At 65.8% G+C, this 111,249-nt stretch carries 109 protein-coding genes (2 of these 109 running past the window's edge); 53 read left to right on the top strand and 56 right to left on the bottom strand.

Annotated features, from left to right (window positions below; translation table 11 throughout):
• Both fliM and fliL read right to left on the bottom strand, forming a co-directional pair.
• On the bottom strand, nt 1-123 hold the 5' end (the start) of the coding sequence (gene fliM, locus J2Y55_RS19090) for a flagellar motor switch protein FliM (protein WP_310156774.1). Its footprint begins 1,011 nt before the window's first position; the window shows 123 of its 1,134 coding nt (coding positions 1-123); the start codon lies at nt 121-123; its stop codon lies off the left edge, out of view.
• Nucleotides 124-166: 43 nt separating this feature from the next.
• Entirely contained in the window at nt 167-676 is a 510-nt protein-coding gene (fliL, locus tag J2Y55_RS19085) for a flagellar basal body-associated protein FliL (protein WP_310156772.1), read from the bottom strand.
• 292 nt (nt 677-968) lie between these two features.
• Between fliL and flgF the strand changes: the two genes are divergently transcribed.
• From flgF to flgH, 4 genes are read left to right on the top strand one after another with little or no spacing between them, the layout of a single operon-like run.
• Complete coding sequence (gene flgF / locus J2Y55_RS19080; protein WP_310156771.1) at nt 969-1,712, top strand: flagellar basal-body rod protein FlgF; 744 nt, start codon at nt 969-971, stop codon at nt 1,710-1,712.
• Nucleotides 1,713-1,732: 20 nt separating this feature from the next.
• Nucleotides 1,733-2,524: a flagellar basal-body rod protein FlgG gene (gene flgG, locus J2Y55_RS19075; RefSeq protein WP_310156768.1), complete on the top strand. Its 792-nt coding sequence runs from the start codon at nt 1,733-1,735 to the stop codon at nt 2,522-2,524.
• Between the two features lie 17 nt (nt 2,525-2,541).
• Nucleotides 2,542-3,603 carry a flagellar basal body P-ring formation chaperone FlgA gene (gene flgA / locus J2Y55_RS19070; protein ID WP_310156767.1) on the top strand — a complete coding sequence of 354 codons (1,062 nt, stop codon included), beginning with the start codon at nt 2,542-2,544 and terminating at the stop codon, nt 3,601-3,603.
• A gap of 24 nt (nt 3,604-3,627) precedes the next feature.
• Entirely contained in the window at nt 3,628-4,368 is a 741-nt protein-coding gene (gene flgH / locus J2Y55_RS19065) for a flagellar basal body L-ring protein FlgH (protein WP_103717199.1), read from the top strand.
• 310 nt (nt 4,369-4,678) lie between these two features.
• Here the strand turns inward: flgH and dksA are convergent, their stop codons facing one another.
• From dksA to J2Y55_RS19050, 3 genes are all read right to left on the bottom strand, one after another.
• A complete protein-coding gene (gene dksA, locus J2Y55_RS19060; protein WP_069692337.1) occupies nt 4,679-5,101 on the bottom strand; it encodes an RNA polymerase-binding protein DksA in 423 nt (140 codons plus the stop codon).
• Between the two features lie 202 nt (nt 5,102-5,303).
• Nucleotides 5,304-6,290, bottom strand: coding sequence for a hypothetical protein (locus J2Y55_RS19055; protein ID WP_310156762.1), 987 nt, complete (start codon nt 6,288-6,290; stop codon nt 5,304-5,306).
• Between the two features lie 13 nt (nt 6,291-6,303).
• The gene (locus tag J2Y55_RS19050) at nt 6,304-7,677 is read right to left on the bottom strand and encodes an MBOAT family O-acyltransferase (protein WP_310156760.1); all 1,374 of its coding nucleotides are present in this window, start codon (nt 7,675-7,677) and stop codon (nt 6,304-6,306) included.
• A 153-nt stretch (nt 7,678-7,830) separates the two neighbouring features.
• On the opposite strand from J2Y55_RS19050, the gene J2Y55_RS19045 reads away from it, so the two are divergent.
• The 11 genes from J2Y55_RS19045 (at nt 7,831) to J2Y55_RS18995 (ending at nt 17,496) form a co-directional block, all read left to right on the top strand.
• Nucleotides 7,831-8,493 carry a CerR family C-terminal domain-containing protein gene (locus tag J2Y55_RS19045; RefSeq protein ID WP_310156758.1) on the top strand — a complete coding sequence of 221 codons (663 nt, stop codon included), beginning with the start codon at nt 7,831-7,833 and terminating at the stop codon, nt 8,491-8,493.
• The gene (locus J2Y55_RS19040; protein ID WP_310156755.1) at nt 8,490-9,446 is read left to right on the top strand and encodes an HlyD family secretion protein; all 957 of its coding nucleotides are present in this window, start codon (nt 8,490-8,492) and stop codon (nt 9,444-9,446) included. Before J2Y55_RS19045 ends, J2Y55_RS19040 begins: the two co-directional genes overlap by 4 nt.
• Nucleotides 9,443-10,360 carry an ABC transporter ATP-binding protein gene (locus J2Y55_RS19035; RefSeq protein WP_310156752.1) on the top strand — a complete coding sequence of 306 codons (918 nt, stop codon included), beginning with the start codon at nt 9,443-9,445 and terminating at the stop codon, nt 10,358-10,360. Before J2Y55_RS19040 ends, J2Y55_RS19035 begins: the two co-directional genes overlap by 4 nt.
• A gap of 5 nt (nt 10,361-10,365) precedes the next feature.
• Nucleotides 10,366-11,508 carry an ABC transporter permease gene (locus J2Y55_RS19030; RefSeq protein ID WP_310156926.1) on the top strand — a complete coding sequence of 381 codons (1,143 nt, stop codon included), beginning with the start codon at nt 10,366-10,368 and terminating at the stop codon, nt 11,506-11,508.
• 201 nt (nt 11,509-11,709) lie between these two features.
• A complete protein-coding gene (locus tag J2Y55_RS19025; RefSeq protein ID WP_310156751.1) occupies nt 11,710-12,225 on the top strand; it encodes a winged helix-turn-helix transcriptional regulator in 516 nt (171 codons plus the stop codon).
• Between the two features lie 24 nt (nt 12,226-12,249).
• Nucleotides 12,250-13,515 (top strand): beta-ketoacyl-ACP synthase II, encoded by a 1,266-nt coding sequence (gene fabF / locus J2Y55_RS19020; RefSeq protein WP_310156924.1) that lies wholly within the window; start codon nt 12,250-12,252, stop codon nt 13,513-13,515.
• Between the two features lie 320 nt (nt 13,516-13,835).
• Complete coding sequence (locus tag J2Y55_RS19015; RefSeq protein WP_310156749.1) at nt 13,836-14,546, top strand: ABC transporter permease; 711 nt, start codon at nt 13,836-13,838, stop codon at nt 14,544-14,546.
• Nucleotides 14,539-15,291, top strand: coding sequence for an ABC transporter ATP-binding protein (locus J2Y55_RS19010; RefSeq protein WP_310156747.1), 753 nt, complete (start codon nt 14,539-14,541; stop codon nt 15,289-15,291). The genes J2Y55_RS19015 and J2Y55_RS19010 overlap by 8 nt, the downstream gene beginning before the upstream one ends.
• Nucleotides 15,288-16,244 (top strand): ABC transporter substrate-binding protein, encoded by a 957-nt coding sequence (locus tag J2Y55_RS19005; protein ID WP_310156744.1) that lies wholly within the window; start codon nt 15,288-15,290, stop codon nt 16,242-16,244. The genes J2Y55_RS19010 and J2Y55_RS19005 overlap by 4 nt, the downstream gene beginning before the upstream one ends.
• Nucleotides 16,241-16,858 carry a hypothetical protein gene (locus tag J2Y55_RS19000; RefSeq protein WP_310156742.1) on the top strand — a complete coding sequence of 206 codons (618 nt, stop codon included), beginning with the start codon at nt 16,241-16,243 and terminating at the stop codon, nt 16,856-16,858. The genes J2Y55_RS19005 and J2Y55_RS19000 overlap by 4 nt, the downstream gene beginning before the upstream one ends.
• Entirely contained in the window at nt 16,858-17,496 is a 639-nt protein-coding gene (locus J2Y55_RS18995; RefSeq protein WP_310156740.1) for a hypothetical protein, read from the top strand. The genes J2Y55_RS19000 and J2Y55_RS18995 overlap by 1 nt, the downstream gene beginning before the upstream one ends.
• 14 nt (nt 17,497-17,510) lie before the next feature.
• Here J2Y55_RS18995 and J2Y55_RS18990 read toward each other — a convergent pair whose 3' ends face one another.
• From J2Y55_RS18990 to J2Y55_RS18965, 6 genes are all read right to left on the bottom strand, one after another.
• Nucleotides 17,511-19,040: an acyl-CoA carboxylase subunit beta gene (locus tag J2Y55_RS18990; protein WP_310156738.1), complete on the bottom strand. Its 1,530-nt coding sequence runs from the start codon at nt 19,038-19,040 to the stop codon at nt 17,511-17,513.
• A gap of 108 nt (nt 19,041-19,148) precedes the next feature.
• Nucleotides 19,149-19,937, bottom strand: a complete 789-nt coding sequence (locus tag J2Y55_RS18985) for an ATP12 family chaperone protein (protein ID WP_310156736.1) — start codon at nt 19,935-19,937, stop codon at nt 19,149-19,151.
• Between the two features lie 396 nt (nt 19,938-20,333).
• Nucleotides 20,334-21,794 (bottom strand): methyl-accepting chemotaxis protein, encoded by a 1,461-nt coding sequence (locus tag J2Y55_RS18980; protein ID WP_310156734.1) that lies wholly within the window; start codon nt 21,792-21,794, stop codon nt 20,334-20,336.
• Nucleotides 21,791-22,105, bottom strand: coding sequence for a hypothetical protein (locus tag J2Y55_RS18975; RefSeq protein ID WP_310156732.1), 315 nt, complete (start codon nt 22,103-22,105; stop codon nt 21,791-21,793). Before J2Y55_RS18975 ends, J2Y55_RS18980 begins: the two co-directional genes overlap by 4 nt.
• A 183-nt stretch (nt 22,106-22,288) precedes the next feature.
• The gene (locus J2Y55_RS18970; RefSeq protein ID WP_310156730.1) at nt 22,289-22,654 is read right to left on the bottom strand and encodes a VOC family protein; all 366 of its coding nucleotides are present in this window, start codon (nt 22,652-22,654) and stop codon (nt 22,289-22,291) included.
• A 36-nt stretch (nt 22,655-22,690) separates the two neighbouring features.
• Entirely contained in the window at nt 22,691-23,695 is a 1,005-nt protein-coding gene (locus J2Y55_RS18965; RefSeq protein ID WP_310156728.1) for a P1 family peptidase, read from the bottom strand.
• Between the two features lie 262 nt (nt 23,696-23,957).
• Between J2Y55_RS18965 and J2Y55_RS18960 the strand changes: the two genes are divergently transcribed.
• Complete coding sequence (locus J2Y55_RS18960; RefSeq protein WP_310156726.1) at nt 23,958-24,584, top strand: Spy/CpxP family protein refolding chaperone; 627 nt, start codon at nt 23,958-23,960, stop codon at nt 24,582-24,584.
• Between the two features lie 68 nt (nt 24,585-24,652).
• On the opposite strand, the gene J2Y55_RS18955 is transcribed toward J2Y55_RS18960, so the two are convergent.
• On the bottom strand, nt 24,653-24,805 hold the full coding sequence (locus J2Y55_RS18955) for a hypothetical protein (protein WP_310156723.1): 153 nt from the start codon (nt 24,803-24,805) through the stop codon (nt 24,653-24,655).
• 191 nt (nt 24,806-24,996) lie between these two features.
• Here J2Y55_RS18955 and J2Y55_RS18950 point away from each other — a divergent pair, with 191 nt between their 5' ends.
• Both J2Y55_RS18950 and J2Y55_RS18945 read left to right on the top strand, forming a co-directional pair.
• Nucleotides 24,997-25,149, top strand: coding sequence for a hypothetical protein (locus J2Y55_RS18950; protein ID WP_310156721.1), 153 nt, complete (start codon nt 24,997-24,999; stop codon nt 25,147-25,149).
• A 99-nt stretch (nt 25,150-25,248) separates the two neighbouring features.
• Complete coding sequence (locus J2Y55_RS18945; protein ID WP_310156718.1) at nt 25,249-26,139, top strand: heparin lyase I family protein; 891 nt, start codon at nt 25,249-25,251, stop codon at nt 26,137-26,139.
• Between the two features lie 120 nt (nt 26,140-26,259).
• Here J2Y55_RS18945 and rpsD read toward each other — a convergent pair whose 3' ends face one another.
• Both rpsD and murI read right to left on the bottom strand, forming a co-directional pair.
• Nucleotides 26,260-26,877: a 30S ribosomal protein S4 gene (gene rpsD / locus J2Y55_RS18940; protein WP_310156716.1), complete on the bottom strand. Its 618-nt coding sequence runs from the start codon at nt 26,875-26,877 to the stop codon at nt 26,260-26,262.
• Nucleotides 26,878-27,093: 216 nt separating this feature from the next.
• Nucleotides 27,094-27,963 carry a glutamate racemase gene (gene murI / locus J2Y55_RS18935; protein WP_310156714.1) on the bottom strand — a complete coding sequence of 290 codons (870 nt, stop codon included), beginning with the start codon at nt 27,961-27,963 and terminating at the stop codon, nt 27,094-27,096.
• Nucleotides 27,964-28,230: 267 nt separating this feature from the next.
• Here murI and J2Y55_RS18930 point away from each other — a divergent pair, with 267 nt between their 5' ends.
• Nucleotides 28,231-28,545: a hypothetical protein gene (locus J2Y55_RS18930; RefSeq protein WP_310156712.1), complete on the top strand. Its 315-nt coding sequence runs from the start codon at nt 28,231-28,233 to the stop codon at nt 28,543-28,545.
• A 66-nt stretch (nt 28,546-28,611) separates the two neighbouring features.
• Nucleotides 28,612-29,538, top strand: coding sequence for a bifunctional helix-turn-helix transcriptional regulator/GNAT family N-acetyltransferase (locus J2Y55_RS18925; protein ID WP_310156710.1), 927 nt, complete (start codon nt 28,612-28,614; stop codon nt 29,536-29,538).
• A gap of 28 nt (nt 29,539-29,566) precedes the next feature.
• Here the strand turns inward: J2Y55_RS18925 and J2Y55_RS18920 are convergent, their stop codons facing one another.
• Nucleotides 29,567-30,883, bottom strand: coding sequence for a flavin monoamine oxidase family protein (locus J2Y55_RS18920; protein WP_310156709.1), 1,317 nt, complete (start codon nt 30,881-30,883; stop codon nt 29,567-29,569).
• Nucleotides 30,884-31,303: 420 nt separating this feature from the next.
• On the opposite strand from J2Y55_RS18920, the gene J2Y55_RS18915 reads away from it, so the two are divergent.
• The gene (locus J2Y55_RS18915) at nt 31,304-33,535 is read left to right on the top strand and encodes a TonB-dependent hemoglobin/transferrin/lactoferrin family receptor (RefSeq protein WP_310156707.1); all 2,232 of its coding nucleotides are present in this window, start codon (nt 31,304-31,306) and stop codon (nt 33,533-33,535) included.
• A 72-nt stretch (nt 33,536-33,607) separates the two neighbouring features.
• Here J2Y55_RS18915 and J2Y55_RS18910 read toward each other — a convergent pair whose 3' ends face one another.
• The 4 genes from J2Y55_RS18910 to J2Y55_RS18895 all read right to left on the bottom strand — a co-directional run bounded on the left by J2Y55_RS18910 (nt 33,608) and on the right by J2Y55_RS18895 (nt 39,119).
• The gene (locus tag J2Y55_RS18910; protein WP_310156705.1) at nt 33,608-34,417 is read right to left on the bottom strand and encodes an RNA methyltransferase; all 810 of its coding nucleotides are present in this window, start codon (nt 34,415-34,417) and stop codon (nt 33,608-33,610) included.
• 128 nt (nt 34,418-34,545) lie between these two features.
• Nucleotides 34,546-36,417 carry a methyl-accepting chemotaxis protein gene (locus J2Y55_RS18905; protein ID WP_310156703.1) on the bottom strand — a complete coding sequence of 624 codons (1,872 nt, stop codon included), beginning with the start codon at nt 36,415-36,417 and terminating at the stop codon, nt 34,546-34,548.
• A gap of 175 nt (nt 36,418-36,592) precedes the next feature.
• Nucleotides 36,593-37,732, bottom strand: a complete 1,140-nt coding sequence (locus J2Y55_RS18900; RefSeq protein WP_310156700.1) for a dipeptidase — start codon at nt 37,730-37,732, stop codon at nt 36,593-36,595.
• A 139-nt stretch (nt 37,733-37,871) separates the two neighbouring features.
• Complete coding sequence (locus J2Y55_RS18895) at nt 37,872-39,119, bottom strand: NAD(P)/FAD-dependent oxidoreductase (RefSeq protein WP_310156698.1); 1,248 nt, start codon at nt 39,117-39,119, stop codon at nt 37,872-37,874.
• Between the two features lie 259 nt (nt 39,120-39,378).
• On the opposite strand from J2Y55_RS18895, the gene J2Y55_RS18890 reads away from it, so the two are divergent.
• The 5 genes from J2Y55_RS18890 to J2Y55_RS18870 all read left to right on the top strand — a co-directional run bounded on the left by J2Y55_RS18890 (nt 39,379) and on the right by J2Y55_RS18870 (nt 43,939).
• Entirely contained in the window at nt 39,379-40,344 is a 966-nt protein-coding gene (locus J2Y55_RS18890; protein WP_310156696.1) for a hypothetical protein, read from the top strand.
• A 124-nt stretch (nt 40,345-40,468) separates the two neighbouring features.
• Nucleotides 40,469-41,146, top strand: coding sequence for a glutathione S-transferase family protein (locus J2Y55_RS18885; RefSeq protein ID WP_310156694.1), 678 nt, complete (start codon nt 40,469-40,471; stop codon nt 41,144-41,146).
• Nucleotides 41,147-41,200: 54 nt separating this feature from the next.
• Entirely contained in the window at nt 41,201-41,884 is a 684-nt protein-coding gene (gene rpe, locus J2Y55_RS18880) for a ribulose-phosphate 3-epimerase (RefSeq protein ID WP_310156692.1), read from the top strand.
• 145 nt (nt 41,885-42,029) lie between these two features.
• Nucleotides 42,030-43,337 (top strand): adenylosuccinate lyase, encoded by a 1,308-nt coding sequence (gene purB, locus J2Y55_RS18875; RefSeq protein ID WP_310156690.1) that lies wholly within the window; start codon nt 42,030-42,032, stop codon nt 43,335-43,337.
• A 47-nt stretch (nt 43,338-43,384) separates the two neighbouring features.
• Nucleotides 43,385-43,939 carry an RBBP9/YdeN family alpha/beta hydrolase gene (locus tag J2Y55_RS18870; RefSeq protein WP_310156688.1) on the top strand — a complete coding sequence of 185 codons (555 nt, stop codon included), beginning with the start codon at nt 43,385-43,387 and terminating at the stop codon, nt 43,937-43,939.
• Between the two features lie 273 nt (nt 43,940-44,212).
• Here J2Y55_RS18870 and J2Y55_RS18865 read toward each other — a convergent pair whose 3' ends face one another.
• The 11 genes from J2Y55_RS18865 to J2Y55_RS18815 all read right to left on the bottom strand — a co-directional run bounded on the left by J2Y55_RS18865 (nt 44,213) and on the right by J2Y55_RS18815 (nt 54,124).
• Nucleotides 44,213-45,328, bottom strand: coding sequence for a branched-chain amino acid ABC transporter substrate-binding protein (locus tag J2Y55_RS18865; RefSeq protein WP_310156686.1), 1,116 nt, complete (start codon nt 45,326-45,328; stop codon nt 44,213-44,215).
• 129 nt (nt 45,329-45,457) lie between these two features.
• On the bottom strand, nt 45,458-45,832 hold the full coding sequence (locus J2Y55_RS18860) for a DUF6867 family protein (RefSeq protein ID WP_310156684.1): 375 nt from the start codon (nt 45,830-45,832) through the stop codon (nt 45,458-45,460).
• Nucleotide 45,833: 1 nt separating this feature from the next.
• Nucleotides 45,834-46,565 (bottom strand): ABC transporter ATP-binding protein, encoded by a 732-nt coding sequence (locus J2Y55_RS18855; protein ID WP_310156682.1) that lies wholly within the window; start codon nt 46,563-46,565, stop codon nt 45,834-45,836.
• Nucleotides 46,565-47,401 carry an ABC transporter ATP-binding protein gene (locus tag J2Y55_RS18850; RefSeq protein ID WP_310156680.1) on the bottom strand — a complete coding sequence of 279 codons (837 nt, stop codon included), beginning with the start codon at nt 47,399-47,401 and terminating at the stop codon, nt 46,565-46,567. Before J2Y55_RS18850 ends, J2Y55_RS18855 begins: the two co-directional genes overlap by 1 nt.
• Nucleotides 47,401-48,783: a high-affinity branched-chain amino acid ABC transporter permease LivM gene (gene livM, locus J2Y55_RS18845; RefSeq protein WP_310156678.1), complete on the bottom strand. Its 1,383-nt coding sequence runs from the start codon at nt 48,781-48,783 to the stop codon at nt 47,401-47,403. Before livM ends, J2Y55_RS18850 begins: the two co-directional genes overlap by 1 nt.
• A gap of 4 nt (nt 48,784-48,787) precedes the next feature.
• On the bottom strand, nt 48,788-49,705 hold the full coding sequence (locus tag J2Y55_RS18840) for a branched-chain amino acid ABC transporter permease (RefSeq protein WP_310156676.1): 918 nt from the start codon (nt 49,703-49,705) through the stop codon (nt 48,788-48,790).
• A gap of 359 nt (nt 49,706-50,064) precedes the next feature.
• On the bottom strand, nt 50,065-51,075 hold the full coding sequence (locus J2Y55_RS18835) for a 4-hydroxyproline epimerase (protein ID WP_310156674.1): 1,011 nt from the start codon (nt 51,073-51,075) through the stop codon (nt 50,065-50,067).
• A gap of 9 nt (nt 51,076-51,084) precedes the next feature.
• The gene (locus J2Y55_RS18830) at nt 51,085-51,492 is read right to left on the bottom strand and encodes a DUF3574 domain-containing protein (RefSeq protein ID WP_310156671.1); all 408 of its coding nucleotides are present in this window, start codon (nt 51,490-51,492) and stop codon (nt 51,085-51,087) included.
• A gap of 127 nt (nt 51,493-51,619) precedes the next feature.
• Nucleotides 51,620-52,852: an NAD(P)/FAD-dependent oxidoreductase gene (locus J2Y55_RS18825; protein WP_310156669.1), complete on the bottom strand. Its 1,233-nt coding sequence runs from the start codon at nt 52,850-52,852 to the stop codon at nt 51,620-51,622.
• Nucleotides 52,853-52,862: 10 nt separating this feature from the next.
• Nucleotides 52,863-53,189, bottom strand: coding sequence for a cupin domain-containing protein (locus J2Y55_RS18820; protein WP_310156667.1), 327 nt, complete (start codon nt 53,187-53,189; stop codon nt 52,863-52,865).
• 32 nt (nt 53,190-53,221) lie between these two features.
• The gene (locus tag J2Y55_RS18815) at nt 53,222-54,124 is read right to left on the bottom strand and encodes a dihydrodipicolinate synthase family protein (protein WP_310156665.1); all 903 of its coding nucleotides are present in this window, start codon (nt 54,122-54,124) and stop codon (nt 53,222-53,224) included.
• A 135-nt stretch (nt 54,125-54,259) separates the two neighbouring features.
• Here J2Y55_RS18815 and J2Y55_RS18810 point away from each other — a divergent pair, with 135 nt between their 5' ends.
• Together J2Y55_RS18810 and J2Y55_RS18805 are read left to right on the top strand one after the other, a co-directional pair.
• Nucleotides 54,260-54,964 carry a GntR family transcriptional regulator gene (locus J2Y55_RS18810; RefSeq protein ID WP_310156663.1) on the top strand — a complete coding sequence of 235 codons (705 nt, stop codon included), beginning with the start codon at nt 54,260-54,262 and terminating at the stop codon, nt 54,962-54,964.
• Nucleotides 54,965-55,276: 312 nt separating this feature from the next.
• The gene (locus J2Y55_RS18805; RefSeq protein WP_310156660.1) at nt 55,277-55,795 is read left to right on the top strand and encodes a flavin reductase family protein; all 519 of its coding nucleotides are present in this window, start codon (nt 55,277-55,279) and stop codon (nt 55,793-55,795) included.
• 109 nt (nt 55,796-55,904) lie between these two features.
• Here the strand turns inward: J2Y55_RS18805 and pcaC are convergent, their stop codons facing one another.
• From pcaC to pcaB, 5 genes are read right to left on the bottom strand one after another with little or no spacing between them, the layout of a single operon-like run.
• Nucleotides 55,905-56,300 (bottom strand): 4-carboxymuconolactone decarboxylase, encoded by a 396-nt coding sequence (gene pcaC, locus J2Y55_RS18800; RefSeq protein WP_310156658.1) that lies wholly within the window; start codon nt 56,298-56,300, stop codon nt 55,905-55,907.
• Between the two features lie 11 nt (nt 56,301-56,311).
• On the bottom strand, nt 56,312-57,091 hold the full coding sequence (gene pcaD, locus J2Y55_RS18795) for a 3-oxoadipate enol-lactonase (RefSeq protein WP_310156655.1): 780 nt from the start codon (nt 57,089-57,091) through the stop codon (nt 56,312-56,314).
• A gap of 32 nt (nt 57,092-57,123) precedes the next feature.
• A complete protein-coding gene (locus tag J2Y55_RS18790; RefSeq protein ID WP_310156653.1) occupies nt 57,124-57,534 on the bottom strand; it encodes an aconitase X swivel domain-containing protein in 411 nt (136 codons plus the stop codon).
• Nucleotides 57,525-58,784, bottom strand: coding sequence for an aconitase X (locus J2Y55_RS18785; RefSeq protein ID WP_310156650.1), 1,260 nt, complete (start codon nt 58,782-58,784; stop codon nt 57,525-57,527). Before J2Y55_RS18785 ends, J2Y55_RS18790 begins: the two co-directional genes overlap by 10 nt.
• Nucleotides 58,781-60,139, bottom strand: coding sequence for a 3-carboxy-cis,cis-muconate cycloisomerase (pcaB, locus tag J2Y55_RS18780; RefSeq protein ID WP_310156648.1), 1,359 nt, complete (start codon nt 60,137-60,139; stop codon nt 58,781-58,783). The genes J2Y55_RS18785 and pcaB overlap by 4 nt, the downstream gene beginning before the upstream one ends.
• A gap of 176 nt (nt 60,140-60,315) precedes the next feature.
• On the opposite strand from pcaB, the gene J2Y55_RS18775 reads away from it, so the two are divergent.
• Complete coding sequence (locus tag J2Y55_RS18775; protein ID WP_310156646.1) at nt 60,316-60,768, top strand: CoxG family protein; 453 nt, start codon at nt 60,316-60,318, stop codon at nt 60,766-60,768.
• An 80-nt stretch (nt 60,769-60,848) separates the two neighbouring features.
• Here J2Y55_RS18775 and J2Y55_RS18770 read toward each other — a convergent pair whose 3' ends face one another.
• Nucleotides 60,849-62,192 (bottom strand): methyl-accepting chemotaxis protein, encoded by a 1,344-nt coding sequence (locus tag J2Y55_RS18770; protein ID WP_310156644.1) that lies wholly within the window; start codon nt 62,190-62,192, stop codon nt 60,849-60,851.
• 352 nt (nt 62,193-62,544) lie between these two features.
• Between J2Y55_RS18770 and J2Y55_RS18765 the strand changes: the two genes are divergently transcribed.
• From J2Y55_RS18765 to J2Y55_RS18710, 12 genes are all read left to right on the top strand, one after another.
• Entirely contained in the window at nt 62,545-63,057 is a 513-nt protein-coding gene (locus J2Y55_RS18765) for a (2Fe-2S)-binding protein (RefSeq protein WP_069692280.1), read from the top strand.
• 85 nt (nt 63,058-63,142) lie between these two features.
• Complete coding sequence (locus J2Y55_RS18760) at nt 63,143-65,521, top strand: xanthine dehydrogenase family protein molybdopterin-binding subunit (protein WP_310156641.1); 2,379 nt, start codon at nt 63,143-63,145, stop codon at nt 65,519-65,521.
• A gap of 79 nt (nt 65,522-65,600) precedes the next feature.
• A complete protein-coding gene (locus tag J2Y55_RS18755) occupies nt 65,601-66,404 on the top strand; it encodes an FAD binding domain-containing protein (protein ID WP_310156639.1) in 804 nt (267 codons plus the stop codon).
• 121 nt (nt 66,405-66,525) lie between these two features.
• Nucleotides 66,526-67,440 (top strand): AAA family ATPase, encoded by a 915-nt coding sequence (locus J2Y55_RS18750; protein ID WP_310156637.1) that lies wholly within the window; start codon nt 66,526-66,528, stop codon nt 67,438-67,440.
• A gap of 124 nt (nt 67,441-67,564) precedes the next feature.
• Nucleotides 67,565-67,942 carry a nuclear transport factor 2 family protein gene (locus J2Y55_RS18745; RefSeq protein ID WP_310156636.1) on the top strand — a complete coding sequence of 126 codons (378 nt, stop codon included), beginning with the start codon at nt 67,565-67,567 and terminating at the stop codon, nt 67,940-67,942.
• Nucleotides 67,943-68,066: 124 nt separating this feature from the next.
• Nucleotides 68,067-69,269, top strand: coding sequence for a vWA domain-containing protein (locus tag J2Y55_RS18740; protein WP_310156634.1), 1,203 nt, complete (start codon nt 68,067-68,069; stop codon nt 69,267-69,269).
• Between the two features lie 83 nt (nt 69,270-69,352).
• Entirely contained in the window at nt 69,353-69,676 is a 324-nt protein-coding gene (locus J2Y55_RS18735) for an XdhC family protein (RefSeq protein ID WP_310156632.1), read from the top strand.
• Nucleotides 69,676-70,305 (top strand): LysE family translocator, encoded by a 630-nt coding sequence (locus J2Y55_RS18730; protein ID WP_310156630.1) that lies wholly within the window; start codon nt 69,676-69,678, stop codon nt 70,303-70,305. The genes J2Y55_RS18735 and J2Y55_RS18730 overlap by 1 nt, the downstream gene beginning before the upstream one ends.
• Nucleotides 70,306-70,309: 4 nt before the next feature.
• The gene (locus J2Y55_RS18725; protein WP_310156628.1) at nt 70,310-71,002 is read left to right on the top strand and encodes an XdhC family protein; all 693 of its coding nucleotides are present in this window, start codon (nt 70,310-70,312) and stop codon (nt 71,000-71,002) included.
• A gap of 12 nt (nt 71,003-71,014) precedes the next feature.
• On the top strand, nt 71,015-72,613 hold the full coding sequence (locus J2Y55_RS18720) for an NTP transferase domain-containing protein (RefSeq protein WP_310156627.1): 1,599 nt from the start codon (nt 71,015-71,017) through the stop codon (nt 72,611-72,613).
• 456 nt (nt 72,614-73,069) lie between these two features.
• Entirely contained in the window at nt 73,070-73,339 is a 270-nt protein-coding gene (locus J2Y55_RS18715) for an usg protein (RefSeq protein ID WP_310156625.1), read from the top strand.
• Between the two features lie 204 nt (nt 73,340-73,543).
• Nucleotides 73,544-74,140, top strand: a complete 597-nt coding sequence (locus J2Y55_RS18710) for an exopolysaccharide biosynthesis protein (RefSeq protein WP_310156623.1) — start codon at nt 73,544-73,546, stop codon at nt 74,138-74,140.
• Nucleotides 74,141-74,273: 133 nt separating this feature from the next.
• On the opposite strand, the gene J2Y55_RS18705 is transcribed toward J2Y55_RS18710, so the two are convergent.
• The 11 genes from J2Y55_RS18705 to J2Y55_RS18655 all read right to left on the bottom strand — a co-directional run bounded on the left by J2Y55_RS18705 (nt 74,274) and on the right by J2Y55_RS18655 (nt 87,246).
• Nucleotides 74,274-76,490 carry a putative bifunctional diguanylate cyclase/phosphodiesterase gene (locus J2Y55_RS18705; RefSeq protein ID WP_310156621.1) on the bottom strand — a complete coding sequence of 739 codons (2,217 nt, stop codon included), beginning with the start codon at nt 76,488-76,490 and terminating at the stop codon, nt 74,274-74,276.
• 87 nt (nt 76,491-76,577) lie between these two features.
• Nucleotides 76,578-77,327, bottom strand: coding sequence for a proteasome-type protease (locus tag J2Y55_RS18700; RefSeq protein ID WP_310156619.1), 750 nt, complete (start codon nt 77,325-77,327; stop codon nt 76,578-76,580).
• Between the two features lie 49 nt (nt 77,328-77,376).
• Nucleotides 77,377-78,204 (bottom strand): transglutaminase family protein, encoded by an 828-nt coding sequence (locus J2Y55_RS18695; RefSeq protein WP_310156616.1) that lies wholly within the window; start codon nt 78,202-78,204, stop codon nt 77,377-77,379.
• 83 nt (nt 78,205-78,287) lie between these two features.
• Nucleotides 78,288-79,229, bottom strand: a complete 942-nt coding sequence (locus J2Y55_RS18690; RefSeq protein WP_310156922.1) for an alpha-E domain-containing protein — start codon at nt 79,227-79,229, stop codon at nt 78,288-78,290.
• 73 nt (nt 79,230-79,302) lie between these two features.
• Entirely contained in the window at nt 79,303-80,718 is a 1,416-nt protein-coding gene (locus tag J2Y55_RS18685) for a circularly permuted type 2 ATP-grasp protein (protein ID WP_310156614.1), read from the bottom strand.
• Between the two features lie 350 nt (nt 80,719-81,068).
• Nucleotides 81,069-82,034 (bottom strand): IS481 family transposase, encoded by a 966-nt coding sequence (locus J2Y55_RS18680; RefSeq protein ID WP_310156612.1) that lies wholly within the window; start codon nt 82,032-82,034, stop codon nt 81,069-81,071.
• 85 nt (nt 82,035-82,119) lie between these two features.
• Complete coding sequence (locus J2Y55_RS18675) at nt 82,120-83,037, bottom strand: dihydrodipicolinate synthase family protein (protein WP_310156610.1); 918 nt, start codon at nt 83,035-83,037, stop codon at nt 82,120-82,122.
• A 24-nt stretch (nt 83,038-83,061) separates the two neighbouring features.
• Nucleotides 83,062-83,946, bottom strand: coding sequence for an ABC transporter permease (locus J2Y55_RS18670; protein ID WP_310156920.1), 885 nt, complete (start codon nt 83,944-83,946; stop codon nt 83,062-83,064).
• A gap of 17 nt (nt 83,947-83,963) precedes the next feature.
• The gene (locus tag J2Y55_RS18665) at nt 83,964-84,923 is read right to left on the bottom strand and encodes an ABC transporter permease (protein ID WP_310156607.1); all 960 of its coding nucleotides are present in this window, start codon (nt 84,921-84,923) and stop codon (nt 83,964-83,966) included.
• Between the two features lie 25 nt (nt 84,924-84,948).
• Nucleotides 84,949-86,526, bottom strand: coding sequence for an ABC transporter substrate-binding protein (locus J2Y55_RS18660; protein ID WP_404978968.1), 1,578 nt, complete (start codon nt 86,524-86,526; stop codon nt 84,949-84,951).
• 12 nt (nt 86,527-86,538) lie between these two features.
• Complete coding sequence (locus tag J2Y55_RS18655; protein WP_310156605.1) at nt 86,539-87,246, bottom strand: FadR/GntR family transcriptional regulator; 708 nt, start codon at nt 87,244-87,246, stop codon at nt 86,539-86,541.
• A 133-nt stretch (nt 87,247-87,379) separates the two neighbouring features.
• On the opposite strand from J2Y55_RS18655, the gene J2Y55_RS18650 reads away from it, so the two are divergent.
• Together J2Y55_RS18650 and J2Y55_RS18645 are read left to right on the top strand one after the other, a co-directional pair.
• Nucleotides 87,380-88,333: a dihydrodipicolinate synthase family protein gene (locus J2Y55_RS18650; protein ID WP_310156603.1), complete on the top strand. Its 954-nt coding sequence runs from the start codon at nt 87,380-87,382 to the stop codon at nt 88,331-88,333.
• Between the two features lie 57 nt (nt 88,334-88,390).
• Nucleotides 88,391-89,590: a mandelate racemase/muconate lactonizing enzyme family protein gene (locus tag J2Y55_RS18645; RefSeq protein WP_310156600.1), complete on the top strand. Its 1,200-nt coding sequence runs from the start codon at nt 88,391-88,393 to the stop codon at nt 89,588-89,590.
• 6 nt (nt 89,591-89,596) lie between these two features.
• Here the strand turns inward: J2Y55_RS18645 and J2Y55_RS18640 are convergent, their stop codons facing one another.
• From J2Y55_RS18640 to J2Y55_RS18600, 9 genes are all read right to left on the bottom strand, one after another.
• Nucleotides 89,597-90,304 (bottom strand): SDR family oxidoreductase, encoded by a 708-nt coding sequence (locus J2Y55_RS18640; RefSeq protein WP_310156599.1) that lies wholly within the window; start codon nt 90,302-90,304, stop codon nt 89,597-89,599.
• Nucleotides 90,301-91,155, bottom strand: a complete 855-nt coding sequence (locus J2Y55_RS18635; RefSeq protein WP_310156596.1) for a sugar phosphate isomerase/epimerase family protein — start codon at nt 91,153-91,155, stop codon at nt 90,301-90,303. The genes J2Y55_RS18640 and J2Y55_RS18635 overlap by 4 nt, the downstream gene beginning before the upstream one ends.
• A gap of 31 nt (nt 91,156-91,186) precedes the next feature.
• Nucleotides 91,187-91,801, bottom strand: a complete 615-nt coding sequence (locus tag J2Y55_RS18630) for an NIPSNAP family protein (RefSeq protein WP_310156594.1) — start codon at nt 91,799-91,801, stop codon at nt 91,187-91,189.
• 21 nt (nt 91,802-91,822) lie between these two features.
• The gene (locus tag J2Y55_RS18625) at nt 91,823-93,541 is read right to left on the bottom strand and encodes an FAD-dependent oxidoreductase (protein ID WP_310156592.1); all 1,719 of its coding nucleotides are present in this window, start codon (nt 93,539-93,541) and stop codon (nt 91,823-91,825) included.
• Nucleotides 93,538-95,292, bottom strand: a complete 1,755-nt coding sequence (locus J2Y55_RS18620) for an FAD-dependent oxidoreductase (protein WP_310156590.1) — start codon at nt 95,290-95,292, stop codon at nt 93,538-93,540. Before J2Y55_RS18620 ends, J2Y55_RS18625 begins: the two co-directional genes overlap by 4 nt.
• 11 nt (nt 95,293-95,303) lie before the next feature.
• Nucleotides 95,304-96,110, bottom strand: a complete 807-nt coding sequence (locus J2Y55_RS18615) for a shikimate dehydrogenase family protein (protein ID WP_310156916.1) — start codon at nt 96,108-96,110, stop codon at nt 95,304-95,306.
• A gap of 20 nt (nt 96,111-96,130) precedes the next feature.
• Nucleotides 96,131-98,668, bottom strand: a complete 2,538-nt coding sequence (locus J2Y55_RS18610) for a branched-chain amino acid ABC transporter ATP-binding protein/permease (protein WP_310156588.1) — start codon at nt 98,666-98,668, stop codon at nt 96,131-96,133.
• On the bottom strand, nt 98,665-99,534 hold the full coding sequence (locus tag J2Y55_RS18605) for a branched-chain amino acid ABC transporter permease (RefSeq protein WP_310156586.1): 870 nt from the start codon (nt 99,532-99,534) through the stop codon (nt 98,665-98,667). Before J2Y55_RS18605 ends, J2Y55_RS18610 begins: the two co-directional genes overlap by 4 nt.
• A gap of 149 nt (nt 99,535-99,683) precedes the next feature.
• Nucleotides 99,684-100,949 (bottom strand): ABC transporter substrate-binding protein, encoded by a 1,266-nt coding sequence (locus tag J2Y55_RS18600; RefSeq protein ID WP_310156584.1) that lies wholly within the window; start codon nt 100,947-100,949, stop codon nt 99,684-99,686.
• A 186-nt stretch (nt 100,950-101,135) separates the two neighbouring features.
• Here J2Y55_RS18600 and J2Y55_RS18595 point away from each other — a divergent pair, with 186 nt between their 5' ends.
• From J2Y55_RS18595 to J2Y55_RS18550, 10 genes are all read left to right on the top strand, one after another.
• Nucleotides 101,136-102,182, top strand: a complete 1,047-nt coding sequence (locus tag J2Y55_RS18595) for a Gfo/Idh/MocA family protein (protein WP_310156582.1) — start codon at nt 101,136-101,138, stop codon at nt 102,180-102,182.
• Nucleotides 102,183-102,186: 4 nt separating this feature from the next.
• Entirely contained in the window at nt 102,187-103,059 is an 873-nt protein-coding gene (locus J2Y55_RS18590) for an IclR family transcriptional regulator (protein ID WP_310156579.1), read from the top strand.
• Nucleotides 103,060-103,081: 22 nt separating this feature from the next.
• A complete protein-coding gene (locus J2Y55_RS18585) occupies nt 103,082-103,981 on the top strand; it encodes an NAD-dependent epimerase/dehydratase family protein (protein WP_310156577.1) in 900 nt (299 codons plus the stop codon).
• 1 nt (nt 103,982) lies between these two features.
• Nucleotides 103,983-104,828, top strand: coding sequence for a sugar phosphate isomerase/epimerase family protein (locus J2Y55_RS18580; protein ID WP_310156574.1), 846 nt, complete (start codon nt 103,983-103,985; stop codon nt 104,826-104,828).
• A 12-nt stretch (nt 104,829-104,840) separates the two neighbouring features.
• Nucleotides 104,841-106,559, top strand: a complete 1,719-nt coding sequence (locus tag J2Y55_RS18575; RefSeq protein ID WP_310156572.1) for an FAD-dependent oxidoreductase — start codon at nt 104,841-104,843, stop codon at nt 106,557-106,559.
• The gene (locus tag J2Y55_RS18570) at nt 106,556-107,365 is read left to right on the top strand and encodes an SDR family NAD(P)-dependent oxidoreductase (protein ID WP_310156570.1); all 810 of its coding nucleotides are present in this window, start codon (nt 106,556-106,558) and stop codon (nt 107,363-107,365) included. The genes J2Y55_RS18575 and J2Y55_RS18570 overlap by 4 nt, the downstream gene beginning before the upstream one ends.
• 14 nt (nt 107,366-107,379) lie before the next feature.
• Entirely contained in the window at nt 107,380-108,156 is a 777-nt protein-coding gene (locus J2Y55_RS18565) for an SDR family NAD(P)-dependent oxidoreductase (protein WP_310156568.1), read from the top strand.
• 362 nt (nt 108,157-108,518) lie between these two features.
• The gene (locus tag J2Y55_RS18560) at nt 108,519-109,823 is read left to right on the top strand and encodes a M20/M25/M40 family metallo-hydrolase (protein ID WP_310156566.1); all 1,305 of its coding nucleotides are present in this window, start codon (nt 108,519-108,521) and stop codon (nt 109,821-109,823) included.
• A gap of 151 nt (nt 109,824-109,974) precedes the next feature.
• Entirely contained in the window at nt 109,975-110,880 is a 906-nt protein-coding gene (locus J2Y55_RS18555) for an amino acid ABC transporter permease (RefSeq protein WP_310156564.1), read from the top strand.
• 13 nt (nt 110,881-110,893) lie between these two features.
• A protein-coding gene (locus J2Y55_RS18550) for an amino acid ABC transporter ATP-binding protein (RefSeq protein ID WP_310156562.1) crosses the window boundary here: on the top strand, nt 110,894-111,249 show its beginning. The gene runs 424 nt beyond the window's last position; only the first 356 of its 780 coding nucleotides appear in the window; the start codon lies at nt 110,894-110,896; its stop codon lies beyond the right edge, outside the window.

Genomic DNA, 111,249 nt, shown 5'->3' with positions numbered 1-111,249 from the left:
GCCATCCTGTTCGCCTTCCTCCACCAGCATGTCGGGCATGGTCGCCCATTCGGCCGCCATCCCTTCCGGGCTAAGGGGCTCGTTCTTGGGCTTGCCGGCCAGGTCGAGGTCGTCGTTGCTCATGTCTTCGTCGTCATCCCGGCTGGAGCGCGGAAGCCCGGAGGGCTCACTGCACCAGCAATTCCTTGAACAGCACCGCGTCGATCTTGGCCGGATAGACCGTGACGTTGACGCGGCGCAGCAATTCTTCCTTGAGGCGATACATGCCGGCCGAGCCTTCCAGATCGGCCGGGCGCAATTCGCGCATGAACACCTGGAAAGCGTCCTCGACACGCGGCAGCAGCGGCTTGATCTCCTCGGAGACCTTGGCGTCGGCGATCTCGAGCACGACCTTGACCTTGATGATCGGCTGGCGATCCTGCTGGCCGCCCGGCGAGATGCCGATCATCATGTCCCTCATCTCGACGAAGCTCGCCGGCTTCTTGGCGGCCTTCGCATGCTCGGCCGCTGCGATCTGCTCCGGGGAGGGCTGCTTCATGAAGAAGAACCAGCCGCCGCCGAGCCCGGCGAGCAGCAGCGCGCCGCCGAGGATCATGATCAGCTTCTTCTTGCCGGGCTTGGACGCCTCGCCGCCCTCGGCAGCCTCTTCGTCGGTCTTTCCGGACTTCTTCGACATCGCAGCACCGCCTCGGGCTGGGCGCGCGCGGCATCGATGCCCTGCTCCCTGTCATTACCCTGATCAATCACGGTTAACGCGTCGTTAAGGACGGCAAATCTTGCCGGGTCATTTCTGCCCGAAGCCTCGAATTTGCCGGGCCTTGCAAGGCCGGGAGAGACCATGATTTATTTTGTATATCAGTATGTTAGTTGATTTTAACCATGTTGGCACAGCGCTTGCGGATGTGGTGCTGCGATGGCTGCGCTGGGGAGCGTCGAAGCGATCGCGGGACAATTCGGGAGACCATGCCGTGGAGAACGCGCTTCTCGTCGGCCTATCGCGTCAAATGGCTTTGGCGCGCGAGCTGGATGTCATCGCCAACAACCTGGCGAATACCGGCACGAACGGCTTCAAGTCGCGCTCGGCGCGCTTCAATGAATTCATCATGCCTGTCGCCAGCGCGGAGACCTTTCCGAACGGCGACCGGCGGCTCTCCTATGTCATCGACAAGGGCACGCCGATCGACCTGTCGCAGGGAGCGCTGGAGCGCACCGGCAACCCGCTCGACGTCGCGCTGCGCGAGGACAACTACCTCGTGGTCCAGACGCCGAACGGCCAGCGCTACACCCGCGCGGGTTCGCTGAGCCTGAACCAGCAGGGCGAGCTCGTGACCCAAACCGGGCTGCCGGTGCTGGGCGAGGGCGGGCCAATCCGCTTCAGCAACACCGAGACCAATTTCAGCATCGCCGTCGACGGTACCGTCTCCAGCGATCAAGGCGTTCGCGGCAAGCTCAGGCAGGTCCGCTTCAACAATCCGCGGGCGCTGAGCAGCGACGGCAACAACCTGTTCGCCTCGGCGACGCCGCCGCTGCCGGCCGGGCCGCAGGCCAGGCTCGAGCCCGGTGCGATCGAGGGCTCGAATGTGAAGGCCATCATCGAGATGACCCGCCTGATGGAGGTCCAGCGCTCCTATCAGGGCATCGCCAACATGATGACCAAGACCGATGAGCTGCGCACCAAGGCGATTTCCCGCCTGGCCGATCAGCAAGCCTGAACCGGGGAAGGAGCAAGCCAATGCGCGCCCTGCAGACAGCCGCCACCGGCATGATGGCCCAGGAACTCAACGTCCAGGTCATCTCCAACAACATCGCCAACGTGCGCACCACTGGCTACAAGCGCCAGACGGTGCATTTCCAGGATCTTCTCTACGAGAATTTCCGGCGCGCCGGCTCGGCCACCTCCGACCAGAACACGATGGTCCCGGCCGGCACCTTCATCGGCTCCGGCGTCAAGACGACCTCGACCGGGCGCATCATGAGCCAGGGCAACCTGTCCTCGACCGAGAAGCAGTACGATGTCGCCATCAGGGGCGAGGGCCTCTTCAAGATCCGCATGCCTGATGGTCGCACGACCTATTCGCGTGACGGCTCCTTCGACCTCGACGCCCAGGGCCAGCTCGTGACCCGGGACGGCTATACGGTCGAGCCCGGCATCACGGTTCCAAACAACGCGACCAGCGTCAGCATCAATGCGCAGGGCACGGTCGAGGTCCAGCTTCCCGGACAGACCGCGCCGCAGACGCTGGGCCAGCTCCAGCTCACCCGCTTCGTCAACAAGGTCGGTCTCGAATCGATCGGCGACAACCTGTTCGTGGAGACGGCGGCCTCAGGGCCAGCGATCGACGGTGTCGGCGGCGGCGAGGGCTTCGGCACGCTGCAGCAGAACTATCTCGAAGAAGGCAACGTCCAGGCCGTGACCGAGCTCACCACGCTGATCGCAGCTCAACGCGCCTATGAGATGAACTCCAAGGTCATCACCGCCGCCGACCAGATGATGTCGGCGACGACGTCGATGTTCCGCGGTTAGGGCTGAGGGTGCGCGCCATGATCCGCTTGTCCATCCTCCTCGCTACCGTCGCGCTGGCTGGTACGGCGTTTGCCGCCCAGCCCCATCCAGTCGCTCGCGCCGGGGCCGTCGCGGCAATCGTCGCGCCGCCGCCGCAACAGCCGTCGGCTCCGACGCCGGTGCGCAAACCCTTCCTGCGTCCGGAGCTCACGCTCACGAGCGAGCTCGTCAGCTTCGGCGATCTGCTCTCGGGATTGCCGAGCGAGGCCGCTGCGACCCCGGGCTTCCGGGCGCCCGCACTCGGCGAGACCGGCACGATCCAGGTCAGCCGCATCATGGAGGCCGCGCGCGCCGCCGGCATCATTCGTGATGCGGGCGACATCGAGAGCCATGGCTTTGCGCAGGTGATCGTGACCCGCGCTGCGCGCCGCCTGATGGCGTCCGATCTCGAGGCGGCGGTAAAGATCGGCCTCCAGGAGCGTTTCGGAGTCGATGCCCGGGCGCTGGCGCTTGCGATCGACGGCGGCGCGCCGGCGATCGCGATCGAGCCCGAATTGACCGGCGACGTGACGGTGCTCGACCTCGGCTATGATGTCCGCTCGCGCCGGGTGCAGGCCAGGCTGATCGTGCCGGGCAGCGCAGCGATGCGGCTGAAGCCCATCCGCATCACCGGGCAGATGGTCGACACCATCGAGGTCGTAGTGCCTCGCCGCAGCATCGCCCGGGGAGAAACGCTGAGCGCGACCGACGTCGTGGTCGAGCGCCGTCCGCGCGACGGGCAGGTGAGCGAACTCATCGGCGACGCGAAGGCGGCCATCGACAAGGTGGCGCGGCGTGCGCTCAATGTCGGCATGCCGCTGCGCGTCGGCGACGTCCAGCGCGAGGAGATCGTCGGGAAGGGCGATCTCGTCACCATCGTCTATGCAGCGCCCGGCCTGCTCATCTCGATGCGCGGCAAGGCCGGCGAGGCCGGCGCGATGGGCGATGTCGTCACCGTCACCAATCCTCAATCCAAGCGCGTGCTGCAAGGCACGGTCAGCGGGCCCGGGCGGGTTTCCGTCCAGAGCTCCGCCGTCGGCCGTGTCGCCAGCGCCCCCTGATCCAGACAGTTGCGGACCCTGATCATGACCACACGCATTCTCGTCAGACTCTCCGGGCTCCTTGCCCTCAGTGTCGCTCTCAGCGCCTGTGGCGCGGCCGACCGGCTCGCCAATGTCGGCCAGGCCCCGGCCCTTTCCGCGATCGAGGATCCAACGGCGGTGAAGGGCTACAAGCCCGTGCAGATGCCGATGCCGGCGGTGGAGCACGCCTCCTTCGCGCCGAACTCGCTCTGGCGCACCGGCTCGCGCGCCTTCTTCAAGGATCAGCGTGCGCGGATGGTCGGCGATCTTGTAACGGTCAAGGTCAAGGTCACCGACAAGGCCCAGCTCGACAACACGACCAAGCGCAGCCGCAAGAACGGCGAGGACGCAGGCGCCGACAACATCCTCGGCTACGAGAACAAGCTGCCCAACGGCGCCACCGCCGGCTCGCTCCTGAAGCTCGATTCGACTGCTTCGAGCGAGGGCGTGGGCTCGGTGCGCCGCGCCGAGACCCTGGCGACAAATGTCGCCGCCGTGGTCACGCAGACCCTGCCCAACGGCAATCTGGTGATCGAGGGCAAGCAGGAGATCCGGGTCAATTTCGAGGTGCGCGAGCTGATCGTGGCCGGCGTGATTCGGCCCGAGGACATCGAATCGGACAACACCATCGATTCGACCAAGATCGCCCAGGCCCGGATCGCCTATGGCGGGCGCGGCCAGCTCACCGATGTCCAGCAGCCGCGCTATGGCCAGCAGGTCATGGATATCCTGCTGCCCTTCTAAAGGTATCGCGCAGATCTCACGAAGCTCCGGCCGGCGTGGAACGCTCCCCACTTATTCCCGCGCAGGCCGGCCGGCGGTCTCTCCCGAGCCGCCGGCTCTTATCGCCAAGTGAGAGTGGTAGACGAGAACCGGCTTGCCGCTTTTCGTCATCCCGCTCTCGTCCCGGCCGCCCGTCACGCTCCCCAAGCTCACAAGGCTGGCGGCCCAGAAGAAGCCCCGCGCCTCCCGCGCGGGGCTTTTGCCCCCGAAACAAAAAAGCCCTCCGCGGGTTGCGGAAGGCCTTCGGCATGGCGGCGAAGCAGAGCTTGGCTTAGTCGTCGCGGAACACGCGCTCATTGCGCTCGTGACGTTCCTGCGCTTCCAGCGAGAGCGTTGCGATCGGCCGGGCCTCGAGGCGCTTCAGGGAGATCGGCTCGCCGGTGTCCTCGCAATAGCCGTAGGAGCCCTCATCGATGCGCGCGATGGCGGATTCGATCTTGGCGATCAGCTTGCGCTGGCGATCACGCGCGCGCAACTCGATGGCGCGGTCGGTTTCGGAGGAGGCGCGGTCGGCAATGTCGGGGTGATTCTCGCTTTCGCTCTGCAGAGTGACGAGTGTTTCTTTCGCCTCCTTCAGAATCTCGTTCTTCCAGGACAGAAGCTTGCCGCGGAAATACTCGCGCTGCCGCTCGTTCATGAACGGCTCGCTGTCGGTGGGTTTGTAGTCCGCTTCGAGAATGATTTGCTTCGACATAGGCACACTCTCTGAGTTGGTCGTCTCGGCGCGCCCACCGACTCTGCCGTGGTAGGCCCGCCGATTTCGCGCCCTTATAGCGAGGGACATGGGCAGTAACAATCACCGCAGCGCGTCTTCAACCGCTTCCGTCAACACATTGCCTCGACTGAGCGATAGAGCGCCGAAACAGGCGTTTCTGCCCCTGATTCTTGCCCTTGCTTCAAGGTGGCGGTGCCAGGACGGCGGCGATGTCCGCCTCGACGAGCTCGGCGAGGCTACGGCGGTAGTGGGTATGGTCGAAGAATCGATCAGGGTCCCCGTTCTCCGGTCGGTCGATTCGCCAGTCGATCAGTACAGAGCGGGGGTGTCGCTGCGTGATCTCGGCAAAGGCGGCGCGGCAGGCGGAATCCGCCGCGGCATTCTGGCTGCCAGGCTCCGGGTGGCTCGTTACGTAGCTTGGCGGGCGCAGCAGGATCAGAGCCGCTTCCGGCGCAGCTGCCAGGACCAGCGCTTCGAGCGCCCGTGCAGCGGGAAACGGCCCGGTGCGATTGCTGCCGCCAATCTGCAAGGGGGTCTCCAGCGCAATGCGGCGATCGCGTTCCGCCTCGGGGCCCTGCGCATCGAAATTCGCTTCATAGTTCCAATAGCCGTCGGGGCGAGCGCGTGAGCCGTCGGGATTGCGTAGATAAGCGATTCGGAAGGGCAGCTCCTGGACGACGTCGTAGCGTACGAGGCCCAGGAGGTAGTCGCCAAGGTTGCGGCTGAGGAGCCAAAACGGGAAAGGTCGCTCGTTCGGCAGCGCCGGATCGGGCGTGCACCAGTGTTCGTCGATGCCCACGACGATCGCGCGCGCCGGTTCGAGCCGCTTGCGCAGGAACCAGTCGAGCAGGGCAAGAGCTTCCTTGGGACCGGTTCCCGGTGTCGCAAGGGAGAGGAAGGCGATGCCGGTCCTCGCCGTGAGTTCCTCGGGAGAGACGAGCTGGATGTGGGAGTTGCCGATGATCACCGCTTGAAAAGCGGGGTCGCGCCCGCGGCTTGCTGTGACCATGCGTGGCCCCTGCGGCCTGACTCCTGGCTTGAGCGCAAGCGGGGAATGGCCGGTGTCGTAGGGGTCGAGCAGAAAAGCGAGCCCCAGAAGGCTGGCCGCCAACAGCAGGGCCGTCGCCAGGAAGGCGCGTGTGAAGCCGACCCAGCGCAGTGCCGACATCGGCGCGATGGCTTCAGAACTGGAAGTAGATGAATTCATAATTGGCGTCGTCGCCGATCTTGAACAGGACGATGACGAAGAGGAGCGCGGCAATCGCCGCGATCCAGCGCATCGGGGGCAGCCGGTGCACGAGCGTCCAGGCCGTGGGACCGAGAATCGCAAAGGCAACTGCCGGCAGCAACGCGCGCCATTTGAAGCCCGTCCCCGTCGGAGCCAGGCCGAGCAGCCCCTTATAGATCGCCAATGCCGCCTCAAAACTCGTGGCGCGGAAGAGCACCCAGCACAGCATGACGAAGACGAAGGTCAGTAGCCAGCCGAGCGGCTTGGGCATCGGCAGCTCGGCGCGCCGCCAAAGCAGCGCTACGATCAGGGCGAGCCCATGCGCGACGCCCCAGGCGACATAGGTGAGCCCCGCGCCGTGCCAGAGCCCGCCCAGCGCCATGGTCGCAAACAGCGCCCAGATCTGGGTCGGCAGGCCATGCCGCGAGCCGCCAAGCCAGATATAGAGGTAGTCGCGCAGGAAGCGCGACAGCGTCATATGCCAGCGCCGCCAGAAATCCTGGATGCTCGTCGAACGATAGGGCGCCTCGAAATTCTGCGGCAGCACGATGCCGAAGAGCAGCGCCAGCCCGAGCGCCATGTCGGAGTAGCCGGAAAAATCGAAATAGATCTGGAAGGTGAAGGCGAGCATGCCTTGCCAGGCCTCCGCCATGCTGACGACCTTGCCGATGGCGGCGGCTGCGAAGACCGGGTTGGCGTATTCGGCCAGCGGGTCTCCGAGCAGCACCTTCTTGGCGAGGCCGGCGGTCAGCAGCAGCAGGCCGCGCGCGATCCGTTCGGCCGCATCCGGCCGCTGATAGGGCCGCTCCTCGAACTGGTGCATAATCTCGCGCCAGCGCACCAACGGCCCCGCCAGCACCTGCGGGAAGAAGGCGATGTAGAGCGCGTAACGCACCAGATCGTAGCGCGGCGCCTCGCCGCGCCTGAGATCGGTCAGGTACATGACGTGGTGGAAGGTGAAGAAGGAGATGCCGAGCGGCAGCGCGAGATCGAGCCGCGGCGTCGGTAACCCAGGGATCATCCCAGCGAGATCGGCGAAGAAGTTGACGTATTTGAACAGCGCAAGTGCGGCGAGGTTCAAGACGATCGCCAGCGTGATCAGCGCGCCCGCCTTGGTCTTCTGGAATGCTTCGGCGATGAGCCAGTTCAGCCCGATCGAGAGCGCCAGCAAGGGCACGAAGCGCCAGTCCCAATAGCCATAGAAGGCGAAGGACAGCGCCACCAGCACAGGCAGCCGCCACTGCGGCGCGAAGCGCTCGGCGAGCCAATGCAGGCCGAGGGCGAGCGGCAGGAAGCCGAGCAGGAAAGCGAAGGAGTTGAAGAGCATTGGGCCGATGGCGGTGCAGGAAGGGCCGCCTTAGCCCATTGTCCCGCGCAAGTCATGTCGAGCGTGCCCTTTGCCCCGGGCAATGCCTCGAGTGTCACATATGCGTTCAATCAATCGATTGATTAAATCGAGCTTCTGAGCTAGGTAAGACGGATGAAAGTAGCCTCCGGCAACGACCAAGGCGCCCGTGAAGCGCTGCTGCGCGCCGGGCTCGACCTATTTGGGCGGCACGGCTTTGATGCGAGTTCGATCCGCCAGATCGCGCAGGCGGCCGGAGTCAACAGCGCCGGCATCGCCTATCATTTCGGCGGCAAGGACGGGCTGCGCCAGGCCTGCGCCGCAGCCATCGTCGCCACGCTGAAGGAGCGGGTTTTCGGGGCCGCCGCGACGATGCCGCCGCTGGAAGGGCTCCAGCCGGAGGCGGCGGTGGAGCTTTTGGTTGCGGTCGTGAGCCGGGTTACGGCCTTCGCGGCACGCGCGCCGGAGAGCGAGACCATCGCCCGCTTCGTCGTGCGCGAGATGATGGAGCCGACCTCGGCGTTCGAGACGCTTTATGACGGGCTGGTCGGCCCGGTCCATGGCCGTCTTTGCATGCTCTGGGCTGTCGCGACCGGCCTCGATGCCGAGGCGCAGGCGACCAAGCTCGCCGTCTTCGCAATGGTCGGGCAGGTGCTCTATTTCCGGCTGGCCCGGCCGGCCGTGATGCGGCGCATGGGCTGGAGCGATATCGGCGAGGCCGAGAGCGAGGCGATCGCCACCGTCATCGGGACCAATGTCCGGGCCAGTGTCGCTGCCATGTCGGAGGGACAGCCATGATCGCTGAATTCATCTGTTCTTTTGGCATCGCTGCCTCATTTGCCTTCTGCGGACCATCGACGACGCGCATCGCCGGCTATGTCGAGGGCGAATATGTCCGCCTCGGTCCGATCGATACCGCCCGGATCGAGAGCGTCGCGGTCAGGCGCGGCGAGCGTGTCGCGCCCGGCGCCGTCGTCGCGGTGCTGCAGACCGATGATGCGCAAAATGCCGTCGCCGAGAGCGATGCCCGATCGGTGCAGGCCAAGGCCCAGCTTGCCAATCTGCTCAGCGGCCGGCGGCCGGAAGAGATCGCCGTGATCGAGGCGAGCGCGGCCTCCGCCAAGGCGCAGGAGCGCGAGGCCGACCGGGCGCTGGAGCGGCGGCAGGACCTTTTTCGCCGCGGCGTCTCGACCCAGGCCGATCTCGACCAGGCGCAGACGGCTCGCGACGTCGCGGCCGCAAATGTACGCCAGAGCGCGGCCAATCTCGCGGTTGCCCGGTTGCCGGCGCGCGAGGAGGAGATCAAGGCGGCGCAGAACCAGGTGATGCAGGCGCAGGCCGCTCTCGACCAGGCGAAATGGCGCCTGTTGCAGCGAAGGCTCGTTGCGCCGGCGGCCGGGATCGTCACCGATCTCGTGCGCTACCCCGGCGAGCTCGCGGGGCCGGCGGCGCCGGTGCTGACCTTCCTGCCGGACGGGGCGATCAAGCTGATGGTCTACGTGCCGGAGGCGCTGCTGGCGGGCACCCGTGTCGGGACGCAGCTCGATGTCCGTTGCAGCGGCTGTCCGTCCGGTCTGTCCGCCACCGTGTCCTATGTCGCGCAAGAGCCGGAATTCACGCCGCCGGTGATCTATTCGGCCGAGACCCGGCAGAAGCTGGTCTATCTGGTCGAGGCCCGGCCGGAAGGCGTGCAGGCGGCCAAGCTTCAGCCGGGGCAGATCATCGATGTCGTGCTGCGGGGCCGACGATGAACGCCATCGAGGTCAAGGGGCTGACCAAGCGCTTCGGTACCCGCACCGTCGTCGACAATGTCGATCTCACGGTCGCGACGGGCGAGATCGTCGGCTTCCTCGGCCCCAACGGCTCGGGCAAGACGACGACGATCCGGCTGATCTGCGGGCTGCTGACGCCCGATGCCGGCGAGGGCACGGTGCTCGGTCTCGATGTCAGGCGCGACAGCGCCGCGATCAAGCGCCAGGTCGGCTACATGACGCAGAAATTCTCCTTCTACGAGGATCTGACGATCGAGGAGAATCTGACCTTCGTCGCGCGGCTCTACGAGCTGAAGCCTTTGCACGACGCGGTGGCGCGGACGCTCGATGGCCTTGGCCTGACCTCGCGCAAGGACCAGCTCGCCGGCACGCTGTCTGGCGGCTGGAAGCAGCGACTGGCACTTGCCGCCTGCATCATGCACCAGCCGAAACTGCTCCTGCTCGACGAGCCGACGGCCGGCGTCGATCCTAAGGCGCGGCGCGAGTTCTGGGACGAGATCCACCGGCTCGCCGGCGACGGCCTGACGGTGCTCGTCTCGACGCATTACATGGACGAGGCCGAGCGCTGCCACCGCATCGGCTACATCGCCTATGGCAAGATGCTGGCCACCGGCACGGTCGAGGAGGTGGTGCAGGGCTCGGGCCTGGTCACCTTTGTCGTGCATGGCACATTGACTGCAGCCCAGATCCGCGAACTCTCCGCGGTCGATGGCGTCGAGCAGGTCGCGCCCTTCGGTACGACGCTGCATGTCGTCGGCAGCGACAGGGGCAAGCTCGAGGCGGCGCTGGCGCCGCTGAAGGCGCAGCAAGGGGTCAGGGTCGAGCCCGGCGAGACCAGCCTGGAGGACGTCTTCATCAAGTTCATGACCGGCGCCCAGGCGAGCGCGGCATGAGCGCGATGGTCATCAGCAACCTGCTGTCGCTGGGGCGGCTTGGCGCCGTGCTCGCCAAGGAGTTCGTACAGATGCGGCGCGACCGCATCACCTTCGCGATGATGCTCGCGGTGCCGATCGTGCAGCTGCTCCTGTTCGGCTACGCCATCAACAACGACCCCAAGGGCCTGCCTGCGGCGGTGCTGGCGCTCGGCCAGGACCGCTACACCCGCTCGGTCGTCGCCGCGCTGCAGGTCTCGGGCTATTACCGGTTTGGCCAGCAGCCGGAGAGCGCGGCCGAGGCCGAAAGCCTGATGGCGCGCGGCGCGATCTCCTTCCTCGTCACCATCCCCAGCGATTTCGGCGCCCGGGTCGAGCGTGGCGACGAGCCGCGCATCCTGGTCGAGGCCGACGCGACCGATCCAGCGGCGTCGAGCGGCGCAGTCTCAGCCCTGCAGACCATCGCCGGCCGGGCCCTGACCCGAGCCCTCGGCAATGAGGAGGCGGTGCGCGAGCAGAGCCAGAGCGCGCTCTCCTTCATCGTGCATCGGCGCTACAATCCCGAAGGCATCACCCAGTACAACATCGTCCCCGGCCTGCTCGGCGTCATCCTGCAGATGACGATGGTGATGATGACCTCGATGGCGCTTACCCGCGAGATCGAGCGCGGCACCATGGAGAACCTGCTGGCCATGCCGGCGACGCCGGCCGAGATCATGCTCGGCAAGGTTCTGCCTTATCTCGCCGTTGGCAGCGTCCAGGTGGTGGTCGTGCTCAGTGCCGCGAAACTGCTGTTCGGCGTGCCGTTTCTGGGGAGCCTGCTGCTGCTGCTCACCTGTGTGCTGATTTTCGTGCTGGCGCTCGTCCTGCTCGGCTACACGATCTCGACCATGGCGCGGACGCAGTTGCAGGCGATGCAGCTGACCTTCTTCTTCTTCCTGCCATCGCTGCTGCTCTCGGGCTTCATGTTCCCGTTCGCCGGCATGCCGGGCTGGGCTCAGGCGATCGGCGAGCTGTTCCCGCTGACGCATTTCCTGCGGGTCATCCGGGCGATCATGCTGAAGGGCGCAGGCCTCGACGATGTCGGCGTCGAGGTGTTCTGGCTCTCCGTCTTCGTGCCCGCCTATGCCGGACTCGCGCTGATGCGATTCAGGAGCACGCTGGATTAGCGAGCGCCGTAGGCCGGTGGAGCCCATCCGTCCTTGCGAGCAAAGCGAAGCAATCCAGGGGACGTAGAGCTCTGCTGTCCTGGATTGCTTCGCTCTCGCTCGCAAGGACGTCCAGTGCGTCGGCGGGCGATGCCGCTTCGATTCGATAGTGGCTGTCCATAGCTTGCAAAATGATAGTAACTGCTTTAGCTCGGGCGCACCATGCAACCGAAGCTCGTTCCGCTTGCCGAATGCCCCTGCGCCCGCACGGTCGAGACCGTCGGCGAATGGTGGAGCATCCTGATCCTGCGCGATGCCTTGCAGGGTTTCACGCGCTTCGATGAATTCCAGCGCAGCCTCGGCATCGCGCCGAACATGCTGGCGCGGCGGCTCAAGCATCTCACCGAGAGCGGGCTGTTCGAGCGGCGGCTCTACCAACCGCGACCGCAGCGCTACGAATATGTGCTGACCGAGAAGGGCAGGGATTTCTTCCCCGTGATCGCCGCGATGGTCGCTTTCGGCAATCGGCATCTGGCGCCCGAGGGCGCGGCGCTGGTGCTGGCCGAGCGCGAGACCGCGCGGCCGATCGAACCGGTCATGGTCGATGCCACGAGCTTGCGTCCGATCACGCCTGAGACTGTCACGGTGGTTGCCGGCCCGCGCGCGAGCCCCGGCATGCGCCAGCGCCTGGCCAGCATTGCGACGATGCGCTCTGCCGCGCCCTCCCGTAGCGAATAGGACATTCAAATGCTTGGTATGCAAATGCGTCGTGTGGTCGTAACCGGTATGGGCGTGGTCTCGCCCCTGGGCTGCGGAGCCGAACTGGCCTGGCAGCGCCTGCTTGCCGGCCGCTCCGGGCTGCGCCGCCTGCCGGATTCCGTCGTCGAGAGTTTGCCGGCCAAGGTCGCCGGTGCGGTGCCCTCTAAGGACGAGGATAGCCAGGGCGGTTTCGATCCCGACCGTGCGATCGCGCCAAAGGACCAGCGCAAGATGGACCGCTTCATTCAGTTCGCGCTGGTCGCGGCCAAGGAAGCGCTGATCCAGGCGAATTGGCACCCAGCGAGCGAAGCCGAGCAGGAGCGCACCGCGACGGTGATCGCGTCGGGCATAGGCGGCTTCCCGGCGATCGCCGAGGCCGTGCGCATCACAGATGCGCGCGGCGTGCGCCGGCTTTCGCCCTTCACGATTCCGTCCTTCCTGGTCAATCTCGCCGCCGGCCAAGTCTCGATCGACCATGGCTTCAAGGGGCCGATGGGCGCACCCGTAACCGCTTGCGCGGCGGGCGTTCAGGCCATCGGCGATGCGGCGCGGCTGATCCGCTCCGGCGAGGCCGATATCGCGCTCTGCGGCGGCAGCGAGGCCTGCATCGATCTCGTCGCGCTCGGCGGTTTTGCTGCGGCGCGCGCACTCTCGACCGGCTTCAACGAAGAGCCCGAAAAGGCCTCGCGCCCGTTCGACCGTGACCGCGACGGCTTCGTCATGGGCGAGGGCGCCGGCCTGCTGGTTATAGAGGCGCTGGAACATGCGCAGGCGCGCGGCGCCAAGATCCTGGCCGAGATCACTGGCTATGGCACCAGCGCCGACGCCTACCACATTACCTCCGGCCCCGAGGATGGCTCGGGTGCGCGCCGCGCCATGGAGATTGCACTGAAACAAGCCGGGCTTCAGCCCGGCGATGTCCAGCACCTCAATGCCCATTCGACCTCGACGCAGGTCGGCGACCGCGGCGAACTGGCGGCGATCAAGGCCGTGTTCGGCACCGAGAAGAGCATAGCGATCAGCGCCACGAAATCGGCGACGGGCCACCTGCTCGGCGCAGCCGGCGGGCTGGAAGCGATCTTCACGATCCTGGCTTTGCGCGACCAGATCGCGCCGCCGACGCTCAATCTCGAGCACCCGGACGAGGATGCGGCCGGGCTCGATCTCGTCGCCAGGGCAGCGCGGCCGCTCGCGATGGAGCATGCCATCTCGAACGGATTTGGGTTCGGCGGGGTGAACGCCAGCGTGGTCTTCCGGCGCTGGGAATAGGGCTGAGCATGCCTCGCGAACCCTGGGCTCAGCCGCAAAAATACGTCTGCCACGTCAAGATGGGCAAGTCAGGATAATGGGCCTATTCGATCGCTCAGGCCTTTCGTCAAAGTTTATAATTATTACAATTCCTAGCTTATATCTTGGTTATTCTAAGTAAATAATATTCGGAATTGAAGTTTATGTTGGATTTTTAGCCATATCGCCATTAGGGCTTCGCTCGCCGTCGCGGATGTCGCGCGCCAGGCAGGTCCTTTTGTTCAGCTATGCCGGCTTTCAGCGGATTCCTTGTCTTTGGGGTTTTGGGGCTTGCCTGGTTCGTGACCAGTGCAATCGGCTTCGTCTCGCCATTTCTGCTGCCGGGGCCCTTCACGGTGGCGCAGGCCGGCTGGCAGCTCATCCAGGATGGCTCGCTCGCCAAACACGCCGCGATCAGCCTCCAGCGCGTCGGCCTCGGCTACGGATTGTCGGTCATTCTCGCGCTGCCGCTGGCGCTGCTGTTTGGGCTGTTGCCGCGCCTGCGCTCCTTCTGCGAGCCCGCGCTCGAATTCCTGCGCCAGATTCCGCCGTTGGCGCTGCTGCCGCTGCTGATTCTCTGGCTCGGCATCGGCGAGGTGCAGAAGGTTGGCGTCATCGTGCTGTCCTGCTTCTTTCCGATCTTTCTCGGAGCGCTTGGCGGTATCGCCCAGGCCGATCCGAAGCTGATCGAGGTCGGGCGCATCTGCGGCCTGAGCCGGCGGGAGATCCTGACGCGCATCGTTCTGCCCGCTTCCCTGCCGGCGCTGGTGGTCGGGCTGCGGATCGCGCTCGGCTATAGTTGGCGGGCGCTGGTCGGGGCCGAATTGATCGCGTCGAGTGCGGGGCTCGGCTATTTGATCATCGACGCCCAGAACATGGCGCGGACCGATATCGTGCTCGTCGGCGTGCTGGTCATCGGCGTGCTCGGGCTTATCGCCGATGCGCTGGCGCGCGCCGCCTTGCGCAGATCGGCGCCGTGGCTGCGCTCGCAGCTGGAGCTCGGTCGTGTTTGAAGCGCGCAATCTCGGTCTGCGCTATACCGTCGGCGAGCGGGAATTCGCAGCGCTGGAGGGCGTTGACCTCAGCCTGCCTCGCGGCGGCTTCACCACCATCGTCGGGCGCAGCGGCTGCGGCAAGACCACGCTGCTGCGGCTGCTGGCCGGGCTGGCGGAACCGAGCGATGGCGATCTGCGCTTCGAGGGCGGTGGGCGCCCCCGCATCGGCTATGTCTTCCAGGAGCCGCGGCTGATGCCCTGGCTCAGCGTCGCCCGCAATGTCGGCCTGGGCCTCGTGGGCCGCCTCGACAAGGGGTTGCTGGTGCGGCGCGTCGCGGAGGCGCTGCAACTCGTCGGCCTGTCCGGCTTCGCCGAGGCGACGCCGGACCAGTTGTCCGGCGGCATGGCCCAGCGCGTCGCGCTTGCACGCGCCCTCGTGCTCGAACCCGACCTGTTGCTGCTCGACGAGCCTTTCGGCGCGCTCGACGCCTTCACCCGCCGCAGCTTGCAGATGGAGCTGGTCGAGATCTGGCGGGCGCGGGGCACGACGATCGTCTTCGTCACGCATGATGTCGAGGAAGCCGTGCTGCTGGGGCAGGCGGTCGCCGAACTCTCCGAAGGTCGGCTCGTCGGCCTGCATAGGGTCGATCTGCCCTATCCGCGTGACGCCACCGATCCCGCTCTGCTCGCCCATCGCCGCACCGTGCTGGAGCGGCTGCTCGAAACAGGGCCGAATTCTCCCCTCAAGGAAACAGTGCCATGAGACTTCTGAAGCTCTTCGTCGCCGTGGCAATGCTCGCGACGTCGCCGATGATCGCGGCGCGTGCCGCCGACAAACCGGCGAAGGTCAGCGTCACCTATGTCTCCTCGCCCTTCAACGTGCCCTCGATCATCATGCGCAAGAAGGGCTTCCTCGACGATGCCTTCGGCGCGCTCGGCGTCAAGACGGAGAATCCGGAGATCACCTCAGGCGGTGCGCAGATTCAGGCGCTTGCGGCCGGGGCCATCGATATTGCCAGCGTGCTCGGCGGCACCTCGGCGATCCTGGGTCGTGCCAACGGCATCGACCTCAAGGTCATCGCCGCCTATTCGCGCTCGCCCAAGGCCTTCTTCGTGATGACCGGTGCGAATGGCCCCGGCAGCATCGAGGCGCTCAAGGGCAAGAGTGTCGCCGGGCCGAAGGGCACGACGCTCAACCAGCTCCTCGCGGCGGCGCTCGCTTCCAAGGGCATGAAGCTGACCGATGTCGAGTATCTCAACATGGAGCTGCCGGCCGCGCGTGCCGCGCTGCTCGCCGGCAAGGTCGATGCTGCGACGCTGGCCGGCGCCAATGCGCTGCAGGTGGAGGCGGCCGGCGGGCGCATCCTCGCGAGCGGAGAGGGGCTGATCGCGCCGATCTCGGTGATTGCCGTCCGCGGTGCCTTCCTGCGCGAGCAGCCCGCTCTGGTTGCGGCCTATCTCGCCGCCCATCGCAAGGCGCTCGACTTCATGCGCGACAATCCCGAGGAGGCTTTGAAGATCGCGGCCGAGGACCAGAAAATCTCGATCGATGACGCGCGCAAGCAGCTGCCCTGGTACGATTTCACCCTGGCGATGACCGATCGCGACATCGAGAACCTCGCCGGCGACCAGCGCTTCATGGTCGAGGCCGGAATGCTGCAGAAGACGATCGACATCCGCGCCGATTTGATCGATCCGCTGGCGTTCAAGCCGTGAACGACGTCGCCCTGCTCGATTGCGAACAGGCCGAGGGCGGGGTCCAGGATCTCATCCGCGACCTCGTCCTGGGGCCACGCATTGCTTTGCTGCCGCTCTACGAGTTGGAGCGGACCGATCTCGCCGCCTTTCGCGGCCTGCTGATCGGCCTCCATGCCGACCAGCGCTATCTGTCCTCGCGCCGGACCCAGCTCGAAGGCTTCCTGGCGCAGGGTGGGACGATCGTGGTCTGCGGCCATGTCGGTCATCCCTTCCTGGCCGAACTCCATCCCTTCGCGCCGATCCCGAACTATCGCGTCGAGGATCTCGAAGTGAACCGCGAAGCGGTGCATCCGGTCTGGGAGGGTGTCGAGATGGAGCATCTGTCGCGTCGCCGGGGCGTGGCGGGCTTCTATGGCCGCGGCTCGAATCCGCCGCCGCCGGGCGCGCGTGTGCTCAACAGTCTCGGGCCTGGCCGCCACCCGGTCGATTTCGAGTGCCGGCCGGCGGCTGGCGGGCGGCTATTGGTCCATGCGGGGGCGGATCTCTGGGGCTATCATGGCTCCGGTTCGACAGCGGACCGGATCATGCCGCAACTGCTCGATTGGATCACAGCCCCGATGGAGGCCTGGTGATGCTGGCGCTGCTCGAAGGTGGAACCTATTTCCACAAAGAGGCGATCGAGGGCGAGCGCCTGACAGGACGCTTCGACCGCACGATATACGCACAGGAACTCGATGCCGCCGCCCTCGTGGGCTGCGACGCGCTGATTGTCGCTGATCGCATCCATCCGGCGGTGCTGCGGCGCAAGCGGCCGCTCCTGCTGAGCTATCTCGCGACCGGCGGCACGCTGATCGTGCTGGGCGAAAACCGGGCGCAGGACTGGGCGCCGGGCGTCGCCTGGGAGTTCAGGCCGACGAATTTCTGGTGGTGGCTGGAGAAAGGGACCGATCCGGGCCACCGCATTGTCGCGCCCGGCCACGAGATCTTCCGCCATGTCGGCATGGGCGAACTGGTCTGGCACTATCACGGCCTGCTGACACCGCCGCCGGGCGCGACCTCATTGGTCGAGATCACGCCGGAGGGCGATCCACACGGCAAGGGCGGCTCGATCCTCTACGACCACCGCAATGTCGGCGGTGGGCCGGGCCGGATGATCGTGACGACGCTCGACCCGTTCTACCACCATGGCAGCTTCTTCATGCCGGCGGCGTCGCGCTTCCTCGGCAAGCTGCTCGACTGGACGGACGAGGCGTTTCGGGCGTCGCGCTGAGCGCGCGACGCCTCTCACAGCGGAATATTGTCGTGCTTGCGCCAGGGCCGCTCGACGCTCTTGGTGCGCAGCATGGCGAGTGCGCGGGCGATGCGCCGGCGCGTTCCATGCGGCAGGATGACCTCGTCGATATAGCCGCGCTCGGCCGCCACGAAGGGCGACATGAAGCGGTCCTCGTATTCTTTGGTTTTGGCGGCGATGCCATCCGCGTCCATGCCGCGGAAGATGATCTCGACCGCGCCCTTGGCGCCCATCACCGCGATCTGCGCGGTCGGCCAGGCATAGTTCACATCGGCGCCGATATGCTTTGACGCCATCACGTCATAGGCGCCGCCAAAGGCCTTGCGGGTGATCACCGTGACCAGCGGCACGGTGCATTCGCTGTAGGCATAGAGCAGTTTTGCGCCGTGCTTGATCAGGCCGCCATATTCCTGCGCCGTGCCCGGCAGGAAGCCCGGCACGTCGACCAGCGTCACGATCGGGATCTCGAAGGCGTCGCAATAGCGCACGAAGCGCGCGGCCTTCCTTGAGGCGTCCGAATCGAGCACGCCTGCCAGCACCATGGGCTGGTTGGCGACGACGCCGACAGTGCGGCCTTCGATGCGGCCGAAGCCGGTGACGATATTGCCGGCATAAGCGGCCTGGATCTCGAAGAAATCGCCCTCGTCGAGCGTCTTCAGGATCAGCTCCTTGATGTCGTAGGGCTTGTTCGGGTTGTCCGGCACCAGCGTGTCCAAGCTCATATCGACACGGTCCGGCACGTCGAAGGAGGGCCATTCCGGCACGCCGACGGTGTTGTTGGCGGGCAGGAAGTCGATCAGCCGGCGCACCTGCAGCAGCGCTTCGACATCGTTCTCGAAGGAGCCGTCGGCGACAGAGGATTTCGTGGTGTGGACTTTCGCGCCGCCGAGCTCCTCGGAGGTCACCGTCTCGTTGGTGACGGTCTTCACCACCTCGGGGCCGGTGACGAACATGTAGCTGGTATCGCGGACCATGAAGATGAAATCGGTCATCGCCGGCGAATAGACGTCGCCGCCGGCGCATGGGCCCATGATCACCGAGATTTGCGGGATCACGCCCGAGGCCGCGACATTGCGCTTGAAGACCTCGCCATAGCCGCCGAGCGCCGCCACGCCCTCCTGGATGCGGGCGCCGCCCGCGTCGAACAGGCCGACGATGGGCGCGCGCATCTTCAGCGCCATGTCCTGGATCTTGGTGATCTTCTGGGCATGTGTCTCGGAGAGCGAGCCGCCGAAGACGGTGAAGTCCTTGGAGAAGACGAAGACGGTGCGGCCATTGACCGTGCCCCAGCCGGTGACGACGCCGTCGCCGGGGATCTTCTCGCCCTTCTCCATGCCGAAATCGACGCAGCGATGCTGCACGAACATGTCGAACTCCTCGAAGGAGTCGCGGTCGAGCAGGAGTTCGATACGCTCGCGGGCGGTCAGCTTGCCACGCTTGTGCTGCGCTTCGATCCGGCGCTCGCCGCCGCCCTTGCGCGCGCCGTCGCGACGGTCTTCAAGCTGTTCGAGAATATCTTTCATGGAGCCCCCGCGAGCCGAGCCAAGTTCCTACCCGGCTTAAGGGCGGAAGGCCGGGCTGTCCATCGGGGCGCCTACCGTTTTGGTGCAAGGCCGGGTGCGATCAGGCTCTCAGCCCTGCAGCAGCAAAAGCGCCGCCGCGTCGAATTCCTGGCGGCGGATGATGCGGCGTTCGGCGGCGTCCTCGTCCTGGCCCCAGATCGCGATCTGGTAGTCCTCGTCGAGATGGGCAGCGTTCCAGACCGCATCGGGATCGAGCTGTCCGTCGGCGAGCGCCAGCGTCAGGATGGTCGAGCCGGTCAGCGTCATGACGTTGTGCGCGCCCGCGAGCGCGAGCGGCGCAGGGATCGTGGTGACGCGCGCGGCAACGGCCTCCAGCGTGCCGGCGGGCTGGGCGGCAAACATGACGCCCTCGGCCAGCACGAAGCGGGCGCCGATCGCGGCCTCGACCCCGGCGATGATCGGATTCCAGATCGCATCCTGGCGCTCGACCAGCGTGTCGGGCTCGGCCGCGCGGTAGCAGAGCGCGTCGCTGCCGGCATAGCGCACGATCTCGGCGCGCACGGCCTCCTGCTGGTCGATGACCCCGTCGAGCGCCGAATTGACCAATCGCGTCAGCGGCATGCGAGCGGGGTCGATCTTCTCCTGCTGCGCCTGCCATTCGGCGGCCAGCGCGTCGGCGGCGGGGCGAGAGGTTACCGCCAGCGGGTTGCGCGCCGGGGTGCGTGCCGTCTTGCCGTCGAGAGCGACATGGAACAGCCCGTCACGCTCCAGCACGGCGGCCTTCCCGTAGAAGCGGCGGGGCAGGGCGTTGCGCATCGCGCTCTGCGCGGCGGCGACGGGGTCGGGTTGGCTTGCGCCGGGCGCGCCGAAACGCGCAAGGAAGGCATCTGTCGACATGACAGCCCCATAGAGCAGGATGCGAAAAAGTGGAAACCGGTTTTTCGCATTGATCCTGCTCTCACTCTTAGATGAGAGACGGATTCAGATGTCAGATGGGATCACTGTGTGATCCCATCTGACATCATCCGGCTCTCGAGCAGGATGCGAAAAAGTGGAAACCGGTTTTTCGCATTGATCCGGCTCTGGCGCATGCCCCGGGGCGCGAAAATCGTTCCTCGCGTCGTGTCTCAAGAGGCTGTTTGGAAACCTCCGAGCCCTCATCCTGAGGAGCCATTCCCTTGGGAATGGCGTCTCGAAGGATGCTCCAGGAGGCTCCAGGGATATCTGGGACATCCTTCGAGACGCCGCTTACGCGGCTCCTCAGAATGAGGGCTGGAGTTTCCAAGCGGTTTCTCAAGACTCGCGGATGCGATCCAGGAACTGCGCGACCTCGAGATCGAGATCGGCCGATTGCCGGTCCAGCCTGTCGGCCGATTTGGCGACGAAGGCGGCGGCGTCGCCGGTCTCGGTTGCAATGCGGCTGACGATCTCGATATTGCCGGACGCCGACACGGTTTCCTTGGCTGCGACCTGGATGTTGTTGGCGATCCCGGCGGTCGCGGCGCTCTGCTGTTCCACCACGGTCGCGACGGCAGCCGAAACCTCGTTCAGCGAGCCGATCGTCGCGTTCATGGCGTCGATGGCGCGGATGGCGTCCTCGCTCGAGCTGCGGATCGCCTCGATCTGGCCCTGGATCTCTTCTGTCGCCCGCGAGGTCTGGTTCGCGAGCGTCTTGATCTCCTGGGCGACGACGGTGAAGCCGCCGCCTGATCGACCGAAGCGCGCGGCTTCGATCGCGGCGTTGAGTGCGAGCAGATTGGTATGTTCCGCGATCGTCGAGATCATCCCGACGATGTCGCCGACATCCTCCGCCTTGGTCGAGAGATGGTTGACCGTGGCGAGCACAGTCTTGGCCGTGGAGGTCGTGGCACCGACGATCCGGGTGGTCTCGCCGACTTGCTTGTCGATTTCGCCGAAGGAGGTCGCGAGCTCGGCGGTAGCGTTGGTGATGGCGACGACATTGGACGAGGTGTGGTACGAGGACTGGAAGGCGGCTCCCGCCCGTTCCGCCACCTCGGAAGCTCCGGCCTGCATCTGCTGCGAAGCTGCGCGTAAGGTTCTGACTGAGGCGATCACGTCCTTGGCGATGCCGGCGATCTTGTGCTCGAAATCCTCGGCGACCGCATAGAGCATCGTCTTGCGCTCCTGGGCTGCCTTCTGGGTCGTCGCGGCGGCCTCGTGGCGGGCATCCTCGGCGGAGCGCCTGGCCGCGGTCGCCTCCTGCTTTTCCGTCTCCGAGGTCGCCAGGGCGACCCTGAGAGAGGATACCGTCCAGCTCAGCGCCAGCGCCTGCACGATGACGATGACTGCGTGCAGCAGGACGCGGTCGAGGCTGTTGCCGTTGGGAAAGACGCCGAGCGGATAGGCGATGCTGAGCACGGCATGATGCGCCGCGACTGCAAGGGAGGCGGGGACGAAAATCCGCCAGTCGAGCCAGCCGGCGAGCACCGCCAGCATGGCGAAGAAGTACATGTGCATGTCGGACTGATAGGGATGTCCCGAGAAGGTGTAGACCAGCAGCATGACCTGGCCGAGCGTCGCTATCGCGCTAACCTGCCGGGTGACCCAGTTGGTGCCGCAAGCCCACCAGATCATGGTCGTGAGGGCTGCGAGCGCGATGCCGGCTGTGATGATCTGATCGGGGTTGCCGGCTATCCCCAGCTTGCTCGAAAACGCCAGGAGCACCGCATTGCTCCAGAGCACAGCGATGATCACATAGGCGAAACGCCCCCTGAACCGCTCGACATCCGTCATGTCCGGGCCTGCCAGGATCCGCCGGCGCACAGGCGCGCCAGCGCGCCGTCGATCACCAGCCAGGCGCCGGATTGGTAGAGTTGGGCGGCGTAGTCGGGCCGTTCGCCGAGACTGATGACGAGGGAGGGCGAGGCGCCGAACTGCAATAGGTTGCCGCCGGCCTGGGCGACGGCGCCCGCGACCTGCGCGGCCGATGTGCCCGCTCGGAAATAGGCCGCGACCGGGCGGCCCGGCACGGGCCAGGCGGCGATGAGAAAGGCTCCGATCGCAATGAGGAGGCTGAAGACGGCGCCGAAGGCGATCTCACGCATACCACAGCCTTTCTCGACGGTTGCATGCCGCTGGCGTGAGGCGATCCCCCAAAACAGCGGCAATACAACCAATGATTGAACTGTGTGGTTCTCTGACTTTCCAAGACGTAAATCCGCCGCGCGTACATGAAAATAAATACAGTCTTTGGGGTACGCGCGAGGCTGATCGCGCCGCGCCACCGGTCAGGCGCGCTGGAAGAGCTCGATCATATTACCAGAGGGATCCTCGCACAGGATCTGGCGGCCGCCCGGACCTTCGACGATCGCGTTGCGGAATGGCACGCCCTGGGCGCGCAGCCCTTCGACCAGGGCTGGCAGATCGACAACTTCCAGGACAAAGCGATTCCAGCCGCCGGGCCCGGGCTTGCGGCCGTCCGGCATCGGTCTGGAGGCGGATGCGAGTGGACCGGCGAGCCACAAGGTCAAGCCCTCGTTCTCCAGGATTGCCATGGCCGGGCCGAACTGCTGCTTCAGTACGAAGGACAGCTTGTCCCTGTAGAACGCGACAGCTTCGTCGACGTCGTTCACAAGATATCTGACGCTGGCCATCTGCATCTCCTCGAGGTTGCAGTCGTACTGCCTGGGCTATCGGCTGCTGAACAGGTCGCGCCAGGCCGGTTTCGCGGCGGGAAAGGGCAGGGCGGTCGCGGCATGGACGCCGCGCGCGACGGCGCGCGCTAGTACGTCGGCGGCTGTGGCGCAAAGCTCGGTCAGCGCAAAGGCGTCGGACGGAGCACCGGCATGGCCGGTGGCCGCCGCGAAGACGATATCGCCGTCGAGCGCGCCATGGGCCGGCCTCAGGGCGCGGGCAAGGCCGTCATGGGCTGCGAGCGCCAGCCGCTTGGCCTGGGCCTTGGTCAAGGCGGCGTCGGTCGCGATCAGCGCGATCGTGGTGTTCTGGCCTGGGCCACCCTTGAACCGGATCGCGTTGTCGGCGGGCGTGATCGCGGCGGGCCAGCCGAGCCCGCCGAATTCACCGTCCTGCTCGTAGGGCGCGGCCCAGAAATGCGGACCCTTGCCGATCGTCGCCGTACCGACTGCATTGACGGCAACCAGCGCCCCGACGATCTGCCCCGTCGCCGCCCGTGCGCTGGCGGAGCCGAGCCCGCCCTTGAGATTGAGGGTGCTGGCGCCATAGCCCGCGCCGGCAGTGCCGAGCGCGAAATCGCCTGCCGCCGCATCGAGCGCGCTGCGTCCGAGCCCGCGGTAGGGCGGCTCGCTTGCGCCGTCCCTGGCCCAAGGCTTCTCGCCGCCATTGAGCAGATCGAACAGGATCGCTTGCGGCACGAGCGGCACGCGCAGGCTGCCGATTTGAAAGCCGCGCTGCCTTGCGGCCAGCCCCGCCATGACGCCATCTGCTGCCGCCAGCCCCCAGGCAGAGCCGCCCGAGAGCACGATCGCGTCGATATGCTCGACCGTCATCTCCGGCTCCAGCAACGCGGTGTCGCGCGTGCCGGGTGCGCCGCCGAGCACGGCGATGGAGGCTATGCTGGGGCGCTCGAACAGGGCGACCGTGACGCCGGTCGCCGCTTGAGGGTCCTGCGCATTGCCGACGAGGACGCCGCGAACATCGGTGATGAGATTGCGCATCAAGGTCAGGCTTCAGGCTATATCATTGTTCTAACGGGTTTCTTCGCCCGAACCGGTGCCCGTTTCTGTTGAAGGCGCTCTCGTCTGAGAACGGGACTTCCGTACCGAGCCTGCCCACATTACGATCTTTTCATGCTTGCGCCATCGCCGGGTCACGCCCGCGGCGTCACCTTGCGATTATCGTGAACCGGCTTCGAGACCCGCTCAGCGACCCGATATTCGTTTCCTGCCAGATATTCGTCTCGTGTCATGGGAGATCAAGATGAAACGCATTGCCCTGATCGCAGCGTCAGCCGCTGCCGCCATCACGGCCACGCTTGCGCTGGCCCAGCCGCTGCCGCCGGCCGGCGGTTCCGACCGCGATCGCCCCCAGCAGGAGCGCAGCGATTCGCGTGACGACCGGCGCGGCGAATTCCGCGAGCAGCGGGCCGAGCGCATGCAGGCCCGCCTGACCGAGCGCCTGACCAAGCTGCGCACCGACATGAAGCTCAAGCCCGAGCAGGTGCCGCTGTTCGATGCCGTCGAGAATGTCATCAAGAAGGGAGCCGAGAAGCGCCGCGAGGGCTGGGCGGCGATGCGCGAGCAGCGCGAGACCTTCCGTCATGCCGATATCATGGAGCGGCTCGACATGATGTCCGGCCGCCAGGCCGAGCGCGCCGCACGGACCAAGGAACTCGCCGACGTTGTCCGCCCGCTCTGGACGACGCTCAGCGATGAGCAGAAGACGGTCGCCCGCCGCGCCGTACGTGAAGCGATGGCCGAGGGGCGCGGCATGATGCAGCGCATGCGCGAGCGCTTCGAGGAGCGCCGCGGTGGTGGCCGTGACCGCGATGACGACGACCGTGGTCCGCGTCGCTGGCACGAGGACGGCCGCGACCGTCGCGGCTGATCAGGTTCCAGCCTGCACACAAGGGCGGCTCTCCGGAGCCGCCCTTTTCCATGTGTTCAGCGTGCCCGTCAGCCGCCAGCGGCATCCGAGACGCATTTCTTGGTGAAGCTGGTCTTGGCGGCGCCGTTGAGCTTCTTGTCGCTGGCCTGGACCGCGCAGCTTTGCGCCTGGGCAAGGCTGGAGAGGCAGGTCAAGGCGAGGGCGGCGAGCAGCGTCTTCATCATGGTCATCCTTTCCCGAATCAGGGCCGGCAAGGCCTGGTAAAATTATGCGGCCCTGTCAGCCGAGGGGAAGGCGAACATCGCTGACAACAGGTAAAATCTCTGGGCCTGCGATTCACCATACTTGTTTAAGTTGAATTCATCGCTTCGCATTTACGTTTCAGCAGTAAATCCACTGCGAGGAGGTGACCATGAGGGCGACATGGTTGACATGGGGGATGCGGAGCTTCATCGGCTCGGTCTTCGTTTTGTGCCTCTTGGGGCCTTATGCGATCTCGATCCTGATCGGCGGCCTCTGCGTCGGCTGCTATTGCTTTCGCGACGAGGCTGGCTCGCATCTGTGAGCCCGCCTGAGCGCTGCGCGCCCTTGGTTCCCAGGGTGTTGCGCGGCCAGGGCGATCCATCCAGTGTATCGTCGGGTCGGCTTTTGCGAAGGTGGTGCGGTGCGCGCTCTGCTTCGTTCGATGGTGTTGGTGCTTGCGATCCCGCTCTGGCCCATGGTCGCGCATGCGGACGGGGCACAGCCGGTCTTCGCTGCTGATTTCGAGACGTCTTGCATCTCCGCCCAGGATTGGCGGATCTCCTCGCAGCTCGACCGTGCCGCGCATTCCAGCCGAATCCGCTGTGTCGAAACGGCGGGCGGACAGCATGCACTGGGCGTCACGGTCAGGCCGGGAGACGGTTATGATCCCAATCCCGGTGCGATCCCGACCGAGCGGGCCGAGGTCCAGCTGCGCCATGAAGTTGTGCGTTTCGATGCTGCGACCTGGTACAGCTTCAGCTTCCGGATCGATGGCGACTGGCCGTCGCGCCGGAACCGGACGGTCATCCAGCAGATCAAGCAGAACATCGACCCGCGTTACGAGAAGGGCAGGGGCGGCGAGGAAATCTGCGACGCCGCCAATCCGCTCTTCAAGATCGAGGTCGATTCGGATGGAACGAAACCGGTCTTCCGGGCCAAGGTCGCCGGCACGCAAGGCTGCGGCGACAGCGTCGGCCAGCAACGCTTCTGTGGCGACTGGCCGGTCGAGCCGGGGCGATGGCATCGCGTCAATGTGCTGATCAGGCCGGGTCGAGCGACTGGCGACAGCCTGTTGCGACTCTGGTTCGACGGGCGCGCCTGCCCGGTCTATCGCGGCCTTCTCGGCTATCCGCGCTATGGCGCGACGCGGCAGGGCACGCCGGTGATCGATACGCAGCCGCGCTTCGGCCTCTATCGGGATGCGCTGCCCGAGACGGCCCAGACGATCCTGTTCGACGACATCCTGTTCTGGAACGAGAACCCTGCCGGGCATCCCGCCTGGGTCGGCATCGACCCGGCGCTTCAGCGATAGGCTGGATCGCCGGCGCCGCGACACGCTGGCTCGGGAACACAATACGGAAAGGGCGGCTCTCGCGAGCCGCCCTTTCGTGAATCCCGCCAGGCGCTTGCAGCCCGGCTCTTTGAGCCTGAATCAGCGCGAGTAGAACTCGATGACCAGGTTCGGTTCCATCTGCACCGCATAGGGCACGTCCGTCAGGGTCGGCGTGCGGGTGAAGGTGGCGGTCGACTTGTTGTGGTCGGCCTCGATGTAGTCGGGCACGTCGCGTTCGGCCAGGGCGGCGGCTTCGATCACGATGGCGAGCTGGCGCGAGCTCTCCTTGACCGCGATCACGTCGCCCGGCTTGACCTGGTAGGACGCGATGTTGACGCGCTTGCCGTTGACCGTGACATGGCCGTGATTGACGAACTGGCGGGCGGCGAAGACCGTCGCCACGAACTTGGCGCGGTAGATCACGGCGTCCAGGCGGCGCTCGAGCAGGCCGACCAGGTTCTCGCCCGAATCGCCCTTGAGGCGGATCGCCTCGGCGTAGTAGCGACGGAACTGCTTCTCGGAGATCGAGCCGTAATAGCCCTTGAGCTTCTGCTTGGCGCGCAGCTGCGTGCCGAAATCGGAAGGCTTGCCCTTGCGGCGCTGGCCATGCTGGCCGGGGCCGTATTCGCGGCGGTTGACCGGGGACTTCGGGCGGCCCCAGATGTTCTGACCGAGACGGCGGTCAATCTTGTACTTCGCCTCGTGGCGCTTGGTCATGTTTCGCGTGTCCTCTAGGTTCGCGAGTGAGGACCGCGCCCTCCTGCTCCCCATCTCCGGGGCGACAGATCCGGCTCCTGAGAGCGGATCACGGGTGCGGAAAAAGCCACGCGGGCCTTTTGGGCCCGCGCGACGCCGGCTTAGAACCATGCGGGAGCGGGTTTGTCAAACCGGGAGCGTCATTCTCGGCTCAAGCGATCCGACTATGAGGCTGCGTCAGTTCGTAAGCGGAATCGCTTCGATGGTGATCTGCGTCAGCCCGTAGCCGGCCAAGGCAATGCGCAGCGGGCCGCTGATGCCGGCGCCGCTGGTGAAGATCGCCGGCGCTTCACCGGCAGCCTCGGCGAGCCGGGGCATGGCCGGCCCGAGGAGCTGGGTGACGCGCCGGGCGACCGCCGGGGCCGGGTCGATCCAGTTCACCGGCCAGGGCGCGAGCCGCCGCATCCGCTCGATCAGCAGGGGGTAATGGGTGCAGGATAGCGTGACCACATCGGTGCGGGCGCCGTCGCAGGCGACGAAGCAGGGCGCGATCTTGGCCAGGACCGCTGCGTCGTCGATGGCCTCGCCCTTGAGCGCCGCTTCGGCGAGGCCGGCAAGCTGCGTCGAGCCGACCAGCGTGACGTGGCAGGCCCCGGCATAGGTTGCGATCAGGTCACGGGTGTAGTCGCGGGCGACAGTGCCGGGCGTCGCCAGCACCGAGATCAGGCCGCTCTGCGTCAGCTCGGCGGCCGGCTTGATCGCGGGAACCGTGCCGACGAAGGGAATGCTGAACCGCGCCCGCAGGGCCGGCAGCACCAAGGTCGAGGCGGTGTTGCAGGCGATGACGACAAGGTCGGGATGGCAGCGCTCGACCAGCCGCTCCATCACGCTCAGCACGCGCGCGACCAGCGTCGCCTCGTCGAGCCGGCCATAGGGAAAGCCGGCATCGTCGGCGGCATAGACGATGCGGGCATCGGGACGTGCGCGCGTCGTCTCGGCCAGGACGGTGAGCCCGCCCAGGCCGGAATCGAAAACCAGGATGGTGGGCTGGCGCAACGGCATCGCCGCCGTGCCATAGGCCGTTCCGGCCAAAAGATCGACCTGCATGACGCGACGCTTGTCGTTGAGAGAACTGGCTTGCCGAGAGAAAGCTGGGCCACGATTGCGCCAGAGGCAGGTTGCGAAAGGGTTAAGGGGTGCTTTCAGAACTGTCTCGGATTTGGTCGTTCGGGCTGTTGGCGTCGGAAACCCCCGCAGCCTTGCCGTCTCCCGGCTGGACTTTGCCTGGCTTGAGCGCCGACCCATCGACGTCATATTGAGGTGCCCTTATCCGCGGGTGATGAGGGCGCCGTCAGCTATTGGAGTGAGACGAGGATGCGTGGCTTTGGGTTTCTGATTGGCCTGGTACTGCTTTCATCGTCGGCGGTCGAAGCGGCCGAGCTGAAGGCCGGCCCGCTCTTCGTGATCTGTTCGGCGACCAATGCGCAGATCGTCTCGGGCTGCCATGCCTTTGTCGAGGGCTTCGTCCTCGGCATTGCGGGGGCTGGCGTGATCTGCCCGCCGCCGGATGCCTACAAAGACGTCATCAAGGACCTGCTCAGGCTGCCGCGTGCGGAAATCGGCGACAAGACCGTGGCCGAGCTGCTGGTGCCGCGATTGCGCGTCCGCTACCCCTGCTTCGGCGTCTGACGGTTTCGCTATTTAGTTGACTCAGTCCACTATTCTCGTTGATCCTCCCGCATGGAGGGATCGCTCATGCAATGCGCAAATTTGGCCGCGATCGCAGCGATCCGCCGTTTCAACCGCTTCCATACCCGCTGGGTCGGTGCACTCGGTGGCAGCTTGCACGGCTCGGGTTTCGCGCTGACCGAAGGGCGGGTGCTCTATGAACTGGCACAGCGTGATGATTGGCTCGCCAGCGAGTTGGCGCGTGAACTCGGGCTCGATCCTGCCTATCTCTCCCGCATCCTCAAGCGTTTCGCCGCCTCCGGCTGGCTGGCGCGCGAACGGTCGAGCCAGGACGGACGGGCATCGCATCTACGGCTGACGGAAAAGGGCCGTGATGCATTCCAGCCGCTCGATACGGCCTCGCGGGATCAGGCGGAGGGGATCGTGACCCGGCTCTCGCCGACCGAGCAGGCGAGGCTGATCGACGCGCTCGACCGGTCCGAGGCCCTGCTCGCCGGAAGCCGGCCTGCGCCGGGGGGCTCGCTCATCCGTCAGCACCGGCCGGGCGAGATTGGCTGGGTGATCTCGGCTCATGGCCGGCTCTATGCCGAGGAGTATGGCTGGGACGCCAGCTTCGAGGCGCTGGTGGCCGAGATCGCGGCGAAGTTCCTGCGCGAGTACAAGCCGAAGCGGGAGCGCTGCTTCATCGCGGAGTTGGATGGCGCGCCGGTGGGGTCGGCCTTCGTGGTGGAGGAAACGGTAGAGATCGCCAAGCTAAGGCTGGTGCTGGTCGAGAGGCACGCGCGGGGCCTCGGTCTTGGCAAGGGGCTGGTGCGGGAGGCGGTCGGCTTCGCCCGCGCCGCCGGCTATGGGCGAATGGTGCTGTGGACCAACGACATCCTGCACGCAGCTCGCGCGATCTATGCCGCGGAAGGTTTCAGGCTGGTGGCCGAAGAGCGGCACCGTTCCTTCGGGCAGGATCTGGTCGGGCAGAATTGGGAACTCGCGCTCTGAACGGTCGCGAGCATGGTCCTTAAAACCCCTAGGCCTTCAGCCGGGCGACCGCCGCGGCTGCCACTCGCCCGGCCAGCGTCGCGCCACCGACCGTCATCGCACCGCCGCCGGCCGTTGCCTCGCCTGCGATGAAGATGCGCCCGCCTATCGGCTGGGCCAGCGCGTCGCGCGCCGTCTCCTTGCCGGGTAGGCAGACCGAATAGGAGCCGAGCGAGAACGGGTCGGTCCACCAGGCCGGGAAGGAGCAGGCCTTGACCGCCTTGCGGACATCCCCGCCGAGCATCTGCGAGAGCAGATCGGTGACATGGGCCTGTGCCTCGGCCGTGCCGGCCTTCGCCAATTCTCGGGCATGGTCACCACCGAAATAGCCGATGATGATGTCCTGATCGTCGGGGAACAGGTCGAAATTCATCAGCGTCTTGGGCGAGCCGGCCTCGAGGAAGCTCATGCCCGCAGTCACGCCGAAGCGTTCGCCTTCGACCTTGAGCGCGATCTTGGTCAGTGCGCCCATCCCGATGCCGGAGAGCGCGTCGCGCGTCGTCGCCGGCAACTCGGGCGTGAAGCGGATCGCCCCCGCCTTGAGCACGCCGACCGGCACCGTGACGATGCAGGCATTGGCCCGCAAGCTGCCGGAGGGGCTGGTGACGACGACGCCCGGCCCATCCCAGGCGATCGTGCTGACCGGCTCGTTCAGGCGGATGTCGAGGCCCGCGCCATGGCGCGTGACGAGATTGCCATAGCCCGAGGGCACGACGAGGTCGTCGCCCGCCCAGAGCCGCTGGTAGTCGCGCGCCGAGATGCGCTCCGATTCCTCACCGATCGAGAGCAGCAGGCCCGAGGAGGCGACCGGGGCCATGTCGGGGCCGAGATCGCCGAGCAGTTCGGCGACCGAAAGGTCGCGCTTGGTCAGATCGACGGTTTCCAGCCTGCGGTCGATCTGCCCGAAGGCGCTGCGGCGCTTCAGTCGGTCGGTCTCCGGCATGGGCTTGCCGTCGGCGAAGACCCGAAAGCCGCCGCCCCAGGGTTCGTTCGGCGTCTCGACGCCGAGTTCGCGGGCGATCTGGACCCAGGGGTTGCGCTCGGCCCAATGGATGAACATCGCGCCGGCGTCATAAGCTGGGCCGAGCGAGCTGTCGGTGAAGGCGCGGCCGCCGATGCGGTTGCGGGCTTCGAGCAGGATCACCGTGCGGCCCGCCGCCTTCAGGCCATGGGCGGCGGCGATGCCGGCCGCGCCCGCGCCGATAATGACGACATCGACATCGGCGGCCGAGGCCTTGCGCCCGGTTCCGGCAAGCGTGGCCGCCATGGCGCTGGCTCCGGTCAAGAGGCTCCGGCGATCGAGCATGCGTGGGTTCCCTGATGGCGCCTGCCCATGATGCTCCGGCGCTTGTGCGTTGCAATAGGAAGCTGACTTGCGGCGGCGTTGTGACGATCACGAGATCGGGAGCGATGCGAGCGGGGGGCGGATGTTGCGAAGCATGTCCCGGTCGCGGAGCGAATTGCCACATTCGAGGCAGTCGAGTCGACGTTTCAGTTGTTCGTTAGAATAAATCTATAGTTTAGTTGCGATGCCGCAAAAGATTGACAGCTACAAATATGGCAAATATCTGATCTTCGTCTTGTACCGCTGTATAAGGCCTTGTTTATATTCATTTTAAGCTCCGATGGCGCGGCGATGTCGCTGGGCTGCGGTGACAAGGACTGGACTTGGGCGATGGGCGATTATTCCGGTAGATTGCGCGGGGGCGTGGCGCTTGGAAGCTTGATGTTGGCTTTGATGGCCGGACCGGCTTACGCGCAGCAACAAAGCCGCTCGCAACCGGCTGCCAGTGCGGCCAATCCGGACGCTCCGGTGGTTCTCGACCAGATCAACGTGCAGGGCGAAGCCGTGGCCGGTGGAGCGCTGCTCAACGGGCCGACCACGACGCGCACGACTCGCCAGGAGCTCGACCGTGAGCAGCTCCAGAACCTCTCCGATCTCGCCAACCGTGTCGAAGCCGGCATCAGCTTCAACCGCCAGAACAACTCGCTCAACATCCGTGGCCTCGACGGCGCCCGCGTGCTGACGACGATCGACGGCATCCGCCAACCCTTCCTGATCGACACGCGCATCTCTCGCGGCGCCCAGAACGCCTTCGATTTCGATTCGCTCTCGACGCTCGACCTGCTTCGCGGCGGCAGCGGCGCCAGCACGCTGGGCGGCGGTGCGCTTGGCGGCGCGCTCGCCGTGCGCACGCTCGACCCCGAGGATCTGCTGCGCAACGGCCGCTCCTATGGCGCGCTCGCCAAGACCGGTTATGACAGCACGGACCGGGCCTGGTTCGGCAGCGGTGCGGTCGCCGCCCGCATGGGCAACACCTCCGTCCTGCTGCAGGGCGGCTTCCGCGACGGCCACGAGATCGACAGCAAGGGCTCGAACAAGAGCGTTGGCGCAACGCGCACGGCGCCGAACCCGAGCGACTTCAGCCAGTATAATTTCCTCGGCAAGATCTATCAGGAGGTCGGCGACCATCGCTTCGGCCTCACCGCCGAGTTCTTCAAGCGCGCGGATCGCACCCAGGTCCGGAACAATACGGTCTCGTTGACCGGCAATTTCCGTCCGGGCGCCTATCAGAGCGGCGAGGACGTCGAGCGCAACCGGGTCTCGCTGACCTATGACTACAAGCGGCCCGGCGGCTTCATCGACGAGGCGCATGCGACGCTTTACTGGCAGCGGTTGAAGCGCGACGACCTCACCAACGCCTGGCGCTTCACGAGCATCGTCGGCCCCTATGCCCGCGACAATTCCAACGAAGAGAATGCTTATGGCTTCAACGGCTATCTGCTGAAGAACTTCCAGACCGGCGTGCTGTCGCACCGCGTCACGCTTGGCACCGAGCTGCGCACCACGTCGCTGGAGCAGTATTCTGCCGGCGTCGACAACTGCCCGGCGCGTCCGGCGTCGGGTGCGTTCACGGGGGCGCTCGCCACCTGCAACAACCTGTTCACCAACCAGGCCGACCAGCCGAAGATCGACGGAAAGCTCGTCGGCCTTTACGCACATGACGAGATCGGCCTGATCGACAACCGCTTGCGCATCACGCCTGGCGTGCGCTTCGACTGGTACGAGGAGAAGCCGCAGGATACGCCGGCCTACACGAATGGCGGCTCGCGCCCGGTCGGGTTGCCGCCGTCATCGAGCGACACGGGCTGGTCGCCACGCGTCCGGCTCGAATACGACATCCTGAAGAACGCGCCCCTGGTGAAGGACGTCACCGTCTTCGCGCAATGGGCCAAGACCTTCCGCGCGCCGACGGCGGACGAACTCTATGGCCGCTTTGGCGGAACCTCCACCTATCTGCGCACCGGCAATCCGAATCTGCGCCCTGAAGTCGGCAACGGCATCGATGTCGGCCTGCGCTTCGGCGACAAGCAACTCGGCGGCTCGATCACCTATTTCCACACCAATTACCGCAATTTCATCGAGGCCTATCAGGTTCAGGCCGCGGGCGTCGGTGGGCTGTATCCGCAAGGGGGCATCACCGGCTATCAGAATATCAACCGCGCGGAGATCCAGGGTTTCGAAGCGAGCGGCCAATATGCCTTCGCACCGAACTGGCTGGTGCGCGGCTCCTTCGCCTATACCCGCGGCAAGAACAAGGACAACGACACCTTCCTGAACTCGATCCCGCCGGTGCAGGGCATCGTCGCGATTGCTTACGGCACCGATGTCTGGGGGGCGGAGGTTTCGACCAAGCTGGCGGCTGCGCGCGACGACATCTCGACGGTCTCAGCGGGCACCGGCTTCAGCGCGCCGGGCTATGCGATCTTCAATGCTTCGGCGTGGTGGCGGCCGCTGCCGCAGGTCGCGGATCTCGAATTGCAGGTCGGGGTCTACAACATCTTCGACCGCAAATATTTCGATGCCGTCAATGTCCCGCTCGCGCGTCCCCAGGGCCGTGACTACTACAGCGAGCCGGGCCGCACCGTGAAGGCGACGATGAAGTACCAGTTCTGAGACCAAATCGCTCGGTCGACGCTACGGCGCCGGCTGACAACTTCGAAGGCCGGCCGCCTGCGGCCGGCTTTTTCATTCGCCATGCAGTGGTTTCGGCACACGCAGCCGCCGCGGCCCCTCGGCCAGCGACTTGAACACACCGCGCAAGGTGCGCGCCTCCTGCTCGGTCAGGCTCAGCCGGTGCAGGATGTCGCGCAGATTGGCGGTCATCACCGGCTTCTTGCCCGGTGGAAAGAAGCCGCAGATATCGAGCTCGCCCTCGACATAATCGAACATCGACAGGATCGTCTCGCGCGTCGCCGGCGGCGAGGTGTTGCTCTCGCGGAAGGGCGGTTCGCCGCCGGTCGCCTTGAACCATTCATAGCCGGCGAGCAGCACGGCCTGCGCCAGGTTGAGCGAGGCGAAGGCCGGGTTGACCGGGAAAGTCAGGATCGCGTCGGCGAAGCTGATCTCCTCATTGGTCAGGCCGATGCGCTCGCGCCCGAACAGGATGCCGACGCGTTCACCCGCACTGACACGCTCCGTGAGCGGCGGCATCGCCTCTGCCGGCGTGACCACGCGCTTCATCTGGCCGCGCTCGCGGGCGGTGGTGGCGAGCACATGGTTGAGATCGGCGATGGCCGAGGCGGTGTCTGGAAAGAGCCTGGCGTTCTCCAGGATATGGGTCGCGCCAGAGGCTGCGGAGGTTGCGCCCTTCTTCAGGCCGCCGCCGGTCGGCCACCCGTCGCGCGGCGCGACGAGGCGCATCTCCGACAGGCCGAAATTCGCCATGGCGCGGGCGCACATGCCGATGTTCTCGGCCATCTGCGGTTCGACCAGGATGATGACCGGGGCCGGCGCCGTGGTTGGCGGGCGTGTGCGGTCTGTGCCGGATCCAGTCATGAAATGGGCTCGCTCTCGGATAGAGAGCGAGCCCTTAACGGATGGAGCAGCTTCGGCAAGCAATCTCTGAGAAGCGGTCTCTGCCTTTTGAGCCAGCGATCCCTGCCCGGAGGCCCGCCGGCTTGAGATCAGGCGGCGTAGCGGCGCTGCGGCTGCACTGCGGGAGCTTGCTGGCCGGCTGAGCTGCTATGGGTCCGGAAGGTCGCAACCAGGCCGTTGAGGCGCTGGATCTGGCTCAGCAGCGAGGTGGCCGAGGCCGCGCTTTCCTCGGCGAGGGCCGCGTTCTGCTGCGTCATCTCGTCCATATGCGCCACGGTCTGGCTCATCTCGTCGATGCCGTTGGCCTGTTCGGCCGAAGCGGCCGAGATGTCGGTCACTGTCGCGGAGACCTTGCGCGAGGCTTCGACGATCTGGTTGAGCGCCTCGCCGGCGGAGCGCACCAGTGCCACGCCCTGCTCGACCTCGCGGCCGGACTCGCCGATCAACGCCGTGATGTCCTTGGCGGCGTCGCCGGAGCGCTGCGCCAGCGTGCGGACCTCGGAGGCGACGACGGCAAAGCCCTTGCCGGCATCGCCGGCGCGGGCGGCTTCCACCGCCGCGTTAAGCGCCAGCAGATTGGTCTGGAAGGCGATCTCGTCGATCACCGAGGTGATGTCCGAGATCTTCTTCGAGGCGAGTTCGATCCGGGCCATTGCCTCGACCGCGTCAGTGACGATGGCGCCGCCCTTCTCTGCGACCGTCATCGCCTGTTCGGCCAGTGCGACTGCCTGTTTCGAGGAATGGGCCGAGGCCTTCACCGAGGCTGCGAGTTCCTCCGTGGTGGCGGCCGTCTCCTCCAGCGAGCTCGCCTGCTCCTCGGTGCGCTTCGACAGGTCGTCTGCGCCCATATTGATCTCGCGGGCCGAGTTTCCGACATCGGTCGAGGTGGCCTGGATCGTCGAGACCGTCTCGCTGAGGCGGGCGACGGCGGTGTTGAAGTCGTCGCGCAGCTTCTCATAAGCGGCTGCGACATCGCTATCGATCCGGCAGGTCAGGTCGCCCTTGGACAGCATGTCGAGACCGCCGGCGAGCAGCTCCATGACCTCGCGCTGCTCCGCGGCGAGGCGTTCCTGCTCGCGGGCATTGGCGGCGCGGTCGCGCTCGATCTGTTGGCGCTGCGTCTCGGAGGCGGTGCGGGACTGCACGGTCTCCTCTTCCAGCCGCCGCATTTCGAGGCCGTTCTGCTTGAAGACGAGCACGGTCTTGGCCATGGCGCCGACTTCGTCCTTGCGGGCGTCGCCCTCGACGGCCGTGTCGAAATTGCCGGCGGCGAGTTCGCTCATCGCAAGCTTCAAGCGATCCAGCGGGCGGGTGATGGTACGCGACGACATCAGGATGGCGCCGACGAGCCCGAGCAGGAGCCCGGCGATGCTGGCGACGAGGGTGACGGTGGCGGTGTGCTCGGTCGTCGCGGTCAACGCATTGGACTTGGCGTCGAGATCCTTGATCAGCGCCCCGTTGAAGGCGACGATCTCGCTGACGAGCCCGCGAAGCTTGCCGTCCAGCGTGCTCATCACCGCCAGCGCGTCGGTGTTCTTATCCTGCTCTCCGAACTGGATGGCCTGGTCGACCGAGGCCTTCAAGCCGCGCACCTGGGTGGCGAAGCTCTCGAAACGCTCCTTCATATCCGGCAGGATCGTGGCCGCCTCGGTGAGATAGGCGAGGGTGTTCTTATAGGAGGTCTCGCCTTGCGCCTTGGCCTCGGCGATCCCCGGCGCTCCGGCAGGGTAGGCGATGACCTTGTAGGTTTGCGCGATCAGGTCGTTTGCCGTCCGCGAGGCGCGCGCGCTCGCCAGGATCGCCTTGGGGCGGGTGTCCAGCATGGTGGAGTAGTCGGTATCGACCTGCTTCATCTGCTGGCCGGCATAGAGGCAGGCGCTCAGTCCGATCAGGCCCATCAGGATGATGGCGCTGACGAATTTCGTACCGATCTTGATATTGTTCAGGTTGATCATGGCCATCTCGAGCTGCTGCTACCGGCCGGGATGGTTAGCGAAGGCGGTTAAGGATCAATGAAATCAACGGTTTCTGGCCGATAAATCACCCATCTCCGCACGTATAGGGCGCGCCTCTGCGGGCACGCAATCCAGGGGCGCTGAAATCCTGAGGCGTTGGCTTTCAGCGCCGCCTCGCGAATCAGGCGGCCGCCTTCTCTACCGCCCGCATGACCCGCAGCGTGTTGCCGCCGGCGAGCTTCTCGAGGTTGTCCTCCGACCAGCCGCGCCGGATCAATTCCGCGATCAGCGAGGGGAAGACCGTGGTGTCCTCGAGCCCATCGGGATTGACCCAGCCGAAGAAGTCCGAGCCGACGCCGATATGGTCGTGGCCGATGCGTTTGGCGAGGTAGTCGAGATGGTCGCAATATTGTGGCAGCGTCGCCTTGGGGCGCGGCCCGGCCTTGCGCTCGATCTCCTGTTCCGCCTTGGCGTAATCGAGCCCTTCGGGCGTCTTGCCGTACTGGTCCTTGACTGGGCGGTGCCAGTCGCGCGCGGCCTGGCTGATGAAATCGGGCACGAAGGTCGCCATCACCACGCCGCCATTACCGGCGACGCGGTCGAGCACGTCGTCGGGGACGTTGCGCGGGTGGTCGCAGAGCGAAAACGCGTTGGAATGCGACCAGACGACCGGCGCGCTTGTGACGTCGAGCGTGTCGTGCATCACCTTGGGCGAGACATGGGCGAGGTCGACGACCATGCCGAGCTTGTTCATGCGCGCGATGACCGCCTTGCCGAAGGTGCTGAGGCCGTTGTGCCTGGGGGCGTCAGTAGCGGAATCGCACCAATCATGCGTGCCGTTATGGCAAAGCGTCATCAGCCGGACGCCGAGATCGTAATAGGCGTCGAGCGCATCGAGCTCGTTGTCGAGCGCCGAGCCGTTCTCGATCGTCATGAACAGCGCGATCCTGCCCTCGGCTTTGGCTGCAGCGACGTCGGCGGCCGAGAGGCCGGGGCGGAAGGCGTCCGAATGACGCTTCAGGATATCGCGCATCAGCGCGATCTGGGCGAGCGCGAAGCCGGCGGGCTTGGGGTGGTTCGGCGGCACATAGGCCGCGAAGAACTGCCCGGCGAGCTTGCCGGCGCGCATGCGCGGAATGTCGGTGTCGACCTCGGGATGCAGCTTCGCCAGATCGTAAACGCCGACATCGCCCTTCGCAGCCCGATCCTGGCGGATGACATAGGGCAGGTCGTTATGGCCGTCGATCATCGGCGCGCGGTCGAGCAGTGCGAGCGCGGCGACGTAGGCATTGTCCTGAACGGGAGCTTCGGCGAGGGCCATGGCGCAACCTTGTGCTGGAATCGAGAGCGGCGGCGATGGTGGCAGGTCGCGGAGCGCGAGGCGAGGGCGCGCGGTGCAGGGCTGTCATCCCGCACGCGCTGCGGCACACAGTGCTGCAGCGCGCGCGGGATGACACCACCTAGCCGAACCGCGCGGCCGAGAACGGCGTCGGATCGACGAAGACCTTCTGGCCCGTCACCATCTCGGCGATCATCCGGCCCGTGACGGCCGCCAGCGTCAGCCCGTGATGGGCGTGGCCGATCGAGAACCACAGGTTCTTGTGCTTCGGCGCGGGGCCGATGATCGGCATCATGTCGGGTGTGCAGGGCCGGCGGCCGAGCCAGGGCTCGGCATCGACCCGCTCGCCAAGCGGGAACAGCGTCCTGGCGATCGGCTCGGCGCGGGCGAGCTGGACCGGCGTCTTGGGCGCATCGCGGTCGGCGAATTCGGCGCCCGTCGTCAGGCGGATGCCCTGCAGCATCGGCGCGAGGAAATAGCCGCGCTCGGTGTCGAGCACCGGGTGGTTGAGCACGGCGTTGCCTTGCGCCTTGTAATGCATGTGGTAGCCGCGCTTGACCGCGAGCGGCAGGTGGTAGCCGAGCTTGGTGGTCACAACATCGGCCCAGGGGCCGAGCGCGACGACGGCGTCCTTGGCCTGGGCCTTGGTGCCATCAGTGAGCGTCACGCTCCAGCCGGCGGCGTCCTGCACCAGCGTGCCGGCATCGCCGAGCGCGAGCTTGCCGCCGAGCTCTTCGAACCGCGCGACATAGGCTTTGGACAGGCCCAGCGGATCAACCACCGTCACCGGGTCGGTCCAGTGCAGGCCGCCGATCAGGCTCTGGTCGAGATGCGGTTCCTCGCTGCGCAGCGTCGCGACATCGAGCGCCTTGTAGTTCAGGCCAAAATCGCGGTTCCAGCGTGCGGCCTCGGCCAGGCGCGCGTCCTGCTGGGCTGCGGTGCGGAACACCTTCATCCAGCCCTTGCGGCGCAGCAGATTGGTCGCGCCGGCCTCCTGCGCGAGCGCGTCATGCTCGCTGACGCAATGCTCGATCAGCGTCGCATATTTATGGGCGATGGCCTCATGCTGCGAGGCGCGCGAATGCATCCAGTACGACCATAGGAAGGGCGCGAGCTTGGGGATCGCGCTCCAATGGTAATGCGCGTCGATGGTGTTGTTCATCGCGTAGCGGATGAGCGCGCCGAAATCATGCGGGAAGCCGTAGGGGTAGACGCCCTCGCGCTGGATCAGCCCGGCATTGCCGTAGCTCGTCTCCTGGCCGGGACCGCGCTTGTCGACGAGCAGCACGGAGCGGCCCGCCTTTTGCAGATGCAGCGCCACCGAAATGCCGACGATCCCTGCGCCGAGGACGATGGTATCCGTCTGCATCTTATGCTCCTGCCAACCTGCTACCGCAGCAAAATAGCCGTTTGCGGGGCGATGTCAGCGCCACGGCGTATTTTTGCGGCCTTGCAGCCAAAGTTTCGCAAGATTTGCGCCAATTGGCTGCAAGCTGTGGGTTTGCCTCGCTTTGCCGGCTTTTCCTTGCAATTTTCTGCGCACGCAGGGCGGGCCTGCGGCGATGGTGGGTGACGCAAGGCGCTGGATCGGCGAGTGTCGCGGCCCTTCCAGTCCAAGCCGGGCCTTCATGCTTTCGCGTTTCGCCGCTTCAATCGCCGCCGCTTTGGCCTGGCTCGGCCGCCATGGCACGCAAGGTTTCGCGCTCTCGATCTTCCTTGGACTGGCCTTGCCGCAGTTCTCGGCTGCGGCGCGCCCGGTGCTGCCGATCACGATTTTCTGCTTTACCACGATCGTGTTCATGCGGGCCGATCTCGGCATCATCGCCGGGCTCGTGCGGCGGCCGGGCAAGCTCATCCTCTCCTGTCTCTGGCTGATCGCAGCGCCGGTCCTGCTGATCGGCGGGGCCTTCCTCCTGCTTGGCCGGGAGGCGCTCGATCCAGGTCTTCTGCTCGGGCTCGCCATCATGGGGGCGGCGCCGCCGATCATGTCGTCGCCGGCGGTCGCGATCCTCTACGGCTTCGAGCCGTCGTTGATCATCGCCTGCGTCATCCTGACCACGATCATCAGCCCTGTCGTCGCGCCCTTCCTGGTCGAATTGCTGGCGGGCGCCGCGGTGCCGCTCGACAGCTGGGTGCTGGCGTTCAGGCTTCTGCTCTTCGTCGGCGGCGGCATGGCGGTCGCGGCGGCCTTGCGGAGCTGGCTCGGCGTCGAGCGGATCAAGGGGATGAAGGCCAATCTCGATGGCTTTGGCGTGCTGATGTATTTCATCTTCGCCATCGCTGCGATGGACGGCGTCACGCAAGCCGCGATCGACAATCCCAAGCGCGTGCTGCTCTTCCTGGCCTGCGTCTTCGCGGTCTCGGGTTTCGGGCTGCTGACCGCCTATCTCGCCCTGCGCCGCCTGCCGGCCTCGGAGCGCTTCATGATCGGCTACGGCTCGGGCCAGCGGAACATGGGCATGATCGTCGCGGCGCTGGGAGCAGGCGTGCCACCCTCGACCTTCCTGTTCTTTGCCCTGGCGCAGTTCCCGATCTATCTGCAACCCTGGCTGCTGCGCGGCCTCGCGGCGCGTATTCGCCACACGGAGGCCTGAAGTCGTGGGCCTGAAGTCTGGGGCCTGAAGTCTGGGGCCTGAAGTCTTGGGCCTGAAGTCTCCTGCCGTGAGCTGACGGCTCGCTTTGCGAGGGTCACCTCAACGTAACCGGGACCTCACCGTCATGATCACGCTCTATTCCGGGCCGCTCAGCCTGTTCTCCCGCAAGGTCGAGATCGCATTGCGGGAGAAAGCGCTGCGTTTTGAGCGCATCATGGTGCCCTTCAGCCAGACCGCAGGCTATGAGCCGAGGCATCCTGAAGTGCTGGCGCTGAACCCGAAAAGGCAGGTGCCGATCCTGAACGACGAAGGGCTGGTCGTCTACGATTCCACGATCATCCTCGAATATCTCGATGAAGCTTATCCGCAGCCGTCGCTCTATCCCAAGACCCCGGCGGAGCGTGCGCGCTGCCGGCTGGACGAGCTTTTCGCCGACGAAATCCTGTTCATGGCCGTGCGCCCGCTGATGCATCGTAGCGAGCCGCCGACGGCCGACCGCAACAAGCGGGTGGCGCAGGAGACCGATGCGCTGATCGCCGAGGCCGAGCTCGCGCGGCATTATTGCGGGCTCAATGAGCGATTGGCCGGTCGCGACTTCTTCGGCGAGGCGTTGTCCGCGGCCGATATCGCGCTGTTCATGACCTTGCTGTGGGGCTTGCGTCTCGGCGGCCCGTCCCTGGCGGATTATAGCGAGCTTGCCGGCTGGTTTGGCCGCTTGAGCGACCGGCCGGCCTTCGCGGTGGCGGTGGAGGAAGTGGCTGAGGCCGACAGGCGGCTGTCATACCCGGTGAAGCGGCGTTGAAAAGCATCTGGATTTGATTGCGGCGCCGGCTTGCGGGCGTTAAACGCTTGGCGCATGAGCGCTCCCATCCGCATCGCCCCCTCGATCCTCTCGGCCGATTTCTCGAAGCTGGGCGAGGAGGTGCGCGCGATCGACGAGGCAGGAGCCGACTGGATCCATTGCGATGTGATGGATGGGCATTTCGTGCCCAACATCACCTTCGGGCCGGATGTGCTGAAGGCGATCCGCCCCTGCACCAAGAAACTCTTCGACGTGCATCTGATGATCGCGCCGGTCGATCCTTATGTCGAAGCCTTCGCCAAGGCGGGCGCCGATCTCATTTCGTTCCATGTCGAGGCGGGGCCGCATCCCCACCGGACGCTGCAGACGATCCGGGGCCATGGCAAGCAGGCCGGCATCGTGCTCAATCCCGGCACGCATGAAAGCGCCATCGAGCCGCTGCTCGACGATCTCGACCTGATCTTGCTGATGACGGTCAATCCCGGCTTCGGTGGGCAGAGCTTCATCCGCTCCGTGCTCGAGAAGATCGCCCGGGTGCGCGCCATGATCGGCGAGCGGCCGATCGCGCTCGAGATCGACGGCGGGGCTAGCCCTGAGACCGCGCCGCTGGCGGCAAAGGCCGGAGCGAATGTCCTCGTCGCCGGCTCTGCCGTGTTCAAGGGCGGGCCTGCCGCCTATGCCGCCAATATCTCCGCGATCCGTAAGGCGGCCGAAGCCGCGCGCGGGCAGTGGGTTTGAGATTTTAGTACAGCCCTCATCCTGAGGAGCCGCGAAGCGGCGTCTCGAAGGATGATCCAGCGAGCGCCTTCTGGAGCATCCTTCGAGACGCGCTCCTGCAGAGCGCTCCTCAGGATGAGGGCTCGTTTGTCACAAGGACGAGACGATGATCCCGCGCTATTCCCGCCCCGAGATGGTCGCGATCTGGGAGCCGCAGACCCGCTTCCGGATCTGGTTCGAGATCGAAGCGCACGCCACCGACAAGCTCGCCGAACTCGGCGTGGTGCCGAAGGAGGCTGCGGCCACGATCTGGGCCAAGGCCAAGGACGCGACCTTCGATGTCGCGCGCATCGACGAGATCGAGCGCGTCACCAAGCATGACGTCATCGCCTTCCTGACGCATCTGGCCGAGATCGTCGGGCCGGAAGCCCGCTTCGTCCATCAGGGCATGACCTCCTCGGACATCTTGGACACGACGCTCTCGGTGCAGCTCGCGCGCGCCACCGACCTGCTGATCGCGGATGTCGATGCGCTGCTTGCGGCGATCAAGCGCCGGGCCTTCGAGCAAAAGCTGACGCCGACGATCGGTCGTTCGCACGGCATCCACGCCGAGCCGGTGACCTTCGGGCTGAAGCTGGCGCAGGCCTATGCCGAGTTCGACCGCTGCAGGGCTCGATTGGTCGCGGCCCGGGCCGAGATCGCGACCTGCGCGATTTCGGGCGCGGTCGGCACCTTCGCCAATATCGATCCGAGCGTGGAAGCCTATGTTGCGGAAAAGATGGGGCTGAGCGTCGAGCCGGTCTCGACCCAGGTCATCCCGCGCGACCGGCATGCGATGTATTTCGCCACGCTCGGCGTCGTCGCCTCCTCGGTCGAGCGGCTCGCGACCGAGATCCGGCATCTGCAGCGCACCGAGGTCTATGAGGCGGAGGAGTTCTTCTCGCCCGGCCAGAAGGGCTCCTCGGCGATGCCGCACAAGCGCAACCCGGTTCTCACCGAGAACCTGACCGGGCTTGCCCGCCTCGTGCGCGGCATGGTCGTGCCGGCGTTGGAGAATGTGGCGCTCTGGCATGAGCGCGACATCTCTCACTCCTCGGTCGAGCGCATGATCGGCCCCGACGCCACGGTGACGCTCGATTTCGCGCTCGCCCGCCTTACCGGCGTCGTCGACAAGCTGCTGATCTACCCGCAGAACATGCGCAAGAACCTGGATCGGCTCGGTGGTCTGCACAATTCGCAGCGCGTGCTGCTGGCCCTGACCCAGGCCGGCGCCAGCCGTGAGGAGAGCTACAGCCTCGTCCAGCGCAACGCGATGCGCACCTGGGAGCATGGCGAGGATTTCCTCACCAATCTCAAGAAGGACAAGGACGTCACGGCGAAGCTGTCAAACGCTGAGCTCGAGGCAATGTTCGACGAGGGCTACCATTTCAAGCATGTCGATACGATTTTTGCGCGGGTGTTCGGGGAGGGGTGAGCAATCCACGTCTGGACAAGCGCGCGAGCGTCGCTATCTGAGCTTTCATGAAATCCTCCGAAGCCGACATCCTCATCATCCCTGGCTGGTCCGGGTCCGGGCCTGATCATTGGCAGAGCCGCTGGGAGGCCAGGCTTCCAACGGCGCGTCGCGTCGAGCAGGCGGATTGGCTTAGGCCGCGGCGCGAGGAATGGGCCGCGCGCATCGTCGAGGCGGTGCGGGCCGCCACGCGGCCCGTGGTGCTGGTCGCGCATTCGGCTGGCGTCAGCGCGGTCGCGCATGCGGGCGAACATCTGAAGCCCGGCGAGGTCGCGGGGGCGTTCCTGGTCTCTCCGCCGTCGGAAGCCGCCAAGCGCGCCCTTCCGGATATGGAAGCCGAATTCGCCGTGCATCGGCGCGAGAAGCTGCCCTTTCCGGCCACTGTCATCGCCAGCGCGACCGATCCCTATTGTTCGCTGGACGAGGCGAAGGCGCTGGCGGAAGCCTGGGGCGCGACCTTCGTCGACGCCGGCGACAGCGGCCACCTCAACAGTGATTCCGGGCATGGCCCCTGGCCGGACGGGCTCTTGCAGTTCGCAAGCTTTCTCAGACGCTTGGGCTGAGCAGCTGCGGATCTGATTCGGTCGTCATTGCGGGCGCGCGCGAAGCGATCCGGGAGGCCTCGCACAGTCCTCCCTGGATTGCCTCGTCGCTTTCTCTTCTCGCAATGACGCGGATGCCCGGCTCGGGCACCTCCAAAACAAAACCGCCCCGGATTGCTCCGGGGCGGTCTCGTTTCACGCAAGAGCCTGATGATGTCAGATGGGTTCACAAAGTGATCCCATCTGACATCTGAATCCGTCTCTCACCAAAGAGTGGCGATCTGCTAGTCGAGATCAATTCTCGACATAGGTGATCTTGCCGTCGGCACCCTTCTTCCAGGTGTAGACGGTGTAGTCCGGGCGGGTGATGTCGCCCTTCTTGTCGTAGGTGATGTCGCCGATCACGGTCTTGAAGGTCTTGCCCGAGCGCATGTACTCGGAGACCTTCTTGGGATCGAGCGACTTGGCGCCTTCGGCAGCCTGCTTGAAGATCTCGACGGCGGCGTAGGAATAGAGCGTATACGCCTCCGGCTTGAACTTGCGGGCCTCGAACTTCTTGAGGATAGCCGCGGCTTCAGGACGCTTCTGCGGGTCCGGCGGGAAGGTCATCAGCGTGCCTTCGACGCCGGGGCCGCCGATCGTGGCGAACTCGTCGGTGGTGATGCCGTCGCCCGAGATCATCACGGTCTTCAGGCCCTGGTCGCGCATCTGGCGCACGATCAGGCCGCCTTCGGTGTGCAGGCCACCCCAGTAGAGGTAGTCGGCGCCGACGGACTTCAGCTTGGAGATCAGCGCCGAATAGTCCTTCTCACCAGCGTTGACGCCTTCATAGAGCACGTCCTTGACGCCCGCCTTGGTCAGGCCCTTGCGGGTCTCGTCAGCGAGGCCCTGGCCGTAGGTGGTCTTGTCGTGGACGATGGCGATCTTCTTGCCCTTGAGGTTCTTGGCGATATAGGCCGCCGCGACCTCACCCTGCTGGTCGTCGCGACCGCAGGTGCGGAACACGTTCCACAGGCCGCGCTCGGTGATCTTCGGGTTGGTGGCCGAAGGCGAGATCATCGCGATGCCGTTCTCGGCATAGACTTCCGAGGCCGGCATGGTGACGCCGGAGTTGAAGTGGCCGATTACGAACTTGACGCCGTCGCCGACGAACTTGTTGGCGACGGAGACACCTTGCTTGGGATCGGAGACGTCGTCGCCGACGGACAGCGCGATCTTCTGGCCCATGATGCCGCCAGCCGCGTTGATGTCATCGATCGCCTGCTCGGTACCGTTCTTCAGCTGGGCGCCGAAGGCAGCGTTGGGGCCTGTGATCGGTCCGGCGACGCCGAACTTGATTTGTGCATTCGCCACGCCGGAGAAGGCGAGGACGGCGCCGAGCGCGATACCGCTCAACAGCAGTTTCTTCATGAGATCAGACTCCCCTGTGATTACTATGAACGGGCTGGATGGTCCGCCCGTCTCGGCGCGCGCGGCTACCGTGAAACGCAGTCTTGCGCTTTTTCAACGGTCTGTCACGCGTCAAGCTCGTCGCTATTTTCAGGCTATTTCGGCCCTGATCTTTACGCCTTCGCGCGCTTTCCAGCTGAATGGGCCGGTGCGCTCGAAGAGCCAGCGATATTGGGTCGTCATCTGCCTGGCGCGGTTGTAGCGCCAGCCGGCGAAGCCGAAAGCCATCAGCACGATGGTATCGACGATGTAGTAGTGCAGCGTCAGCAGCGTCGCTTCGAACAGCGCGAAATGGATGAAGCGTACGGCGAGCCCGAGAACCAGAATGTAGAGCACGAGCTGGAATGTAGGCTTCCATGCCTTGGCCACGGCGCGGCCCGACATCCAGGCGAGCCAGCCGCCCATCACCACCGTGACCAGCAGGAACAGCCAGACCGTCGGTTCTTCGTAGAGGATACCTTGCATGTCAGTGCCTCCCGCCTTCGAGATAGGCGGCACGCACCTGCGGATTGGCAAGCAGCTCCTGGCCCGTGCCGCTCATGGTGATGACGCCGTTGACCATGACATAGCCGCGATGGGCGAGCTTGAGCGCATGGAAGGCGTTCTGCTCGACCAGGAAGACGGTCAACCCTTCCGTCTTGTTGAGCTCCCGGATCGCCTCGAAGATCTGCTTCACGATCAGCGGGGCAAGCCCCAGCGAGGGTTCGTCGAGCAGGAGGAGCTTGGGCCTGGCCATCAGGGCGCGCGCGATCGCCACCATCTGCTGCTCGCCGCCTGAGAGCGTGCCGCCGCGTTGCTGCAGCCGCTCCTTGATGCGCGGGAAGAGAACGCAGATCTTTTCGAGGTCCTCTTCGAAATGGGCGAGGTCGCGGACGGCCGCGCCCATCTGCAGATTCTCGTAGACGGTCATGCGCGGGAAGATGCGTCGTCCCTCTGGGGATTGAGCGATGCCCAGCCTCGCGATCAGGTGGCTCGGCATCTTGGTGATGTCGCGCCCCTCATAGGTGATGGTGCCTTCGCGCGCCTGCGGGTTGCCGAAGATCGTCATCATCAGGGTCGATTTGCCGGCGCCGTTGGCGCCGATCATGGTGACGATCTCGCCGGGGCGGACATCGATGTCGACGCCCTTGAGGGCGATGATCTTGCCGTAATAGGTCTTGACGCCGCGTACCGTGAGAAGAGGCTGAGCTTCGGTCATCACAGTCCGACCTCTGCTTCCACGGCCGCGACCTCGTCGTCGTCGACGCCTAGATAAGCTGCGATCACCTTGGGATCGGCCTGAACCTCGGCCGGTGTGCCGTCGGCGATCTTGGTGCCGTAGTCGAGCACCACGACATGGTCCGAAATCTCCATCACCACCGACATGTCGTGCTCGATCAGCAGAAGCGCCGTGCCGATATCCTTGCGGATCGAGAGCAGCAGCTCGTTGAGGTCATGGCTCTCGCGCGGGTTGAGGCCGGCGGCCGGTTCATCCAAGCAGAGCAGGACCGGCTCGGTGCACATGGCTCGTGCGATCTCGAGGCGGCGCTGGTCGCCATAGGGCAGGTCGGCGGCGGGATCGTCGGCGCGGTCGGTCAGCCTGATCTTGTCCAGCCAGAACTTGGCCTTCTCGATCGCCTCCTTCTCGCGTGCCTTGTAGCCGCCGACGCCAAGCACGCCGAGAAAGGTGAAGCCCGAGGCGATCATCAGCGGGTTGTGCTGGGCGACGAGCAGGTTCTCCAGCACGGTCATGCCGCCGAAGAGACGGATGTTCTGGAAGGTGCGCGCAACCCTCGCCTTCCAGGAGATCCGGAAGTCCGGCATCCGTTCGAGCAGATAGCTCGCGCCGCTGTCATGCGTCAGCGCCATCATGCCTTCGGTCGGCTTGTAGAAGCCGGTGATGCAGTTGAAGACCGTGGTCTTGCCGGCCCCGTTGGGGCCGATCAACGCGGTGATGTCGCCCTTGCGGGCTTCGAAGGAGAGGTCGTTGACGGCGGTGAGGCCGCCGAAGCGCATGGTGACATGCTCGACCTGGAGAAGCGGGGCGGTAGTCATCAGCCGTGGCCCTCCTGGACCATGTCGGACGAGATCGCCTTCTTTTCCTTGAGGAAGGCCGTCGGCTCGCGTGTCGAGATCAGTCCGCGCGGCTTCCAGATCATGATCACCACCATGGCCAGACCGAAGATCAGCATGCGGTATTTGGTCGGGTCGAAATCATTGCCGAAGAACGCCTTCAGCCAGTCGAGCTCGCGCAGCAGCTCGGTACCGCCGATCATGGCGATCGCCGCGATAGCGCAGCCCCAGAGCGAGCCCATGCCGCCGAGCACGACGATCGCCAGCACCATCGCCGATTCCATGAAGACGAAGGATTCCGGCGAGATGAAGCCCTGCCGCGCCGAGAAGAAGGCGCCGGCGAAGCCGCCGAACATGGCGCCGATCGAGAAGGCGGTGAGCTTGGTGTTGGTGGTGTTGATGCCAAGCGAGCGGCAGGCGATCTCGTCCTCGCGCAAGGCTTCCCAGGCGCGGCCCACCGGTAACCGTCTGAGTCGCAACGAGACGAAGGCGGTCAGCAGGGCAAGCGCCAGGATCAGGTAGTAGAGGAAGATCGTTCGGTAGAGCGGCGAGAATTCCAGCCCGAACACGGCTGCGAAGCCCTCATCGCTGGCATTGAAGGGGATGCCGAAGAAGCTTGGCCGCGGAATGCCGGAGATGCCGGCATAGCCGTTCGAGAAATCGACCCAGTTGATCAGGACGAGGCGGATGATCTCGCCGAAGGCGAGCGTGACGATGGCGAGATAGTCGCCGCGCAGCCGCAGCACGGGGAAGCCGAGCAGCATGCCCCAGAAGGCGGCGAGGATCCCGGAGAGCGGCAGCAGGAGCCAGAATGACAGGCCGAAATTCTTGGCCAGCAGCGCGTAGGAATAGGCGCCGACCGCATAGAAGGCGACATAGCCGAGGTCGAGCAGTCCGGCGAGGCCGACGACGATATTCAGCCCCCAGCCGAGCATGACGTAGATCAGGATCTGGACGCCGAAATTGTCGATCCATTTCAGCGCGCCGCCCCAGCCGGTCAGCATGACCGCGATAAGCGGAAAGGTGATCAGGAAGCCCAGCCCCAGCGCCGAGAAGATGCCGGAGTGGCGCTGGAAGAAGGCGAAGGTGCCGTGCGGCAGGAAGCGCACCAGCGATTTCCGGTCGGCCTTGCCCTGCTGGCGCAGCACGACCAGGAAGCGACCGATGAAGACGATGGCGACCGCCCAGGCAACGGCCTCCCAGCGCTGGTCGAGCACCAGCACGTTTTCCATGTTCTGGCGGGTGCCCCAGGCGATGATCGGGATGCACAGGCCGAAGGTGACGAGGGCGGCAAAGCCGGCCTCCTTGAGCGCTGCCTTGAAGTCGCGAGGAGGCGCCGCGGGCGTCGAAATGGTCGTCGCCATGGCTTCAGACTTTCTCGACTTCGGGGCGGCCAAGGATGCCCGAGGGCATGAAGACGAGCACGATCGCGAGGATGCAGAAGGCCGCGACGTCCTTGTAGTCGATGGTGAAATAGGCCGACCACATCACCTCGATCAGCCCGATCAGCAGGCCGCCGATGACGGCGCCGGGTAGCGAGCCGATGCCGCCGAGCACTGCGGCGGTGAAGGCCTTCACGCCGGGGATGAAGCCGTCATTGAATGAGACCACACCGTAGAGGACGAGGTACATCACGCCGGCGACCGCCGCGAGCGCCGCGCCCATCACGAAGGTGATCGAGATCGTGCGGTCGACGTCGATACCAAGGAGCGCGGCCATCTTGCGGTCCTGCTCGCAGGCGCGCTGGGCCCGTCCGAGCGGCGTCTTCTGGACGATGTACCAGAAGGCGGCCAGCAGCACGGCCGTCGTCACGATGATGACGATCTGCTTGTAGGAGATCTGGACCGAATAGGTGGCGCTTTCGATCAGCGTGATCGAGTCGTTCAGCATCGGCGCGGTCGATTTATTGCGCGGGCCCTGCACGACCTGGACGAAGTTCGACAGGAAGATCGACATGCCGATCGCCGAGATCAGCGGTGCGAGGCGGAAGGAGCCGCGCAGCGGCCGGTAGGCGACCCGTTCGATCGCCCAGTTCCACAGCGAGGTGAAGAACATCGCGAGAGCGAGCACGATGATGAGCGCCACCACGATCAGCCCGGCACCGAACCAGGAGGCGATCAGCATGAAGAAGATCAGCGCGATGAAGGCCGACAGCATGAAGATATCGCCATGGGCGAAGTTCACCATGCCGATGATGCCGAAGACCATCGTGTAGCCGATGGCGATGAGGCCGTAGATCGACCCCAGGGTCAGCCCATTGATGAGCTGCTGGAGAAATACTTCCATTGACGACGCCTAACCCCTCTCATCCGCTCCCGTTCTTTTCGGCGGCATGACGCCGGCGCATGCGGGATGCGATTGCTACGCAGAGCTACCAACGGCTTGCGGCTTCGACAATCGCGCCGGGCCACAATTCTGTCAAAAGCAATCTGGCACGTTTTGCCTGCTGTTTGTGCAGGCATCTCTGCGGTACGGCGGCGATTTCGCGCAAGATGATTGCGAGGTGGGCACCTTCGCAGCGGGTATTTGGGCCCGATGGGCTGTGGATATCGATGCGAAAAACCGTCTAGGATGATCTTTCTGCGCCCAATCGGCTTCCAACGGAGCGCGGCCGCATCGCTTGACGCAGCGGCAATTTCGCGGCGTCAGGCGCGATCGGCGAGCTGGAAGCCATGCGCCAGCGGGTCGCGGTCGTCGATGAAGATGGTGTTGTAGCCGGTCATCCGGGCCCAGCCCTCGATCGAAGGGATGATCGCGTCGTGGGGGCCGACCTTCGCTGCCGCCTCGACCCGGCCGCGGAAGAGCGTGCCGATGATGCTCTCATGGACGAAGTCGTCGCCGACCTTGAGCCTTCCCTGCGCGGCCCATTGCGCCATGCGCGAGGAGGTGCCGGTGCCGCAGGGCGAGCGGTCGAGCGCCTTGTCGCCGTAGAACACGGCGTTGCGGGCATGCGCCTCGGGCTTCGTCGGCGCGCCGGTCCAGAGGATGTGGGAGAGGCCGTTGATCGCCGGGTTCTCGGGATGGACGAACTGGTATTTCGCGTTGAGGGCCGCGCGCAGCTTCGGGCTCCAGCGCAGCAGATCGGAGGGGTTCACCTCGGCGATGTCGCGGATCGCGTCCTGCGGATCGACGATCGCGTAGAAATTGCCGCCATAGGCGACATCGACCTTGACCTCGCCCAGCCCCTCGATCTCGGCGGAGAGGCCGGTCGCGTGCAGATAGGAGGCGATGTTGGTGATGCGGACGCTGTCGACATAAGGCCCGTTGCGGACATAGGTCGCGGTGACGAGGCCGGCGGGTGTGTCGATCTTCAGCACGCCCTCCTGGCGCGGCGTCACCAGCCCGCGCTCCAGCGCCATGGTGACGGTGCCGATCGTGCCGTGGCCGCACATCGGCAGGCAGCCCGAAGTCTCGATGAAGAGGAAGGCGATGTCGGCGTCCTCGCGCGTCGGCGGGTAGAGGATTGCGCCCGACATCATGTCGTGGCCGCGCGGCTCGAACATCAGCCCGGTGCGGATCCAGTCGAACTCAGCCAGGAAATGGGCGCGCTTCTCGACCATGGTGTTGCCCTTCAGGGCAGGGCCGCCGCCGGCGACGAGGCGCACCGGGTTGCCGCAGGTATGGCCGTCGACGCAGAAGAAGGTGTGGGTCGTCATGGCATCCACTCAGAAGGATATGCAGGCCGGCTTCAGGATCGTGCCGACCGATTGCTGGTTGAAACGCTGTTTATAGGCTTCGGCAACGGCCGCCAGCTTGGCGCGCCCCTCGGGCTCGTCCTTCAGGGCGATGACGAGGAGTTTGGCCTGCTCGCGCACTAGGACACCACGCGTCGTATCGCGATACTGCCCTTGTCCTGCAAGGATCGTCAGCCCGTCGGGGAAGCGTGGCGTGACCTCCTCGTCGACGAAGCGCCCGAAGGCGGCCTCGCTGACGCCGGGCCTGTTGCCGATATTACGGCCGAACAGGAGTTCGGCAACGAGCATCGCTTGCTGGCCCGGCGAACACGAAAGCGGCGCGAGGCTGGCACAGCCGCCGAGGCAGGCGAGGCTGGCCAGAAACAGGATTCGAATCATTGTCTTGGCCTCGTCGGCTCAGAGCTTGATTCATGTGACGGGCGGCTGCGCTCGAGTGCGAAAGCGAAGGCGGCCTTCGCGTCCGCCATCATCGCGATGCTGAAGATCGGGCCCGCCGTCATCGCCTTCAGAACCGGTGCGGACTGAAGGGCGCGAGATCGATCGCTGGCTTACGACCGGAGATCAACGCGGCGATGAGGCCCGCCGTCGCGGTCGATTGCGTCATGCCGTAATGGCCGTGGCCGAAGGCGTAGACGACGTTACGATTGCGGCTCGCTTCGCCGATCACGGGCAATGAATCCGGCAGTGAAGGCCGGAAGCCCATCCAGAGCGTGCCGCTTTCGAAGGGCGGGAGGCCGTCGACGAGGCTCGCGGCCTTGTCGTAGAGGCTGCGTGTCCGGGCGTGATTGGGCGTTGCCTTCAGCCCGCCGAACTCGACTGCGCCGCCGATGCGCAGGCCGCTTTCCAATGGCGTCATGACGAAGCCATGGCCCTCGAAACCGACCGGGCGCGAGGTCAGGCCGGTGACGCCGGGAAAGCTGACATTGTAGCCGCGTTCGGTGTCGAGCGGGACCGCATCGCCAAGTGCCGCCGCCAATGGCTTCGACCATGCCCCGGCCGCGATCACGGCGCGATCGACGACGCGCTGCCAGCCATCGGGGCCGATCAGGGAGGGGCGCTCGCCCGTCGAGATATTGCTGACCTCGGCTTTCTCGAAGACCGCGCCGCGCGCCAGCGCCGCCTCGAACAGCGCCAGCGTCAATTGCAGGGGATCGCTGATATGGGCGGTGTCGGGATGGAAGGCCGCGCCGACGAAGCGCGGCTTCAGCGCCGGCTCGAACTGGCTGAGTTCCTCGGGGCCGATCATCTCGACCTTGATGCCGAACTCCGCCTGTCGCCTGGCGACATGGCCGGCTTCGTCGAAGGCCGCTTTGTCTGTGAAGACATAGAGCCCGCCCTGGCGATGGATGTGGCGGCTGAGGCCCAGGCTCTCGGCTCGCGCCAGCCAGGCCGGCAAGGCGAGCTGCTGCAGGGCGGCGAGCCCCTGGATCGAACGCTCATAGGCATCCGGCCGCGCCGCCAGTACGAAGCGGACGAGCCAGGGCAGGAGCTTGGGGAAATAGGCCGGGCGGATCGAGAGCGGCCCGAGCGGGTCGAGCAGGAACTTCGGCACCTGCCGCAGATTTTTGGGGCTGGCGATCGGCAGGATGTCGGTATGGGCCATCCAGCCGGCATTGCCGCGGGAGGGGCCGAAAGCGGGGCCTTCCTTGTCGAGGATCAGGACCTCGTGGCCCTCGTCGAGCAAGGCATGCGCGATGGCGCAGCCGACGATGCCGGCGCCGATAACGGCGATCTTCACGACAGGGCCTTCATGGCAGCGACAATTCCTTCAGCGCGCCGGGCTGCTTCACCTCGATCTCGACGAAGGCGATCGGGTGGGCGGAGCCGTTCATGACGTCGTGCTGGACACCGGCCGGGCGCATATAGGCCTGGCCCTGCGCCAGCGGCACATCGGTTTCCGTCTTGCCGTCGTGGATGCGCAATGTGCCCGCGACCAGCATCACCACGAAATAGGGCCAGCCATGGCTATGCCAGCCGGTCACGGCGCCGGGCTCGAAATCCCAGCGCGTGATCCGGATCGCCTCGTCGTCCTGCTGGAGCGTCGGGATGGCGGGGAGGGTGCAGGCGAAGGCCATGGCGTCTCCGGTCTTTTAGAAACTCGGGTCTTTTAGAAACTCGGCAGCGTCGGACGCGTGGCTTCAGCTGCCTTGACGATCGTCGTGAGGCGGGCGCGCTCGGAGCCCTGCAGCGCCTGACGCGGGGCGCGGCAGCGGTCATTGGAGCCAATCACCAGCGCCTCGACCAGCTTGATGTTCTGGACGAGTCTCGCCGAGACGTCGAGATCGAGCAGGGGGCGGAACCAGCGATAGATCGCGATCGCCTCGTTCATGCGGCCGGCCTTGGCGAGTTCGTAGATCGCCACCGTTTCGCGCGGATAGGCCACGACCAGCCCCGCGACCCAGCCATCAGCCCCCATCGCCAGGCTTTCCAAGGCGAGGTTGTCGACGCCGGTCAGCACCTTGAAGCGATCGCCGCAGAGCGACTTGATCTCGCTGATGCGGCGGATGTCGTCGGAGGATTCCTTGATGGCCGTGAAGAGCGGCTCGTCGGCCAGCTCCGCCAGCATGGCGGGCGGGATATCGACGCCATAGGCGGGCGGATTGTTGTAGATCATCACCGGCAGGCCGCCGGCCTTGGCAACGGTCCGGTAATGGGCGGCCGTCTCGTGCGGCTCGGATTTATAGGGGATGCCGGGCAGCACCATGAAACCCGCCGCTCCGGCTACGGCGCCGGCTTCCGCCAGCTTGCACGAAGCCCTGGTCGAGCCCTGCGAGACCGTCAGCAGCACCGGTACCTTGCCATCGGCGACGCGCAAAGCGGCCTTCAGGACCTCGATCTTCTCGTCAGGCTCCAGCGTCGAGGCCTCGCCGAGCGAGCCGCAGACGATCAGGCCATGCACGCCGGCCTCGATCTGGAGAGCGAAACAACGCTCCATTTCGGGGATGTCGAGACGATCGTCGCTCGTGAATTTCGTCGTAACCGCAGGCAGAACGCCGGTCCAATAGCTCATGGCACAAAGCTCCTTGCGTGCCGGCCCGTTTCGCTTGCAGATTGCAAACAGGCGAGCTTCGGCTCTCAGCGACATAGGTGATATATCAATGATCGGTCGCACGTCAATCCAGCCTTGCCGGCTGCCGGAGCACGCATGAATCTGCGCCCGCCTTCCGAAGCCCGAGAGGATGAGGAGGCGCACGCCTCGCTTCCGCCATCGGCGGCGCCCAGCCTGTCCGAGACAGCCTATCGCCGGCTCGAGGAAGCGATCGTGACCCTGTCGCTGCGTCCCGGCGCGGTGCTGACGGAGGCGCAGTTGATCGATCTCGTCGGCGTCGGGCGCACGCCGGTGCGCGAGGCGCTGATCCGGCTGGCGCAGCAGGGGCTGGTCGAGATTCTGCCGCGCAAGGGCGTCGCCGTAGCCGACATCAACGCCATCGACGTGATGGCAGCGCTCGATGCGCGCGAGGTGCTGGAGCGACTGATCGCGGGTGATGCAGCCAAACGGGCGAGCCCACGCGAACGTATTCTCATCATCGAGCAGGCCAAGGCGATGCGCGCGGCGGCCGAGACCGGCGACGTCAACGCCTTCATGCGCATCGATACGGAGCTCAACGGCATGGTGGCGGCTGCCGCGCGCAGCCCGTATGCCACGCGCGCCGTCGAGCCGCTGCAGGCGCTGATGCGGCGTGCCTGGTATCATTTCGAGCGGCAGGACGACCTCGTGCCCTCCGCGCATCTGCATGTCGCCTTCGCGCAAGCGATCGCGACGGCCGACCCCGCCGCGGCGATGATCGCGAGCGATGCGCTGATGCTGCATTTCCGCCGCGGCCTGCTTGGCGCGTTGGGGCGGGATTGAGGGCATGGGGCGGAGTGATACCGGCGCAGTTGAGCGCCTCTGATATATCTATTTCGATTGCCGAAGCCGCATCGAACTCGCCCACTCGCCATGGCGGATGCGGTCACCTATGCCACGGCGCTCGACAGGAGTGGCGGCTGCTTGATCCGTGATCGCCATTTCGAGGGTCTCGAACACGTTGTCTTCACCAAGACCGCTCATGATTGAACGGGCCGGTGTGTCGCTCCGCGAACTGGCTTTCGCGGGTGCGTGCGCCTACATCAACGGGCAAGAGTTCATGTGGGCAAGGGTTCATGCGAGCAGGCTGGGTGAATGACCAAGATCGCTGAGGCGGCGCCGCGCCTGACGCCGGCGGCCGATGGGCGGGCCTTCCGCGACGCCATGGCGCGGCTGGCCAGCCCGACCCATATCGTCACGACGGCAGGGCAGAACGGCCGCGCCGGCTTGACCGCGACCGCCGTCGCTTCGGTCTCGGATGCGCCGCCGACGGTGCTGGTCTGCATCGAGGGCAACAGCCGGACGCTGGCGGCGATCGCGGCCAACGGCGTCTTCTGCATCAACACATTGCCGGGCGGCGCCACCGACCTGGCCGAGACTTTCGCCGGGCGCCGCCGCATCGAGGGCGAGGCGCGTTTCGCCTCGGCGCGCTGGGGCCGGCTGGTGAGCGGCGCGCCGGTGCTGGAGGAGGCACTCGCCGCCTTCGATTGCCGGCTCGTCGCGATCCAGGAGGTCGCGACGCATCGCATCGTCATCGGCGAGGTCTTGGCGCTGGGCGGCGCGGGGCAAGGAGCCGGCCTGATCTATCGCGACCGGGGCTTCGAGACCGTCTAGGTCTTTGTTTTAACGCGTTTTCTCCCCGCGAACGCTTCGCGTTTGTCGCGAGGGAACTGGTTTCCGCTTCGCTCGAAAACGCTCTCGCGCTTCAAGGCTTGCTGAGGCTTCAGGGCTTGTCGGCTTCCGCCTCGATCTCGGCGAAGACGCTGGCGGCTTCCTTGAAGGCGTGGTTGGCGGCGGGCACGCCGGCATAGATCGCCGCTTGCATCAGCACCTCCTTGATCTCGTCCTTGGTCATGCCGTTGTTGAGCGCACCGCGGACATGGATGCGGAACTCGCCCCAGGCGCCCAGCGCACAAGCGATCGAGAGCACGATGATCGAGCGCTCCCGGCGCGGCAGGCCGGGCCGGTTCCAGATGTCGTTCCAGGCGGTGCGGGTGATGAACTCCTGCCACTCGCCGTTGAAGGCGGTGACGCCGGCGCTGGCCTTGTCGACATAGGTGTCGCTCAGCACGGCCCGGCGGGTCTTCATGCCGTTGTCGTAACGGGTTTTCTCGTCCATGGCGGTTGACCTCAAGCTTGCAGGAAGTCGAGCACGGCCTTGGTGAAGGCGGCGGGCTGCTCGAGATTGGAGAGATGGGCGGCGTCGAGCTCGACCGTCTGCGCGCCATGGATGGAATCGGCGATCAGGTGCCCGGCGGCAGGCGGCGTCGCGGGGTCGACCTTGCCGATGACGACCAGCACCGGATTGGTGATCGCGCGGATCGGCTCGCGCTGGTCCATGTCGCGGATCGCGGCGCAGCAATTGGCGTAGCCGAGCGGCGGGGTGGTGCTGAGCATGTCGCTGACCTTGGCCACGGTCGCGCTGTCGCGCTCGCGAAATTCCTGGCTGAACCAGCGCTCCAGTATCGGCTGGATCAGTCCTGCCATGCCGTTGGCGCGCACGGATTTGATGCGGGTGTTCCAGAGATCGGGCGGGCCCATGCGGGCGCCGGTATTGGCCAGCACCACCCGGTCGAGGCGCTTGCCGGCATGGGTCGCGAGCCATTGGCCGACCATTCCGCCCTTGGAGAGGCCGCACCAATGGGCCTTGGCGATGCCGAGATGATCGAGGATCGCCAGCGCGTCCTCGCCGAGCATGGCGATCGAATAGGGTTTGTCGGCTGCTGTCGACTGGCCGTGACCGCGTGAATCATAGCGCACGACACGGAAGGCCTTCGACCATTCCGGGATCTGCGGGTCCCACATCGCGAGATTGGTGCCGAGCGAGTTCGAGAGCAGCAGCACGGGCGCGTCGGCCGCGCCGTCGATCCGGATGTTGAAGGGCTCGCCCCTGATGATCTCGATCGGCATGGCGTTTCTCTTGTGTTGTCAGTTGCGTGTTGTCAGTTGATCGTGATCGCGCCACGAGCGGACAGCGTCAGCCGCCGGCCGGCCAAAGCCTGCTGCCGCTCGGCTGGAAGCCGGAACGCCGGCGGAGCTTGCCAGCCCATTTCGCGCGCAACGATGATGCCGAGCAGCAGGATGGCGTCGGGCGCGTCCATCAGGATTGCGGCCGGAGCCTTGCCGGCATGGACCAGCTCCAACAGCACGGCCGAAGCCGAGGAGGAGCCGATCGTGCCCGGCAACGCCAGCACCGTGCCGGCGATGCTCGCGCCGCGCTGCGGATGGCGCGCATCGATGATCAGGCCGGTTTTGGGATCGACGCCGCCCCAGAAGCTGATGGGGGCAGTGAGCGCCAGGCATGGCGCGGAGACCGCTTCGCCCGGGATCAGGATCTCAGCCATCAGCTCCATATCAGGGCCTCCCTGACGAGGTGGCCCGCGACGGCGCTCTCGACGCATTCCGACAGCGAGCCATAGGTCACGGCATAGCCGGTATTGCCTGGCGCATAATGTGCGAACTTGCCGGAATTGGTCATCAGCACCGCCCCCTCGATGTCGGGCAGGATCGGCGTGACCACGACGCAGGTATCGACCACGAAGACCACGCCGGCGGCTTCCAGCGCGGCACGGCGGCCATTGGTGGCGAGCGGACCCACCACATGGCGGCCGGTATTGGCATAGAGCGGCGTGGCGAGCCTGCGGCCGGCGAGCAGCCGCTCGACCTCCGCGATCTCGGCCAGGGAGAGATGTGGCGAGCCGATCGCGACGGCGTCGATGCGCTCAGTCGCGCCGGCGGTCGAGAGCCGCGCCAGCGTCGCCTGCAGCTCCTGTGGGGTCAGGATGAGGCGCTCGCGCGGTGGCATATGTCCGAGCGCGGTCGCAGCGTCGGGCGCTTCCGGCGTCACGCCCGCGACATGGAACAGCCCGACGCCACCGGCGGAGGCTGCGGCCGCGCCCAGCGCCTTCAGCCGGTCCTCATTGGTGCAGCCTTGCAAGCCTTCGATGACCGCGACCGCGCTGCCGGCGGCGCGGCCGAGATAGGTACCCAGCACCGGATAGAACACGTCCGAGCTGCGCAGGGCCCGCGACAGGCCGCTGACATCGATCAGCAGGGAGGCGATGCGGTTCTCCGGCCGATGCAGGCCATAATCGGGTGCGCAGCCGGCAATGGCGCAGGCAATGTCGAGGAAATCGCCATAGCGGTTGGTGCGCGCGCCGAGCACCGAATTGCAGAAGATGACGGCGTTGGACTCGCCCCAGGCGACATCCGTGCCCACAGCCGGGCGGTGCCCCGCCTGATAGGGCGCGCAGGTCCAGGAAGGCTCGCAGCCCATCGCCTCATAGGCGCGCATCATCCGCCCGGCCATGTCGCGCTCATGCGCGGGCAGCCGGATAGCGGCGCAGCCGGCGGGCGCGAGCGCGCCGACATTCAAGGTGGCGCGCACCGCGACCCTGGCGCCGCCCGCGACCAGGCTTTCGGCGAAGAGCGTGCCGGAATCGCCATGATAGAGCGCGCCGTCGATATGGGCCGAGGCGACCGGGATCAGCCTCGGAGCGCCCATCAAGCGGGCGGCCTCGGCGACGATGCGCAGCGCCATGGCGGCGCCTTCGCCTTGCGCGCCTGAGGCGATGCTGCGTTCCTCGGCAGTGAGAGCCGTCATGAGATAAATTGGCCCCGGTAGCGCGCCAGATGGGCGTCGATCATTGCCTCCGTGGCGCCGAGATAGCCGGCCGGGTCGAAGATGGCGTCGAGCGCCGCGGTATCGAGCTTTGCGGCGATCACGGTGTCCTGCGCCAGCACCTCGCGCAAATGCCGCCGATCGCGGATCGCGACCTTCGTCGCCGCCTCGACGCGGTGATGCGCCTCAGCCTTCCCAAGCGAGGCAGCAAGAGCGAAGGTCGCCCGTTCCGCCATGACGAGGCCATGAGTGAGGTCGAGATTGGCGCGCATCCGGGTTGCGTCGATCTCCAGCCCTTCGACCAGCATGATGGCGTGGTTCAGCGCCGCGCCGGTCAGCCGCAGCAGATCGAAGAGCGGCTCCCATTCGGCATGCCAATTGCCGACAGCGCGCTCATGCTCCTGGACGCCCGCCGCGATCAGTGTCGAGGCGAGGCCCGGCACGCGCGCCGCGCAAGCCAGGATCGCGGTGCAGAGCACGGGGTTGCGCTTGTGCGGCATGGTCGAGGAGCCGCCCTTGCCCGGCGCCGAGGGTTCGAAGGCTTCGGCCGTTTCGGTTTGCATCATCAGAGCGACGTCGCGGGCGATCTTGCCCAGCGTCGTCGTGGCGATCGCGAGTTCGCTGCCGAGCCGGCCGATGCGCCCGCGCGCCGTATGCGATGCAAGCCAGTCGCTTCCGGCGAATGGCGCAGTGGCGGCCAGCGCCAGCGCCAGTGCCGCGCCCTTGTCGCCGAGGCTTGCGAGGGTCCCGGCCGCTCCGCCGAACTGGAGCTGCGCCTGCCCGTATGGTGCGAGCGCGCGATCGCTGTCGCAGACCGCGCCAAGCCATTGCGCCGCCTTCAGGCCGAAGGAAACCGGTACTGCCTGCTGCAGGAAGGTGCGGCCCGGCATCACCGTCAAGCGATGGCGTTCCGCCTGACCGGCGAGCGCCGTCGCCAGGCGTGCCAGCCTGTCCCTCAGCAAACATGCTGCCGCCGCAACCTGGAGCGAGCGGCCTGAATCGATGACGTCCTGGCTCGTCGCGCCGAAATGCACCCATTTCGCGGCGTCGGCGTCGGAGGCGGCGACGAAGCCCGTCAGCGCCTTGACGAGCGGGATCGCCGGATTGCCGGCAAGGCTCGTCTGGCGGCCGATCTCGGCAATGTCGTAGAGTTCTGCCCGGCATGCCTCGGTGATTCCGGCAAGGGCACTGTCGGGAATCAGGCCGAGGCCGACCTGGGCGCGAGCCAGCGCAGCCTCCATGTCGAGCATGGCTTGTAAGCTCGCGCGGTCGTCGAGCAGCGCTGCCATTTGCGCATCGGCGAACAATTCGCCGTACAGACCGAGAGGGCCACTCATCTGTCGAAGGACCGGGGCGTGGTGTGCGGGCCTTGGGCGCTGTTCACTTTTGTCCCCTTGTGTAGCGAGGGGCTTTCCGCTCATGGATAGCCAACCCGAGCCTTGGATAGACCCGAGGCATGGCCGGCTGCAACAGCAGCGGGGTCGTCTTGATCTAGGAATGAGGGAGTAGCGGCATGGCGATGACGATGAATGGCGAGGTCACCTTGCCCGCAGCCAAGGACGTGGTCTGGGCCAAACTCAACGATGCCGAGGTGCTCAAGGCCTGCATTCCCGGCTGCGATCAGCTGACCAAGGACGACGACACCCATTTCTCGGCGATCGTGAAGGTCAAGCTCGGGCCGGTGAAGGCGACCTTCCGGGGCAAGGTCGAGCTCGTCGACCTAGACCCGCCCAATGGCTACCGTATCCAGGGCGAGGGCGAGGGCGGCATCGCCGGCTTCGCCAAGGGCGGCGCCAAGGTCGCGCTCAGCGAGGCCGAGGGCGGGCAGACGCTGCTGCGCTACGATGTCGAGGCGCAGGTCGGCGGCAAGCTGATGCAGCTCGGTGCAAGGTTGATCGATTCGGTTTCGAAGAAGCTCGCCGACGAGTTTTTCGCGAATTTCGCCAAAGCGGTCAGCGAAGGCTGACGCGTTCTTCCGTCTCGGAGCGGTCAGCGAGGGCTGATCGCGTTCTTCTGTCTCAGAATGGCCAGCAAAGGCCGAGCGCGTCAGGACACCTGTCTCAGCGCCGTCAACGCGTCGCTGACGGTCGCCTCCGCCGCGCCGACTTGAAGTGCGATCTGTGAAGCGACGAGGGTGGCACGTTCGATTGCCCTCGTCGTCGTCTCCAGGCTGTCGCCGACGGCTTGGGCGCTGGCGATCGTGTCATCCGAACACCCGGCCACGTCCGAGGCGTCGCGCGCTATGCCGGAGGTGACGAGGCTCTGCTGGGCGACCGAGTCGGATATCGCCTCGGAATCGCCCCGGATTTCGCCGATCGTCGTGCTGATCGAGGCGGCATGCTGGCCGCACGCCGCAGCGTTTGCCGAGAATTCGGTGATCTGGCGAGAGATCTCCTGCGTCGCATTGGCTGTCTGCGTCGCCAGTGACTTCACCTCCGAGGCAACGACGGCGAAACCGCGCCCGGCTTCCCCCGCTCGGGCGGCCTCGATCGTGGCGTTGAGAGCGAGCAGATTGGTCTGCGCGGCGATGTCTGCGATCAGGCCGAGAACTGAGCCGATGCTGGCGGTCGATTCACGCAATTGCATGATCGCGTTGTTCATCGCCTCCGCGTCGCCGACGGCGCGGGTGGCGATGGCGACGCTTTGGCGGGCGCGATGTCCGATCTCGCCGATATTGGCCGACATCTCTTCGGTCGCGGCGGCCGTCTGGCGGGCGCGGTCTCTCATCGTTTCGGCGGCGCGCGTGACATCGAGAACCTGTGTCCGGATGAAGGCTGTCGCGCTCGTGGTCTCGTCTGTGGCTCCGACGAACTGCTCGACGGCGCCACTGATCGTCGAATCGAGCGTGCCGATCCGTGATTTCAGCATATGCGCGGCGGTGTCGAGCGCGTCGCGGCGATGCTTGGCTTCCGCAGCCTCGAGGGCATGATCCAGCGTGATCGCGGTATTGATGTCCATAACCAGGACGTTCTCGATGATCTCCATGTCTCTCGCGAAACGGCTGGGAAACAGTAGAGAGGTTAGGCGCGGCTTTGTCGCGATCGCTCTGAAAAGGGCTCCCGCGATCGACACGCGGGAACGGGTGCCGACCTTGACGGCGCGCTCCAGCATACACATGCGCTCCATGGACTTGTGGTAGCGCTCGTCGAAATCACCTTCAAAAATCAGCCTGAAATGCTGCTCCGAGATCTCATAGAGGTTCTCGGTTAGCGGTGTGATGCTGTCTTTCAGCCCGGGATGGATCTGGCGACCATAGGCGAAGGCCTTGGCGACGATGTCTTCGATGACGAGGTCGACGTGCTTGCGATAGCCCCGCAGCGTGGTGCGCTTTTGCTCGCCGTAGCCTGTTGAGCGCAGGCGACGTGCGACCTGTTCGGAAATCGATGTCAAGATCGGCCCCCGCGCCGCCGGCAAAAGCGCTCCAACGAGCCAGCTCACGGTGAGTGGTCCCGGTTAAAATTCCGGCAATGGGCCATAGGCACGTGGTCTCGGCTACGTGGTCTGGCAAATTCCGGCCGAGTTCCCGTCGAACGCGATGAATCGCCGCGAAACGGTACAAAACAGCCTGCCTTGCCTGGGCGCCCCTGGCTTGACCGCGCAAAAACGTGGGTCCACATTCGGTTTCGAGCTATTCCAAGGAAAAGCTGCCCTTCGCCGATCGCGATTGCGCGAGGGGGGAACACGCTACGGCTTCGAGATGTCTTAGCCGGGCGCCAGACCCGGGTCACAGGAGGAATGCCCCATGGCCACCGTTTCGATGACGGTGAACGGCAAAGCCGTCACCGGCACAATCGATCCCCGTACCTTGCTCGTCCAGTTCCTGCGCGAGAATCTGCGCCTGACGGGCACGCATGTCGGTTGCGACACCAGCCAGTGCGGCGCCTGCGTCGTCCATGTCGACGGCAAGGCGATCAAGTCCTGCACGACGCTGGCGCTGTCGCTCGAGGGGGCCTCCGTGACGACGATCGAGGGGCTGGCGGTCAACGGCTCGCTGCATCCGATGCAGGAGGCTTTCCGCGAGCATCACGGGCTTCAGTGCGGCTATTGCACGCCGGGCATGATCATGGCGGCCGTCGATATCGTGAACCGGCGCGGCCATGCGCTCGACGAGCAGACGATCCGCGAGGATCTCGACGGCAATATCTGCCGCTGCACCGGCTACCACAACATCGTCAAGGCGATTGCCGCGGGGGCTGAAGCGATGGGTGGCAAGGCCATGGATCGCAAGGATCCACCGCGCCAGGCCGCGGAGTAAGGCGTTTCGCCCGCGCCATCCCGCGCGGGTTTTTTCTCATGCCATGACGTGCCCGCCAGAGGCGCGCTGCGAGGAGGGAACACCAATGTCTTCTCAATCAAGCTTCGCCACCGGAATCGGCGCCTCGGTCCGCCGCAAGGAAGACCACCGCTTCATCACCGGCCAGGGCCGCTATACCGACGACATCAATCGCCCGGGCCAGACCCACGCCTATTTTCTGCGGTCGCCCCACGCACACGCCACCATCAACAAGATCGACACCAAGGCCGCCGCCAAGATGCCCGGCGTGCTTGGAATCTTCACGGGTGACGATCTCACGGCCGATAAGGTCGGCGGGCTGATCTGTGGCTGGATGATCCACAACAAGGATGGCTCGCCGATGCGTGCCGGCGCCCATCCGGCCCTGGCCCAGGGCAAGGTCCGCTATGTCGGCGACCACGTCTGCGTGATCGTCGCCGAGACGCTGGCGCAGGCGCGCGACGCGTCGGAGGCGATCGTCGTCGATTACGGCGTGCTGCCGGCGGTGGTCGACACCGCAAGCGCCGCCAAGGCCAAGACCGTCGTCCATGCGGAGGCGCCCGACAACACGGTGTTCAACTGGCATCTCGGCAACAAGGACGAGACAGAGAAGGCCTTCAAGGCGGCCAAGCATGTGACGAAGCTCGACATCGTCAACAATCGGCTGGTGCCCAACCCGATGGAGCCGCGCGCGGCCGTCGGCGATTATGATCAGGGTGAGGGGGCATTCACGCTCTACACCACGAGCCAGAACCCCCATGTCGCCCGTCTCGTGCTCTCGGCCTTCATCGGCATCGCGCCGGAGAACAAGCTGCGCGTGATCGCGCCCGATGTCGGCGGCGGCTTTGGCTCAAAGATCTTCATCTATGCCGAGGAGACGGTCTGCGTCTGGGCGGCCAAGAAGGTCGGCCGGCCGGTGAAATGGACGTCGGACCGTTCCGAGGCCTTCCTCTCCGACGCGCATGGCCGCGACCATGTCACCCATGCCGAGCTCGCGACCGACGCCGAGGGCAAGATCACGGCGCTCCGCGTCAAGACGACGGCCAATCTTGGCGCCTATCTCTCGACCTTCTCCTCTTCGGTGCCGACCTATCTCTATGCGCCGCTGCTCTCGGGCTCCTACGACATCCCGGCGATCTATGCCGAGGTCGATGCGGTCTACACCAACACCGCTCCGGTTGACGCCTATCGCGGGGCGGGGCGGCCGGAGGCGACCTTTGTGGTCGAGCGCCTGGTCGAGGTCGCGGCGCGCGAACTCGGCAAGGATCCGGCAAAATTCCGGATGCAGAACTACATCAAGAAGTTCCCGCACCAGACGCCGGTGATCATGATGTACGACGCCGGCAATTACGGCGCGGCGATGAAGAAGGCGCTGGAGATCATCGACTACAAGGGCATCGGCAAGCGCAAGCGCGACTCGGCCCGCAACGGCAAGCTGCGCGGCATCGGCTTCTCCTCCTATATCGAGGCTTGCGGCATTGCGCCGTCGGCCGCGGTGGGGTCGCTGGGTGCAGGCGTCGGCCTGTGGGAATCGGCGGAGGTCAGGGTCAATCCGATCGGTACCGTCGAGGTTTTGACCGGCTCTCACAGCCATGGCCAGGGCCATGAGACGACCTTCGCCCAGTTGGTCTCCGACAAGCTCGGCATCCCGATCGAGAACGTCTCGATCGTCCATGGCGACACCGACAAGGTGCAGATGGGCATGGGGACCTATGGTTCGCGCTCCGGCGCGGTCGGCATGTCGGCGATCTTCAGGGCCGTCGATAAGGTCATCGCCAAGGGCAAGAAGGTTGCGGCCTATGTGCTGGAGGCCGACGAGGCCGACATCGACTTCGCGGATGGGCACTTCAAGGTGAAGGGCACGGACAAGACGCTCGATTTCGGTTCCTGCGCGCTGCAGGCCTATGTCGCGCACAAGTTCAACGGGCAGGATCTCGAGCCCGGGCTGAAGGAGGGGGCGTTCTATGACCCGACCAACTTCACATTCCCGGCCGGCGTCCATATCTGCGAGCTTGAGATCGACCCCGCCACCGGCACGACCCATATCGAGCGCTGGGCGGCGGTGGATGATTTCGGCAATGTCATCAACCCGATGATCGTCGAGGGGCAGGTCCATGGCGGCATCGCCCAGGGTGTCGGCCAAGCGCTGCTGGAAGGGGCGAAGTACAACAGTGACGGGCAGCTCGTGACCGCGAGCTTCATGGATTACTGCATGCCGCGCGCTGGCGATCTGCCATCCTTCGATGTCGGCATGACGGTGACGCCATGCCCGTCCAACCCGCTCGGCATCAAGGGCTGCGGCGAGGCCGGGGCCATCGCCGCCCCGCCCGCCGTGATCAACGCCATCACCGACGCGCTCGGCCATGAGGACATCGCCATGCCGGCGACGCCCCAGGCGGTCTGGCGCGCGGCGCAGAAGAGCATCAAGAGAATGGCTGCCGAGTAAGCATCGAGAGGGCGGATGACGGCATGTGGCCGTCATCCGCTTGTCCAGCGCCTGCGACGTTTCGAAAGGGATCATGCCCATGTACGCCTTCACCTTCCATCGCCCGGCCACGGCGCGCCAGGCCGCCGGTCTCATCGCCAAGAAGGAGGACGCCAAATTGCTCGCCGGCGGGCACACGCTGCTGCCGACGATGAAGCAGCGTCTCGCTTCGCCGGGAGCACTCGTCGATCTCGGCGGCTGCGCCGATCTCAAGGGCATCGAGCGCAAGGGCCGCACTGTCGTGATCGGCGCGATGACGACCCATGCCGAGGTCGCGGCCTCGCCACTCGTGCAGGAGGCCATTCCGGGCCTGGCCTATCTCGCCTCGCATATCGGCGACCCGCATGTGCGCAATCGCGGCACGATCGGCGGTTCGGTCGCCAACAATGACCCTGCGGCGGACTATCCCGCAGCCTGCCTCGCACTGGGGGCGACGATCGTCACCAACAAGCGCAAGATCGGGGCGGACGCGTTCTTCACCGGCCTTTACGAGACGGCGCTGGAGGAGGGCGAGATCATCACCAAGATCGTCTTCCCGCTGGCTTCCAAGGCGGCTTATGCGAAATTCCGCAATCCGGCCTCGCGCTATGCGCTGGTCGGCGTCTTCGTCGCCAAGCGTGGCTCCGATGTCTGCGTCGCGGTCACGGGCGCGGGCGAGGGCGGTGTCTTCCGCTGGCCCGAGGCCGAGGCTGCTCTGAAGACGCGCTTCACCGCGAAATCGCTCGATGGCGTCAAGGCTTCGGCCAAGGGCATCAATGCCGACATGCATGCCGATGCCGAATACCGCGCGCATCTGATCGGCGTGATGGCGAAGGAAGCCGTGGCGCGCGCGACGGGGAAGTAGGGCGCTGCGCGCAAGCCTGCCGCGTCATGCCCGGGCTTGACCCGGGCCTTCCCGCCAAGCCTAGCTGGTGGTTCATTCCCAAGAGATGCTCGGGGCAAGCCCGAGCATGACGCGAGTTGTCATGCCCACCGCTCTTCCTGTCTCCATCGATGCGACGCTGTCCCTCCTGCAAGCGCAGGGCTATGTCGCCGACCGCTCGCTTGCGACCGTGCTGTTCCTGGCGCTCAGGATGAAGCGGCCGCTGCTGCTGGAAGGCGAGGCCGGCACCGGCAAGACCGAGATCGCGAAAGTGCTCTCGGCTGCTTTGGGGCGCAAGCTGATCCGGCTGCAATGCTATGAGGGGCTCGACCTCGCCTCGGCCGTCTATGAATGGAACTATGCCGGCCAGATGATGGCGATAAGGCTGGCCGAGGCGGGCGGTGCGAGCGGCGATCGCGACCGGCTCGAGGCTGATATCTTCTCAGAGAAATACCTGGTCAAGCGTCCGCTCTTGCAGGCGCTGGAGCCACAGGAGGGTGGCGCGCCGATCCTGCTGATCGATGAGCTCGACCGCACCGACGAGGCTTTCGAGGCCTTTCTGCTCGAAGTTCTGGCGGATGCGCAGGTGACGATTCCCGAGCTCGGCACGATCAAAGCTACCGAGCCGCCGATCGTGATCCTGACCTCGAACCGCACTCGCGAGATCCATGACGCGCTGAAGCGGCGCTGCCTCTATCACTGGGTCGGCTACCCCGATGCCGTGCGCGAGCTCGCCATCCTCAAGGCGCGCGCACCAGGCGCTCCCGCCAAGCTGGCGAAGCAGGTCGTCTCCTTCGTGCAGGCGATCCGCAAGGAGGAATTGTTCAAGGCGCCCGGCGTCGCCGAGACGCTCGACTGGGCGAGCGCTTTGGTGGAGCTCGACGCGGTCGCGCTCGATCCCGCGCTGGTCTCCGACACGCTGGGCGCGCTGCTGAAATACCAGGACGATATCCAGGCGATGCAGGGCTCGAAGGTGAAGGAGCTGCTGGATCAGGTGAAGGCGGAAGCGCGAGGCTAGGCTGGGGCTCAGCCGTCATGGTCGACCTTGTGTCGACCATCCACGCCTTCGTTCAACCCGGCCGACACGTCGCAAGCGCGGATGGTCGGGGCAAGCCAGACCATGACGGGAGAGGAGGGACACCATGTACAATGATCTCAAGGCTATCGAGGCGGCGACCTGGACCTATCTCAACGGGCTTTATGAGGGCGATGTCGACAAGCTCTCCCATGTCTTCCATCCGACCAGCGCGCTGACCTCGGCGCAGGAGGATGGCGCGATCAAGATCCTGCCGCGCGACCAGTGGCTGGAGGGGGTGCGCAGCCGGCCCTCCCCGAAAGCCGCCGGCCTGGCGCGCGGCGACCATATTCTGACCATCGATCTGGTCGGGCCGACGCTGGCGCTTGTGAAGGTCAAATGCCAGATGCCGCCGCGCTATTTCACCGACCTGCTGTCCTTTCTGAAGGTCGATAGCAAATGGCAGGTCGTGCAGAAGGTGTTCATGACCGAGGTGCGGGAGTGAGCACCGACACTTTCCGTCATGGTCGACGTTGTGCCGACCATGCACGCCTTGCGACGTTGATACCGGTGGAAGCGAAGACGTGGATGCTCGGGACAAGCCCGAACATGACGGTCGCGGCTCACCGATGACTGGCAAGCTCCCCGAAAACGTCGCCTATTTCGCCCGAGCGCTGCGCATCGCCGGCGTGCCCGTCGGCCCCGGTGCGGTGGTCGAGGCGGTCGAGGCGCTGGCCGAAGGGGCGCTCGGCGAGCGCGACGACGTCTATTGGGCGCTGCATGCGATCTTCGTGAAGAAGCATGAGGACAGCGTCGTCTACGATCAGGCGTTTGGGCTGTTCTGGCGCAGGCGGGCGCTGATCGAGAAATTGATGGCGCAGATGTCGCCCGTCTCGCCTGGGGGCGACAGCACGCCGCAGAAGGAGGAGGCTGGCGCGCTGCGGGTGGCGGAGGCCTTCGCTCCGCCCAAACGAGAGGATGACGAGCCGCCGCGAGAGCTGACCGAACTCAGCGCGCAGATGACCGTTTCCGATCGCGAGACATTGAGATCGCGCGATTTCGCCCAGATGAGCGCGGCCGAGATCGCGCGCGCCAAACAGCTGATTGCGGGGCTGCGCCTGCCTGACGACAGGGTGCCGACACGGCGCTTCCAAGCGGCGCATCAGGGTGCGCGCATCGACCCGCGCCGGACCTTTCGCCGCTCCCTGCGGGGCGGCGGCGGTTCGATCGATCTGGCGTTCCGCGAGCGCGCCGAGGTGCATCCGCCTGTCGTCGCGCTGGTCGATATCTCGGGCTCGATGGCGGAGTATTCGCGCATCTTCCTGCATTTCCTGCATGCGCTCACCGAGAAGCGCCACCGCGTGCATTCCTTCGTTTTCGGCACAAGGCTGACCAATGTCACGCGCAGCTTGCGCGCCCGCGACCCCGACGATGCGCTGGCCCTGGCGGGACGCGCTGCGCCCGACTGGGAAGGCGGTACGCGCATCTCGACGGCGCTGCATACGTTCAACCGGATCTGGTCGCGCCGGGTTCTGGCAGGCGGGGCGGTTGTTCTGCTCTTCACCGACGGGTTGGAGCGGCACCTCGACGGGGAGCTCTCCTTCGAAATGGACCGCCTGCACCGCTCCTGCCGCCAGCTCGTCTGGCTCAACCCGCTGCTGCGCTTCGAGGCCTTCGAGGCGCGCGCCAGCGGCATCCGCGCGATGCTGCCCCATGTCGACAGTTTCCGGCCGATCCACAATCTCGCGGCGATGACCGATCTCTGCGCGGCGCTGTCGCCGGATGCAGACCGGAAGAGCGATCCGCGCCAGTGGTTGAAGAAGGCCGGGTGAGGCATGATATCGGTGAGGATTTTCAAGCTGCCACGCCGCACTGGCGGGAAACATCTGAAGTCATAGCGATCGAAGGTCATCCCATGATCAGCACCGACACAGACATCCTCAGCCTCGCCGAAGCCTGGGCCAAGTCGGGCCGTGGCGTTGCGCTTGCCACCGTGATCGAAACCTGGGGCTCGGCCCCGCGCCCCGTCGGCTCGCATCTCGTCATCGATGACGAGGGCAATTTCCAGGGTTCGGTCTCGGGCGGTTGCGTCGAGGGGGCGGTCGTGGAGGAGGCGGCCGAGGTCATCGGCGATGGCAAAGCCCGCACGCTCGAATTCGGCGTTGCCGACGAGACCGCCTGGAAGGTCGGGCTCTCCTGCGGCGGGCGGATTCGGGTCTATGTGGAAAAGGTGAACTGATGGCCTCCTGGGAAACCCTCGTCGCCTTTGCGACGCTGACCATCCTGGTCGCCTATTTCCCGGGCCCGGCGCTGCTCTATACGGCGGCGCAGACGATCTCGCATGGCCGCCGTGCCGGCTTCATGGCGATGCTCGGCATCCATCTCGGCTGCTATCTGCATGTCTTTGCCGCCGCCTTCGGCCTGTCGGCGGTGTTCAAGCATGTGCCGGAGCTTTATGTCGTGGTGAAGCTTGCGGGCGCGTTCTATCTCGTCTGGCTTGGCATCGGTATGATCCGCGCCAAGCTAACCCAGGGCGACGCTCCCGCGACGCCAGCCAAGACGGTCAAGCGCGCCTTGATCGACAGCTTCATCGTCGAAGTGCTGAACCCCAAGGTCGCGCTGTTCTTCATCGCGCTCCTGCCGCAATTCGTCGATCCGGCCGGCTCCCTGCCGGTCTGGGCCCAGTTCCTGATGCTCGGCGCGATCGTCAATTTCGCCTTCTCCTCGGCCGATTTCGTCACGGTCCTGGGGGCGTCCGCCGTTATCAGGACGATGAAGCAAACGCGGGCCGGATTCGCCTTCGGGCGCTGGCTCGGCGGCTCGATGATGATCGGGCTGGGGCTGAAGCTCGCGACCGACAAGGGCTGACGCGATGGAACTTTCGATCCTGTCTGCGCTCAATGCCGAGCGCGCTGCGCGACGGGCGAGCGTGCTCGTCACCACGATCGAAAGCGGTGCACAGCGGCTGGTCAAGGCGGGCGAGATCGCTGCCGATCCGCTGGCGGAGGTGCTCGACAAGCAATTGCGCATGGCCAAGAGCGCCATGGTCGAGGTCGAGGGTGCGCAGCATTTCCTGACCGTGCAGGCGCCGCATCCGCGCATCGTCATCACCGGCGCCGTCCATGTCTCGCAGGCGATGGCGCCGATGGCGAGGCTGCTCGACCTCGACCTCGTGATCATCGACCCGCGCACCGCCTTCGCCACACCTGAGCGCTTTCCCGATGTGCGCCTGCTGACCGAGTGGCCGGATGAGGCGATCGCGACGATCGGGCTCGATAGCTACACGGCCTTCGTCGCGCTGACGCATGATCCCAAGATCGACGATCCCGGCCTCGAGGCTGCCTTGCGCTCGGACTGCTTTTATATCGGCGCGCTCGGCAGCCGGAAGACGCATGCCCGGCGCATCGAGCGGCTGGCGGCTGCGGGCTTCGACGAGGCCGCGACCGGGCGCATCCATGCGCCGATCGGGCTCGACATCGGCGCGGTGTCTCCGGCCGAGATCGCGGTCGCGATCCTGGCCGAAATCGTCAGCAGCTTGCGCGGCCCGCGCCGCAAACCGGTCTGAGCTACAACCCAGATGAAATTCGGACCCGTCGCCATCACCGAGGCCGCAGGCTGCATCGCCGCGCATACCGTCCGCGCCGGCGACGTCATCGTCAGGAAGGGTGCGACGATCAGCGCTGAGGATGCCGTCAGGCTTGCCGCCGCCGGCTTGACCGAGCTCGTCGCCGTCAGGCTGGAGCCGGGCGATATCGACGAGAATGCGGCGGCGGCGAAGCTGGCCGCTGCGCTGGCCGGGCAGGGCATTGTCACCGAGGCGCCCTTCACCGGCCGCGTCAATCTGTTCGCGACCGCAGCAGGCGTGCTGACGATCGATGTCGCGGCGATCGACCGCTTCAACCGCATCGACGAGGCGATCACTGCCGCGACCTTGCCGGCGATGAAGTCTGTCGTCGCGGGCGAGATGGTCGGCACGGTCAAGATCATCCCCTATGGCCTGGCCGGAAGCCTGGTCGACGGGGCGCTGGCGGCCGTCTCCGGCGCGCCGATCTCGGTCGCAGCCTATCGGCCGGTCTCGGTCGGGGTGATCTCGACGCTCCTGCCTGGCCTCAAGCCCTCGGTCATCGAGAAGACCCTGCGGATCATGGTTGACCGGCTCGCGCCGGCCGGCGCGAACCTGTCCGCCGACAGGCGCGTGCCACATGAGGCTACGCCATTGGCGCAAGCGCTTGCGAAGATGGCGGCGGGGCCGGCCGACATCCTCGTCGTCTTCGGGGCCTCGGCCATCACCGATCGGCGCGATGTGATCCCGCAGGCGCTGCTTGCGGCCGGTGGGCGGATCGAGCATCTCGGCATGCCGGTCGACCCTGGGAATCTGTTGCTGATCGGCGAACTCGCCGGCAAGCCGGTGATCGGCGCGCCCGGCTGTGCCCGTTCGCCCAAGGAGAACGGCTTCGACTGGGTGCTGCAGCGCTGTCTCGCCGGCATTCCCGTCCGCAAGGCCGATATACAGGCGATGGGCGTCGGCGGCCTCCTGATGGAGATCGTCTCCCGCCCGCAGCCACGGGCTCCGGGCCATGCCGAGGCCGCGCCGGTCGCCGGCATGGTGCTCGCGGCCGGCCGCTCGACCCGGATGGGCGAGGCCAACAAGCTGCTGCAGGCCGTACGCGGCAAGCCGCTGGTGCGCCATGCCGTCGAGGCGCAACTGGCCTCAAAGGCCGGGCCTGTCCTGGTGGTGACGGGGCATCAGCAGAAGGAGGTCGCCGCCGCGCTGGCCGGCCTCGATATTCGCCTTGTCCATAATCCCGATTTCGCCAGCGGCCTTGCCAGTTCTGTGAAGGCGGGGCTTGCCACATTGCCGGCTTCGGCGCCAGGCGTCGTGGTTTCGCTCGGCGACATGCCCAATGTGACCGCGCAGGTGATCGATAGGCTGGCAGAAGTCTTCGCCGACAGGCCGGATGCGCTCGCGGTGGTCCCAACACTGCTCGGCCAGCGCGGCAATCCCGTGCTGCTCGCCCGGGCACTGTTCCCGGCGGTGGCGCGCTTGACCGGCGATCAGGGCGCCAGGCGTCTGCTCGACGAGGCCGGCGAGGCCGTCGCCGAGGTGCAGCTGGATGATCCAGCGATCGCACTCGACGTCGATACGCCGGAGGCGTTGCGGGCGCTGGTCGGGTAGGGCGATGGCTTGATCTGGATCGGCAGCGTCATTCCGGGACGGCCCGTAGTGCCAAACCCAGAATTCATGATGGCCGGAATGAGCCAGATGGGACGCCATTCATAGCCGACCAGCATCTGCTCTTCCAGCTTGTGGGCCATGCTGCGGAGGCCGCCATAGCCGAGTTCGCACTCGCCGAAGGCGCGCTTCATGCCGACTGAGGCGAAGCTCCTGGCGAGCTCCATCTCGAGCCAGCCGAACAGCCTCAGCGAAGCTGGCTGGCGCATGCCGAATTCGTCCTCGGCCATGGCGGAAGGCGCGCAGAGACACGTGGTGAGCGCGGTCAAACGCATGGCCGGATGCATGCCCTGACTGCAGATGCTTGGCAGGAGGCTTGCAAGCTTTTGTTAACCACACGGGCGCACCCTATATCTAACCGGCTCAACTTTCATCGTGACGTGGCGAAGGGAGATGGCAATGGCTTCAGCGGACTTCATCCGGCAGTTGGCGGGATACGGATTGACGACGGCGACGATCCTCTACCGTATGCCCGATCACCCGAAATTGCTGCAGACCTATATCTGGCAGCAATATGATCTCGCTCCGCGTTTCCCGCAGTTGCACGACTTTCTCGATTTCTGGAAGCGGGAGCTGGAAGGCCCGCTTCATTCGGTCACAGTGGCGCATTCGCGCCTGATCCGTCCGGCCGAAATCATCAGCGTCAACGGTGTGCTGACGCTGCATTGAAGGCTCTCATCAAAGAGTTAGAGCAGGATCGACGCGAAAAACCGGTGCCCACTTTTTCGCTTCCTGCTCTAGCCTGAGCGCCCAGGCAGCGGGCAAAGGGCCGGTACCCACTTTTTTGCATCCTGCCCTCGGCGTCGCCGCGCTTGTTGCGCGGGGCCTGCGCATGCTAGGCCGCTGCTCCCGACCCGGCCCGGCCTTGTCCTATTGTCATATCCATTGCGCACTTCCGGACTACTGACGGCGCTCGCCGCCCTGCCTGGAGAGCGCATCGGGGTCGCTACGATCATGTCCGCGCTCAAGGACCGGACCTACGCGCTGCTCGTGGTCCTGCTCGGCTTGCCGAACTGCCTGCCGATGCCGCCGCCGATCCCGCTGGTCTGCGGCCTGGTGCTCGCCTTCGTCGCGGTGCAGATGCTGACCGGCCGCGCCATGCCGTGGCTGCCGCAGGCCGTGCTCGGCAAGAGCGTCGGTAAGCCCGAGCTCAGCCGCGCCGTGGCGCGCGCCGTGCCGGTATTGACGCGGCTCGAGCGCTTTTCGCGGCCCCGCCTCACCGTCCTGGGCAGCGCCTTGGCGACCCCGGTGCTCGGGCTGATCATCCTCGTGCTGGCGCTGGGTCTCGTCGTCGCGGCGCCCTTCATCGGTCAGATCCCGCTTGGGCTCGCCGTCTGCCTGGTCGGCCTGGGCCTCGTCGAGCGCGACGGGTTGTTCATCATCGCCGGCGCCGTCATCGGAGTGGGCGGGCTGATCCTCAGCGCCGGCTTCGCCTATGCGATCGTCAGCGGTCTCTCCGGGCTGTTCTAGAGCATTTTCCGATCCAACTGGATCGTTCAATTGTTCTAGCTTTTTGTTTTAACGCGTTTTCTCCGCGCAAACGCTTCGCGTTTGTAGCGGGGGAACCGGTGTCCACTTCGCTCGAAAACGCTCGAGAGCCGGATCAAGCCGCTGCGAGGCGGGCGGCGAAAGGTGCGTCCTGCGCCAGGAGCCGATCGATCTCGTCCGCCGAGACGGCCTTCGAGAACAGGAAGCCCTGCAATTCGTGGCAGCCGATAGCCTGCAGGAAGCGGTGCTGCTCGACCGTCTCGACGCCCTCGGCGCAGACGCGCAGGCCGAGCGCACGACCGAGATGGGCGATCGAATGGACCAGGATCGCCGATTCGCCGGTCGTCTCCATGTATTCGAGGAAGGAGCGATCGATCTTGATCTTGTCGAAGGCGAAGCGACGTAGATAGATCAGGCTCGAATAGCCGGTGCCGAAATCGTCCAGCGCGAGGCCGACCCCGTGGCTGCGCAGATCCATCATCGCGGCCTCCGCCGCGTCGGCGTCCTCGACGACGACGCCCTCTGTCAACTCCAGTTCGAGACGCGCGGGATCGAAGCCGGTCTCTTCCAGAATGGCGATGACGTTGGCGACGAAGTCCTTGTGGCGGAACTGGATCGGCGAGACGTTGACCGCAAGCTTGACGCCCTCCCAGCGCAGGGCTTCCGTGCAGGCGCGCCGCAGCACCCAGTCGCTCAGGGGCACGATCAGGCCGCGCTCCTCGGCGATACCGACGAATTCGGAGGGCGGCACCAGGCCGTGCTCCGGATGCGGCCAGCGCACCAGGGCCTCGACGCCGATGATCGACAGGCCGTCGATCGAGACCTGCGGCTGGTAGTGTAGCACAAGCTGGTCGTCGGTGATCGCCTTGCGCAGGTCCTCCTCGACCATGCGCTTGAGCTGCAGCGAGCGGTTCATGTGCTCTTCGAAGAAGGAATAGCGGTTCCGGCCTTCGTTCTTGGATTGGTAGAGCGCGGTGTCGGCGAGCCGGAGCAGCAAGCCGCGGTCGCTGCCATCCTGTGGCGCGAGCGCGATGCCGATCGAGCAGCCGATCGAGGTTTCCACCCCGAAGATGGTGAAGGGCTTGGTCAGGGCCTCGAGAATGCGTTCGCCCAGGGCGGCGCAGCCGGCCGGATCATGGATATTGGTCTGGATAATGCCGAATTCGTCGCCGCCAAGCCGCGCCACAGTGTCGCCCAGCCGCATGATGCCAAGAAGCCTGTCTGCGACCTGGCGGATCAGCTCGTCGCCGGCGGTGTGGCCATAGGTGTCGTTGACCGCCTTGAAGCGGTCGAGGTCGAGCAGCATGACCGCCAGGCTGGCCCCCGAACGGTTGAGCTGCGCCAGTTCCTGATCGAGCCTGAGGTCGAAGGTCCGCCGGTTCGGCAGCAGCGAGAGCTCGTCCTGTCCGGCGAGGCGCTGGATCTGGCGTTCCCTGAGCGCGACCTGGCTTGCGGCGCCGCGCAACCTCTGGATGACATAGGCGAAGATCGCCGCGAAGAGCAGGCCGACCGCGACGAAGCCCCAGAAGAACTGACGCAGCATGGCGTCGCCTGGGCGTTCGGGCGTCCAGGCCAACCAGGCCTTGACGGCGCCGTCGGGGGCCAGAACCTGACGGCGCGACACCGGATCCTCAGGCATCCGCCCGGTCAGGCGGACATCGGCGACGCGGTAGCGATCGGCGATGTCGTGCAGCACCGCGCTGGTCAAGCGTCGGTAGCCGACGAGCTTCAAACTGCCGGGCCAGGGGGAGACCGCGGGCGTGGCCGCCGCCGCGAGATCGGCGACCAGGACGACGATGGCCTCTTGGCCGTCATGAATGATGAAGCTGACCGTCGGTTCAGCCAGGTTCGTCGCAGGCTCAGTCGCGGCAGCCGAGCCTCCGGGAATGCGCGGGCTGAAATGCTTGAGCCCATTATAGCCGGTCTGGCCGGCCTGCACGCCGGATTCGACACCAGCGAGAACCCGGCCAGTGCCGGTCACGATATAAGCGCCGTCGAATTCCAGGAAGCGCGTGCTGAGGCGCGTGAAAGCGGATTGGAGCGCCGAGAGCGGATCATCGCTTGCGGAGAGGGCGGCCTGCAATTCCCCGCTTGCCGCGAGGCTGTCGAGCCGCAAGCGGCGCAGCTTGAGCTGGCTGTCGATCGCCGCCTCGATGCGGTCGCGCTGGCGCATCGCCTCGAGCTTGTTGGCGTCGCTGGTGATCGCGAACACGACGGCGGCCAGGGCGGACAAGACCAGCAGGAACGCACAGCCGAGCGTCGCCACGGTGCTCTTGAGCATCCGCGCCGACGAGTCCGCGTTGGTCATCTTCGCGACGGCAGGCGCGCGCATCAGCTATCCGAAAAGGGCATCAGGACATGCATAATGCCAAGGGATCGTTGACATCCCGTTGCCGCGGGTGCGGATTCTTTGTGGTTTTCAACCAGTGGGTGGTCCATAGGGCGGGCGCGGTATCGCGGTATGGGCCGCGCGCAACGCTGCCGACCAGCGTTCGCGCAGGTCGTGGAAATAGGGCTCTCCGGCTTCGATCCGGCGATTGAGCTCGGGCTCGGCGACGTCGCGGCGCAGCACGATCAGGTCGATCGGCAGGCCGACGCCGAGATTGGAGCGCATCGTCGAATCCATCGAGATCAGGCCGACCTTGAGCGCGTCGTAGAGATGCGTCTTGTAGGTCACGGCGCGGTCGAGGATCGGCTTGCCGTATTTATGCTCGCCGATCTGGAGGAAGGGCGCATCCATGCCGCATTCGATGAAGTTGCCGGCGCCATAGACCATGAAGAGCCGCATAGGCTGGTCCTTGATCTGGCCGCCGAACAGCATCGAGACGTCGAACTTCACGCCGGCTTCCTTCATGGCGGCGCCATCCATGTCCCTGACGGCGCGAATCGCACGGCCGACGAGCTGGGCGGCGCGGAACATCGTCGTCGCGTTGAGCAGGGTGTCCATCTCGCCGGTTTCGGGATTGGCCAGCCCTTCATGCAGCAGGCTGACCACCGACTGGGTCACTGAGAGGTTGCCCGCTGTCATCAACCCGAAGGTGCGCTCGCCCGGCGTGGAAAAGACATGCAGCTTGCGGAAGGTCGAGACGTCGTCGAGCCCGGCATTGGTGCGGGTGTCGGCGATCATCACCAGCCCGTCCTGCACGAGGATTCCGGCGCAATAGGTCACGAGGTGGGTCCTTGTCGTGGGATTGGCCGGGAGGCTCCCGGCCGCTCCGTCATTGGTTGGCCTGGAAGCCGGCGGCCTGGCGCGCGCTGACGACTACGGAGAGGCGCTCACCGTCGCCGCCCTTGCGCGCCCCGCGCACTGGAGCGGCATCGGAATAGTCGAGGCCCGAGGCGACGCGCACATGGGTGTCGATCGGGCACAGGCCATTGGCGCAGTCGAAGCCGATCCAGCCATAATCGTCGAGATGGACCTCAGCCCAGGCATGGGCGCCGCTGGCATGGGGCAGGGATTGGCTTTCGGCGACATAGCCGGAAACGTAGCGCGCGGGCATGCCGAGATGGCGGGCGCAGGCCATGAAGACATGGGCGAGATCCTGCGCGATGCCCTTGCGCGCCGCGAAGGCGGCGGCGGCGCCGATCCCGGTGCGGTCGGCGGGCTCCTGGCAGGTCATCTCCTCATGCAGCACGTCCATCAGGGCGTGCATCCTGGCAAGCGGCGTTCCTGCTTCGCGCGTCGTCTCCAGCGCAAAGCTGCGGAGCGCCTCGTCTGGCGCGCTCAGCAGCGTGTCACGGCGAAAAACCTCGGGCGGGACGCGCTCAATGCCACCGCGCACGACGCCGGCGAGGTCGGTGGTCTCGATCAGGCCACTGACCTGGATCGCCAGCGTCGCGATCGGGCCATCGGCCGAGAAGGTGTGGATCAGGTTGCCGTGAGGGTCCTGGCCGGCGCGCAGGCGACCATCGACCGTGGGCTCGATGCGCCAGGACATGACGTGCTGGCCGTCATGGTCGCGCGGAGTCAGCCGCAGGATCTGCGTGATGTGCCGGGCAGGCTCGGCATAGGCGTAAGCGATCGAGTGGGAAATCCGGATCCGCATGGCGTCGCTGGGTCTCGGGCGGTGGGGCGGGACGGCCTCTCTTTAACGGGCCATGCGGCTGGAAGCGAGCCCAAGGCCCAATTTCATTGCAGATATTGCTCGATGATGGTGCCTCCAAGGCGATTATTCTCGGTGATGAAGTCCGAGATGAACTCGTGCAGCCCGTGCTGGAAGATGTCGTCGATGCGGGTGTTGTTGAGGTTGGCGAGGGTCTTGCGCGCCTGGCGCTGGGCCGGTCCCTGGCGGCCATAGGCGTCGCCGAGCGCGTCGAGGAAGCGCGAGATGTTCTCGTAGCAGCTCGCCAGCGAGCGCGGCATGCGCCGGTTCAGGATCAGAAGATCGGCGATCAGCAGCGGCTTCACAGCCTCGCGATAGACCCAGTGATAGGCGGTCAGGGCCGAGACCTCGCGCAGGATCGTGGTCCACTGGAAATAGTCGAGCGAGCCGCCGACCTGCTCATTGGCCGGCAGCAGCACATGGTATTTGACGTCGAGGATGCGGGCCGTGTTGTCGGCGCGCTCGACATAGACGCCGAGCCTGGAGAACCAGTAGCCGTCGTCGCGCAGCATGGTGCGGTAGGCCGAGCCGTCGAAGACCAGCGAGACGTTTTTCACCCAGTCCAGGAAGCGCGCCAGTTCCTCGCGGTCCATGCGCTTCTTCTCGAAGCGCTGCAGCTCGAGCCAGGCGCCGTTCAGCGCGTCCCACATCTCCGAGGTCAGCGCGGTGCGCACCGCGCGCGCATTGGAGCGGGCGAGCGCCAGGCAGTTGCGGATCGAGGAGTGGTTGTCGGGGTTGAACGTCAGGAAGTCGCAGACATTGCGCTCATTGGCCTCGCCATAGGCCGTGGCGAAAGCCTCCTCGCAGCCGGCGGTCGAGACTGCGCTCTGCCATTCCGTGCCGGCGCCGCCATAGGCGTGGGGCAGGTTGGTCAATCGGATCGTCGCATCGAGGATGCGGGCGAGATACTCGGCCCGCTCGACATAGCGGGAGACCCAGTAAAGGCTGTCGGCAGTGCGCGAGAGCATGGTCAGTTCGGGCCTTTTCGTGGCGAGGCGCGGTGCGTCGGCGTTCCGTCCGGGTTGGATGCCGCTGTTGATATTATGCATCGAGCACCCAGGTGTCCTTGGTTCCGCCGCCCTGGCTGGAATTGACGACGAGCGAGCCTTCCTTCAGCGCGACGCGGGTGAGGCCGCCAGGCACGCAGGAGATGCCGTTGGCGCCGGAAAGCACATAAGGGCGCAAATCGACATGGCGTGGGGCCACGCCCGAGGCCACGAAGGTCGGGCAGGTCGAGAGGGCGAGGGTAGGCTGGGCGATGAAGCCCTCGGGGCTCGCCTTCAGCTTCTTGCGGAAGGTCTCGATCTGCGCCTTGTTGGCGTGCGGGCCGACAAGCATGCCATAGCCGCCGGAGCCGTTGACCTCCTTGACGACGAGCTTCTCGAGATTGTCGAGCACATAGGCGTTGGCCTCGGGCTCGCGACAGCGCCAGGTCGGCACGTTCTTCAGGATCGGCTCCTCGCCGGTGAAGAACTTCACGATCTCGGGCATGTAGCTGTAGACCGCCTTGTCGTCGGCGACGCCGGTGCCGACCGCGTTGGCCAGCGTGACATTGCCGGCCTTGTAGGCGCCGATCAGCCCGGGCACGCCGAGCACCGAGTCGCCGCGGAAGACGAGCGGGTCGATGAAGTCGTCGTCGATGCGCCGGTAGATCACATCGACCCGCTTGGGCCCCTGCGTGGTGCGCATATAGACGACGTCGTCCTTGACCAGCAGGTCCGAGCCCTCGACCAGCTCGACGCCGAGCTTGTCGGCCAGGAAGGAGTGTTCGTAGAAGGCCGAATTGAACTGGCCGGGCGTCAGCAGACAGATCGAGGGGTCGGAGGGCGCGCTGCGCGGCGCAACCGAGCGCAGTGTCGCCAGCAGTTGGTCGGGATAATTGTCGACGGGTGCGACGCGATGTGTGGCGAAGAGCTCCGGGAAGAGCCTGAGCATCACCTCGCGGTTCTCCATCATGTAGGAGACGCCCGATGGCGTGCGCGCATTGTCCTCCAGCACATAGAAGGTATCGGCATCGACCCGGACCACGTCGATGCCGGCGATGTGGCAGTAGATGCCGTGCGGCACCTGGAAATCGACCATTTCGAGCTGGTAGCAGGCATTGCCATAGACCAGGTCGGGCGGGATGATCCCGGCCTTGAGGCATTCCTTCGGCCCGTAGACATCGGCCAGGAACATGTTCAGCGCGGTCACGCGCTGGCGCAGGCCCGCCTCCAGCTTGGTCCATTCCGGCTTGGTCAGGACCCGGGGAATGATGTCGAAGGGGATCAGGCGCTCGGTCGACTCCTCATCGCCATAGACGGCGAAGGTGATGCCGATGCGGCGGAAGAACAGTTCGGCCTGGCTGCGCCGCAGCGCCAGCGTTTCCGGTGGCGCTTCCTTCAGCCAGCGGTCGAGCTCAGCATAGGCCGGCCGCAAATCGGAGCCGGAGCCGGTCATTTCATCGAACGCGACCATCGCAGGTGTTTTCCCCATTTCGGGCAGCCTATGCCTATTCGCGATCGTTCGGGAAGAGGGCGCATGGTCAGGGCTGCGTCGGTATCTGCCTAATCCTTGAGCAATTCCGGCGTTGGTGTGGCCGGCGCGCTTGTCGAGTCGTCAAAAGGGATGAGGCGCATCGTGCCGAGTTGGGCCGCTGCGGGCCTTCGACAGAATCGCCCAAGGTGGTCCGGCTTGCGTCAGAACCGGCCCGCCTGATCATTTTCGAACCATTGCCTCAGAGCGAAAGTGTCGTTCTGAGGCTCGTCAGGTTTTGATCTTGTATCGGCTTGTCCCGAAAACCGGTTCCCACTTTTCGGGTCGATGCTCTAGTTGTGGAGCCTCAACAGGTTGTCCTCGTCGAGAGCGAGTCTGCTGATTGGGATTTTGGCATTGATGCCACCGTGTGGTCGATGCCAGTTGTAGTGATGGAGCCAACGCGGCAGCTCCTCTGTTCGCCGGTCTGAGTGGTCATAAGGCCTGGCGTAGGCCCATTCGCGCAGCGCGGTTTGGATGAAGCGCTCGGCCTTGCCGTTGGTCTTGGGCGTGTAGGGTTTGGTCCGGATGTGCTTGAGCCCGAGCTCGCGGCAGGCATCGCGGAAGGCGTGGGCTTTGTAGCATGAGCCGTTATCGGTCATGACGCGGGTGACGGTGACGCCGAGGCGCTCGTAATAGGCCACGGCCGCCCTGAGGAAGGCGACGGCACTGGGTGCCTTCTCGTCGTGCTTCATCTCGACGAAGGCCAGCCGTGAGGCATCGTCGATGCAGACATGGGCGAATTCCCAGCCGAGGCCTTCGCCGCGTCCGCGCCGGTTGCTCTGGCGGGTTCGATCTCCCGTGATGCGGTGCCCGACGCCATCGATGCGGCCGAGCTTCTTGATGTCGATGTGGATCAACTCGCCGGGATGGGCGCGCTCGTAACGGCGCACCGGCTCGGCCGGCTGGAGGTCGCGCATCCGGCTCAATCGCGCCCGCCGCAGGATCCGGCTCACCGTCGCCGGCGAGACGCCGACCTGCCGGGCAATGGCCTGACCGCTCAGCTTCTGGCGCCGCAACGCGATGATCTGCTCGACTTCGTCATCGGGTGTCGGGCGATGCAGCCGGTGGGGACGCGACGAGCGGTCGGCCAGCCCGGCCACGCCCTCGGCGGCGAAGCGTGCGATCCACTTATGGACCGTCTTCAGGCTGACACCAACCGCGCTGGCGATCACAACAGATGCCGAGCCAGCAGCCGCCATGGCCACAATCCGCTCTCGACCCAGCGGCGTCAGACGGGCATTCTTGTGGATGTTCATCCGGTTCCTCCCCGAGGGCTCTGAAGCTTCGCAAACTCAGCTTCCTCGCTCGGGACCGGATGGACAACCTATTGAGAGCTCACATCTAGTCGAGAAGCCCGGTCTGCTTGAGAATCGTTTTGACGGCTGCTGCTTCCTCGGCGTTGAGGGAGCGTTGCGGCCGCGCCATCGTGTTGGTGTCGATGACGCCGAGAAGCTGCATTGCCGTCTTGAATGCGCCGACGCCGGCCGAGCCCGCGCTGGTGCGGCCGAGCGAGATCCAGACCATTTCGAACAGCCGGCAGAGCCGTTCCTGCTCCTGGCGGGCCTCGTCCCATTTGCCGGCCTGGGTCAGCCGCCAGAGCTTGACGTAGCCCTTGGGGTCGACGTTGGCGAGGCCCGGCACCACGCCCTGGGCGCCCATCAACGCCGCGTTGTCGACCACAATCTCGGACCCCGTCATCGCGAAGAAATCGGGGATGTCCGCCAGGTCTTGTTTGACGAAGCGGAAATTGCCGTCGTCCCCGCTGGAATCCTTCAGGCCTGCCACGGTGCCTTCGCGGGCGAGCGTGACGGTCGTCTTGCGCTCAAGCTTGATGTGGACGCAGACGGGGATGTCATAGGCGATGACCGGGCGGTCGACCGCCTCGCGCACATAGCGGAAATGGTCGATGGTCTCGGCCTGGCTGGTGCGGGTGTAGAACGGTGCGGTCACGACCAGCGCGTCGGCGCCGGCGGATTGCGCGACCTTCGCATGCTGGATGACGCGGTCGGTCGTCGGGTCGATCACGCCGGCGAAGATCGGCACGCGGCCATTGTTGATCTTGACGGCGTGCTCGATGATTTTCCGACGCTCGTCATTGTCGTGGAAGACGACTTCGCTGGTCGACCCCAGCACGAACAGGCCATCGACGCCGCCCTCGAGCAGATGCTCGATCACGCGGGTGAAGGATGGGTAGTCGACCCGATAATCCTTTGTGAGGGGGGTGACGACCGGGGGAACCACTCCGTGGAAGCGTGCCATGAGTCTGGACTTTCTCTGCTTGAATCACTTGAGGTCTGTGCGCGGATCGAAGGCGTCGCGGAGGCCGTCGCCGATGAAGTTGATGGCGAGCACGGTCGCTACGAGCGCGGCGCCCGCCGGCATCCATTGCGAGGGGTGCAGCTCCAGCACCACGGTCGAGCGCGCTGCCCTCAACATGTTGCCCCAGCTCGCTTCGGGCGGAACGATGCCCATGCCGAGAAAGGAGAGGCCGGCTTCGAGGAGGATCGCATTGGCGAACTGCACGGTGGCGTAGACCACGAGGATGTCGAGCGAGTTCGGCAAGGCATGGCGGAAGAGCAGGTGCCCGAGACCGGCGCCGAAGCCACGGGAGGCGACGACGAAATCGCGTTCGCGCAGCTCCAGCAGGCGAGCTCGCACCATGCGCGACAGCACTGGCCAGGACAGGAGCGAGATCACGAAGATCGTCGGCAGGATGCCGGTGCCGGTGATCGAGGCGAGCACCAGCAGCAGGATGACCGGCGGCAGCGTCATGGCGAGATCGACGAAACGCATGATCGTGCCGTCGAGAACGCGCCCGCCGAAGGCTGCGATCGCGCCGACGAGAAAGCCGATCAGAAGCGAGATCGCCACCGAGACCGATGCGATCAGCAGCGAGATCCGGCCGCCCTGCAGCAGGCGGGCCAAGGTGTCGCGGCCGACCCCATCGGTGCCGAGCCAATGGGCCGCTGTCGGCCCGGAGTTCAGCGCCCGCAGATCGATGCTGTTGGGGGCATAGCGCCACCAGAACGGATAAGTCAGCACGGCGAGCAGCACGGGCACGAGGATGAGCAGTCCCGCGATCGCCGCGCCATTGCGAAAGAAGCGCCCGAGAGCGCGCTGCAGCGGGCTGCGGCCCCGGCTTCGTGAGGTGGCTGCGCCTGCGGCCATGGGCGTATCGGCGCTCATCAGCTCACCTGAATGCGCGGATCGACCACCGCATAGGCAAGGTCGGTCAGAAGGTTGACCAGGATGACGCCGACGCCGATCAGCAGCGTCGCTCCCATGATCACGGGGTAGTCGCGGGTTTCGACCGCCTTGACCATCAGGAGCCCCATGCCCGGCCAGTCGAAGACGCTTTCGATGAAGATCGCGCCACCGATGGCAATGCCGATGGTCGAGCCGATCAGGGTGATGACGGGGAGGATGGCGTTGCGCAGAGCATGCCTGACGATCACCGCGAATTCGCCGACACCCTTGGCCCGGGCCGTGCGCAGATAATCCTGGTTCAACACCTCGATCATCGACGAGCGCATGTAGCGCATGAACAGCGCGGAATAGACGAGCGCGAGCAGCGAAGCGGGCAAGGTGAGGTGAGCCAGCAGGTCGGTGAGCGAGAAGGGCGCGCCCGGCGTCAGCATTCCGCCCGAGGGAGCCCAGCGCAGCACCACCGCAAAAACATAGAGGCCGAGCAGGGCCTTGAGGAAGGCCGGGGTCGAGATGACGAGGAAGGCGAGCACGCCGAGGCCGACATCGATGGCGGAGTTGCGCTTGACCGCGCCGACCACGCCTGCCGCGATGCCCAGGACGATCGCCATCGCCAGGCCGGTCAGCATCAGCAGCAGCGTCGGCCCGGTGCGCTCGACCAGGAGCGGCAGCACGCGTACGCCGGCCCGGTCGATCGAGTAGCCGAGATCGCCCCCGAGCGCCGCGCGCAGCCAGGCGAGATACTGCACCGGCCAGGGCTGGTCGAGCCCGAGCCGTTGGCGCAGCGCGTCCATCTCGACCTGGCTCAGCGGGGCCAGCGGATTGAGGTAGGCGTCGATCGGGTCCCCCGGCGCCAGGCGCAGCAGCACGAAGACCATGATGCTGAGCGCAATCAGCATCATCAGGCCGGCGGCGAGCCGTTTCAGATAGAAGCCAAGCATGGGTTACGCCGTCGTCGAGGGGAGCTCAGGGCGCGATCGACCATTTCTCCGGCGTGGCTGCGAACGGCCCGCCGCCCGGCGCCGGCGTCCAGACGAAGTCCTTGAGCTTGACCGAAGCGACGCCGTAGCGGTTGGCGACCCACATCGTGCCCCAGGGCAGCGTCTTGTTCATGACGGCACAGACGTCCTGATATTTCGTCGTTGCCTTGGCCTGGTCGGTCTCGGCGACGGCGGCATTCAGCGCGGCGTTGAGTTCGGGAAGCTTGATCTGCAGGAAGTTCTGGCCGACGGGCGGGATCTGGCTCTCGTTCAGACCGAGATTGAGCGTTCCGGGATCGGGGCCATTCTGCAGGCCGGCATAGACCAGCGGGAAATCGGCCGGGTTCGGCGTCCTGGACATGACGATGCCGTTATAGCCCGCGGAATCCAATGCGCGCGGCACGACGTTGATGCCGACCTGGGCGAGCATGGACTGGACCGCGGCCATGACGTTGGCGGTCAGCGGGTTGTTGTAATAGGTGATCCAGGAGATCGGCTTGGTGCCGTTGATCTTGTCCCAGCCGGCCTCCTTGAGCAGCTTTGTCGCCTTGGCCGGGTCATAGGCATATTCGTCGAGCCCCTTGGGGATCAGGCTGCCTTCGACATAGCCGCAATCTGCCTTCTTGGCCGCGCCCTTGTAGAGACTGTCGATGATCGTGTTGCGGTCGATCGCGTGCATTACCGCCTGGCGGACGCGGATGTCGTTCCAGAGCGGCACCTGGTTGTTGAAGCCGATATAATTGGCGACGTAGGAGGCGCCTTCGATGATGGTGTAGTCCTTGTTGCCCTTGAAGGTCGGGACGTCGTCGGACTCGATATAGGTGAACTGGATCTCGCCGGCCCGCAGCGCCGAGATCGCCGCAGCCGCATTGGCGAAATAGCGGTTGATCAGGCGGTCGACCTTGGGCTTGCCGCCGCGGTAGGTTTCGTTGGCCGCGAGTTCGACGAACCGGTCGGTCTCGTAGCGCACGAATTTGAACGGGCCGGTGCCGATCGGCTTGGTCGACCACATCGCGTTCTTCGCCATGTCTTCCGGTGCTATCGCGGCGAGCGCATGCGCCGGCAGGATCATCATCTTGGTCAAGCTGACGATCAGGGCGTTGTCGGGCCGCGACAGCTTGACGACGACGGTGCGCGGGTCCTTGACCTCGACGCTGTCGACGGCGGACAGCCGCGCCGACAGCAGGCTCGCAGTCTTCGGGTTCTTGTTGAGCTCGATGGTGAACTTCACATCGGCTGCGGTGAATTTCTGGCCGTCATGCCAGCTCTCTTCCGCCAGCTTGAAGGTATAGCTCAGCTTGTCCTGGCTGATCTCCCAGCTCGCCGCCAATGCCGGCACGAGCTTGGTCAGGCCGGCATCATAAGTGACCAGCGGCTCGAAATAGGTGCTCAGCCATGTGTAGCCGGCCGGCGCCGTCATCGGGTTGAAATTGCCCTGCAGGCCGCCTGGGCCGACGTCGAAGCCGCCGGTGATCGTCTTCATCTGGGCGAAGGCCGGGGTCATCATCGTGCCGACCAGCAACGCTGCGCCGATCAGCGCCTTACGATAGGTCCTCATGGTCATGGTAACCTCCCATTAGCTCGCCTTGCTGGCTGCTATTATTTTTGAGATGCCGTGATAGTGGTGGTCGAGGCGCTCGCGCGCCGTTTCGGCGTCGCGTGCTGCGACCGCTTCGACGATCTCGTGGTGATCGCGCCAGGTGGCGACGGGATCGCGGTTTTCGAGATTGAAGAAGTCCGAGGCCTTGACAAAGGCCTGCCAGAAGATGTCGAGCAGCTTCAGCAGGAGCTGATTGTTCTGGCAGCGGAACAAGGTGCGGTGGAAGCGCCGATCCTCCTCCAGGAAGCTTTTGCCCGCATCGACCCTGGCCTTCATCTGGCCCGTGATGGCGCGCAGTTCGGCGATGTCGTCGGCGCCGATCATCTCCACCGTCCTGCCGATCAACGCGCCTTCCAGCGCGCGGCGAATGGTCAGGAGTTCCTCGAAATCATCGAGCCGGCCGCGCAGGCCGAAGGCGAGGTTGTCGAGCAGCGGGGCGAAGGAGAAGTCGCTGACGAAGATGCCGATGCCGCGCCTGGTCTCGACGATGCCGACGGATTCCAGCGCCTTGACCGCTTCCCGCACCGAATTGCGGCTGACGCCAAGCTGCTGGGCGAGGTCGTTTTCCGGCGGAAGCGGGCTGCCCGGAGGCAGGCCGCTCTCGTCGATGTAAGCCTTGACGCTTTCGAGCACCGAGGCGTGCAGCGATTGCGGTTTCACCAGAGGCTTGATCGTCCGGTTCACGGGCCTTCGACCTCGTCATGGGTGGCGCGCGGGGTGCCCTCTCCGAGCACTGGCGGATGCCGTCCGTTGGTTGATCGATATTTACTTGTAGGATATCCCTTAAGTCAACAAGGCGACGGGACGGGACACGACGATGGCCGGGAAGCTCGAGCGAGCGGGCAAATGGGGCAAACTGCGCGGCAACTGGGCGACGCTGCTGCTGCCGATCGCGCCCGACGGCGCCATCGATCTGTCGGGGTTAGCCGACGAGATCGAGGTTCTGATCGCCGCCAAAGTCGACGGCATCTATTCGAACGGCACCGCCGGCGAGTGCTGCAACCAGACCGAGGCCGAATTCGACGCAATCCAGCGCATCCTGGCCGAGCACTGCAGCCGGTCGAAGACGCCCTTCGTCATCGGCGCCTGCCAGCCCGATCCGAGCCTGGCGCTCGACCGGCTGCGCCGGGCGGTTGCGCATGCGCCCGACGGAATCCAGGTGATCCTGCCGGATTGGTGGCCGGTCACCGATCCCGAGGCCGTGGACTTCCTGCAGATGGCGGCCGAGGCGGCGGGAGACATCCCGCTCGTGCTCTACAATCCACCGCATGCGAAGCGCGTGCTGTCGCCGGCCACGCTGGCCACCGTGCTGAAACAAGTGCCCGCGGTCGTCGGCGTCAAGCTCGCTGACGGCGATGCCGACTGGTACGCGGAGGCTGATCAGCATCTGCGGGACTGGGCGCTATATGTGCCGGGCCACCATCTCGCGACCGGGGTTCAGGCTGGCGTCGCGGCCGGGGCCTTCTCCAATGTCGCCTGCCTCAGCCCGCGCGGCGCCCAGCTATGGACCGAGATGATGCGGACAGACATCGCAGGGGCGCGCGAGATCGAGCAGCGCATCTGCGAATTCATGGACATGCATATCCTGCCGTTCCGGCGCGACCATGGCTATTCCAACGCCGCCCTGGACAAGCTGCTCGCCGCAATCGGCAATTGGGCACCTGTCGGTCCGCGCCTGCGCCGGCCCTATCGCTGGATCGACGCAGCCGAGGCCGAGCGGCTGAGGCCGATCGCGCGGCGCATGATGCCGGAGATCATGGACGCGCGCTGAGTCCGGCCAAGTGTAGCCGTGGTCCAAATGGTGGCCATGGTCGAAACGAGGGAACCCATGCCTGAGATCACCGGAGTTCGCTGCGTCCTGTTGAGTTCACCCTATGCCGATGCGGATGAGCGCGAGATCAAGGCCTGTTTCCCGAACGGGCCGAAGCGCACGATCGGCATGGTCGAGGTGACGCTGGGCAATGGCGTGACCGGCATCGGCGAAGGCTATCTCGCCGTGTTCGCGCCGCTGGTGTTCAAATCGATCGTCGATCTCTGCACCCCGCTGATGCTGGGCAAGGACGGCTTCGACATTCCACGGCGGGTCAAGGATCTGCGCTCGCTGTGCGATTACTGGTCGCTCCAGGGCGCGGCGCGCCATGTCATCAGCGCGTTCGAGGCCGCGTTGCAGGACGCCAGGGGCAAGAGCCTGGGCGCGCCTGTCCATGAGCTGCTCGGCGGGGCGAAACGCGACTCGATCCAGATCTATGGCAGTGGCGGCTGCTGTGACGCCAAGCACCAGTTCATCCGCGAACTCGACCTTCTCGGCGCGAAGGGCATCGGCATCTACAAGATCCGCTCGCTCAAGCGCGACATCTGGCGCACCGTCTGGGCGCTGGAGGAAGCGGCCAGGCGCGGCATTCGCGTGGCCGTCGACATGTGCCAGAATCTGGCCGATCCGCCGCAGCCCGTGGACGATGTCGTCGCCTTCGTCGAGGCCGTGCATGCCAGGACGGAGCAGCGCATGCTGTTCCTCGAAGAGGCCGTCGGCCCCGACAGCCCCGAGGCCTTCCGCGAGCTGCGCCAGCGCATCGACGTTCCTGTCTGCGGCGGCGAGATCATCACGACACCGAAAGAGATGATCGAGCGCATGCGCGCCGGCGCCTATGCCTTCGTCCAGCCCGATGCCTCCGTGATCGGCGGCGTCAGCGCGGTGATGGAGATCTTCGCGGTTGCGGACGCACTCAAGATCGACGTCGTCGTGCACGCCTGGGGCGGAGCTGCCGCGATCATGGCGAATTACCATGCCGCCTTTGCCGGCGGTGGCGGGCTGGTCGAACTCCCGATGCTCGATTTCCCCCTCGGTCGCGAGATGATCGGCGACCAGGGACGGATCGCAAACGGTCGCCTGCTGCGCCCCACCGCGCCGGGCCTCGGCCTGACGCTGACGCCCGAGATGGAAGCGCGCTACCCCTTCGATGAGAGCGCTGTCTATAGCTGCGTCCTGAATGATTGGGGTCCGCCGCCGGACAACCACTGGAAGCCCTGACAGCCTCTAATAGGTGGCCCGGCCGCCCGAGAGATCGAAACAGGCTCCTGTCGAGAACGAGCATTCGTCCGATGCCAGCCATGCGATCAGGGCCGCGACCTCATCGGGACGGCCCGGGCGGCCAAGCGGAATCTTGGCGACGACCGTCGCATAGGTCTCCGCCGACATCTGTTTGATCAGATCCGTCGCGATCACGGCCGGAGCGAGGCAGTTCACGCGCACCTCCGTATCGGCCAGTTCCTTGGCCAGCGCCTTGGTCAGCGCGATGACCGCGCCCTTCGCCGCCGAATAGGCCGTCATCATCGCATTGCCTTCCTTCCCGGCGATGGAGGCGAGGTTGACGATCCGCCCGGCATTGCGCCGTCGCATTGCCGGTACGGCGGCGCGGCAGCACAGGAAGGTGCTGGTCAGGTTCACGTCGAGCGTGCGGCGCCAATCCGCCAGGGTGTAGCGCTCGATGGGCTGGTTCGGGCCGGTGATGCCGGCGCAGTTCACCAGAATGTCGAGATGGCCATGACGGGCGAGAAACCGTTCCATCGCGGCATCGACAGCCTCCTCGCTGGTGACGTCGACCCGGTCGTCGGCGGCCTCCGCCAGGTCCCAGGTCACGACCGTCGCGCCTGAAGCGCGCATGCGTTCGTTCACGGCAAGGCCGATGCCGCCGCAGCCGCCTGTCAGGAGCGCCGTCTTGCCGCGCAGATCGATCGCGTTCATGTGCTGGTTCCCTCGCGCAGGCTCGCGCCGCGCGCCACGGCTTGATCGCGCTGAGCGAGTATCGCTTTCGTCGCCTCGAGCGCCTGGCGGGCCCATTCACGCTGGCCGAGCGCGGCCATGCGTTCGAGATGGGGCACCTCGACGCTGACCGGCAAGTCCTGCGGCAGTTGCGAGAAGATGCCGACGAGGTCGATGCCGCCTTCACCCGGCAGCAGCCGCGCGCAGCGGGCGGTGTGGATCAGGCCCTCATCCGTCTTCGGAATTGCGCCCGGCGCGTCGCAGATCTGGGCATAGCTCAAGCGCTCGGCCGGGATCGCCGCGATGTCGGCCAGCGTCGTCTGCGAGCGGCCTGCGTGCAGAGCATCGACCAGCACGCGGCCATTGGCCTCGCCCGCTTTGGTGACGATCCGCAATGCGGTGCGGCCATCGGGCACCTTGGTCCAGGGCATGAATTCCAGGTCGCCGGTCAGGCCATAGGGGGCTGCCGCCGCGCAAAAGCTGGCGAAGGAGGCCGTCAGCCTCGCCTCATCTGGGTCGTCTCCGGCGACGAGGATCGCGCGGGCTCCGAGCTCACCGCAGAGATCGAGGAAGGGTCGAAAGGCCTCGACCTTGAAGTCGGCCGCAAGCCGGACGATCTCGACATCGAAGACGGAAACGCCGCTATCTGCGACGCGCCGCTTTGTTTCCCTCAGGAGCGCCGGTTCCTCGATGAGGCGGCTGAAATCGCCGCCGGGAGCGGCCGGTAAGGCGCGCAGGCCGACTGCGTCATAGCCGAGTTCGGCGGCAAGCGAGACGGCGTCCGGCGGAGCAAGCGGGATGCTCGTCAGATAGGCGAGCGAAAGTGTCGGCATCATAGCGCTTCCGTCCTTGCAAGGTTGCCGGTCAGGACAGGGGAGAGATCACGGTGGGCAGCGCGATCGTCGAGTGCATCTCGCCGGTCAGCCACTCCGGCCCGCCCTTCGGCGGCCAGATGCCTTTCGCGACGGAATCGGCGCGAACCGAGGCGCGCGCATCCAGGCTGGCGAAAGGCCAGATATGGGTGAAGCGCGGCGGCCCGTCGAGCGCATGCATGGCGATCACCAGTGGCGAAAGCTTAACGCGCTCGGGTACGGCGGCTTCCCAGGCCGCGATGGTCGCCGGCACGCCGCCAGGCTTCAGCTTGTAGGTCCTGATCTCATAGACCTTGCCGAGCTTGCCCGGCTTGACCGGCGGCAGGAAGGGGAAGGGCGCGTAGCTGTCGAAATGCAGCCTGGCGATGTCGTCGCCGGCGCCGAACGGGTTCGTCGTGTCGAGCGCGCGCTGGCGCTCGACCTGGAGTTCGATATCGTCGGGAAAGCCGCGCAGCACGAAAATCTCGTTGAGCACGCCGATCTCGCTCGTCCAGCAGCCGAGCAGCGTGCCCTTGGCTTCGGGCGCCTTCACATAGGCGTCGATGCCGGCGACGACGCTGGCCGCCTTGCCGAGCTTTACGGTCAGGGTTGCGATCTCGTAGCGCATGGGAAACCTCTTTCGCTGGAGTCAGGAACGGTTGTTGGCGAGCGGGACGCCGGCCGCGTCATGGGCTGCGACGAAGCCGAAGGTCATGGCCGGGCCGAGCGTGATGCCGCCGGCGGGATAGCGCCCGGCCATCATGCTCGACATGTCGTTGCCCACGGCATAGAGGCCCGGAATCGGCCGGTCCGCGGCGTCGAGCACATGCGCGCTGGCGTCCGTCCTCAAGCCGGCGAAGGTGCCGAGGCTGCCAGGCACGATCCTCACCGCGTAGAACGGCGCAGAAGCGATCGGCGCAACGCAAGGGTTGGGCTGATGCGAGGCTTCGCCCTGGACGCGGTTATAGGGGCTGTCGCCGCGGCCGAATTGCGGGTCGCTGCCTCGCTTGGCGTCGTGGTTGTAGGAGGCCAATGTCGCCTTGAGCCCGGCCGGATCGATGCCGCAGGCGCGGGCGAGCGCGTCCGGGCTGCGGCCTTTGCGCAGATAGCCGTTCCGGAGCCAGAACCCGGTCGGAAAAGGGCGCGGCCGCACGCGGCCAAGTCCGTAGCGCCGCAGGAAGGCGTGGTCGCAAATCAACCAGGCCTCGGCCGCCTCGCCGGGAGGCGTCGCGGAAAAAAGCCCCTTCATCACATCGTGATAGGAATCCGCTTCATTGACGAAGCGGCGCCCGTCGCGGCGCACCATGATCAGGCCGGGCTTGGCCCGCTCGATCAGATGGGGAAAGCGTCCGACATCGCCATTGGCCTTCGGGACGAGCGAAACCGGCGCCCAGGCCCCGGCATCGGAGAGGCCGGCTCGAACATGGCCACCGGCTTTTTCGCCGAGCCGGATACCGTCGCCGCTATTGGCAAGAGGCGCGGCCGACCAATGTTCCTGTCCCGTGGGTGCATGAGGAAACAGCGCTGCCTTGCGGGCCGTGTCATGCGGGAAGCCGCCGGCCGCGAGCACCACGCCGCGCCTCGCGCGGATCGCGAGCGGCAGCCCAGCCTTGGTCGCGACCACGCCGACGACCTTGTCTCCCGCGCGGATCAAGTCGCCCGCCGGCGTCCCGGCCATCAGGCGCACGCCGAGATCATCGGCCGATTTCAACAGGCGGGCGACGAGCGCATTGCCATTGACCAGATGCATGCCACGGCCATGGCGCAGCATGTCGAAGGCATGCCGCCCGAGTCGGCGCGCGACATGGAGGAAGGAGGACAGCGAGCGGGTCGCCTTGAGGAAATGCTGCAGATCGGCCCCGGAGGCGATGCTCATGCCGAAGGGGGCGACCTCGGCCAGCGGCGGACGCAGATCCTTGATCCGGGAGCCCAGCATCCGACCATCGATCGGCGCCGCGCAGAGCGAGCGGCCGCCCGTCGCCGAACCGTCCGAGCGGTCATGAAAATCCGGAATCCGGTTGCCATCGATGAAGGCGAGGCTCGTTTCATTCTGGAAGAAGGAGACCATGCGCGGCCCTTGCTCCAGCAGCATGGCGACGAAGTCCTCGTCATAGCCGTCGCCGAGTTCGCTGCGCAGATAGCGGCGCGGCACCTCGATATCCTCATCGATGCCGGCGGCCTGGGCGAGCGGATTGCGCGGAATCCACATCCAGCCGCCGGACCAGGCGGTGGTGCCGCCGAACTGGGCCTCCTTCTCGATCACGATCACGTCGAGCCCGAGCCAGGCGGCCGTGACTGCCGCCGACAATCCGCCGGCTCCCGAACCAATGACGAGGAGATCGCAGGAGAGTTCGTCTGGCCCGCTCATCCCGCGACTTCAGCCCGATGCGAGGCCGGTCCCGTTGCGGCGTCGCGACGGCCCAACGCATGCTGGATCGCACGGTAGGCGAAGGTGAGCGCGGGGCCGATCGTGATGCCGGGACCTGGATAGGTGCCGCCCATGACCGAATTCGCTTCATTGCCGCAGGCATAGAGCCCACCGATCGGCCGGTTCTCGCCATCGAGCACGCGAGCCCATTCGTCGATGACGAGGCCGGTCGCCGCGCCGATATCGCCGGGCACGAGCTTCACCGCATAGAAGGGCGCGGTCGCGATCGGTCCGAGCGTTGGGTTCGGGCCCCTGGAAGCATCGCCATTGGCACGGTGATAGGCGGTGGCGCCGCGACCGAATTCGGGGTCGATCCCGGTCCTGGCGTAGCCGTTCATATTGGCGACGGTCTTTTCGAGGATGGCCGGCACCATGCCGAGTTTTTCGGCGAGGGCGGCCACCGTCCCGCCCTCGATGAGATAGCCGTCGGCGAGATAGGGCTTGAGGTTCTTCGCGCCCATCCGGACCTGGCCCAGCCCGTAGCTCTTCAGGCCGGCAGCGTCGGTGATGATGTAGCAGGGTATCGTCGGCGTGCTGCAATTGGCCTCGAACATCGCGCGGACAAAGAGGTGGTAGGAGGTCGATTCATTGACGAAGCGGCGCCCGCTCTGATCGACGCAGACGGTACCTGGCTTGCTGCGATCGAGCACGAAATGCGGGAAAACGGCGGTCGAACCGTCGGGACGCATCCGCAGCGAGACCGGCGCCCAATAGGCATTGTCGAGATTGCCTTCGCCGAGACGCGCGCCGAGCCCGAGCGCCAGGTCCTGCATCTCACCGGTATGGCCGGGCGCGGCCGGGCTGAAGTCGGGAGCGGGCGAAGCCAGCAACTCCGCGCGGCGCGTCTTGTGCCGGTTGAAACCGCCCGCCGCGAGCACTACGCCATGGCGCGCCTCGACTTTTCGCGTCTGTCCGGCTTGCGCGAGCACGACGCCAGCGACGCCATCCGCCCCAGTGAGGAATTGCGAGACCGAGGTTCCAAGCAGGACCGCGCCGCCATGCTTCTTCAAGCTGAGCAGCAGCCGCCCGATCAGCGCATTGCCCATGACGAGCCGCGTGCCGCGCGGGCTCTTCAGCCTGTCCAGGCCATAGCGAGCCAGGATCGCGGCGGCGTGCCGAAAGGATTTCCAGGATGCCTTGAGACCGAGCAGATGGCCGATATCGGTGCGGTCGACCATCATGCCGCCGAAAAGGGTGAATTCAGGGATCGGCGGGCGGATGCGGGCGAGGTCGTCGCCAAGCTCGCGGCCGTCGAAAGGCAGGGGCTCGAGCGCCCGTCCGCGCATGGTCGCGCCCTCGACCTGCTGCTCATAGTCCGGATGAGTGGCGTAGGGACGGAATTTGACGTCGGTTTTCGCCTCCAGCGCCGCGACCGCGTCCGGGCCGCTCTTCAGAAAGGCTTCGCGCAGGCTTGCGGAGGAACGATTGCCGACGACGCCGGCCAGGAAGGCGGCCGCCTTCTCGAAGCTGTCATCGGTCGCGACCTTGCTTGCATGCAGCGAATTCGGGATCCAGGTCGTCGCCGCCGAAAGCGCGGTGGTGCCGCCGACATATTCCGTTCGCTCGACGACGAGGACGGATTTGCCGGCGATGGCCGCGAAGACGGCAGCTGCCAGCCCGCCGCCGCCGGCGCCGATGACGATGATGTCGTAGCTGGCGTTGTCGGGAATGGCGTCGATGCTCTGGAACATGGATGGCCTCCTCAGCCGAGCCTCTCGCCAGCGAGCAGGAATTCGACCATCGCGGTCTGCAGGGCCTGGTACATCTCGGTTCCCGTCGAGGTCCGGCAGCCGAGCTTGCGGGCGGTCTCGATCAGCGGCGAGACGGCCGGCACGGTGACGACGCAGCCGACGAAGGTCGAAGGCGAGAGCTTCGCGACATCGACTGGCAAGGCGTCGCCCGGCTTCATCCCGGCCGGCGTCGCATTTGCAACCAGGTCGAAACCGGTCGGATCCGGCGAGCCGGCAAAGATCTTCGCCTTGTTCCTGGCGTTGAGCCGCTCGATCAACCGGTCGCGACGTGTGGTGTCGGCGTCATGGATGGCGAGTTCGCGGACACCGGCATCGACGAGGGCGAGCGCGATCGCGGAGCCTGCGCCGCCGGCCCCGATCAAGAGCGCGCGCTTGTCGCGGGGATCGTAGCCCGCTGCCTTCACGGCACCGACGAAACCGAGGCCGTCGACCATCTCGCCATGCCAGCCGCCATCCTTGCGGCGGCGCATGATGTTGACCGCACCGAGGAAGTCGCCGCGCTCGGTCGCGCTGCTGCAATGCGCGTGGCAGGCGAATTTATGCGGCACGGTCACGATGATGCCGTCGAGGTTCTTCAGCCGGGTCGCAACCGTCAGGAAATCCTTCAGGTCCTCGGGCGAGACCCGCACGGGCGCCACCACGGCGTCATGATCGCGCGCGGCGAAGGCCGCCGTCATGCCGGCTGGGGATTTCACCTGGGCGATCGGATCGCCGATGATGAGATTGAGGCGCGTTGCGCCGGTGATGTTGAAATCCATCGCGGTCATGATCTCCGTGTTCAGACGACAGCCGCATGGGCTGGCGGATTCTGATTCTCGCCATGGACGACGCCGAGCAGGCGCGCCTGGAGGGCGTGATCCTTTTCGAGCGTGGTGGCATCGCCGGCGAAGGCGACCTGGCCGTTGACCAGGACATAGGCACGGTCGACGATCGGCAGCACGGTTTCGGCATGGTGCTCGACGATCAGCATCGCGACCCGTCCGCGCAGCTTCACCAGCGCGTCCATCACTTCGTTGACGACGGCCGGCGCCAGCCCCTCAAAAGGCTCGTCGAGCAGGATGAGCTTGCTCGGCACCATCAGGGCGCGGGCGATCGCGACCATCTGCCGTTCGCCGCCGGACAGGTTCTCGGCCTTGGCCGCCTGGCGCGTGCGCAGCCGGGGGAAGAGCTGGAAGACCTCCTCCAGTGTCATTCCGCCTGGCCGCGCTGCGAGCTGCAGGTTCTCGACGACGGTGAGGTTGGGGAAGAGGCGCCGCCCCTCCGGCACGAGCGAGATGCCGAGCCGGTTGATCTCGAAGGGGCGCAGCTTCGCCAATTGCGTTCCCGCGAAGGAGATCGTCCCCGCATCGAGCGGCAGGCTGCCGGTGAGCGCGCGCAACGCCGTCGTCTTGCCGACGCCGTTGCGGCCGAGCAGAGCGACGGCCTCGCCCTTGCGGACGTCCAGGCTGACGCCGGAGAGGACGGTGCTGCCGCCATAGCCGACCGCGATATTGCGCGCCTCGAGCAGCGGCTCGGTCGCGGCGGCGGCGCGACGCTCGATGGCGGGCGCCGCCTGGTCGGCACTCTTGGCCGCGCCGAGATAGGCCGAGATGACCTCCGGATTGTTGGCCACCTCGGTCGGTTTGCCGTCCGCGATGATCCGGCCCTGATGCAGCACGGAGATGCGGTCCGAAATCGCCAGCACACGGTCGATGTCGTGTTCGATCAGCAGCACCGCATGGTTCTTCGCGAGCCGGCGGATGAGATCTGCAACGATGATGCGGTCAGCTTCGGCGAGGCCGGCCAGTGGCTCGTCGAGCAGCAGGAGCTTGGACTCGATCGCCAGCGTCACCGCGATCTCGAGCAGGCGCTTGGCGCCATGGGGAAGGTCTGCGCAAGGAGAGGCCGCCTTGTCGGCGAGCCCGACCGCATCCAGCAGCGACCAGCTGCGCGCATTGATCGCGTCGATGCCATGGGCGTCGTTCAGCAATCCGCGCGCGCCGATCTTCTGGGCCTGCACGGCGATGCGGACATTCTCGAACACGCTGAGATTGGGAAAAACCGACAGGATCTGGAAGGAGCGGCTGATGCCGAGCCGGGCGCGGGCATGCATCGGCAGCCTGGTGATGTCCCGGCCCTCGAAGAAGACCTTGCCGCCGCTCGGCGGCAGCACGCCGGTCAGCATGTTGTAGAAGGTCGTCTTGCCGGCTCCGTTGGGGCCGATGATCGAATGCAGCACGAAGGGGCGCACTTCGAAATCGATGTCATGGGCGGTGACGAGGCTGCCGAAGCGCTTGTTCAGCTTCTTCGTCTCCAGAATCGGCTTGTCGGGATCCATCGCCTGGGCTGCGCTTGCATAGGGCGCGATCACGGCGGGGCGGGGCGGGATCGTGTTGCGCGTCAGCGTCCAGCGTTCGCGCCGCAGCGCCCGCTGCACCAGTCCCTGGATGCCTTCCGGAGACAGGAGAGCAAACAGGATCAGGATCGGCGCGAAGATCAGCCACCAGTTCTCGGTGATCGCCGAAAGCCGGTTCTCCATGATGATGAAGGTGATCGCGCCCCAGAGCGGGCCGAGGAAATGGTGCACGCCGCCAAGCACGGTCATCAGCAGGGCATCGCCGGCATGCTGCCAGCTCAGATTATTGGCGTAGACGCCTTGCAGCAGCAGCGTCAGCAATGCCCCGGCATAGCCGACGAAGCCGGCCATCAGGAGGAAGGAGCCGAGCCGCAGCAGGTAGACATTGTAGCCAAGGCTGCGGGCGCGCTGCTCATTGTCGCGCACGGCCTGGAGCGCGCGGCCGAAGGGCGAATGCGCGATCTGCCACAACAATGCGATGCCTATGACGACGCTTGCGACGGCGAAGAGATGGAAGCCGAGATCCGAGACAAAGGTCGGGCGCTCGACGCCCTGCAAGCCGTTCTCGCCACCGGTGACGGCCGTCCATTTGAACGCGACCTCGAAGGCGATCTGCGAACAGGCCAGCGTCAACAGCGAGAAATAGAGCCCCTTGCGGCGCAGGATCAGCGCGCCGAGGACGAGCGCCAGCGCCAGCGAGAACAGGACCGCAAGGACGAGCGCCACGACATCGGTCGCGACGCGGCCGAGCACGAAGAAGGCGAGCGCATAGCTGGAGCAGCCGAAGAAGACCGAGGCGCCGAACGGCACGAGGCCGGTATAGCCGACGAGGAGGTTCACGCCCATTCCGTAGAGCGTGTAGATCGCGATCTGCGTGATCAGGCCGACGGGCGCGCCCAGCATGAGCCAGAGCACCGTGAGGCCGGAGAGGACGAGCGCTGCCCAGAGCGCAGGGTGGCGGAGAAGCTGTTGGGTCTTCACTCGAAGCGCTCCCATTTTTCGCCGAACAGGCCGCGAGGGCGCAGGAGCAGGATGGCCGCCATCAGGACATACATGGCCGCTCCCGCCCATTCCGGCTGGAACTGGATGGTCATGGCCGTGGTCAGGCCGACGAGGAGGCCGGCGATGATCGCACCCGCATAGGAGCCCAGGCCGCCGATCGTCACGATGACGAAAGCCGGCATGATGGCCCCTGCCGCCATGGTCGGGTTCACCGTCCAGAGGGGCGCGGCCAGCATGCCCGCAAGGCCGGCCAGCAGGCAGCCGATGCCGAAGACGAAGCTGAACACCACGGGCAGGTTGATGCCGAGAAGGCCGACCATCTCGGCATCGCGCGAGCCGGCGCGGATGATCCGGCCGAATGGTGTGTAGGTCAGGAAGGCCCAGAACCCGATCAGCGCAGCCACCGTCACGGCCAGCACGAACATGCGGTATTTGGTGATCAGGATCGGGCCGTATTCGACGAAGCCCGAGAGGAAGCGCGGCGCGGCGAAGGGCAGCGGAGCGCCGCCGAAGATCATGCGCAGCACCGACTCGAACAACAGCGCCAGCGCGAAGGTCAGGATCAGCCCGAGCAGGGGCTCCTTGCCGTAGAGCCGGCGGATCAGCACGATCTCGACCAGCACCCCGAGCGCTCCGGTGAGCAGCGGGGCGAGCAAGGCCGCCCACCAGCCGAATTCGCGGTTGAGCACGAGGGCGAGATAGGCGCCGATCGCGAAGAATGCGCCATGGGCGAAATTCACGATACCAAGCAGCCCGAAGATGATCGAGAGCCCAACCGCGATCAGCACATAGAGGAAGCCCAGCACCAGGCCATTGACGGCCTGGGATAAGATCATGTCGAGCATGGCGCACGAATCCTGCGGCTTTGTTTTGACGCGTTTTCTTCACGCGAACCGGCGGCCACTTCGCTCGAAAGCGCTCCAGGCCGCGCGTCAGGGACCGGCCCGGGCAGGGCCCGGGCCGCGTTTGTAAAACCGGTCGTCGGTTCCTCAGTTCAGAGCGAATCCATCTTGCAGATGCTCTCGGCCTGGTTGCCGAAGGCCCGCGCGACACCGGACGGCGTGGCCGGCAACTCGGCTTTCACGTCGAAATAGTCCCATTTGTCGGTGATCTTCGGCTTGATGCTGGCAACCAGGAGGCGGCTGACCATCTGGTGGTCGAAGGCGCGATAGCCGAAATCGATGTCGCCGCGCTTGACGCTCCACGCCTCCAGGGCCTCGACGATCTTGGCGGGCTCGGTCGAGTTGGCGCGCTCGATGGCGTCGAGCAGGTTCTTCATGCCCATCCAGCCCATCCAGGTCTTGTCGGCGGCCGGGCGCTTGTATTTCTTCTCGTAATCGGCCGCCATCGCCTGCTCTTCGGGCGGGTTGTTCGGGTTCTTGTAGTACCAGGTCAGGGTATAGAGCCCATCGGCCGCTTCGGGGCCGACGCCCCAGAGATCGGTATTGCCGACAGAAATCTCGGCGAAGGGAATGCGACCGCGCATGCCGAGCTCGTTCCACTGTTTCAGGAACGTCGTCAGGTCGCTCGCGGCAATACCGCCGATCACCACATCGGGCTTGGCTGCGCGGATCTTGAGGATGAAGGAGCTGTAGTCCGGCGTGCCGACGGGCACCTCATCGGCGCCGACAAGCGTGCAGCCATTGGCGGTGGCGTATTCGGAGAAGGCGCGCTTGATGTCCTGGCCGAAAGCGTAGGCCGCGGTGAGCAGATACCATTTCTTGCCGATATCGGCGCAATAGGGCGCGAGCACGCGGGCATGGACATCGACCGGCGGCTGCAGGCGGAAGGTGTATTTGTTGCAGGACTTGCCGGTGAGGTCGCCTGTCGCAGCATTGGCCGCGATGTAGGGGATCTTCGCCTTCTTCGCGACGGCCGAGATGGCGAGCGCAAAGGAGCTCAGCGCGCCCCCGACGATGCCGACGACCTTGTGCTCGCCGACGAGCCGCTCCGCGTTCTGCTGTGCGCCTTGCGGGTTGGGCTCGTCGAGCCAGATGATCTCGGCCGGTCGGCCGAGCAGCATGTTGTTGCGCTGCTCCAGGGCAAGCAGGCTGCCTTGTGCGAGATATTCGGACTGATCGACGATCGTGCCGGTCTTGGCCCAGATCATGCCGATCTTGATCGGCTCGGCGGCGGCGGCATTGCCGATATAGGGCATGCCGAGCTTGCCTGAGACCAGGCCCGTCGCGCCCAGAGAGGACGCGCCCATGATCAGGCCGCGCCGACCGATGATCGGCCCCTTTGTTTGATCGTCCTTCACATCGTCCTCCCACAGCATCTGGTTTTTCTGATTGGCCCCGGTCGCGCATCGAGGCGGACCGAACTTCGTCCGTGTAACATAGCTGGAATCCAGTTCTACTATTATTTTCAAAACTGGAATCCAGTTCCGAAATCGCTTGACGCTGGAGCCGGTGCGGGGGAGATATGCGGCGGAGTGGAGAGACCGATGCCGCAATTCTCAATTGGCCTCGTCGGGGCGGGCGCGATCGGGCGCATGCATGCCGAGGTGATCCTCAGGACGGATTTCTGCCGCGTGACCGGAGTCGCCGACCCGACGGAAGCCGGCCGGCGCTTCTGCGAGGAGAGGGGGCTTGCCTGGTTTTCGGATCACCGCCAGCTCCTGGAGCAGGTGCGTCCCGATGCGCTGATCGTCGCGACGCCGAACAACACCCATCTGCCGATCTCGCTCGATGCGATCGCCGCCGGGGTGCCGGTTCTGGTCGAGAAGCCGGTCGCGAGCACGGTCGAGGAAGGGGAGGCGCTCGCCGTGGCTTCCGCGAAGGCCGGCGTGCCCGTGCTTGTCGGCCACCACCGGCGCCATAACCCCATCATCGCGCGGGCTCGCGAGCTCGTGGGGTCGGGCGAACTCGGGCGGCTGACCAATGTCTCGGTGCTCTACACCTTCTTCAAGCCGGAGCCTTATTTCGACATGGCCTGGCGGCGCGAGCCTGGCGGCGGGCCAATCCTGATCAACCTCATCCATGAGATCGACCTGATCCGCTTCATCTGCGGCGAGATCGAATCCGTGCAGGCGGTGACCTCGAACGCGGTGCGCGGCTTTCCCGTCGAGGATACCGCAGCCGTCCTCCTGCAACTCGCCAATGGCGCGCTGGTGACGATCAGCCTGTCCGACACGGCGGTCACGCCCTGGAGCTGGGATCTCAGCTCCGGCGAACTGCCGCCTTACCCGCCGCAGCCGGCGCCGGTGAACTCGCATTTCATCAGCGGCACGCAGGGGTCGCTGACTTTGCCGCGCCTCGAGCTCTGGCGCTATCAGGGGGAGAAGAGCTGGTTCGCCGCGCTCTCCCAGGACGCGCTTGCGGTCACGCGCGGCAGCCCATACGTCAAACAGTTGCGCCACCTGTGCGAGGTTGCGCGGGGCGAAACCACGCCTCTGATCGATGCGGCCGACGCGACGAGGACGTTACGGGCGACACTTGCGGTGAGCGAGGCAGCGCGGACGGGCCGGCGTGTGGCCCTCACCTCCGGATAAGCCCATGGCAAAGCGACTCGACAACGACGATCCAGCCGCCGAGCAGGAAGCGGGGCCTAGCGGGCTGCTCGAGCGGACGCTTGGCGTGCTGGAGCTGTTGGCAGCCCATGCACACGGCCTGCAGCTCTACGAAATCGCCGACCGGCTCGGCATTCCGCGCAGCGCCACCCATCGCGTGCTGACGAGCCTGGTCGAGCAGGGCTATGTCCGGCAGGAGCGCCAGCTCGGGGCCTATCAGCTCACCGCCAAGATCGCCTCGCTCGCTTTCAGCTTCCTCGCCGGCAGCGGCATCACCGACTTCGCCCAGCCGATCCTCGACCGGCTGGCGCGCGATGCCGGAGAACTCGTCCGCCTTGCCTTGGTCGACGGACGAGAACTCGTCTGGGTGGCCAAATCGCAGGGCTCGCCATTCGGCCTGCGCTACGATCCGGATATGGGCCAGGTCGGCCGGCTTTCCTGTTCGGCCAGCGGCCATGCCTGGCTGTCCTGCCTGCCGGAGGAGGAGGCGCTCGCTCTCGTCGAGAAGCAGGGCTATGGCTCGCGCGAGGAGTTCGGTCCGCGCGCGCCGCAGACCAAGGCGGCGCTGCTGCGCTATATCCGGCAGGCGCGCCAGCGCGGCTTCAGCCTTGTCGTCCAGACCTATTCGGCCTGGATGAACGCCACGGCCGCCCCGATCCGCAGGCCGCAGACCGGCGAAGTCATCGGCGCCGTCGTCATCGCCGGCCTGCATAACCGGCTCTCCGAAGAGAAGATGCTGAGCCTCTCGCCGCTGCTCATCGAAGCAGCGCGCGAGTTGTCTCTCGCCATGATGGTGACGCCGACGCTCGCGCCACGGCGCGCCAGCGGCGAGTCGAATTTCTTCGACTCGCCCGCATGAACCACTGAGCCAAAGGACAGTCATGCGTATTCTCGTCACCGGCGGCGCGGGCTTCCTCGGCGCCTGGATCGTCAGGCGCCTGGCGGCGGGCGGCCACGCCGTCCGGATCTTCGATCTGACCGAGAAGCGCGGCCTCATCGCCGCGATTGCGGGCGAGGCGGCAGCGCAAGCCTGCGAATGGCGCATCGGCGACATCGTCAGCGCCGATGATGTGCGCGCCGCCGCCGAGGGCTGCGACGCAATCATCCATCTTGCCGGGGTACTGACCCTGGCTTGCAAGGCCGATCCGGTGCGCGGCGCGCAGATCAACCTGATCGGCACGCTCAACATCTTCGAGGCCGCGCGGGCGTGTGGCATCGACCGCCTGATCTATACCAGCACGGCCGGCGTCTATGGCCCGGCGGATGGCCACACGCCGGTTCCGGTGTCGCATTACGGCGCCTTCAAGCTTGCTTGCGAAGGCTGCGCGCGGGCGTATTGGGAGGATCATCGCCTCGCGAGCAGCGGCTTCCGGCCCTATGTCGTCTACGGGCCGGGGCGGGACAGCGGCCTCAGCGCCGGGCCGTCATTGGCCTGCCGCGCGGCGGCGCTCGGCGAGAGCTATGTGTTTCCGTATGAGGGGGCGGCCGGCCTGGTTTATGTCGAGGACGTCGCGGCCGCCTATGAGGCTGCGCTGCTGCGCAAGCCTGACGGCGCCCCTGTCTTCAACCTCGTCGGAACGCTCGCCACGCCGCAGGATGTGATCGACGAATTGCGCCGCTTGCGCCCTGACGCCGATATCCGGAGGGGAGGCGAGCTGATGCCCTCCGCCCCCGATATCGCCGAGGGGAGCGTGCGCGAAATCCTGCCGGGGCTGCCTTCGACCAGCCTGCGCGAGGGGATCGAACGCACCTTCGCCTATTACCGCGACGGGGGCCTGTGAGATGTTCAGGCTCGCCGCCCATACCTTCGGTTTCGTCTGGCGGGAGAGTGCGGAGGCTGCGTTCGAGCAGATCGCGCAAGCCGGCTTCTCGCAGATCCAGCTCATGGCCGCGCCGCCGCATTTCGACAGCTGGCGCGAGGATCACGAGCGGACGCGGCGTTTGCGGGGCATTCTCGATCGGAGCGGGATGACGCTTCTCGCGGCGGATCTCGCCAGCAGCGACATCAATCTCGCCAGCGCCTCGCCGGATGTCGTCGCCTTCGCCGTCGATGCCTATCGCCGCGCGATCACGCGCTGTGCCGAGCTCGGTGCGCCCTGGGTCTGCGTCGGCTCGGGCCGGGGGCATGCGCTGCTGGCCGATGCCAATACGCGGCTGATGGAGACGTTCCGCCCGGCCTTCCTGGCGATCGTCGAGGAGGCGCGCCGCCAGGGCATCGACGTCATCCTGGAGAACCATCCGCAGGGCCTGCTTGCGGATGCCGGCACGATCGACCGTTTCCTGCGCGAGGAAGGGCTGGACGATGTCCCGGTCATCTATGACGTCGCGAACGCGGTCGCGATCGGCGAAGATCCGGTCGAAGGCCTGCGCCTGCTCGGTTCGCGCCTCGGCATCGTCCATGTCTCCGACAGCCCGGGCGGCCAATGGCGTCATGATCCGATCGGCTCCGGCGATATCGATTTCGCCGCCATTGGCGCCCGCCTCGCTGAGCTTGGCTATACCGGGCCCGTGGCGCTGGAGATCCTCTCGGACCAGCCACTGAACGGCCTGATCGACGGGGCGCGGGCGCTGGCGGCTGCCGGCTGGGCCTTTTCGGACGCGCTGCCGCGCCCGACGCTGGCCGCATGAAAGGCTCCTGACATGGCCGCTTCGCTGCCCGAACGCATCTGCGACGTGCTGGTCATCGGCTCGGGGGCAGGCGGGCTCTCGACTGCGGTCACCGCCCGCAAGCACGGCCTCGATGTCATCGTCGTGGAGAAGGAAGCCTTCTTCGGCGGCACGACCGCTTTTTCCGGCGGCGTTCTCTGGATTCCCGGCAGCCCGCATGCGGCTCGCGCCGGCCGTGGCGACGACCGCGAGGCCGTGCGGACCTATCTGCGCAATGAGGTCGGCAATTTCGCGCGCCAGGATGTGATCGAGGCCTTTCTCGATCATGGCCCGGAGATGCTGGCGTTCTTCGAGCGCGAAACCCAGGTGAAATTCGTGCCGACGCTCTATCCCGATTATCACCCCAAGGTGGCGGGTGGGGTCGATGTCGGGCGCTCCGTCCTTGCCGCGCCCTATGATGCGACGGTGCTGGGCCCGGAGCTCGCTCGCCTGCGTCCGCCGCTGGCGACGATCACCTTCATCGGCATGATGTTCAATTCGTCGAATGCCGACCTCAAGCACTTCTTCAACGTGACGCGTTCACTGAGTTCGGCGGCCTATGTCGCGCGCCGGCTCGCTCTCCATCTCAAGGACCTCCTGCTCTATCGGCGTGGGGTCATGATCACGAGCGGCAATGCTTTGGCTGCCCGGCTGGCGAAATCCGCCTTCGATCTCGGCATCCCGATCCTGACCTCGACGCCCGCCAGGGAGCTCATCCGGGAAGGTGAACGCGTCACCGGAGCTATGCTGCAGTGCCCGGAAGGCGCCATGCGGATCACGGCCCGCCGTGGCGTGGTGCTGGCCTGCGGCGGCTTCCCGCATGATGCGGTGAGGACGAGGCAAGCCTATCCGCATGTCGCGCGCGGCGGAGAGCACGCCTCGCCCACCCCGGCCGGCAATACCGGCGACGGCATACGCCTCGCCGAAACCGCAGGCGGGCGCTTCGAGGCGCGCTATCCCAACGCCGCCGCCTGGATGCCGGTCTCTAAGGTGCCGCTCTCGGGCGGGCGCACGGGTGTGTTTCCGCATCTGCTCGACCGCTGCAAGGCCGGCATCATCGCGGTCGATCGGCACGGTCGGCGCTTCTGCAACGAGGCGGAATCCTATCACGATTTCGGCGCCGCCATGATCAAGGCCTGCGAGACCGAACCGGAGACGGCTGCCTGGCTGATCTGCGACCACCGGACGATCCGCCGCTACGGGTTGGGCTATGTGAAGCCGGCGCCGGTGCCGCTGATCGGCTATCTGCGCAGCGGCTATCTTCTGAGCGGCAAGACGCTCGCCGAACTGGCCCGGCAGGCCGGCATCGATCCAGGCGGCCTCGAGCGCAGCGTCGCCGCCTTCAATCCGGGGGCCGAGAAGGGGGAGGATCCTGAGTTCGGCAAGGGCTCGACCTCGTTCAATCGCTATCTCGCCGACCCCAGCCACAAGCCCAACCCCTGCGTCGCGCCTGTCCAGCAGGGACCGTTCTATGCGGTGAAGCTGGTGATGGGCGATCTCGGAACCTTCGACGGCCTCGATACGGATGTCAGCGGCCAGGTGCTGCGTGGGGATGGCAGACCGGTCGAAGGGCTGTTCGCCGTCGGCAATGACCGCGCCAGCATGATGGGCGGGAACTATCCCGGCGCTGGCATCACGCTCGGGCCGATCATGACCTTCGGCTATATCCTCGGGCGGCATCTTGCCGGTGTCGATCGGGAACCGCCGCGATGAGCGCCGGCGTGGATGGATGGCTCGGCCTCGGCGGCGTGCTCTGTGTCGTCACCGGTGCTTCGGGCGGCATAGGCCGCGCCATCGCCGTCAGCCTGGCAGGGCAGGGCGCGCGGCTTGTCCTGCTCGATCGCGATGAAGCAGGCCTCGCGGATGCGGCAACCGCTGTTTCGGAGATGGCGAAGGGAGAAGTCTTATCCCTGCCTTGCGATATCACGGATCCCGTTGCCGTCGAGCAAGCCGCGGCTCAAAGCTTCGAGCGGCACGGCGCTTGTGCGGTGCTCGTCAACAATGCAGGCCTGCTTCGGCCCGGTGCGCTCGCCAGCATTCCGCTGGCGGAATGGAATGCCTTGCTGGCCGTCAACCTGACCGGCTACCTGCTCTGTGCCCAGGCCTTCGGACGACAGATGCGGGTGGCGGGCCGTGGCGCGATCGTCCATGTCGCTTCGATCGCCGGCTCGCATCCGCAGGACCGCAGCGGCGCCTACAGCGTCAGCAAGGCAGGCGTCGTGATGCTGTCGCGTCAGCTGGCCACCGAATGGGCGGGAGAGGGTGTCCGCAGCAACGTCGTCAGCCCCGGCATGGTCGAGACCCCGATGAGCCGGGATTTCTATGTGGCGCCGGGCGTGCGCGAGCGCCGCAGCGCTGTGGTGCCGGCGGGCCGGATCGGGATGCCGCAGGACATCGCCGATGCCGCGCTGTTCCTGGCCTGCCCGCGGGCGAGCTACATCACGGGCCAGGAGATCATCGTCGACGGCGGCTATAGCCGCATGTTGATGAACCTGATCCCGCGCCCCGGCTACGACTGAACGCGGAGGGCGCAATGGCGGGAACTCCAGTGGCGGTGGTAACCGGCGGGGCCGACGGCATCGGTTTCGCTGTCGCCGAACGGTTTGCGCAAGCGGGCTGCACCGTCGTCATTGCGGATCTGGATGGAAGCAAAGCTGCTGCGAAGGCGGCCGCTATCGGGCCTGGCCATCAGGGGCTTGGCCATCACGGGCTCGCCATGGATGTCGCCGATGAGAGCTCCGTGACCTCCGGCATCGCCGCCATCCTGGCGCGTCACGGGCGCATCGACATGCTGGTCAATAATGCCGGGATCGCCGACACGCATAAGCCGACGGTGGATCAGGATCATCTTGCCTTCGAGCGGATCGTGCGCGTGAACCTGCAGGGTGTCTTTGCGGTTTCGCGCGAGGTCGGGCGCGGCATGCTGGCTCAAGGCAGCGGCGCGATTGTCAATCTCTCCTCGATCGCCGGTCTGTCGGGCCTGCCGCGTCGCAATGCCTATGGCGCCGCCAAGGCCGGTGTCGCTGCGATGACGCGGTCGATGGCGGTGGAATGGGCCGGCCGCGGCATCCGCGTCAACGCGGTCGCGCCGGGCTATGTCAGGACAGCGCTGGTGGCAGAGCTGATCGCGAGCGGCCGCGTCGACCAGGCGAGACTCCAACGGCGTACGCCGATGGGTCGGTTGGCGGAGCCGGCCGAGATCGCCGAGGCTGTCTGGTTCCTCTGTTCGCCGGCCGCCTCCTACATCACCGGGGTGGTCCTCTCCGTCGATGGCGGCTGGATGGCCTTCGGCGATTCCGGCGATGCCTAGACGCCGATGCAGGACTAGCCAGGGCCTACCTGCCGAGATCCTCAAATACGCGCTGTCCGTACCACCCCAGATAAATCTTGCCTTGCCGAGCGGTTCTTCCGATGTCCTCTCCGGACCTCCGAACTGTCGGCCTCCCAGCGGCTCGGTGCGTGGGACCGCAGCTAGCCCAGCGAGTGGCCGTTCTCGCGCGGATTTCGCGTGAGAGTGCACTCAGGCCTGCTAAGCAGAAGAATTAGCAGTGTCGATCTCTTCAATTAGATATTCTTATATTGCCTTTGCGCCTTCCAGCGCCGTGATTTGATGACTCGAACGGGGCTTGGCTCGACCGGCACCCGAGGATCGTCACGGCAAGCAGGTTTCCCATGTCCAAAGACGTCGCGGCCATCAAAGCCGAATTGTGCCGGATGATCGACGGAAGGCGCGACGAGATCATCGCCTTGCTCCAGCGGTTCCTTCAGATCAAAAGCGTCAACCCGCCAGGCGATATGCGCGAGACGGCCGATTTCGTCCGCAGCATCCTCGACCAGTTCGGCAGCCCGCACAGGACCGTCGCTCTCAGGGACGACATGCCCAACATCATCGGCCGCTGGGATGCGCCCAGACCGGGCCGTCATCTCGTCCTGAACGGGCATATGGACGTTTTCCCCGTCACCAATGAACGCTTGTGGGACGCGGATATCGTCGACGGTACGATCATGGGCCGAGGCGCCTCCGACATGAAGACCGGGACGCTCGCCTCGATCCTGACCTATTGCTATCTCTATCCCTATAGCGAGCATCTCAGCGGCGCCTTGACCCTGACGGTCGTCTCCGACGAGCAGTCCGGCGGACGATACGGCACGAAATATCTGTTCGATGAATTCGCCGATGAAATCGCCGGAGATTGCTGCCTCAATGGCGAGCCCAGCGGGCTGGCCAATCTGCGCTTCACGGAGAAGGGAACCCTGCGCTTCCAGCTTTCCGCCAGGAGCGCGGGAGGGCATGGCGGCTATCCGCACCGCGCGCCCAATCCAATCGAGGCGGTCTGCAAGCTCGTCGCTGCGATCTATGAGCGCTACCATCTCAAGCTCGCAACCTTGCCTCCCGAGATCGATGCGGTCCTGACATCGCCTGAAACGATCGCTGCGGCGGACGCCAATCTCGGCAAGGGCGCAGGCGATATCGCGCGCCGCATCACCGTCAATGTCGGCATCATCGAGGGCGGACAGAAGGCGACGCAGATTCCCACCGGATGCAGCACGCATCTCGACATCCGCGTACCGATCGGCTCCGACCGCGACGTCATCCGGCGCGATCTCGAAACGCTGGCTTTGGAGCATGGCTGCGAGATGGTCGTGAACGAGGACCACAGCTACCCCGCGAGCATGACCGATCCGTTCGGCGAGATGGCGACCATCCTGCGCAACAACATCAAGTCCCTGCTCGGGCATGACGCGCCGCCGGTCTCGAGCCTCGGGGGCACCGACACGCGCTATTGGCGCTGGCGCAAAATCCCCGCGATCATCTGCGGCCCTTCGCCGATCAGCATGGGACGCGATGACGAGCACGTCACCATCGACGAGGCCATCGCCGTGCTCAAACTGCAGGTGATGTGCGCCCTGGACTATCTCGGCAATGCGGGCGCCGCGTCTTCCCAAAACAGCAGCTCGGACCAGCGCCCGGCATAACGCGCCGATTGACGCGGCACGCCGCATAGGCATCCGCGCCGAGCAAAAAAGCCGAGGGAACAACCCAATGAAGCCGACGACGCGCAGATTCGAGCCAAGCCAGGCGCTGCAGCAGCAGGCGCGGCTCTGTTGCCGAAAGGGAGGATGACGCATGCCGCCTTCCAACACGGATCTCGCCGGGGTCAGCGCGATCTCCGCTCCACAATCCGCCTTGCCGGCCGATGCCTACAAGATCGCCCACTACACGATCGTGCCCCGGCGCCATTATGGCCGGATCCTCGCCACCGTCCTGATCCTCGCAGTCCTGGCGGCGCTGATCCGGGCCTTTGCCGTCGGCGATATCGAGTGGCGCTATGTCGGCCTGTTTCTCACGGCGCCGGCCATCATGACCGGGCTTGCCAACACCATCCTGCTCGCAATCTGCGCGATGCTGCTGGGTGTCGTTCTCGGCGTGCTCTTCGCCGTGATGCGCCTCTCGAAGAACCCCGTTCTGAGCACCGTGGCGAAGCTCTATGTCTGGCTGTTTCGTGGCGCGCCGGCGCTGCTGCAACTGCTGATCTGGTTCAACCTGGCCCTGATCTTCCCCCGGATCGCTTTCCCCGGGCTCTTCGACCTGCGCACGGTCGATGTGATGACGCCGTTCGTCGCCGGATTGCTCGGCCTGGGCATCCAGCAGGGCGCCTACACATCCGAGGTCGTCCGAGCGGGCCTCCTCTCCGTCGATCGCGGCCAGTACGAAGCAGCCCAGGCGATCGGCATGACCCGCCTGCGGATGCTGCGGCGGATCGTGATGCCGCAAGCGATGCGCGTCATCGTTCCGCCCGTCGGCAACGAGTTCATCGGAATGGTGAAGCTGACATCGCTGGCGAGCGTGATCCAGTACTCTGAAATGCTCCATGCCGCGCAGACGATCTACTACGCGAATTCCCGCGTGCTCGAACTCCTGATCGTCGCGAGCATCTGGTACCTCGTCATCGTCTCGGTGCTGAGTTTCGGCCAGAGCTTCGTCGAGCGCTATTTCGGGCGCGGCGTTGCCGCCGTCCGCCACAGCTTGTGACGGGAGGCGCGAGATGAACTCCCCCTCAACCAGTCCCATCGTCCGAGCCATCGACGTCTGCAAGCGCTTCGGCAATTTCGACGCTCTCAAACAGGTCAATCTGGAGGTCGATGCCGGCGAAGTCGTCTGCATCATCGGCCCGTCCGGTTCGGGCAAGAGCACGCTTCTGCGCTGCATCAACCAGCTCGAACAGATCGATGGCGGCGCCATCTGGGTCAACGCCGAGTTGATCGGCTATCGCCGCGAAGGCACCAAACTCTATCATCTGACGGACGCCGAGATCGCCCGGCAGCGGCAATGCGTGGGCATGGTCTTCCAGCGCTTCAACCTGTTCCCTCACTTCACGGCGCTGGCAAACGTCACGGAAGG

It is taken from the genome of Allobosea sp. BE125 (assembly GCF_031456075.1).
GTDB lineage: Bacteria > Pseudomonadota > Alphaproteobacteria > Rhizobiales > Beijerinckiaceae > Allobosea.
This window is presented reverse-complemented; position numbering and strand designations above follow the sequence as displayed.

What these genes read in the sequence shown, in the direction of transcription:
- fliL (WP_310156772.1), bottom strand. Translation starts at nt 676, where the DNA reads ATGTCGAAGAAGTCCGGAAAGACCGACGAAGAGGCTGCCGAGGGCGGC.
- flgG (WP_310156768.1), top strand. Translation starts at nt 1,733, where the DNA reads ATGCGCGCCCTGCAGACAGCCGCCACCGGCATGATGGCCCAGGAACTC.
- flgA (WP_310156767.1), top strand. Translation starts at nt 2,542, where the DNA reads ATGATCCGCTTGTCCATCCTCCTCGCTACCGTCGCGCTGGCTGGTACG.
- flgH (WP_103717199.1), top strand. Translation starts at nt 3,628, where the DNA reads ATGACCACACGCATTCTCGTCAGACTCTCCGGGCTCCTTGCCCTCAGT.
- dksA (WP_069692337.1), bottom strand. Translation starts at nt 5,101, where the DNA reads ATGTCGAAGCAAATCATTCTCGAAGCGGACTACAAACCCACCGACAGC.
- J2Y55_RS19055 (WP_310156762.1), bottom strand. Translation starts at nt 6,290, where the DNA reads ATGTCGGCACTGCGCTGGGTCGGCTTCACACGCGCCTTCCTGGCGACG.
- J2Y55_RS19050 (WP_310156760.1), bottom strand. Translation starts at nt 7,677, where the DNA reads ATGCTCTTCAACTCCTTCGCTTTCCTGCTCGGCTTCCTGCCGCTCGCC.
- J2Y55_RS19045 (WP_310156758.1), top strand. Translation starts at nt 7,831, where the DNA reads ATGAAAGTAGCCTCCGGCAACGACCAAGGCGCCCGTGAAGCGCTGCTG.
- J2Y55_RS19040 (WP_310156755.1), top strand. Translation starts at nt 8,490, where the DNA reads ATGATCGCTGAATTCATCTGTTCTTTTGGCATCGCTGCCTCATTTGCC.
- J2Y55_RS19035 (WP_310156752.1), top strand. Translation starts at nt 9,443, where the DNA reads ATGAACGCCATCGAGGTCAAGGGGCTGACCAAGCGCTTCGGTACCCGC.
- J2Y55_RS19030 (WP_310156926.1), top strand. Translation starts at nt 10,366, where the DNA reads ATGGTCATCAGCAACCTGCTGTCGCTGGGGCGGCTTGGCGCCGTGCTC.
- J2Y55_RS19025 (WP_310156751.1), top strand. Translation starts at nt 11,710, where the DNA reads ATGCAACCGAAGCTCGTTCCGCTTGCCGAATGCCCCTGCGCCCGCACG.
- fabF (WP_310156924.1), top strand. Translation starts at nt 12,250, where the DNA reads ATGCGTCGTGTGGTCGTAACCGGTATGGGCGTGGTCTCGCCCCTGGGC.
- J2Y55_RS19005 (WP_310156744.1), top strand. Translation starts at nt 15,288, where the DNA reads ATGAGACTTCTGAAGCTCTTCGTCGCCGTGGCAATGCTCGCGACGTCG.
- J2Y55_RS18995 (WP_310156740.1), top strand. Translation starts at nt 16,858, where the DNA reads ATGCTGGCGCTGCTCGAAGGTGGAACCTATTTCCACAAAGAGGCGATC.
- J2Y55_RS18990 (WP_310156738.1), bottom strand. Translation starts at nt 19,040, where the DNA reads ATGAAAGATATTCTCGAACAGCTTGAAGACCGTCGCGACGGCGCGCGC.
- J2Y55_RS18985 (WP_310156736.1), bottom strand. Translation starts at nt 19,937, where the DNA reads ATGTCGACAGATGCCTTCCTTGCGCGTTTCGGCGCGCCCGGCGCAAGC.
- J2Y55_RS18980 (WP_310156734.1), bottom strand. Translation starts at nt 21,794, where the DNA reads ATGACGGATGTCGAGCGGTTCAGGGGGCGTTTCGCCTATGTGATCATC.
- J2Y55_RS18975 (WP_310156732.1), bottom strand. Translation starts at nt 22,105, where the DNA reads ATGCGTGAGATCGCCTTCGGCGCCGTCTTCAGCCTCCTCATTGCGATC.
- J2Y55_RS18970 (WP_310156730.1), bottom strand. Translation starts at nt 22,654, where the DNA reads ATGGCCAGCGTCAGATATCTTGTGAACGACGTCGACGAAGCTGTCGCG.
- J2Y55_RS18965 (WP_310156728.1), bottom strand. Translation starts at nt 23,695, where the DNA reads ATGCGCAATCTCATCACCGATGTTCGCGGCGTCCTCGTCGGCAATGCG.
- J2Y55_RS18960 (WP_310156726.1), top strand. Translation starts at nt 23,958, where the DNA reads ATGAAACGCATTGCCCTGATCGCAGCGTCAGCCGCTGCCGCCATCACG.
- J2Y55_RS18955 (WP_310156723.1), bottom strand. Translation starts at nt 24,805, where the DNA reads ATGAAGACGCTGCTCGCCGCCCTCGCCTTGACCTGCCTCTCCAGCCTT.
- J2Y55_RS18950 (WP_310156721.1), top strand. Translation starts at nt 24,997, where the DNA reads ATGAGGGCGACATGGTTGACATGGGGGATGCGGAGCTTCATCGGCTCG.
- rpsD (WP_310156716.1), bottom strand. Translation starts at nt 26,877, where the DNA reads ATGACCAAGCGCCACGAGGCGAAGTACAAGATTGACCGCCGTCTCGGT.
- murI (WP_310156714.1), bottom strand. Translation starts at nt 27,963, where the DNA reads ATGCAGGTCGATCTTTTGGCCGGAACGGCCTATGGCACGGCGGCGATG.
- J2Y55_RS18930 (WP_310156712.1), top strand. Translation starts at nt 28,231, where the DNA reads ATGCGTGGCTTTGGGTTTCTGATTGGCCTGGTACTGCTTTCATCGTCG.
- J2Y55_RS18925 (WP_310156710.1), top strand. Translation starts at nt 28,612, where the DNA reads ATGCAATGCGCAAATTTGGCCGCGATCGCAGCGATCCGCCGTTTCAAC.
- J2Y55_RS18920 (WP_310156709.1), bottom strand. Translation starts at nt 30,883, where the DNA reads ATGCTCGATCGCCGGAGCCTCTTGACCGGAGCCAGCGCCATGGCGGCC.
- J2Y55_RS18915 (WP_310156707.1), top strand. Translation starts at nt 31,304, where the DNA reads ATGTTGGCTTTGATGGCCGGACCGGCTTACGCGCAGCAACAAAGCCGC.
- J2Y55_RS18910 (WP_310156705.1), bottom strand. Translation starts at nt 34,417, where the DNA reads ATGACTGGATCCGGCACAGACCGCACACGCCCGCCAACCACGGCGCCG.
- J2Y55_RS18905 (WP_310156703.1), bottom strand. Translation starts at nt 36,417, where the DNA reads ATGGCCATGATCAACCTGAACAATATCAAGATCGGTACGAAATTCGTC.
- J2Y55_RS18900 (WP_310156700.1), bottom strand. Translation starts at nt 37,732, where the DNA reads ATGGCCCTCGCCGAAGCTCCCGTTCAGGACAATGCCTACGTCGCCGCG.
- J2Y55_RS18895 (WP_310156698.1), bottom strand. Translation starts at nt 39,119, where the DNA reads ATGCAGACGGATACCATCGTCCTCGGCGCAGGGATCGTCGGCATTTCG.
- J2Y55_RS18890 (WP_310156696.1), top strand. Translation starts at nt 39,379, where the DNA reads ATGCTTTCGCGTTTCGCCGCTTCAATCGCCGCCGCTTTGGCCTGGCTC.
- J2Y55_RS18885 (WP_310156694.1), top strand. Translation starts at nt 40,469, where the DNA reads ATGATCACGCTCTATTCCGGGCCGCTCAGCCTGTTCTCCCGCAAGGTC.
- rpe (WP_310156692.1), top strand. Translation starts at nt 41,201, where the DNA reads ATGAGCGCTCCCATCCGCATCGCCCCCTCGATCCTCTCGGCCGATTTC.
- purB (WP_310156690.1), top strand. Translation starts at nt 42,030, where the DNA reads ATGATCCCGCGCTATTCCCGCCCCGAGATGGTCGCGATCTGGGAGCCG.
- J2Y55_RS18870 (WP_310156688.1), top strand. Translation starts at nt 43,385, where the DNA reads ATGAAATCCTCCGAAGCCGACATCCTCATCATCCCTGGCTGGTCCGGG.
- J2Y55_RS18865 (WP_310156686.1), bottom strand. Translation starts at nt 45,328, where the DNA reads ATGAAGAAACTGCTGTTGAGCGGTATCGCGCTCGGCGCCGTCCTCGCC.
- J2Y55_RS18860 (WP_310156684.1), bottom strand. Translation starts at nt 45,832, where the DNA reads ATGCAAGGTATCCTCTACGAAGAACCGACGGTCTGGCTGTTCCTGCTG.
- J2Y55_RS18855 (WP_310156682.1), bottom strand. Translation starts at nt 46,565, where the DNA reads ATGACCGAAGCTCAGCCTCTTCTCACGGTACGCGGCGTCAAGACCTAT.
- J2Y55_RS18850 (WP_310156680.1), bottom strand. Translation starts at nt 47,401, where the DNA reads ATGACTACCGCCCCGCTTCTCCAGGTCGAGCATGTCACCATGCGCTTC.
- livM (WP_310156678.1), bottom strand. Translation starts at nt 48,783, where the DNA reads ATGGCGACGACCATTTCGACGCCCGCGGCGCCTCCTCGCGACTTCAAG.
- J2Y55_RS18840 (WP_310156676.1), bottom strand. Translation starts at nt 49,705, where the DNA reads ATGGAAGTATTTCTCCAGCAGCTCATCAATGGGCTGACCCTGGGGTCG.
- J2Y55_RS18835 (WP_310156674.1), bottom strand. Translation starts at nt 51,075, where the DNA reads ATGACGACCCACACCTTCTTCTGCGTCGACGGCCATACCTGCGGCAAC.
- J2Y55_RS18830 (WP_310156671.1), bottom strand. Translation starts at nt 51,492, where the DNA reads ATGATTCGAATCCTGTTTCTGGCCAGCCTCGCCTGCCTCGGCGGCTGT.
- J2Y55_RS18820 (WP_310156667.1), bottom strand. Translation starts at nt 53,189, where the DNA reads ATGGCCTTCGCCTGCACCCTCCCCGCCATCCCGACGCTCCAGCAGGAC.
- J2Y55_RS18815 (WP_310156665.1), bottom strand. Translation starts at nt 54,124, where the DNA reads ATGAGCTATTGGACCGGCGTTCTGCCTGCGGTTACGACGAAATTCACG.
- J2Y55_RS18810 (WP_310156663.1), top strand. Translation starts at nt 54,260, where the DNA reads ATGAATCTGCGCCCGCCTTCCGAAGCCCGAGAGGATGAGGAGGCGCAC.
- J2Y55_RS18805 (WP_310156660.1), top strand. Translation starts at nt 55,277, where the DNA reads ATGACCAAGATCGCTGAGGCGGCGCCGCGCCTGACGCCGGCGGCCGAT.
- pcaC (WP_310156658.1), bottom strand. Translation starts at nt 56,300, where the DNA reads ATGGACGAGAAAACCCGTTACGACAACGGCATGAAGACCCGCCGGGCC.
- pcaD (WP_310156655.1), bottom strand. Translation starts at nt 57,091, where the DNA reads ATGCCGATCGAGATCATCAGGGGCGAGCCCTTCAACATCCGGATCGAC.
- J2Y55_RS18790 (WP_310156653.1), bottom strand. Translation starts at nt 57,534, where the DNA reads ATGGAGCTGATGGCTGAGATCCTGATCCCGGGCGAAGCGGTCTCCGCG.
- J2Y55_RS18785 (WP_310156650.1), bottom strand. Translation starts at nt 58,784, where the DNA reads ATGACGGCTCTCACTGCCGAGGAACGCAGCATCGCCTCAGGCGCGCAA.
- pcaB (WP_310156648.1), bottom strand. Translation starts at nt 60,139, where the DNA reads ATGAGTGGCCCTCTCGGTCTGTACGGCGAATTGTTCGCCGATGCGCAA.
- J2Y55_RS18775 (WP_310156646.1), top strand. Translation starts at nt 60,316, where the DNA reads ATGGCGATGACGATGAATGGCGAGGTCACCTTGCCCGCAGCCAAGGAC.
- J2Y55_RS18765 (WP_069692280.1), top strand. Translation starts at nt 62,545, where the DNA reads ATGGCCACCGTTTCGATGACGGTGAACGGCAAAGCCGTCACCGGCACA.
- J2Y55_RS18760 (WP_310156641.1), top strand. Translation starts at nt 63,143, where the DNA reads ATGTCTTCTCAATCAAGCTTCGCCACCGGAATCGGCGCCTCGGTCCGC.
- J2Y55_RS18755 (WP_310156639.1), top strand. Translation starts at nt 65,601, where the DNA reads ATGTACGCCTTCACCTTCCATCGCCCGGCCACGGCGCGCCAGGCCGCC.
- J2Y55_RS18750 (WP_310156637.1), top strand. Translation starts at nt 66,526, where the DNA reads ATGCCCACCGCTCTTCCTGTCTCCATCGATGCGACGCTGTCCCTCCTG.
- J2Y55_RS18745 (WP_310156636.1), top strand. Translation starts at nt 67,565, where the DNA reads ATGTACAATGATCTCAAGGCTATCGAGGCGGCGACCTGGACCTATCTC.
- J2Y55_RS18740 (WP_310156634.1), top strand. Translation starts at nt 68,067, where the DNA reads ATGACTGGCAAGCTCCCCGAAAACGTCGCCTATTTCGCCCGAGCGCTG.
- J2Y55_RS18735 (WP_310156632.1), top strand. Translation starts at nt 69,353, where the DNA reads ATGATCAGCACCGACACAGACATCCTCAGCCTCGCCGAAGCCTGGGCC.
- J2Y55_RS18730 (WP_310156630.1), top strand. Translation starts at nt 69,676, where the DNA reads ATGGCCTCCTGGGAAACCCTCGTCGCCTTTGCGACGCTGACCATCCTG.
- J2Y55_RS18725 (WP_310156628.1), top strand. Translation starts at nt 70,310, where the DNA reads ATGGAACTTTCGATCCTGTCTGCGCTCAATGCCGAGCGCGCTGCGCGA.
- J2Y55_RS18720 (WP_310156627.1), top strand. Translation starts at nt 71,015, where the DNA reads ATGAAATTCGGACCCGTCGCCATCACCGAGGCCGCAGGCTGCATCGCC.
- J2Y55_RS18715 (WP_310156625.1), top strand. Translation starts at nt 73,070, where the DNA reads ATGGCTTCAGCGGACTTCATCCGGCAGTTGGCGGGATACGGATTGACG.
- J2Y55_RS18705 (WP_310156621.1), bottom strand. Translation starts at nt 76,490, where the DNA reads ATGCGCGCGCCTGCCGTCGCGAAGATGACCAACGCGGACTCGTCGGCG.
- J2Y55_RS18695 (WP_310156616.1), bottom strand. Translation starts at nt 78,204, where the DNA reads ATGCGGATCCGGATTTCCCACTCGATCGCTTACGCCTATGCCGAGCCT.
- J2Y55_RS18690 (WP_310156922.1), bottom strand. Translation starts at nt 79,229, where the DNA reads ATGCTCTCGCGCACTGCCGACAGCCTTTACTGGGTCTCCCGCTATGTC.
- J2Y55_RS18685 (WP_310156614.1), bottom strand. Translation starts at nt 80,718, where the DNA reads ATGGTCGCGTTCGATGAAATGACCGGCTCCGGCTCCGATTTGCGGCCG.
- J2Y55_RS18680 (WP_310156612.1), bottom strand. Translation starts at nt 82,034, where the DNA reads ATGAACATCCACAAGAATGCCCGTCTGACGCCGCTGGGTCGAGAGCGG.
- J2Y55_RS18675 (WP_310156610.1), bottom strand. Translation starts at nt 83,037, where the DNA reads ATGGCACGCTTCCACGGAGTGGTTCCCCCGGTCGTCACCCCCCTCACA.
- J2Y55_RS18670 (WP_310156920.1), bottom strand. Translation starts at nt 83,946, where the DNA reads ATGGCCGCAGGCGCAGCCACCTCACGAAGCCGGGGCCGCAGCCCGCTG.
- J2Y55_RS18665 (WP_310156607.1), bottom strand. Translation starts at nt 84,923, where the DNA reads ATGCTTGGCTTCTATCTGAAACGGCTCGCCGCCGGCCTGATGATGCTG.
- J2Y55_RS18660 (WP_404978968.1), bottom strand. Translation starts at nt 86,526, where the DNA reads ATGACCATGAGGACCTATCGTAAGGCGCTGATCGGCGCAGCGTTGCTG.
- J2Y55_RS18650 (WP_310156603.1), top strand. Translation starts at nt 87,380, where the DNA reads ATGGCCGGGAAGCTCGAGCGAGCGGGCAAATGGGGCAAACTGCGCGGC.
- J2Y55_RS18645 (WP_310156600.1), top strand. Translation starts at nt 88,391, where the DNA reads ATGCCTGAGATCACCGGAGTTCGCTGCGTCCTGTTGAGTTCACCCTAT.
- J2Y55_RS18640 (WP_310156599.1), bottom strand. Translation starts at nt 90,304, where the DNA reads ATGAACGCGATCGATCTGCGCGGCAAGACGGCGCTCCTGACAGGCGGC.
- J2Y55_RS18635 (WP_310156596.1), bottom strand. Translation starts at nt 91,155, where the DNA reads ATGCCGACACTTTCGCTCGCCTATCTGACGAGCATCCCGCTTGCTCCG.
- J2Y55_RS18630 (WP_310156594.1), bottom strand. Translation starts at nt 91,801, where the DNA reads ATGCGCTACGAGATCGCAACCCTGACCGTAAAGCTCGGCAAGGCGGCC.
- J2Y55_RS18625 (WP_310156592.1), bottom strand. Translation starts at nt 93,541, where the DNA reads ATGAGCGGGCCAGACGAACTCTCCTGCGATCTCCTCGTCATTGGTTCG.
- J2Y55_RS18620 (WP_310156590.1), bottom strand. Translation starts at nt 95,292, where the DNA reads ATGTTCCAGAGCATCGACGCCATTCCCGACAACGCCAGCTACGACATC.
- J2Y55_RS18615 (WP_310156916.1), bottom strand. Translation starts at nt 96,110, where the DNA reads ATGGATTTCAACATCACCGGCGCAACGCGCCTCAATCTCATCATCGGC.
- J2Y55_RS18605 (WP_310156586.1), bottom strand. Translation starts at nt 99,534, where the DNA reads ATGCTCGACATGATCTTATCCCAGGCCGTCAATGGCCTGGTGCTGGGC.
- J2Y55_RS18595 (WP_310156582.1), top strand. Translation starts at nt 101,136, where the DNA reads ATGCCGCAATTCTCAATTGGCCTCGTCGGGGCGGGCGCGATCGGGCGC.
- J2Y55_RS18590 (WP_310156579.1), top strand. Translation starts at nt 102,187, where the DNA reads ATGGCAAAGCGACTCGACAACGACGATCCAGCCGCCGAGCAGGAAGCG.
- J2Y55_RS18585 (WP_310156577.1), top strand. Translation starts at nt 103,082, where the DNA reads ATGCGTATTCTCGTCACCGGCGGCGCGGGCTTCCTCGGCGCCTGGATC.
- J2Y55_RS18580 (WP_310156574.1), top strand. Translation starts at nt 103,983, where the DNA reads ATGTTCAGGCTCGCCGCCCATACCTTCGGTTTCGTCTGGCGGGAGAGT.
- J2Y55_RS18575 (WP_310156572.1), top strand. Translation starts at nt 104,841, where the DNA reads ATGGCCGCTTCGCTGCCCGAACGCATCTGCGACGTGCTGGTCATCGGC.
- J2Y55_RS18570 (WP_310156570.1), top strand. Translation starts at nt 106,556, where the DNA reads ATGAGCGCCGGCGTGGATGGATGGCTCGGCCTCGGCGGCGTGCTCTGT.
- J2Y55_RS18565 (WP_310156568.1), top strand. Translation starts at nt 107,380, where the DNA reads ATGGCGGGAACTCCAGTGGCGGTGGTAACCGGCGGGGCCGACGGCATC.
- J2Y55_RS18560 (WP_310156566.1), top strand. Translation starts at nt 108,519, where the DNA reads ATGTCCAAAGACGTCGCGGCCATCAAAGCCGAATTGTGCCGGATGATC.
- J2Y55_RS18555 (WP_310156564.1), top strand. Translation starts at nt 109,975, where the DNA reads ATGCCGCCTTCCAACACGGATCTCGCCGGGGTCAGCGCGATCTCCGCT.